Raw genomic sequence first — 112,886 nt, 5'->3', positions numbered from 1 at the left:
AAGGCCGTGGCGTATTTCCCGGGCTGACCGTGAAGGAGATCTTCACCCTTGCCCTGTGGTCGGCCAGCCTCGCCGCTGGCGAGGGGCGCGCGCGGATCGACGAGGTGCTGGAAATCCTGCCGCGGCTCAAGGATTTCTGGAGCAAGCGCGCCGGGCAGCTTTCCGGTGGCCAGCAGCAGATGGTGTCGATCGGCCGGGCCATGCTGTCGCGCCCGCGCATCCTGCTGCTCGACGAACCATCCATCGGCCTCGCCCCCAAATTGTTCCAGGACCTGCTCGATCCCATCCGCGTCATCCAGCAGGAGCGCGGCATGTCGATCCTTCTCGTGGAGCAGAATGTGGGCGAGGCCTTCGCGGTTTCGGACCGGGTCGTGGCGATGAAGTCCGGCGCCATGATCTACGAGGGCAAGCCCGCCGACCTCGCCGACCATGCCAAGCTGCTGACACTGTTCTGAGCCGACGCCCAAACACGGACGACCAAGAATGAAAACGATCGAGGAACGCCTGAGGCTCGTCGAAGACCAGCTGGAGATCGCCCAGCTGAGAGCCCGCTACTGTCACCTGCTGGACGAATGCCGCTGGGAGGAGTTCGTCGACCTGTTCACCCCGGACGGGGTCTTCGAGGGCCTCGAAGCCGTCCGGGGGCACGAGGAGATCCGCGAGTTCTTCAGCCAGCGTGTGCCGAAGCTCGCGGAGGATTTCTGGCACTTCTGCACCAACGGCACCGTGGAGATCGACGGCGATACGGCCACCGGCCGCATCTCGATGGAATATCTGTCGACCACCAAGGGCGTATCCTACGTCTCGGCCGGGCATTACGACGACGTCCTTCGCCGGGTGGAGGGTCGCTGGCGCTTCGCCTCGCGCAAGATCACCTTCTACTTCCTCGCCCCTCTCAGCGAGGGCTGGGCAGGACGCCCCTTTCCCGGACGTGCCCCGGCCATTCAGGTCGCGCCATGAACTGGATCGAGATCAATGGTGGGGCGACGCGATACCGCCTCGACGGCGACGGCCCCGTCACGCTGGTGCTCATCCACGAGATGGGTGGCACGCTCGAGAGCTGGGAACCGCTGATGCCGCATGTGGGTGGCGGGCGGCGGGTGCTGCGCTACGACATGCGCGGCTTCGGCGGGGCCGCGAAGCTGCGCGGCACCGCAAGCATGGACGAGATGGTCGGCGACCTCGTCGCCCTTCTCGACGCGCTCGATATCCGGGAGCCGGTGGATCTTGGCGGCATGGCGGTCGGCGGTGCCGTCGCCCTGTACCTGGCGGCATGGCATCCCGAACGGGTGGGGCGCCTCACCCTTATGGGCCCCGCCCTCGGCATCGCCGCCGAACGGCGGGCCGCCGTGCGCGACCGGGCGGACAGCTTCGAGGCGGGCGGCATGGCCCGGCTCTCGGAAAGCGAGCTTGCTCTCTCCTATGCCGAGCCGTTGCGCCGCGACGGCCGCTTTCCCGTCTACCGGGCCCGCTGGCTCGGCAACGACCCCTCCAGCTATGCGGCGACCTACCGGATGCTGGCGGAACTCGACGCCGGACCGGCGCTCGCGGCGATACGCTGCCCCACCCTGATGCTCGCCGGCGAGCTCGACCCGCTCCGGCCGCCGGAACTCATTCGTACCGCCGCCGCGCAGGTCTATGGCGCGCGGTTCGGTACCGTCTCCGGCGGCCATGTGATGGCCCACCAGACCCCCGAGGAACTCGCCGGCCAGCTCCACGCCTTCTGGCAGACCTCCTGAATGCGACAGGCGTCACGAACGCCTCGGTCCCCGAAACGGAAAGTTCAAGACCATGAAGATGCATTGGTCGCCCCGCTCCCCCTTCGTGCGCAAGGTCATGATCGCGATCCACGAAATGGGGATGCAGGATCACGTCACCTGCGTGCGTACCGTCGCTTCGCCCTTCAAGGCGCATGAGGAGCTGATGGACGACAATCCGCTGAGCAAGCTGCCCACACTGGTGCTCGACGACGGGACGGCCGTCTATGATTCCCACGTCATCTGCGAATATCTCGACGCCCGCCACAATCACGGCCGCCTATTTCCGGCGGCATGGCCGGAGCGGCTCATTGCCTTGCGCAATGAGGCGCTCGGCGACGGGCTGATGGATCTCGGCCTCCTGTGGCTCATCGAGCGCCTGCGCGGCGAGGGCCTGCAGTCGCAGGACCTCGTCACCGCCAATGCGCGCAAGGTGGAGCGGGTGCTGGAACACATGGAAGCCAATGTCGCGCTGCTCACCGAACGGCCGTTCGACATCGGCCATCTGACCATCGGCACCGCGCTCGGCTATCTCGACTTCCGCTTCGCCTTCCTCGACTGGCGCAAGGGCCATCCCGCGCTCGCCGCCTGGCACGCACAATTCCTGAGCCGGCCCTCGGTGCAGGCCAATCCGGTCGTGGACGATTCCTGACGCCTGCCAGCCCTTTCCCTTCCGCTGTTCGAACTGCCGAGACCTCCGATGATCCAATCGCGCATGGTGGGCGAAGTCCGCGTCACCCGACTCCTCGAATATGCGGCGCCGACTCACGACCCCGCCTTCCTGTTTCCGGACATGAAGCCGAACCTGCTCCGCGACAATGCGGACTGGATGGCGCCGTACCACTACATTCCTTCAATGAACCGGCTCATCGTCACCATCCAGCTGTGGATCGTGCATGCCGGTGGCAACGTCATCATCGTCGACACCGGGGTGGGGAACCACAAGCCGCGTGCGGCGGCACGAATGAACAAGCTGAACGGGCTCGTGCTGCCATGGCTGGAGGCAGCCGGCGCCGGTCCCGACAAAGTCACCCACGTGGTGCACACGCATCTGCACAGCGACCATGTCGGCTGGAACACCGTCTTGAGCGACGGACGCTGGGTCCCCACCTTCCCCAATGCGCGCTATCTGATGCCCAGGCTCGACTATGATCACTATGTTCATGCGCTTGCCAGGGCGCCGGACCCGATCATCGATGCGGCGTTCGAGGACAGCATCCGCCCCATAATGGAAGCCGGCTTGGTGGATTTCATCCCCGACCATGGCGAGATCGCCGATGTGCTGTCCATCGAGGCGGCGCCGGGACATTCGGTCGGCCATCAGACCTACCGTATCCGCTCGCAGGGCGAGGAAGCGCTCTTCAGCGGCGATGTGATGCACAGTCCGGCGCAGATCGTCGACCCGACGCTCAACACCACCTACTGCATCCTGCCGGACGTGGCGCGAAAGACCCGCGCGGCGCTGCTCGCCCGCGAAGCGGCACGCGGCAGCCTGATCATGCCGATGCATTTCGGCGCCCCGCATTGCGGGTACATCCGCCGCCAGGGCGAAGGCTACGCGTTCGAGCCGGCGGTCTGGACGCCCTGAGTTCGCGATGTGCCGTCACAAACAAGAAGGCGGAGGAGAACAATGAAATTACTGTTCGCGGCCATGGCCGTGATTCTGGGTTAGAGTTGCGTGGTCCGGGCGACCGAGACCCGCAAGCGATCAGATTCGGGCGGCCGCCTCGTGCCGGGTGCCGTCGAAGAAGCGCGAAAAACGAAACGGCGCCGGATCGACCAAGGTTGGCGCGCTGGTGACAACATCGGCCGCAAGCTTGCCGGCCCTGGGGCCGAAGCCGAAGCATTGCCCGCTGAAGCCGGTTGCCACATGGCATCTGGGCGCCCCGTCGACCGCGGAGATCACCGGCACCCGACCATCGTTTCCGACAACGGCACCGAGCTGACCTCGATGGGGGGCCTCAAATAGTGCCGGCAGACGGGCATCGACTGGCATTACATCGCCCCCGGCAAGCCCATGCAGAACGGCTTCGTCGAGCGCTTCAACGGCCGCTTCCGGGACGAATGCTTGAACGAGACCCTGTTCTCGAACCTGCCGCAGACCCGCGCGGCGATCCGCTCATGGAAGGAGGACTACACTCACGCACGCCTCGTCGTCGCCCTGTCCCGGCGCTCGATGCTTCGGGCCGTCGATAGGCGCTGCGCTGCCCAGGAATTAGCCATTCGTACATCCTGCCTCGCATTGGTGCATTTGCGGCACGAATGAATTGCAGGCCTGTCTCTTTAAGCACGGGCGGTCATCTCGATACGCTCCCTTCAACCGGTCGGAGGGGGCTTTCCTCGCCCAGCCCCGGCGAGAGTGGCGGGACGATGGCGGGCGCAGTGCTGCACAGTTCGCATTGGGGGGCGTTTCGGGCTGGCGTCGAGGATGGCCGCCTGACGGATATCCGTCCCTTCGAGCGCGATGCCGATCCCTCCCCGCTGCTCGCCGGCATGAAGGACTATTTCGACCACCCGACCCGCATCCGCCGGCCGGCGGTGCGCCGCGGCTGGCTCGAGAATGGTCCCGACAGCGACACCGCCAAGCGCGGCGCCGAGCCCTTCGTCGAGGTGAGCTGGGACGAGGCGCTGGACCTCGCCGCCGCCGAGCTCGCGCGGGTCAAGCGCGACCACGGCAACCAGGCGATCTTCGGTGGCTCCTACGGCTGGTCGAGCGCCGGGAGGTTCCACCACGCCAAGACGCAGGTGAAGCGCTTCCTCAACGCCTTCGGCGGCTGCGTCGAGCAGGTGAACAACTACAGTTTCGGCGCCGGCATGGTGTTGCTGCCGCATATCGTCGGCGACAACCGGTTCCTGTACGGTCCGACCACCCATTGGCGGGCGATCGCCGAGAATACCGAGATCCTGCTCGCCTTCGGCGGGTTGCCGCACCGCAACACCCAGGTGGAATCCGGCGGCTGCGGCGAACATGTCCAGAAACGCTGGGTGACGGAACTCGCCGGTCGGGCGCGGCGCATCGTCAATGTCAGTCCGCTGCGCGACGATATCGAGGATGCGAGCTGCGAATGGTGGCCGATCTGCCCGGGCGCCGATACCGCCCTGCTGCTGGCCCTCGCCCACACGCTGGTAACGGAAGGCCTCGCCGACCGGGCCTTCCTCGACCGTTGCACCACCGGCTATGAGCGCTTCGCCGATTATCTGCTCACCGGCCGCGCCGGCGCGGGCTTTGATGCCAATTGGGCGGCTGGCATCTGCGAACTTCCGGCGGAGGACATCCGCACGCTGGCGCGCCAGCTCGTCGCCCATCGCAGCTTTATCACGCTGAACTGGTCGCTCCAGCGCAGCGACTACGGCGAGCAGCCCTTCTTCGCCGCCGTGGCGCTGTCGGCGATGATCGGCCAGATCGGGTTGCCCGGTGGCGGCGTCGGTTTCGGCTACGGATCGATGAACGGCATCGGCAATGCGGTGCCGCGCTTCCGCACCCCGCTGCTGCCGACCGGCAAGAATGTTGTCGGCCTCGCCATTCCGGTGGCGCGGGTCACCGACCTGCTGCTGCGGCCGGGCGAGACCATCGCCTATGACGGGCGCGAACTTTCCTTCCCGGAAATCCAGCTGGTCTACTGGGCCGGAGGCAACCCCTACCACCACCATCAGGACCTCAACCGACTGCAACTGGCGTGGCGGGCGCCGCGCAGCATCATCGTCCATGAAACCCATTGGACGGCGACGGCACGCCGCGCCGATATCGTGTTTCCGGCGACGACGACGCTGGAACGCAACGACATCGGCACCTCCTCCTCCGACCGTTTCATGATCGCGATGAAGCGGGCGGTACCGGCCTTCGCCGAGGCGCGAGACGACTACGCCATCTTCACCGCGCTGGCCGAACGGCTGGGCTGCGCCGATGCCTTCACCGAGGGCCGCGACGAGATGGCCTGGCTGCGCCAGCTCTATGAGGACGCCCGGATCTCCTCGAACGAGCGAGGGCTGGCGGTTCCCGACTTCGATCGATTCTGGGAACAGGGCATGCTCGAGTTCCCGGCAACGGACGAGCCCTTCAACCTGCTGGCCGACTTTCGTGCCGATCCCGCCGCCCGCCCTCTCGCCACCCCATCGGGGCGGATCGAGATCTTCAGCGCCACCATCGATGGTTTTGGCTATGCCGACTGCCCCGGCCATCCGGTGTGGCGCCCGGCGCGAGAGTGGAGGGGAGCCGCGGCGGCACAGCGCTACCCTCTGCATCTCATCACCAACCAGCCTCGCACCCGTCTCCACGGCCAGATGGATGTCGTCGGCGTCAGCCAAGCGAGCAAGATCAAGGGCCGAGAGCCGATCCGCATCCATCCCGCCGACGCCGCCCGCCGCAACCTGAAGGAGGGTGCCATTGTGCGCGTCTTCAACGATCGCGGCGCCTGTCTCGCCGGGGTGATGCTGTCGCAGGATGTACGCCCCGGCGTGGTGCAGATGGCGACCGGCGCCTGGTTCGACCCGGTGCATCCCGGCGTACCTGGCAGTCTCGACGCCCATGGCAACCCGAACGTACTTACCCACGACATCGGCACATCGTCGCTGTCGCAGGGATCTTCGGCGCTGAGCTGCCTCGTCGAGATCGAAGCCTTCAACGCGCCGCTGCCGGAACTGACCGTCGGCGCGCCACCCCCCTTCGTTGAACGTCCCTTCCGTGCGCCGGCGCGCGCGACGCGCTGAGCCTCCGCAAGAACCACCAGAGGAGAAAAGACAGATGAGAGCCAGTGCATTGAAGCTCGTTCGGGCCGGCCTCACCGCCGCGTCCCTGGCGACCGTTCTCGGCGCCACCGCGCTCGTCGCCCCGCTGGCGCGGGCCGAGGAGCCGGTGCGCGGCGGCGTCCTGACCATGGTGATCTCGCCGGCCCCGCAGATCCTCACCTCCGCGATCACCACGGCGGGTGCCGAGCAGGTCGTGTCGTCGAAGATCTCCGACAGCCTGTTCACCTACGACTTCAACATGAACATCACCCCGCAGCTCGCCGAGAGCTACGAGGTGAGCCCGGACGGCTTGCGCGTGACCTTCCACCTGCGCAAGGGCGTGAAGTGGCACGACGGCGCGCCCTTCACCTCCGAGGACGTCGCCTACACCACGATGAATGCCTGGAAGGTGCTGCACGGGCGCGGCCGCACCATCTTCGGCAACGTCACCGCCGTTGAGACGCCGGACGAGAACACTGCGGTGTTCGTGCTCTCCAAGCCCTCGCCGGGCATGCTGAAGAGCCTGGCCGCCCAGCAGACCCAGATCCTGCCCGCCCATCTCTACAAGGGCACCGACATCGCCACCAACCCGGCTAACCTGAAGCCGGTCGGCACCGGACCGTTCCGCCTCGTCTCCTTCAAGCCGGGCGACAATCTCGTGCTGGAGCGCAATGCGGACTACTGGGACAAGTCGAAGCCCTATCTCGACAAGCTGGTCTTCCGCTTCGTGCCCGATGCGGCCACCCGCGCCGCCATGCTGGAATCGGGCGAGGCCGACATCGTCAACCAGAGCCTCATCCCGCCGTCGGATATCGAGCGGCTGAAGAACGAGGGCGAGTTCGTCGCCACCACCAAGGGCTACGAATTCCAGAACGAAGTCTCGATGATGGAATTCAACCTCGACGACCCGGTGGTGAAGGACATCCGGGTGCGCAAGGCGATCGCCCACGCCATCGACAAGAAGTGGATCGTCGAGAACATCCTGTTCGACTACGGTCTCGTGGCGAACACGCCGCTACACCCGCACCTGACCCAGCTCTACGACACCAGCGGCGTGCCGAAGTACGATTTCGACCCGGTCAAGGCCAAGGCGCTGCTCGACGAGGCCGGCTACAAGCCGGATGCTGACGGCATCCGCCTGAAGCTTACCGTCGATCCGCTGCCCTATGGCGACCTCCAGTCCCAGATTGCGGCCTATATGCGCGAGGCGCTGCGCGAGGTCGGCATCGAGCTGAACGTGCGGACCGAGGATTTCGCCGGCTTCGTGAAGCGCGTCTACACCGACCGCGACTTCCAGATGACCGTCAACCTGCTCACCGGCGGTTCCGACCCGACGATCGGCACGCAGCGCACCTTCTGGTCGAAGAGCTTCAAGCCGGGAGTCGGCTTCTCCAACGGCTCGCATTACGTGAACCCGAAGATGGACGAGATCCTCGAGACCGCCGCGGCGGAGATGGATCCGGTAAAGCGCAAGGCCGAATATCTCGACTTCCAGAAGCTCGCCATGGAAGATCTGCCGACCCTGCCGCTGGTCGCCGTCGAAAGCGTCACCGTCGCCAACAAGCGGGTGCACAACTACACGATCGATGCCCACGGCACTTATGGCAATTTCGCCACCGTGTGGGTCGAGCCCAAGAAGTGACGCTGTTCGGGACGCGGAGGGCCTTCTGGGCCGCCGCGTCCCGCTCCTGATGGGAGACGGCCCTTGAACGCCCCGATGCTTCGCTACCTGCGCACCCGATGCCTCCAGTCGCTGATCGTGATCTGCCTGATCATCGTCGGCAGCTTCCTCCTGCTGCGGCTGGTTCCCGGCGACATGGTGGACATCATGGCGGGCCAGCAGGGCGACATGGATGCAGAACTGATGGCGAAGCTGCGCGCCCGCTATGGGCTCGACCAGCCGGTGCTGACGCAGCTTTATCATTATGTCGGCGGCATCGTGCAGGGCGACCTGGGCTATTCCTTTCGCAATTCCACCAACGTGCTGGACCTGGTCCTGCAGCGCCTGCCGGCGACGGCGCTGCTGGTGGTCTGCTCCGTGCTCGTCGCGGTGTTCATCGGCACACTCGCCGGCGTCGTCAGCGCCCGCCATGCGCATCGCCCGTTCGACATCATCGTCTCGATGGTCGTGCTGCTGTTCTACGCCACGCCGATCTTCCTTAGTGGTCTGGCGCTGGTGCTGATCTTCAGCGTGAAGCTCAAATGGCTGCCGCTCGCCGGCCTCACCACGCCAGGCGTCGACCAGGGCTTCTTCGGAACCGCGCTCGACATCGTCCAGCACATGATCCTGCCGGTGGTGTCGCTGTCGCTTTTCTACATCGCGATCTACGCGCGCCTCGCCCGCGCCTCGATGCTGCAGGTGCTCGATCAGGACTATATCCGCACCGCCTATGCCAAGGGCCTGTCGACCAGCCATGTCATCCTCGGCCACGCGCTTCGCAACGCGCTGCTGCCGGTGGTGACCATGGTCGGGCTGCAGGTGGCGGAACTGTTCGGCGGCGCGGTGCTCACCGAAACCATCTTCGGCCTGCCTGGCATCGGCCGGCTCGCCTATGACGCGGTGTTCCAGCGCGACTATCCACTGATCCTCGGCATTCTGATCGTCTGCGCCTTCGTGACGATCTTCGTGAACCTCGCCATCGACGTCTTGTACACCCTCCTCGATCCGCGCGTGAACCTCGTCCGATGAGCCTCCTCGGTCCCGCCACCCTTGCCGGCCGCGTGCTGCGTTCGCCTGCAGGGCTCATCGGCCTCGTCGTCCTGCTCGCCATTCTCGCCATGGCGGCAACGGCCGGGGTCGTCTTTCCCAGGGGGCCCTTCGCCCTCGTCGCGCGGCCCTATCTGTGGCCCGGCGCCCGCGAGGGCCTGCCCTTCGGTACCGATCCGCTCGGGCGCGACATGCTGGCCGGCATCTTCTACGGCTCGCGCATCTCGCTGCTGGTCGGCTTCGTGGCGACCGCCTGCGCGCTCGTCATCGGCATCGCGGTCGGCTCGATCTCCGGCTATTTCGGCGGCAAGGCCGATGCGGCGCTGATGCGCGTCACCGATACCATTCAGACCATTCCAGGCTTCCTCTTCGCCATCGTGCTGGTGGGAATCCTCTCTCCCTCGCTGTTCAACATCATCCTCGCCATCGCCACCGTCTCCTGGCCGCCGATCGCCCGGCTGACACGCGCCGAGGTGCTCAGGGTGCGGGCGATGGAATATGTCGATGCCTGCCGGCTGGTCGGCATGTCGCATGCCCGGATCATCCTCACCCAGATCCTGCCCAACAGCCTCTCCCCGGTCATCGTCGCAACCGCCGTGCTGGTCGCTACCGCCATCATCACCGAGGCCGGGCTCTCCTTTCTCGGCCTCGGCGATCCAAACGTGATGAGCTGGGGCACGCTGATCAATTCCGGCCGGCCCTCGATCCGCACCACCTGGTACATCTCGATCATTCCGGGCTTGTTCATCGTGCTCACCGTTCTGGCGCTCAACCTGCTCGGCGATGCCATCAACGATGCGCTGAACCCCTATTTCCGCAAACGCTAGGAGGGCGAAGAGATGACGGATTCCCTTGCCCCGCCGCTGCTCGCCGTTCGCGGCCTCACCGTCGCCCTGCGCAACGGAGCCAGGGTCATCGACGGGGTGGATTTCACCGTCGAGGCGGGCACGACCCTGGCGCTGGTCGGAGAATCCGGTGCCGGCAAGTCGCTCACCGCGCTCGCCATCATGGGGCTGCTGCCGCCCCAGGCCATGTGCCGCACCGCCGGGAGCCTCCTCTTCGAGGGCACCGATCTGGCGGCGCTGCCGGAGCGCCAGCTGCGCGCCTATCGCGGCGGGCGCATCGCCATGATCTTCCAGGACCCGCTCACCGCGCTCAACCCGGTGCTCACCGTCGAGCGCCAACTCACCGAATCGATCCGCCTCCATACCGGCCTCGCCGGCGAGGCGATGCGTCGGCGGGCGCTGGAGCTGCTCGATCTCGTCGGCATTCCCGCCGCGCGCTCGCGGCTGGGCGAATACCCGCACCGGCTCTCCGGCGGCATGCGCCAGCGGGTGATGATTGCGATCGCGCTCGCCGGCAATCCCCGGCTCATCCTCGCCGACGAGCCGACCACCGCCCTCGACGTGACCATCTCCGCGCAGGTGCTCGACCTGCTCGCCTCTCTCCAGCGCGAGTTCGGGCTCGGCATGCTGTTCATCACCCACGACCTGCGCTCGGTGCGCGCGCTCGCCCATGAGGTGGCGGTGATGTATTCCGGCCGCATCGTCGAGACCGGCAAGGTCGCCGACGTCTTCCGCGCACCGGTGCATCCCTATGCCGAGGGCCTGCTCAAGGCGTGTCCCCATGGCAGCTTCGTCGCCGAGCGTCACAAGCTGCGCGAGATTCCCGGCACCGTGCCGGCGCCCGATGCCCGCCCCCCCGGATGCTCCTTCGCGCCCCGCTGCGGCTTCGGCACCGATGTGTGCACGAAGGCGCCGCCCACCACCACGCAGCGGGACGGACGCGCGGTGGCCTGTTTTCATCCACTGGTGGGGGAGGGCGTCGCGTGAACGGGCTTCTCATCAACGACCTCGTGGTCGAGCACCGCACGCCAGGCGGCACGGTATACGCCGTCGCCGGCGTCAATCTGGAGATCGCACCGGGCGAGACGCTCGGCCTCGTCGGTGAATCGGGCTGCGGCAAGTCCTCGCTCGCCCGAGCCGTCACCGGCCTCAACCCGCCGAACTCCGGCGATATCGTGATCGACGGCACCAAGACGGATCCGCGCCGGCGCATCGCGCTGTCGAAGCAGATCCAGATGATATTCCAGGATCCGTTCGGCAGCCTCAATCCGCGTCTCAGCGTGCGCGAGATCGTCGAGATGCCGCTCTCCGTCCACCGCGTCGGCAGCCATGCGGAGCGGCGCGCCAAGGTGAGCGACCTGCTCGCCCGCGTCGGCCTGTCGCCGGAATTGGCGGACCGCCTGCCGCACCAGCTCTCGGGCGGCCAGCGCCAGCGTGTCGGCATCGCGCGGGCGCTGGTGCTGGAGCCCGCGATCATCGTCTGCGACGAGCCGGTCTCGGCGCTCGACGTCTCGGTGCAGGCGCAGGTGCTGAACCTGCTGGTCGAATTGCAGCAGGAGCGCTCGCTCTCCTATCTGTTCATCTCCCACGATCTCGACGTCGTCCGCTATGTCTCGCACCGCATCGCGGTGATGTATCTGGGCGTCATCGTCGAGAGCGGCCCGGCCGAGGAGGTGTGGCGGCATCCGCGCCATCCCTATACCCGCGCCCTCGTCGCCACCACGCAGGAGGGCATCCCGGAAGCGCCTCTGGCGGGAGAGCTGCCGAGCCCGCTCTCGCCGCCGAGCGGCTGCCGCTTCCGTACCCGCTGCCCGCTGGTGATCGACCGCTGTGCCGCCGACATGCCGATCCTGCGGCAGATCGAGGGACGGCACTTCGCCGCCTGCCACCGCGCCGAGGAGATGACCGCCTTCACAGGAGCGGCCGCATGACGCTCGACCTCCCGCTCCTCGCCGGCGCCGAGCCGCCGCTGGAAGAGTGCATGTGGAGCGCCACCGGCGGCCCGCCGCCACCCGTAACGACCCTGCAGGCCGAGCAGCGCTGCGACGTGCTCGTCATCGGCGGCGGCTTCAATGGCGTGACCGCCGGCCTGCGGCTCGCCGGGGCCGGGGCGCGGGCGATACTGGTCGAGGCGACAGCGATCGGCGCCGGCGCCACCGGCCGCAATGCCGGCATGGTCAATCCCGGCCAGTTCCTCGGCCCGGAGGAGATCACCCGCCATCTCGGGCCGGAATATGGCCGTCGCTTCGTCGCCGAGCTCGGCGCGGCGCCGGACATGGTGCGGGCGCTGATCGCCGAGCATGCGATTGCCTGCTTCGCGGATGACAGGCCGATCATTCGTGCCGCGCATTCGCGAGCCGCCGCCCGCCTCCTGGGGGCACAGACCGAAGCGTGGCAGAAGCTCGGCGCCGACGTCGTGATGGTGGAGGGGCGCGAGCTCGAAGCGATGACGGGCTCAAGGCGCTACCAGGCGGCGCTGCTCGACCGGCGCGGCTTCACCATCCAGCCGCTCGCCTATATTCGCGGCCTCGCGACCGTCGCCGCGCGGCGCGGCCTCGCCATCGCCACCGGCACGCCAGTGAGCGAGCTCACGCCGGACGGCGCCGGATGGCGCGCGCGGGTGGGGGCAAGCATCATTCGCGCCGACAAGGTGATCCTGGCGACCAACGCCTATAGCGGCGATCTGGTGCCGGAGCTGCGCGAGGAAGTCATGCCGCTCGGCGCCTTCGGCTTCGCCACCGACCCACTGCCGGCGGAATGGCGGGCAAGGATATTCCCGCAGGGCCACTCCCTCTACGACACCCATAAGGTGCCGCTGTTCTTTCGCTACGACCCGGAGGGCCGGCTGATGGTCGGCTGCATCGGCTTCCTGCCGAGGAACCCCGCCTCGACGGGATGGGCCGACCGGGCGCTCCGCTTCCTTTTTCCCGATGCGCCTTCCTTTCCATGGCGCTACCGCTGGTCCGGCCGGCTCGGCCAGACGCCCGAGCGGCTGCCGCATCTGGTCGAGCCGCGACCGGGCCTCCTCGCCACGCTCGGCTGCAACGGCCGCGGCATCGCCCCCAATACCTATTTCGGCACCATGCTGGCGAAGCTCGCCCTGGGCGAGCCGATCGAGCTGCCGCTACCGCTTTCCGCCCCGCGCCCCTATCCGCACCGGGCGCTCGCGCGCGCGAGCTATGACGCGGCGATCCGCTTCTATCGCAACACGTTTCTATTCATCTGAGCCAGGGAAAAACCCATGTTCTCTCTCGAAGGTAAGGTCTGCGTCGTCACCGGAGCCGGCAAGGGCCTCGGCCGTGCCATCGCCACCACCTATGCCGCGCAGGGGGCGAAGATCGTCGCGGCGGCGCGCGGCCTCGCCGATCTCGAGAGCCTGAAGGCAGAGATCGAAGCCAAGGGCGGGCAGGCGGCGATCTGCGTGACCGACGTCACCTCGAAGAAGGCGATGGAGGCATTGGGCGAAGCTGCGGTCGCGGCCTTCGGCGGCGTCGACGTGTGGGTGAACAATGCCGGCGGCTTCATCGACGGCGCCATGTGCGACTGGATCGACGTCGAGGACGCCGCCCTCGACGCCATGCTGCGCCTCAACCTCGTCTCATTCGTCTATGGTGCGCAAGTTGCCGGCAAACTGATGAAGGCCGCCGGCAAGGGCGGCTCGATCATCCTCATGAGCTCGCTGGACGCCTTCAACCCGGCGCCGGGCGGCGAGGGCTGCTATGGCGCCTGCAAGGTGGCGCTGAACCACATCACCGAGACGCTCGCCATCGAGCTCGGGCAATACGGCATCCGCGTCAACGCCATCGCGCCCGGCGTGGTCGACACCCCGCTCACCGCGCCGTTCCTTACCACCGACGAGATCCGAGCCGACCGCGCCTCCTTCTACCCGCTCGGCCGCATCGGCCAGCCTTCGGACGTGGCGGCCGCGGCGGTCTATTTGGCCAGCGACGAGGCAGCCTATGTCTCCGGCGCCAAGCTGCTGGTCTCCGGCGGCGCCGTCTTCAACAGCGATCCCTATCGCTACATGATGAAGCTCGCCGCCGAGAAGAAGGTGAAAGCCGGCGCCTGAGACGAGCGCCCGTGCCGCAGCAACCCCTCCCGGAGACGACTACCTTGCCCCTCTATCGCGTCCGCCCGCAGGCTCAGAGCTACGGCCACGATATCGGTATCATCATGATGTATTGCTCCAACCCCTTCCCTCCGGGGGATGTGGGCAATGCCTACAGCTACGACTACCCCGTGCTGTATCACACGGTGCGGGACGTCACGATCGAGAGCCTGATCGACCAGGCGGACGCTTCGGCGGGACAGGCGGTTGTCGCGGCGGCGAAGGCGCTGGAGGCCGAGGGGGTGAAGGCCATCACCTCCGACTGCGGCTACATGCTTGAATACCAGCAGGAGGTCGCGGCAGCGGTCTCGGTGCCGGTGATGATGTCGAGCCTGCTGCAGCTGCCCTTCATCGATGCGCTGCTGGCGCCGGGGCGGGAGATCGGGATCGTCTGCGCCAACGCCCCGCGCCTGCATGCCGGCCTGCTCGCCCGTGCCTTCCCCCATCCGACTCGCCCGGTGCGTATCGCGGGAATGCAGGACCAGCCGGGCTTTCGCAGCGCCATCCTCAACGAGGAGGGCGAGCTCGATACCGACAAGGTGCGGGCCGAGACGGTGTGGGTGGCGCGCGAACTGGTGCGCGCGCATCCGCGGATCGGCGCGCTGCTGCTCGAATGTTCCAACCTGCCGCTCTATTCGCAGGCGGTGCAGCAGGCGACCAGGCTGCCGGTATTCGACTTCCTCACCATGATCGATCATGTGCGCGCGGCCTGCACGCGCCGGGCCTATGAAGGGGGCTACTAGTTCCCGCCGCCCTGCCCGGACGTGTCGATCCAGGGCGCGTCGCGGAAATGCTCGATCAGGAAGTCGGAGAACAGCCGCACCTTCTGCGTCATGAAACGCACGCTCGAATAGCACACATAGATGTTGGATTCCGGCACCGTCGTCCAGTTTGGCAGCACCCGCACCAGCGTGCCGTCGGCGATCTGCCGGTAACACACATAGCCGGCGACAAGGCCGATGCCGAGCCCCTCTTCGGCCAGCTCTCGCACGGCCTCGGAATTGTCGCAGCGAAAGGCGCCGGTGATGTTCACCGTCTCGGTGCGCGCGCCCTTGCGGAACCGCCAGGCGTTGCCGGCGGACTTGTAGAGGCTATAGCGCACACATTGATGGTGCACGAGATCCACCGGCGTTTCCGGGGCGCCGAAGCGGGCGATGTAGTCGGGAGAGGCGACCAGCACGCGGTCGTTCGGCGTGAGCTTGCGGGCGACGATGGAGGAATCCGGCAGGTTGCCGATGCGGATGGTGAGGTCGAAATCCTCGTTGATGATGTCGACGAAGCGGTCGGAATACTCGGCCTCGATCGCGATCTTGCGGTAGCGCTTGAGGAAAGCTGCAATCGGCCGCGACATGTGCAGATGCCCGAAGGCCACCGGCAGGCTGACGCGCAGCGTGCCCTGCGGCTCCTGGTTCATGGACGCGACCAGCGCATCGGCCTCGCTGAGCTCGTCGAGCAGGGTACGGCAATGAGTGTGGTAGAGCCGCCCGGCCTCGGTCAGCGCCACGCTGCGGGTCGTGCGGTTGAACAGACGCACGCCGAGCGCCTCCTCGAGGCGCGAGACCTTGCGGCTGACGGTAGAGGGCGTCTGGTTGAGGAAGGACGCCGCCTCGGCGAAGCTGAGCTTCTCCGCCACAGCCACGAAGGCGATGATCAGGCCGAGTCGATCGGGATTAAAGGCAAGGCTCTGCTTCTGGACAGGACTGTCGCCCTCCGGCCTGCCGGCCGTCGCGGACCGCGTCTCCATCTTGCCGGCCATGACTCTGCGCTCACCCCATGTCGCGGATTCTACAGCCGATCATCGCATAGGCGAGTGCCCGCCTCCATGACGAAGCGGGTCGCATCATTGCCGCGGGAGAAACAGTTAATTGCATGGCGGCCCGTTTGGTGCGTCCGGAGCACGGGTTACGATGATCCTGCGGTCCTTTGCTGGCCGGACAGCTTGTGGATGAGGACGGCAATGGGGACGGGTGCGGACATCGCGTTCGACGAGAATTTCGACACCATCGTCGTTGGTTCCGGTGCCGCGGGCATGACGGCGGCGCTCACCGCCGCTGTCGCCGGGTTGCGGGTGCTGGTCCTCGAGAAGAGCCCCCTCGTCGGAGGTACCAGCGCCATGTCGGGCGCCGGCACCTGGGTTCCCGCCAACCACCACGCGCGGGCCGAAGGCATCACCGATACGCCGGAGGAGGCGTATCAGTATCTGCGCGGCGCCCTGCCGGAAGCCTGGCGCAACACCGATGACAGCCTGTGGCGCGAAATGGCCTATGCCGCCGCGCCCATGCTGAAGATGGTCGAGGAAAACTCGCCGTTGCGCTTCGCGCTCACCCGCGAGCCCGACCCCATGATCGACATTCCCGGCGCGAAGGAACGCGGGCGCATGCTCTCGCCCCGGGTGCTGAGCCGCCGCGTCGCCGGCCCCTTCGCCAGGAAGCTGCGGCGCTCCACGCTACCCCATCTCATGACCTATCAGGAGATGATGGATCCCGGCCCCTACCTGCACCCCCTTCGCACCGTATGGAAACTCTGGCCGGAACTCATCCGCCGGCTCTTTACCGACAGCGCAGGGCAGGGAAATGCGCTGATGGCCGGGCTCATCGCCGGCTCCCTGGCGCGTGGCGTCGAGATCAGGCTCGCCGCGCCGGCACGTTCGCTGGTGCAGGATGAAACGGGACGGGTGATCGGCGTCATCTATGAAGAAGCTGGCCGCTCGCGGTCCGTCGCGGCAAGGGCGGGGGTGCTGCTCTCCAGCGGTGGCTTCGAATGGGATGCGGTCCGTTACCGCAAGCATTTCCCCGGAGAGACCGACTTCCTCACCAGCCCCGATACCAACAGCGGCGATGGCCATCGCATGGCCGAGGCCGCCGGCGCGCTGCTGGAGCGCATGGACCAGGCGAACATCCATCCCGCCCTTCCCACCCGCTATGAGGGACGCATGCACGGCCTGCCGGTGGCCTTTCACAGCGCGCCGCACGCCATCATAGTCAACCGCCACGGCGAGCGCTTCATCAGCGAGTACGACTACAACCTCGGCGACACGCTGAACCGGCGCGAGGAGGATGGCTCCATGACCCATCTGCCGGCCTGGCTCATCGCCGACCGTCGCTTCCTCACCCGCTCCATCCCCTTTCTGTGGTACGGGCTTCGCGGTAAGGGCTGGATGCGCTTCGGCTCCTCCATCGCCGATCTCGCCCGCCTCACCAGGCTGGACCGCGCGACGCTCGAAGCTACCGTCGCCCGCTTCAACCGCTTCTGCGCCGAAGGCATCGACCACGATTTCGCCCGTGGCGAGAACGCGTGGGAACGCTACCGTTCCGGACGGGCCGAAGGCGGCCCGAACACCACCCTGGGCCCGATCGAGAAGGGACCCTTCGTCGCTATCCCGATGAACCGCTCGATCCTCGGCACCAAGGGCGGGCCGCGCACCAATCATCGCGGCGAAGTGCTACGGCCGGACCACTCGGTGATCGAGGGGCTCTATTGCGCCGGCAACGCCATGGCAAATCCCATCGGCACCCGCTCGGTCGCCGCCGGCACCACCATCGGCCCGCATATGACATGGGGCTATATCTGCGCCCGTTCCATGAGCGAGCGTCTCGCCGGCCGCTCGGACGCGGCCGCCTGACGCCCTTTCCCTTCCCGTTCACAGGTGCCCGCATTCCATGAGTCGCATCGCTTCCGAGACCGCTAGGCGCACGCATCCCGCGGACAAGATCCCGTTCGCCTTCCTGCCGACCCCGCTCGAATATCTGCCGCGTCTGTCGGCGCATCTCGGCGGACCGGAGATATGGGTGAAGCGCGACGACTGCACTGGGCTCGGCGGCGGCGGCAACAAGGCGCGCAAGCTCGAATATCTGATGGCCGAGGCGCTGGCGGCCGGCGCCGACACCGTGATCACCGCCGGGGCGCTGCAGTCGAACCATGCCCGCCAGACGGCCTCCGCCGCCGCCCGGCAGGGCCTGCGCTGCATCCTGCTGCTGGCCGCGGCGGTGCCGGGGCGCGGCGCCTGTTACGACACCAATGGGAACGTCCTTCTCGACCGGCTCTTCGGCGCCGAGATCCGCACCTATCCGGCCGGCACCGATCTCGACGCCGAGATGGCGAAGGCGGCCACCGAGGCGACCGCCGCCGGCGCCGTGCCCTATGTCATTCCCATCGGGGGCTCCAACGGCGTCGGCGCGCTCGCCTATGCAGCGGCCATGGAAGAGCTCGCCGGGCAATGCCGCGCGGGCGGCCTCTCCCTCGACCACATCGTCACCGCCACCGGCAGCGGCGGCACCCAGGCGGGGATGATCGTTGGCGCCCGTCGGGCCGGGCTCGACGTGCCGATCCACGGCATCAGCGTATCCAGCTCCAATGCGGATATGGAAGCCAAGCTCACCCGCATCGCCGACCAGACGCTCGACCTTCTCGATGACGCCGACGGCTTCAGTCCCATCCGCGTCGATGACGGCTTCGTCGGCGCCGGCTATGGCCAGCCAACCGAGGCGATGTGGGAGGCCCTCTCCACATGCGCGCGGCTCGAAGGGCTGCTGCTCGATCCAGTCTATACGGGCAAGGCCATGGCCGGGCTGTTCCACTACATCCGCTCCGGCCGTTTCGGAGCGGGTACGCGAGTCATGTTCTGGCACACCGGCGGCGCGCAGGGCCTGTTCGGCTATGAGGACTACCTCGCGCAGAAGATGTGACGGAAGACCACCACCTTCACCGCCGGCCTAAGGTTCAGCGGGATGATGGAGTCTGGCCTGCTGCCGGTTCTGTGGACACCGGGTTAAGCTAATCCGACCTTCTTTTCGAACTCGACCAGGCCATCGCCGTCAAGCTGCCGCCGGCGCAGTCTGCCAGGAAGGCCGCGCGCCCGATCCGCGGAGAGTGCTGATAGATGAGCACCGACGAGCCCGCGGTGTAGAATGCTGCGATCTCGCCGAGATATAGGTATCGCGACGAGCCCTTGCGACCTCGTGCCAGCTTGGTCTCGAGCCCGTTATCCGGATCGAAGAACACCAGATCCGAATCGGTCAGTTCCCGCTGGCAATCGGCAAAGTACGCTCGCCGCTCTCTTGCCTCGTCGGTCAGCATCGAATTGAAGAACCGCGCACCCGGGAGGATGCCGCTCTCCTCGATGTCGGCGAGCCTGCGCGCATCGGCCTCGCCCGCCACCCGCTTCAATGCGTCGAACAGCGCCGGATCGAAATGCCGGTAGCGCTCGGGCTGCAACAGGTAGGTGAGCTTCTATCCGTCTGAACGGGCGTCCGGCGTCGTCAGCATCCAGCACTTGGAGCGTTGGTCTCAGTACTGGCGCTCCTTTGGCTTCCATCTATCGCGAGCACTATCAGGCACTCATCGCCCGGCTCATTCGAGCTCGGAAGGAGTCTGGCGTGACCCAAGCCGAGCTCGCCGATCGGCTCGGCCAATGGCAGACCTTCGTATCCAAATACGAGTTGGGCGAGCGTCGCCTCGACGTGGCCGAGTTCATCGCGATCAGCCGAGCGATCGGTGCTGACCCGTTCGAACTGCTCCGCGGCTGAGTTCCATCACACAGGAACGTCGCATGCCTTGATGCATTCTAGGCGAATGGCGTGCCGTCGGAAGCGGCGGGGCGCCGTCGTAAGACGCGGGAGCGAGCAATGGCAAGTGCCAAGAACACCATCTGCCTGTGGTACGACAAGGACGCCGAGGCGGCGGCCCGCTTCTACGCCGGAATCTTTCCCGACAGCGCAGTGCATGCCGTTCATCGCGCGCCGAGTGACTACCCGTCCGGCAAGGCGGGCGACGTGCTGACGGTGGAATTCACCGTCCTCAGTATTCCCTGTCTCGGTCTCAATGGCGGGCCGGTGTTCCGGCACAATGAAGCGTTCTCGTTCCAGATCGCCACCGACGATCAGGAAGAGACCGACCGCTATTGGAACGCCCTCGTCGGCAATGGCGGCGAGGAGAGCGCGTGCGGCTGGTGCAAGGACCGATGGGGCATCTCCTGGCAGATCACCCCGCGCGTGCTGACCGAAGCGCTGGCGCTCGGCGGCGAGGAGGCCAAGCGCGCTTTCGAGGCGATGATGGAGATGCGCAAGATCGATGTTGCTGCCATCGAGGCCGCTCGGCGCGGATGAAACGCAAGCCGTCAGGCGATGCCAGGAAGAACTTCACAGCTGAACTCTTCCTCACCGACGCGCACCCCGGCGACGCTGCGATTTCAACCTGCGTCCGATTTGAAAACTGGTGACCCGACGGTGACCGCGGCCTCAAAACGCCCTTGAGCGCCTTGCGATTTCAACCGCCCTAAAACGACAAAAGCCCCGTGATGACGGGGCTTTGCGTTATATCTGAAACTGGAGCGGGCGATGGGATTCGAACCCACGACCCCAACCTTGGCAACTTCGAATCGACACTGCGCTACGATGCGCCAGAACACGAAAACACACTATATTTCTGATAGTTATTGATATTCAGCTTACGATGCCGTAACCTTCTTTGGCCAATGAAACGCTCATTTCTGGAGACATTTTGGAGACAATACCCCCTCGGCGGAATTTTGTCTCCAGAAGGAGGAAGACGGCATGCCGACGAGCAAGCTGACCAAGAAGGCTGTCGATGCCTTCCCGCCGCCTCCGGAGAAGCAGGTCGTCTACTGGGATAGTGAAATTCGGGGCTTCGGGGTCCGCATCCTCAAGTCGGGTCTAAAGACCTTCATTCTGCAGTACCGCAATGCTGAGGGTATAAAGCGCCGGATCAATCTCGGCCGCTACGGCGTCATGACCGTCGAGCAGGCCCGCGACCAAGCCAGGATCAGGCTCGGCGCCGTCGCGGCCGGCGAGGACCCGGCGGACGAGGCGCGCCGGGGACGCAAGGGCATGACAGTTGCGGAAATGTGCGACTGGTATCTCACCGAGGCGCGAGCGGGAAACATCCTCGGCCGCAAGAACCGGCCGATCAAGGCCTCCTCGCTGGATATGGACGAAAGCCGGATCAGGACGCACATCAAGCCGCTTCTCGGAAAGCGTATCGTCCGCCATCTGACGATCGCCGACGTCGAGCAGATGCAGGCCGATGTCAGGAACGGGAAGACGGCGAAACCGCGCACGGGTGGGCGCGGGGGCAAGGCCTCGGGTGGCGCGGGCGTGGCAGGGCGGTGTGTCGGAACGCTCCAGGCCATCATCGGCCATGGCAAGCACAAGGGTCTTCTCGCCGAGCACCCGACAAAGGGCGCGAAGAAGCTCACAGGAAACAAGAAGAACCGCCGTTTGAGCGTCGCCGAGATCGAGGCGCTCGGCACGGCCATCGCCTATGCCGAACGTAACGGTGAAAACCCAACGGCTCTCGGCGTCGTGCGCCTGCTCCTGCTGACGGGCTACCGACGCGAAGAGGCTCAGGCCATGCACCGCGCCTGGGTCCATCCGGAGGGCGGGTACGTGACCTTCCCTGATACCAAGGGTGACGCGCAGATCCGCGCTATCGGTCCGGTGGCAATTCGGGTCATCGAAGCTCAGCCCGTTATCGCGGGCAACCCGCATGTGTTCCCGTCCGGCATCACGGACGGGCCGTTCACGGCCGGCAGTTCATGCCTGGATCGCATCTGCGGGCTGGCGGGCATCAGCGGGACGACGCCACATACCCTTCGGCACACCTTTGGCAGCGTCGCGGGCGATCTCGGCTTTTCGGAACTGACGATCAAGGCCATGCTCGGCCACGCATCGCGAAGCGTCACGCAGGACTACATCCATATCGATGAGGCGCTGAAGCTTGCGGTCCGCATGACATCGGACGAGATCGAGAAGCTGCTGGCCAAAGGCGCCGAGAAGCTCGCCGCAATACCGATGGCGGCAGAATAGCTGCAGCGCGCGCGTCGCGGTTGTCGCTCGCCATGATGCTTGAGCCTGCGGAGCTACGCCGCCGGACGCTGAAGGCACTCTTTCGGTTCCCGAGGCGATGACGACACCGTCATGTCGCCGGGATTGCAGCCCACAGTCTCCAATCCAGTGGGATGTTAAGGCCGATCCGCCGTCATGCTTCGCGTATGTCGGCATAGCCCGCAGCCTTTGCTGCCTTGACAAAATTGCGGTCGAAGGTGACGAAGCCCTCGCAATGCGCGGACCGGCCGAGATGCAACGCGTCGGCGAAATCCATGTCCTTCTCGGTGAGGTCGAGGGCGGCGGCGACCAGCGCGCCGTCCTCGACGGTCACCGTGGGCAGGCCCGCAAAGGCCCGCAGCGCACGCGCGACGTCGGCCGGGCGATACTCATAGGCGCTGCGCAGCACCCATTCCGTCTCCAGGATCACCGTGACGGCGACAAAGACCGGCTGGCCATCGATCAGGGCCCTGGCCCGGGCGGACTGCTTCGGATGGTCGCCGGCCAAGTAGCGGACGATCAGGTTGGTATCAACCGCGAGCATGCCGGCGCCTCGCCTCGGCGAGCACACCCGCATCCATCGCCGCAAGCGTCTTGGGCTTGCCGCCATGGGGAAGCGAGGCGAACACGTCTTCCGGCCGCGTCGCAGCGAAAGCGGGCGCGCGCTTCAGCAGCACACCCTCTTCAGTCTCCTCGACCACGAGCCGCGTTCCCGCCCGCCAATCACGCCTCTGGCGGATGGTGCTGGGCAGGATGACCTGTCCCTTGGTGGAGACGGTGGTGGTGAGATTTTCCGCGTTGGTCATTGGCGCAGCCCCTCTTCAGGTAAGACGATCGTAAGATAGCGCTGGATTGTTCTGCATTCAAGGCTGGGCAGCTGACGCCGCTCAGGCTGTGGCTCCGGTGTGACTACAGGCTGACCGTGCTTTCCAATGAAGCGGTCCTTTTAACTTATCGGACCATCAGGGAAGATCGAGCCGGGGCCCTTCGTTCGCGGCGAAGCTCGATCTGGAAGTGGATCGACGGGCGCTGGCAGATGCTTTTCCATCAAGGCACTCCATCTGCGCCCGATCGCTGATCGTCCGCTCTTTGTCTGCGCCGACCCGGCTCTTAGTGCCAAGCCTCGGAGATTCTGGATCGGATGCACGAACGCGCGACCAGTTCGACATCAAGACGCTGACAACCGAGGAGTAGGCCGCTCACGTCAGCGTTGCGAGGCTGCGCATGGCTGAGTGCCGGACCCTAGGCGCGACAAACTTGGCCGGACACACAACCGGCCGACCATGCGCGGCAAGAGCAGGTGTTCGAGCGGCTGCAGCATTCCTACGACAAGCAGCCCTATGTCATCCGCCGCATGCTCACCGAGGGCGCCGTGCGCGCTTCCGACAAGCGGGTTCAGTTCATCGGCCTCGACGCCTATCTCGAGGCCGGCGGTATCCTCCTACGTGACCTGTTCCAGGGTGACGATGGCGGCTGGCTCCAGGATATCGCGCTGGTCGACCAGATGGTGGCCGACAAGCTCAAGGCGGAATCAGAGGCAATCGCGGCCGAGGGCTGGAAGTGGATCGAGGTCGCACCCGACTTCGCCTATGGCCACAGCTTCGGCCTGCGCCAACTGCGCGGCGAGCCCGTGCCGCTCACGGTGGAGGAGCAGGCAACCCGCGATGCCTTCCAGGCCGAATACAACCGCCTGTCGGAGGAGCACGTGGACGCCGACGAACTGCCGGACGAGGTCGACGAGCGTCTCGGCGAGCTGGAGACCGCGCTGGAGGGCTTCGAGGAACGGCCTGTCGCCTTCGATCCCGAGGAGATCGCACGCGCCGGCGCCTTCGTCAGCATCGCCCATGACGGCCGGCTGCGTGTCGAGCGCGGCTATGTGCGGCCCGAGGACGAAATTCCGGCCGAGCCGGAGTCCGAAACTGGCGAGACCAGGGACGTCCGTGCCCCGGCGGCCGACGATGATGCCGGCGGCTCAGTCTCCGCCGATGCTGAAGCACCCGAGCCGGAAGAGGACGACACGTTGTCGCCAATCTCTGACCGGCTGCTGACGGAGCTGACCGCGCATCACACGCTCGGCCTGCGCCATGCGCTGGGCGAGCAGCCGGATGTCGCGTTCCGCGCGGCCTTGCACGCGCTGACGCTCAAGGTCTTCTACCACTACGGCTCGGATAGCTGCCTGGAGCTGGACCTGAAGAGCGTCGGCTTCGGCACACAGGCGCCGGGGTTGAACGACAGCGCCGCAGCCGAAGCGATTCGCGCGCGGCACGAGAACTGGGCCAAGGCGCTACCGAAGGAGTCGGCCGAATTGTGGGACGCCCTGGAGAGTTGGGACGGCGACAGCCGTTCCGTGCTCTTCGCCCATGTCGTCAGCCTTTCGGTCAACGCGGTGCACGAGGCCTGGAACCGGCGGCCGCGCGCGTTCGCCCATGCGGATCGACTGGCGCAGTCGGTCGATCTCGATATGGCCGCGGCTGGGTGGAAGCCGACCGTGGACAATTTCCTCGGCCGCGTCACCAAGGCCCGCATCCTTCAGGCCGTCGCCGAGGCGAAAGGCCAGCGTGCCGCCGACCGGATCGCTCATCTCAAGAAGGGTGACATGGCGCGGGAAGCGGAGACGCTGCTCGCCGACACCGGGTGGCTGCCGGAGCCGCTGCGTACGTCGGACGTGCGGAAGCAGGAGGCCCCGGACATGCCGGCATCGCAATCCGTCGTCGAGGAAGCGGCGGAAAATGACGGCGAAACGGCCATGGCCGGAGGCGACGGCCTGGAGGACACTGACGCAGCCCCGGACGCAGCCGCCACGGCCGCTGCCGAATAGCACCAACGACCGCGCGACTGGCCCGCCGGCGACGGCGGGCCTTTTCTTTTGGAGCTTCGTCATGGTGGAAAAGCCGCACGATCTGGCGCGCCGTCTCGCCGACCGGGCTGAGGCGGTCTGCCACCACTATCTCTCCAACGGTCGCCGGCAGGGCAACTACTGGCAGGTGGGCGACGTCCGCAACACGCCGGGTCGCTCCATGTATGTCCGGCTGAAGGATTCTCCGAAGGCGCCCGCCGGCAAGTGGACCGACGCCGCCACCGGCGAGCATGGGGATCTGCTCGACGTCATCCGCGAGAGCCGCGACCTCGTCGACTTCACCGACGTGACCGCCGAGGCACGACGTTTCCTCAGTCTGCCGCAGCCGGAACCGAAGCCATCCTTGACCAGACATCATAGCCCTGCGCCGCACGGGTCGCCGGAAGCGGCGCGGCGGCTTGTCGCCATGACGCAGCCGATCGCGGGCACGCTCGTCGAAGCGTATCTGCGGCAACGCGGCATTACGAATCTGCGCGGAACGGGAAGTCTCCGTTTCCACCCGCGCTGCTATTTTCGTGCTGACGAGCACGCACCGGCCGAGACTTGGCCAGCGATGATCGCCGTCGTCACCAATTTCGGCGGAAAGGTCACTGGTGCCCATCGCACCTGGCTCGACCCGCAAGGCTTCGATGCCATACGGCTAGGCAAGGCGCCGATCGATACACCGCGGCGGGCCATGGGCGACCTTCTCGGCAATGCGGTGCACTTCGGCATGGGCGGCGATGTCATCGCGGCCGGCGAAGGCATCGAGACCGTCCTGTCGCTCCGTCAGGTTCTGCCCGATATGCCGATGTTGGCGGCACTCTCGGCGGCTCACCTCGCCCCCATCCGGTTCCCGGACACACTGCGCCGGCTCTACATCGCCCGCGACAACGATCCGGCCGGGAACAATGCCCAAGACAGCCTGATCGAACGCGCATACGCGGCCGGTATCGAGGCGATTGCGCGCAGGGTTAGCGATGCGCTGGGCACGGCGACCGAGATGAAGGCGATGAAGAACTATGCCGGCCATCGGCTCTCGCCCTGGCTCGGCCACCTGATGGTGTCGCGCTCGGAGACCGCGCGCCCGCTGATGACACCAGGCGAAATCATGCAGCTGCCGCCGGCCGACGAGATCGTCATGGCCGCAGGCTCTCCCCCGATCCGGGCGAAGAAGGCGCGCTACTACGAAGACCCGCGCTTCCGGGAGCGGGTGCTGCCGCCGCCCGATCCGCAGAAATCCGGGCGGACGCGCCGGGCGGACGACTGGTCGGGTTTGCAGCCTAGGACACCGAGCCCCGCACTCGTGGCGGAGATCGCCAAGGGCGATGCCGACGCGGCCAATGCCGGCCTGCGCCGGGAGCCGGAGCTTCCCGACCACGTCGCCATCGCGAAGGAGACGACCGAGCCGCGCCCGGCCGAGGAGTTCGCGATCATGCTGGACGAGGAGCCAGAGGACGTCGCCCGCCAGCGCCAGGCGCTGCGCCGGCAGATGGGCGGCCTCGCCCGTCAGGTCTCGCTCGATCCCAATGACGGCATCGAACTCTAGGAGGCGGTATGCGCGACCGCCTCAATCTCACGCTGCCCGCCGAGCTGATCACGCGGATCAACGAACTCGCCGAACGCAGGAAGATCCCGCGCTCGGCGATCGTCGAGGCGGCGATCGCCTCATTCCTCTCCCCCGACGCCGCCGACATGCGCGAGGCGGCCTTCACCCGGCGCCTGGACCGGCTCTCGCGCCAGACCGCCCGCATCGAGCGAGACCTGCGCGTCACAGCCGACACGCTGGCCCTCTTCGTGCGCTTCTGGCTGACGATCACACCGCCGCTTCCGGGCGACGCCCAAGCCTCGGCGCAGATCAAGGGGCGCGAGCGCTACGAGGGTTTCATCGAGACGCTCGGCAAGCGCCTGCAGAAGGGGCAGAACTTCCTGAGAGAGATACCCGATGAGGTGGTGAGATGGCCGGTTTCGGATGAGTCCGATGACACTCGCCAGATGACTCAACCCAAAGGGACGGACTGACGCCCACGCGGTTGTAGCTCGATATTCCGCTGGCGGCGAGGAGCGCATATCCAAGACTTCGAGCCCAATGGTCGACTCTTAGCTCGCGGGCGAACCTCCTGGTGAGATCACTTCCACATACCGGGTCGAATCCCTCTCAGCTCGGCGGTTGCAGGAGCAGCACGGCTTCGCCTGCCGGTTCATCTCCCACGATCTCGGTGCAGTGGCGCAGGTTGCCGAATGCGCAGCACCGCATTTCATGCCCATGGTGGCAGCGGTCGGATTCGACGGGTGGAGAGGGGGTCGAGCGGCTGGTCTGCTTCAGCGAAGCGAGATCCATATCGTCTTGGTCTGCAGATACTGGTCGACCGCCTCGGTGCCGTTGTCGCGGGTCAGCGAGCCGGAGCGCTTGTAGCCGCCGAACGGTGTCGTCACATTGCCCTCGGTGAAGCCGTTTATCGCCACCGTGCCGCAGGGCAGGCGCTTGGCGAGGTGGAAGGCCTTGTCGATGTCGCGGGTGAAGATGGTGGCGTGCAGGCCGTAATCGGTGTCGCGGGCGATCTTCAACGCCTCGTCGACGCCATCGACGCCGATGACGCCGAGCACCGGTCCGAAGATTTCCTCCTTCGCCACCCGCATCGACGGGTCGACGCCATCGAATACGGTGGGATCGACGAAGGAGCCGGCCAGCCCCTCGCTGGCGCCGCCTCCCGCCAACAGCTGCGCGCCCTCGCTTTTGCCGATCTCGATATAGGAGAGCACGCGCTCCTTGTGCTCGGCACTGACCATCGAGCCGAGGTCGGTCGCCGGATCGAGCGGGTTGCCAACCTGCAACGCTTTGGTCTTCTCCAGCACGCGGTCGAGGAACACGTCCTTCACCTTGCGATCGACGATCTGGCGCATGTTCGCCGAGCAATTCTGCCCGCCATTCCAGAAGGCGGCGCTGATGGCGGACGAGACCAGCGTGTCGTCGATCTCGGCATCGTCGAGCACGATCAGCGGGCTCTTGCCGCCCATCTCCAGCCCGACCGGCTTGAGATTGCTCTCGCTGGCATATTTCAGGAAATAGGCGCCGACCTCGGTCGAGCCGGTGAACGAGACCGCATCGACATACTTGTGCCGGCCGATGGCCTGACCGGCGGTCTCGCCGAAGCCCGGCACCACGTTCAGCACCCCCGGCGGCACGCCCGCTTGAATAGCGAGCTCAGCGAGGCGCAGCGCCGAGAGCGGGGTCTGCTCGGCCGGCTTCAGCACCGCCGAGCAGCCCGCCGCCAGCGCGGGGGCCAGCTTCCACGCCGCCATCAGCAGCGGGAAGTTCCACGGCAGCACGAGGCCGACCACGCCGATCGGCTCCTTGACGATCATCGCGACGACCTTCTCGCCGGTGGGCGCCACCTTGCCGAACGACTTGTCGGCAAGCTCGCCATACCACTGGAAGAAGGTCGGCACCTCATTGCCGATCTCGTTGAGGCAGTCCTTGATGGTCTTGCCGCTGTCGAGGCTCTCCAGCACCGACAATTCCTCGGCATTGGCCCGCACCAGATCGGCCAACTTGAGCAGCACCGCCTTGCGCTCCTCCGGCGCCGCGCGCGACCAGCCGCCATCCTCGAACGAGCGCCGCGCCGCCTTCACCGCGCGGTCGACATCGGCGCTGTCGCACGAGGCGACCACGCCCAGCATCGTGCCCGTCGCCGGGTCGATGTTCTCGAACACCTTGCCCGAGGCGGCCGCCGTCCATTCGCCGTCGATGAAGGCTTTCGACGGGATGGTGAGACGTCCGGCGATGTCGCGATACTGCGCGGCGGATTTGTAGGCGCTCATGGGCGGGGTCTCCGGGTTCGGTGCGATCAACGGGTGAGCGGAACAGGCGCCGGCAGGCCGAAGCGCGCGGCGAGCTTGGCAAGGTCGTCCGGTATGCCGGCATGCAGCGCGACGCCCTCGAGCAGCGCCTCGCGCTTGCGGCCGAGCGCCGCCTCGCCGGGCAGACGCACACGCGGCGCGCCCTCCGGCACGCGGGAGGCGCGGCAGGCATCGGCCAGCCAGCCGGTCTGGCGGGTGAAGCCTTCCAGCCCGCCGAACGCGGCCGGCGCGAAGGCCAGCACCAGCACGCTGGCGCCCCATTCCTTCGGCGCGTCGGCGCGGCCATAGCCGCCGAGGCCCTGCGTCAGCGCCTCGACCATCAGCGACAGGCCATAGCCCTTGTGGCCGTGGTCCAGCCCGCCGATCGGCAGGATCGAGCCGCCCTCCTTGAAGGCGACCGGGTCATCCGTGGCATTGCCGTCGCGGTCCTTAACCCAGGCGCCGTTAAGTCGACCGCCGGCGGCGCGGGTGCGGCCGCACATGGCGGCGGTGGTGATGGAGGTCGAGACGTCGATCAGGATCGGATCGGGCGACGCCGGAATTCCGGCCGCGATCGGGTTCGGCGTCATCACCGGCGTCAGCCCGCCGAACGGCGCAACATGGGCGTCGCTCGGATCGGACGAGAAGACGAGAATGAACGTCCCGGCCCGCGCCGGCGCCTCCAGAAACGCGGCGAGGCAGGCGATGTGGTGGCTGCGCCTGAGCGCCACAGCGCCGATACCGAAGGTGCCTGCCCGGCGCGTCGCCTCGTCCACCGCCAGCATGGTGGTCCACACCCCCGGCAGTCGGCGCGCATCCCATGTCGCGACCGCCGCATGGTCGGCGATCACGGCCGGCTTGCCCTCGCGCTCCATCGTGCCGTTGTCGAGCTCCTCGACATAGTCGGCGAGCAGCGCGAGCCCGTGCGTGGTGTGGCCGAGCAGGTCGGCCTCGGTCAGCCCGAGCGCCACCGACGCGGCGGGCTCGGCCAGCAGGCCGGCCTTGACCAGCACGTTCTGGGCAAGGGAAATCAGGTCGGGGTACGCGAAACGCGGCGCCATCGAGGATCCTTCGATAAATGCACGCTCAGTGGCGGCGGACGGAGATGTGCCAGGGAATGAGCAGCTTCTCGGCGATCGAGACGCAGCCGAACAGCGCGAGGCCGAGCAGCGTCAGGAAGAAGATGCCGGCGAAGGCAAGGTCCGGCCGCATGTTTCCGGTGGCGATCTGGATGTAGAAGCCCAGCCCCTGGTCGGAGCCCATGAACTCGGCGATGGTCGCGCCGACCGTGGCGTTCAGCGCGGCATATTTGAACCCGACGAAGCACTGCGGCAGCGCCGCCGGCAGCCGCACCTTCCAGAAAGTGCGCAGCGCGCCCGCGCCGGTGGAGCGGCAGAAGCGGGTCAGTTCGTCCGACAGCGAGCCGAAGGCGTGGATCGAATTCAGCGCGACCGGGAAGAAGCACACCAGCACGACGATGACGACCTTCGGCAGCAAACCGAAGCCGAGCCAGGCGATGAACAGCGGCGCGAAGGCGATCTTCGGCACCATCTCAAGGCTGACGAGGAACGGATAGACGGTGCGCTGCAACGGCTTCCAGAAGGCGATCGCAAGCCCCACCGGCACGCCGACGCAGATGGCGAGCACATAGCCGATCACGCTCTCCAGCCCGGTGATCAGCGTGTAGTCGAGCAGCCGGGGAATATCCGCCCAGCCCTTGGTAACGATTTCGGACGGCGTCGGCAGGATGTATCCGGGGACCTTGAACAGGATCACCGAATATTCCCAGACCAGGAAGAAGCCGACGAAGAACACCATGAACGGCCACGAGCGCAGCAGCGCGGCGCCCGCCCGCAGGACGGCGCGCCCGATCATGCCCGGCTCGGGCGGCATTCTAGAGGACACCATAGTCATGGAAGATCCCCTGAATCTCGCGCACATAATGGGTGAAGCGGGGGCTCGACTTGACTTCGAGGTCGCGCGGCCACGGCAGGTCGATGTCGATGGTGCGCTCTATGCGCCCCGGCCGCGGCGTCACCACGCAGACGGTGGATGAAAGCTGCACCGCTTCCTCGATCGAATGGGTGACGAACACCACGGTCGGCCGCTGCTTCATCCACAGCGTCTGCAGATCGGTGCGGATGCTCTCGCGGGTCATGGCGTCGAGCTTGCCGAGCGGCTCGTCGAACAAGAGCGTGTCCGGTTCGTGCACCAGCGCCTGGCAGAAGGCGGCGCGCTGCTGCATGCCGCCGGAAAGCTCGTAAGGGTGCCGTCCGCCGAAGCCTTCCAGCTTCACCGAGCGCAGCAGCTCGCGGATGCGCTCGGCATAGGCCTTGGGGTCGAGCCCGCGCAGTTCGAGCTGCAGCGCGACATTGCCCTCCACCGTGCGCCACGGCACCAGCGTGTTGTCCTGGAACATGATGCCGATGTCGGTGCGCGGCGCGCTGACCTTCTCCTCGTCGAAGAAGATCTCGCCCTCGGAGGCGTCCAGGAGCCCGGCGATCATCAGCATGAGCGTGGACTTGCCGCAGCCGGACGGCCCGAGCAGCGAGACGAAGCTGCCGGATTGAATGGTCAGGTCGATCGGGCCAAAGGCGTGCACCGCCCCCGCGCCGACGCCGAACGTCTTCGCCAGCGACCGGATTTCGATCGTCGCTCCCATGACGTGCCTGCACTCCCAATGAAACAGGACGGACCGGCGGGCCCCTCAGCCCGCCGGCCCTTGCACCCGATCGCCTTACTTCGGCAGGAACTCGTTGGTGTAGAAGAAGGTCGGCGGCTCCTTGGTCTCGAGGCCGTTGTACTTCTTCATCAGCTCGACCATGTCGACCCAGTCCTGCGGCTGGTTGAGCCCCAGAACCTTGCCGGTATTGGCCTTGGAATAGAGCACGTCGAGCGTGACCTGCTGCACCTCGGCGGCCTGCTTCTTGCCGGCCTCCTCGTTCGCGGTGCCGCCGACGATGTCGCCCATGGCGTTGATCGCCGCCTGCGGATCGGCTTCCGCCGCCTTGTAGGACTTGATGGTGGCGGCGACGAAGCGCTTCACCAGGTCCGGATTCCTGGCGAGCGTGTCCTTCGAGGTGACGATGCAATAGCCGACCTGGTTCACGCCATAGTCGGAATAGGGGAAGGTGACGGGCGCGGCGCCGCCGGCCGCCTTGATCTCCGCCGGCTTGTCGTCGAGGCCGCCGAGAATGCCGACGGCGCCGCCGGCGCCCTGCAGATAGCTCGACACCAGCGCGCCGTCCGGCACGTTGACGATGCCGACATCGCTCTCGGCAAGGCCGGCATTCTTCAGCACCAGCGGGAAGAAGGTGTTGACGCCGGCATTCGCCGTGGTGAGCAGCTTCTTGCCGTTAAGATCGGCGATCTTCGAGACGCCGGCATCAGGACGTACGATGATCGCCTCAGTGCCCATGGCGTCGATCACCGCCACCGAGACCAGCGGCGCGCCCTTGGCGGCGAGGTTCACCAGGCCGGCGCAGGAGCCATAGGAGAAGGTGCTGTCGCCGTTCGCCACCAGGCGGTGCGCCGAGCCGGAACCGTTGCCGGAGCGGATGTCGAGATTGATCCCGGCATCCCTGAAGTAGCCCTTGTCCTTGCCCAGCGCGAAGGCGGCGTGGGAGCCGTACCACATCCAGTTGAGGCGCAGGCGCACATCGTCGAGCGCCTTGGCTTCGCCGGCGGTGAAGATGCCGACGGCGAGCAGCGCCGCTGTCGCCATCCGTTTTCCGAGTAGGTGCGAGAGTGTCATGACGATCCCCTTTGGTTTTTGCTTGATGCCTGACGCGTAAGGCGTGTCGTTCAGACCGGCAGGCAGCCGGGTCCAAGCGGTTCGTAGGTCTTGTAGGCCAGCACGAATTCCTGGTGCCCCAGCGCCTCCGACTTGGTCGGCTCGCCCGAGGCGGCGGCGATGATGGCGTCGAGCAGGTGGCGGCCGACGTCCTCGACGGTCTCGATGCCGTCGGCGATGGTGCCGCCATTCACGTCCATGTCGCCTTCCATCCGGCGATAGGTGCGCGAGTTGGAGACACCCTTGATCACCGGCGCCACCGCCTGCCCGACCACCGAGCCGGCGCCGGTGGTGAACAGGATCAGATGGCAGCCGCTCGCCACCATCTCGGTGATGGTCTGGGTGTCGTTGATGTTCGGGATGCCGAAGCGCACCGGCCCGTCATTCACCGTGTCCATCAGATAGAGCCCGCCGGCGGGCGGGCGCACGCCGGGCTTGAGCAAGCCCCGGATCGGCCGAGAGCCGCTCTTGGCATAGGCGCCGAGCGACTTCTCCTCCAGCGTCGACAGACCGTATTTGATGTTGCCGCCGCCGAAGCTGCCATGGCCTAGCGCGCTATAGTAATCGTCCGCCTTGCGCACCGCCGCGCGCAGCGCCTCGGCCAGCTCGGGCGTCACCGCCCGGCCGGCCATGTGCTCCTCGCAGCCAATCAGCTCGCAGGTCTCCTCGAACATCACCGTGGCGCCGGCGTCGACCAGAAGGTCGCAGGCATGGCCGACGGCTGGATTGATGGTGACGCCGGAAAGCCCGTCCGAGCCGCCGCATTTGGTGCCGATGACGAGGTCGGCCAGCGAGATCGGAACGCTTGGCATCGCGGCAAGCGCGGCAAGCTGCTCGGCGATCCACGCCTTGCCCTTGGCCACCGTGCCGGCGGTGCCGCCGCAAGCCTGGATGGTCAGCAATTCGACCGGCCGTCCGCTCGCCGCGATGGCGTCGCGCAGCCGGGTGCGCTGGAACTCCTCGCAGCCGAGCGACACCAGCAGCACGGCCCCGACATTGGGGTGCGTGGCGATGTCGGTCATCACCCGGTCGGCATAGTCGCTCGGGTAGCAGCCGGGAAAGCCGATGAGCTGCACGCCGTCCTGCTGGTGCGGAGCCGCGATCATGCGCGCGACATGGTGCGCGCACTCCACCAGATAGGCGACCAGCAGATAGTTGCGGATGCCCTTGCGCCCATCCTGGCGGGCATAGCCGCGCATCCGGTTTGCGATCACGGCATTCGCCGTGGACGGGGCAGATGTTTCGATGCCGAGGCTACTCATAATGGTCCTCGTCATTATTGAGATAGCGGCTCGCGACATTATGGACATGGACCAGATGGCCTTTGGCGATCGCTTCCCTGGTGATGGCGACAGGCATGCCGAACCGCACGACGTCCTGCCCCCCGGCGATGTCGTCGAGTGCGATCTTGTGGCCCTGCGGGATCTCCTCGGCAGCACGCAGCGAAACGCCCGACAGCGTCGCCGCGACCTCCCCGGCGAGGATGTCGCGCAGCGCGATGCCGACATTGTCGCCGGCTGCCAGGATGATGAGGTTCGCCGCTCCCGCCATGCTGTCTCCTCAGGCCGTGACGAGGTTCGGCGTGCCGATACGCCGCATCATGTCGAGCGTCGCCGCCCGGTAGTGCGGGCGCACGTCCTGCGTCGGCGGACGGCAGCGGCTCGACGGCAGGCCGACCAGTTCCATGCAGAGCTTGTCGAGATAGCCGTCGCCGCTGGTGAAATCGCGCTCGATCTCGACCCAGAGCTTGTAGAAGGGCATGGCCTCGTCGACGAGCATGCGCGCCACTTCCGTGAAGTTGCCGCCTCCGATCTCGCGCACCAGCTTAAGCCCCCATTCGGGCCAGAAATTGCACAGATGCACCTCGAACGCCTTCGCGCCCAAGGCCGGCATCGCGCTGAAGGCGAAGAACAGATTGTTGTCGATGATGGTGAAGCGCCTGGAGAAGCGCGCCGCCACGCTCTCGAACTCCATCGCATCGGTGCGCGGCGTCGCCCATTTGAGGCCGACGACGTTTGGGATTTCAGCGAGGCGCTCGACCATCTGGAACGAGATGTTCGTCGTGGTCCAGAAGGTGTTGTAGACGATCAGCCCAATGTCCGGCGCCGCTTCGGCCGCCGCATGGACAAACGCCTCGAAGTCCTTCTCGGTGTGGGTGAAGTAGAACGGGCACGATACCTGAATGAAGTCGGCGCCGATGCGGCTTGCCGCCTTGGCGAGGCGCACCAGTTCCAGCGTGCTGGTGGTCTGCGCGCCCATCGCCACCGGCACCCGGCCGCCGACCTCGTCGACCACGATCTCGGCGACGTGGACGCGCTCGTCGAACGTCATGGTGGAGAAGTCGCCGGCCGCGCCGCCGGCGAGGAACACCGCGGTGTCGGCGGTCAGCCCGCCGTCGATCAGGAACCGCACATAGGTGCGCAGCGCCGCCTCGTCGACCGGAAAGCCCTCCTCGTCGCGGAACGGTGTCGGCACCGTGACGTAGCAACCTTCGAGTTTTTTCTTCAGAATTTCTGTCTGCACGTCACAACCCCGCCGCTCACGGCAGCCACGCGTCGTCCGGCGCCTCCGGCCGGTCGGCCGAAAGCGATCACGGACGAGTGCGTCGCGTGCCCACTGCCATTTCATGTCGACTGGTCTCGGCGCCGCCTGTCTGGCCGGCGGCACCCCGAAACATTCCGTGGACCCAATAGTGAGGGCAAAACACCAAACGAATTGACATATCGGGACTTGTTGTTGACTTTTCTGGTCAGCCTCGACGAAGGAGATGTTCGCCATGCAAAGCACGCCGCTCGCCGCCGAGACGCCGGGACTGCGTGACGGCGGCGTTCCGGCCTTCAATTTCATTCTCCAGCCGGAGTTTCCGCTTAACGCGCTGGTGCTCGCCAGCGAAGCCCTGCGCATCGCCAACCAGAACAGCGGGCGCGAGCTTTTCCGCTGGCGCTTCGTCTCCGAGGATGGCGCTCCGGTGCGGGCCAGCAACGGCCTGTGGATGTCCGCCGACGACAGCCTGCAAACCATGCCGACGGCCGATTTCTACCTCGTCTTCGAGGGCAATCTGCCGATGCAGCGCAATTCGCCAAAGCTCCTGAACCAGCTCCGCACCGCCGCGCGCTTCGGCGCCTCGATCGGCGCGGTCGATACCGGCACCTTCGCGCTCGCGCAGGCCGGCCTCGTCGACAAGCGCGGCGTGGTGCTGCACTGGGAGGCGGTGCCGACCTTCCGCGAGCGCTTTCCCGATATCGGCGTCAACGGCCAGATCTACCTGATCGACGGCCAGCGCCTCACTTGCGCCGGCGGCATCGCCACGCTCGACATGATGCTGGACCTGATCGGGCGGCTGAAGACGCCGACGCTGGCGAGCGAAGTCGCCAACGCGCTGGTCTACGCCCCTCGCCCGGCGGGCACGCCGCAGCGGCTCGACGACGCGCCGGGGCCGACCGCCAAGCCCGCGCTGGCCGACCGCATCGTCGCGTTGATGGAGCGCAATCTCGACTTCCCGCTGCCGCTCGACGACATCGCCGAGCGGCTGGAGGTCTCGCCCAAGACCGTGCTGCGCGAATGCCGTCGCAGCTTCGACGAGACGCCGATGCGGCTTTATCTGCGCATCCGCCTGCAGGCCGCCCGCAACATGCTGTTCTATGAGGAATTCGGCATCAAGGACGTCGCCACCGCCTGCGGCTTCTCCTATCCGAGCGTGCTGTCGCGGGCCTTCCACGCCCAGTTCGGCATGACGCCGCGCGACTTCCGCGCTTCGCTGCGCCGCCAGCAGAATCAGGCCTATCGCCCGGAAGTGCGGCGCCTTTCCATCACGCCGCCGGCGGCACGGGCGGTACCCGCGGAGGCGGCAACGACACCGCGCAATGACCGCCAGAGCTAAGAATGCGTCCATTTTGATCAAGTCTACCCGCGAAACTGGGTCACTATAAGAAAATAACGGATCGTAAGACCCCGCGCCGGATGTATTCGGTGCGCGCTATCTGTCTACGCAAATAAAATTTGACCAAATACCGGCATGCGCCAGGACGATGCGTCATGGCGAGGGAGAACTGTTGCCGCCACACAAGTATAATCGGCGGTAACGCCGCAGAGCTTCGCGTCTTAACGACCTTTCCAGACAAAAATAGATCAAGCCGAAGGTGGGGACTGATGAAGACGACCAAGAACCAATCGAATTCGTCTCGGCGCGGGCCGAGCCGCCGCACCTTCCTTGCAGGCGCCGGCGCGCTGGCAGCGGGAGCGCCTTTCATCGCCCGGCCGGCGCTCGCCGCACCAGTCGAGATCGTCCACTGGAGCTGGCTCGCCGCCTCCGATGGCGAGGTCTGGGCAAAGATGATCGATGCCTTCAACGCCGCCCATAAGGACAAGAACGTTCAGATCCGCATGGAGCTGGTGCCGGAGGAGCAGTATGTCACCAAGGTGCTCGCCGCCACCGCGACCGGCAAGGCGCCGGATTTCGGCTGGGGCACCGCCGGCAAGGCCGCCGCGCTCGCCCGCGACGAGGTCACCGTGCCGCTGGACGACGTCGCCAAGAAGGTCGGCCTCGACCTCGGCGATTTCAGCAAGGCCTCGCTGACCGCCTCGCGCTACCCGAAATATGACGACAAGCTCTTCATGATCCCGATGGACCTGATGAGCCTGCAGCCGCTGATCAATCTCGACATCGCCAAGGAAGCCGGCCTCGACGGCTCCAAGCCCCCGACCGACGCCGCCACGCTGATGCAGTGGGCCAAGGCGATGACCAAGCTGGACGGCGGCAAGGTCACGCGCTCCGGCATCATGATGACCGGCGCCGGCGTGCAGCCCACCGTCACCTGGGGCATCGTCGCCGCGCAGATGGGCTTCCGTCGCGCGAGCGACGACCTGAAGACCGCCTGCGTCAATCCCGAGGCCGGCAAGCAGGCCATGCAGTGGATCCTTGACCTGTTCGACAAGCAGAAGGTCTCCACCCGCGACGTGACCGACCGCTACAAGGCATTCGGCACCAATCAGGGCGGCATCTTCTGGACCGGGCCGTGGACGCTGAACGGCTATCTCGGCCAGAAGCTGAACTTCACCGCCGCGCTGTTCCCCAACATCGGCGGCACGCTGCGCACCTATAGCGAGATCGGCGGCCTGGAGCTCTACGCGCAGTCCGACAAGAGCCGCTACGAGGCGACGATGGCGGCGGTCAAGTGGCTGTCCGACAACAGCTTCCTGTGGACCACCGCCGGCCGCGGCGCCTCGCCCCGCAAGTCGATCCTCGACCGCCCGGACTACAAGACCGCCGGCGCGCCGTGGAGCGTGCGCGGCCCGTTCGTCGAAGGCATGTCGTTTGCTACCGAGGGCGAGATCCCGGTCGTCGCCGGCCCGGATTTCACCATCTATTCCGGCGGCAACTTCCTCGCCAAGACGCTCGACGGCGTGTGGGCCGGCAAGACCTCGATCGACGCCGCCATGGCGCAGCTCAAGGAAACCTGGCAGCGCGGCCTCGACGAAGGCTGACCGGCCACCAAAGCGGCGGCGCCCCCTTCAGGACAGGCGCCGCCTCGCGACCTCTCCGGCATGATGACGAGCATGAATTCCGCGACCACACTCGACCACCGCGACCAGCCGCAGGGCGCCCGTCGCGCCATTGCGGCCGGCGCGGAACGGCGTGTCGATCGCGTCGGCTATCTCTTCGTCGCCTTCTTCACCGTGCCGTTCTTCGTCTTCAACATCCTGCCGGTGTTCTTCGGCATCTATGTCGCCTTCACCCGCTGGAGCATCGTCGGCAGCCCGCGCTGGATCGGCCTTGAGAACTTCACCCGGGCCTTCAGCGACGCCTGGGTGATGATGGCGTTCCAGAACGCGCTGCTCTACGGCGTGCTGATCGTGCCCGGCGTCACCGTGCTGGGGCTCGCCTTCGCGCTGTTCGTCAGCCGCGGCTATCCGCTGTCGGGTCTGGCGCGCACGCTGTTCTTCGCGCCGAACGTCGTCTCCGCATCGGTCATCGGCCTCGTCTGGGTGTGGCTGCTCGACACCCAGTTCGGCCTGGTGAACCACTATCTCGGCATGGTCGGCATCGGCCCGATACCCTGGCTCACATCGACTGACTGGGCGCTGGTCGGCGTCAGCATCGCCTCGGTGTGGTGGGATCTAGGCCTTGCCTTCGTGCTATTCCTCGCCGCCCTTCAGGACATCCCGACCGACCTCAAGGAAGCCGCCCTCGTCGATGGCGCCGGCCCTTGGTCGCGCCTGCGCTTCATCATCCTGCCGCACCTGCGCCCGGTGCTGTCGATGGTGGTGACGCTGCAACTGATCTCGACCTTCCGCATCTTCAGCCAGGTCTATGTCATGACCAATGGCGGGCCGGGCGGCGCCTCGGCCTCGCCGATCTACTACGTCTACATGATGGCCATCGTCCGCAACCTGTTCGGCTATGCCTCGGCCATCGCCATGCTGCTGTTCGTCGTCATCCTCGCGGTGACGCTGGTGCAGCGCCTCCTGCTGGCGGAGCGCGCCTGATGAGCGCGCCAGTCGGACGCTTCCGCCGCTTCCTCGAGGAGCGGCACATGACGCTGCTCGACATCCCGTTGTGGCTTGCCGGCATGGCGGTCGCCTTCGCCTGGTTCGCACCGTTCGTCTGGATGGTCTCGACCTCGCTGAAATACCCGTCCGACGTCATGACGGTCGATATCGAATGGCTGCCGCGCCGCGTCACCTTCGACAATTACATCAAGGTCTTCGAGTATCCGATCGTGCGCTGGGCCTTCAACAGCCTGGTGCAGGCCGTGACCTCGACCACGCTCTCCGTGCTGTTCGGCGCGATGGCCGGCTACGCGCTGGCGCGGATGCGGTTTCCCGGCCGCGACGGGCTGTTCGCGCTGTTCCTCGCCTCGCTGATGATCCCGACCGAGGTGTCGATCATCCCGATGCTGCTTGGCTTCATCAAGCTCGGCTGGGCGTCGAGCTATCAGGCGCTGATCCTGCCGACCATCGGCAATGTGTTCAGCGTCTACATCTTCCGCCAGTTCTTCCTCAGCTTTCCGAGCGAGATCGAGGACGCCGCGCGGGTCGACGGCGCCGGCCCGTTCAGGCTGTTCTTCCTCATCGCGCTGCCGCTCGCCCGCGCGCCCGCCATCGCCGCGGCGGTGATCCTGTTCACGCTGAACTGGAACAATTTCCTCTGGCCGCTGCTCGTCACCTTCGACGAGCAGATGAAGACCTTGCCGGTTGGCATCGCCGCCTTCACCCCGGTGGTCGGCACCCGCACCCAGCTGGAGGGCTTCAGCATCGCGATGGCGGCCGTCACCATCCTCAGCCTGCCGAGCCTGCTGCTGTTCTTCGCGCTGCAGCGTTATTTCATCCAGGGCATCTCCCAAGGAAGCATAAAGCAGTGACCGCAACGCATGACGCCGCTACGCTCGGCCTCGAGACGCCGCGCACCCTGTTCATCGACGGCGCTTTCGAGGCCGCCGCCTCCGGCGCGACCTTCGAGACCATCGACCCGAGCACCGAGAACCTGCTGGCTGAAGCCGCGCGCGGCGATGCAACTGACGTCGACCGCGCCGTCGCCGCCGCCAAGCGCGCTACACGCGGTCCGTGGCGCGACATCACGCCGGCCGAGCGCGGCCGCATGATCTTCCGCCTCGCAGACATCATCTTCGCCCACAAGGAGGAGATCGCGCGCGTCGAGACGCTTGATGTCGGCAAGCCGCTGAAGGAATCGCGCGGCGACGTCGAGGGCGTGGTGGCGACGCTGCGTTACAATGCCGGCGCCGCCGACAAGCTGGAAGGCGCGACCATCCCGCTCGGCCGCTCGGTGATCGATTTCACCCTGCTGGAGCCCGCCGGCGTCACCGCGCACATCGTGCCGTGGAACTACCCGCTCGGCATGCTGGCGCGCTCGGTCGGCCCCGCGCTCGCTGCCGGCTGCACCACCGTGATCAAGCCCGCCGAGCAGTCGCCGCTCAGCGCCATGCTGTTCGCCCGCTGCTGCAATGAGGCCGGCATTCCGCCGGGCGTCGTCAATGTCGTCACCGGCTACGGCGAGGAAGCCGGCGCCGCGCTGGTCGCCCACCCCGACGTGCGCGGCATCACGTTTACCGGCTCGGTCGAGACCGGTCGTCTGGTCTATGCCGGCGCCGCGCGCGGGCTGAAGCCCGCCGTGCTGGAGCTCGGCGGCAAGAACCCGGTGATCATTCTCCCGGATGCCGACCTCGATCGCGCGGTGGTCGATATACTCGACGGCGCCTTCGGCAATTCCGGGCAGGTGTGCTCGTCCTCGTCGCGGCTGATCCTGCACCGCTCGATCCATGATGAATTCCTCGACCGGCTGGCCGAGGCGGCATCCCGCCTCACCGTCGGCGCCGGCCTCGACGATTGCGATCTCGGCCCCGTGGTCTCCGCCGAACAATATGGCCGCGTCACCGGCTACATCGCGGAAGGCGGCCGCAACGGCGCACGCCTGCGCCACGGCGGCGGTCGCCCGAAGCATCTTGGGCGCGGCTACTTCATTGAGCCCACCATCATCGACCGCGTCGACCCCTCCCATGTCGTGTCGCGCGAGGAAATCTTCGGCCCGGTGGCGGTGGCGCTCGCCTTCGACACGGTGGCGGAAGCGACCGCGCTCGCCAACGGCCTCGGCTATGGCCTCGTCGCCGGCGTCTACACCGCCGACATCGGCACCGCGCTGACTTTGGCGCGGGACATCGAGGCCGGCTCGGTGTGGATCAATGGCTGGTTCATCGGCAGCCAGCAGGCGCCGACCGGCGGCATCAAGGACAGCGGGGTCGGCCGCGAGCGCGGCCTGCCCGGCATCATGAACTACCTCGAAATCAAGAACGTCGGCATCAGGCTCTGAGCGTCTGCTCGGACCGGCCTCCCTTCACCTGAACTGGGACGAATGAAAGACACCGTCATGGGCATGATCAAGGACGTCGAGACCTACGACATCTTCCGCCATCCAGCGCACTGCGTGAACCAGATCGCCATGCGCACGCTGAAGAATGGCGACATCCTCGCCGTCTTCAACGAGGAACGCTTCCCGTTCCACCACGACAGCGGCCAGACGCTGATGACGCGCTCGACCGACGGCGGCAAGAGCTGGAGCGAGCCGCAGGTGGTGCTGCCCTGGAGCTCGACCGAGGGCAATTGGGACTGCGGCATCTGCGAGCTCGACGACGGCTCGCTCCTGATCAACCTCACCATCACCGGCTTCTTCAAGCGCGGCGTGCGCCCCGAGCAGCCCTCCTGGTCCTCGCACCCGCGCACGCAGGAATGGGGCGACTGGACCTGGACCTACAAGCTGCAGGGCTGGCTCGGCACCTTCGTCATCAAATCCACCGATGGCGGCTTTACCTGGACCAGGCCGATCCCGGTCAATGTCCGCCCGCTGAAGCACGGCGGCTGCCGTCTCGGCTCGTGGCAATTGCCCAACGGCTCGCTGCTGATGGGCCTCTATGGCCGCATCCGCGGCTATGAGGAGGAAGGCGAAGGCGAGACCACCCGCTCGGCGCTGATGCGCTCGGACGATGGCGGCGAGAACTGGGAATATTTCTCCACCCTCGCCTACGACCCGGCCAGCATCATCGACTATGAGGAACCCGCGCTGCTGCGCCTGCGCGACGGACGGCTGGTCTGCTTCATGCGCACTCACACGCAGCCGTCAAGCGACGCCAAGAACATGGTGATGACCATCTCGGAGGATGACGGCTTCTCCTGGACGCCACCGAAATGGACCAATATCTGGGGCTACCCGGCCGAGTTGATCGAGCTTCAGGACGGCCGCTATCTGATGGTCTACGGCTATCGCCGGCCGCCCTACGGCGTGCGCGGCATCATCTCCGAGGACGGCGTCACCTGGGACGTGAAGAACGAGTTCGTCATCCGCGAGGGCGGCGTGCCCGGCCGTACCGAGAGCGACACCCCCGGCTCCAGCCGCATGACGCCGGAATCCGGCAAGCTGGCCGGCGGTGGCATCGACTGGCACCATCCCGGCATCTACCAGCACATCGGCTATCCGAGCGTCGCCCAGGCGCCGGACGGCACGATTGTGTGCGCCTATCACGAGTGGAGCGACGACGCGAAGCCGCTGCAGTTCGTGCTCTGCACGCGCTTCCGCGTCTGAACGCGCGCGTGTTGGAGATGGGTCTGATGACAAGGACGGAAGTGGTGGAGCGCAGCGTGCTCCACCGCGACCCCTTCGCCTATTGCGCCCATCCGCACCTCGCGGTGGCGCCGGATGGCACGTGGCTGCTGGTGTTCAACCGCGTGCCGCGGCGGGAAGTTATCCTGCACCCGCCGCAGGACCCGGACTACCGCAACGTGCTGATGCGCTCGACCGATGAGGGGCGCTCCTGGAGCGCACCTTCGGTCGTGCCGGACTATGGCTGGGCCGGCGTCGAGTGCGCCGGTCTGACAGCGCTGCGATCCGGCCGGATATTACTCAACCAGTGGCGCTTCGAATGGCTGCCGCTCGCAGTCGCCGACGCTCGCGGCCGGATGGATGTCGATCGGCCGGACAGACTGATGGCCGGTCTCGCCGCCTCGCCGGAGCTGGACGTCTTCGTGCCCGGCTGCGCGCTGGAGGCGCCGGAACGGGCGTTTCCGTGGGCGCGCGGCGGCGGCGATACCGTGGTCCATATCTCGGACGACGGCGGCGCCAGCTTCTCCGTAACCGCGCATATCGACACCGCCCCGTTCAGCGGCGGCTACGGCATGCGTGGCGCGGTCGAACTGCCGGACGGCGACATCCTGCTGCCGTTCTCCGACGTGCCGGATTACCAGCGCGTCTTCGTCGTGCGCTCGCGCGACGGCGGCATGAGCTGGTCGGCGCCGCTGCTGGTCGCGCAAGCGCCGGGCCAGGAATTCGAGGAGCCGGCGCCGGTGCTGCTGGCGAGCGGTCGGGTGCTGATGCTGCTGCGCGATAATGGTAGCCGCATACTGCACGGCGTCTGGTCCGACGATAGCGGACGAAGCTGGACGCCGCCACGCCCCACCGGTATCGCGGCGTACCCGGCGCATCTCGTGGTCTTGCCGGGCGGCCACATCGCCTGCATCGCCGGGCAACGCCGGCCGCCCTTCGGCATCGTCGCGCACCTCTCGCGCGATGGCGGCGAAAGCTGGGACGCGGAGGCCATCGCGCTGGTCGACGACCTGCCGACCAAGGACCTCGGCTACCCGACCATGGCGCTGCGCCGGAACGGCGATCTGCATGTCATCTATTATGCCCAGGACCTGGCCGGCATCACCGGCATCCATGCTGTTTCGGTCCGCCTGCCATGAGCATCGGCCGAATCGCCATTCTTACCGGAGCACGCATATGTCGCAGGTCGAGCTGACGGGGGTCGCCAAGCGCTTCGGAGCCTATGAGGCGCTGCGCGGCGTCGACCTCACCATCGCCGATGGCGAGTTCATGGTCTTCGTCGGCCCGTCCGGCTGCGGGAAGTCGACGCTGCTGCGCCTGATCTGCGGACTGGAGCCGCCGACCGAGGGCACCATCCGTTTCGACGGCCGCGACATGCGCGGCGTGCCGCCCGCCGACCGCGGCCTGGCGATGGTGTTCCAGTCCTACGCTCTCTATCCGCACATGAGCGTCGCCGACAATATGGGCTTCGCGCTGCGCATGTCCGGCGTCTCGACCGCTGACCGAGCCGCACGGGTGACCCGAGCCGCCGAGATATTGCAGATCACCCCGCTGCTCGCCCGGCGGCCGAAGGAGCTTTCCGGCGGCCAGCGCCAGCGCGTCGCCATCGGCCGCGCCATCGTGCGCGAGCCCTCGCTGTTCCTGTTCGACGAGCCCTTGTCGAACCTCGACGCCGAGCTGCGCGTCGACATGCGCTACGAGCTTGCCGAACTGCACCGCCGGCTCGGCACCACCATGATCTACGTCACCCACGATCAGGTCGAGGCGATGACCATGGCCGACCGCATCGCCGTTCTGCGCGACGGCCGCGTCGAACAGGTCGGCACGCCGTCGGAACTCTATGAGCGGCCGCTGAACCGTTTCGTGGCCGGTTTCATCGGCTCGCCGCGGATGAACATGCTGGCGGCGACGGTGGCGGAGGTGGAGTCCTGCGCCGTGGGCATCCGCCTGACCGGCGTAGACGAGCTGCTGCGGATGAATGTGGCGGACGGGCATGGGCTCGGCATCGGTGATGCGGTGGAGATCGGCATCCGTCCCGAGCATATCGACCTGTCGGGCGACGGCTTTCGCCTGCCGGTGCGTATCAGCTTCCGCGAATATGTCGGCGGTAGCTCGCTGCTGCACGCGAACGACCATTCCGCCGGCCGCCTGGTGATCCGTCACGCTGGAGCACCTGTTCCCGTCGTCGGTGAGACGATCGACATCCGCTTTCCCGAGAGTGCCTGCCATTTGTTCTCGGCAGCGAAAATCCGCCTGTAGGGCGGGCGGACGAGGTGGCACGACCGAACGTATAGGTGCGGCGTACCTGCGCCACCTTGGTGGTCGATCAGTCGCTAAGACAGTCGGCCAGCCTCCCAGGAGAGCTTGGGGTCGACTCCTGCCTTTCGCATATCGGTGCTGCGCAGGTGCTCCTGCAGCCAGTTGCGTAGCAGGCGCGCTTCCATGCGGGGCCGCTCCTTGCGTTGCGGCATCAAGACGAAATGCGCTTGATCGTGCTCAAGAAGGAGACTTGGCAACGGCTCCACAAGCCTGCCACTGGCGAGATACGGTTCCGCGAGGCTGCGAAGCACCAGAACGCAGCCCAGCCCCTGTGCCGCAAGCTCGAGGCCAAGCATCGAATTGTCGACCTTTGCGACCTCCCGGCCGGCGTCGGTCTCGCCGCCGAGCTTGACGAGATCGGCCCAGAGATCTTCGCATCCGAGAATCTGGATCACGCCGCGGCGCGCAAGCTCTCGCAGCGTGCCGTCGGTGCCCTGCTGAAACATTTTACTGCAGAGCAGGATCGAGGTTTCCGCGCCGAGCGAGGAGACCTCGTCGACCTCCGGCCACCGACCGTCTCCGAAACGGATTTCGATGTCGAGGCCATTCATGTTCTCCGCGTCCGCCCAGACTGCCGTGCTCAGGCGCACATGAATGTCGGGATAAGCGGCACGAAAGGCCGGGAGCAGCGGCGCAAGCCGTAGTGCCGCGAAGGAGACGCTGGTGCGGATCGAAACTGTCGCCCCGCTGCCTGTCCCGAAGATGCCGGCCGTGGAAATCGACAGTTCGTCGAACGCCCGGCGAACCGAAGGCAGGTAAGCCTTGCCGATCTCCGTCAGGCGCACCCCGCGCGGCATCCGTTCGAAGAGCAGATGGCCGAGATGGTGCTCCAGGCAGCGGGTCTGATGGCTGACGGCAGCGGCGGTCAGGTTCAGTTCGGCGGCGGCGGAGGAAAAGCTCGAATGCCGCGCCGCAGCTTCGAACGAACGGAGCCACGCGAGAAGTGGAAGTCGATACGCCACGGGTGCCGACCTTCAAATAAAACAGGGCCTTTTCCCAATAAACTTTTTCTTCGCGCATGGACAAGGGCGTCGCATCATCGCCGGGAATGAGAGAGCATCAGCTCCGTTACACCTTTCGCGGCAGGCAGGATTGCACCGCATCAGCCGTGATCGGCGGGCGGTCGCTCTACCGTCCGCATTTCCCGGAGCGTCCTCTGGTCCGCCTTCGTGGCTGGAAGGACAGGCCGTGCGCTCCTTTAAAGGTGAAGTGAGGGGAACATGACTGGCGGCAAAGACACCTTCCTGCCCTGGAATCCTTCCAGGCGCGATCTTCTGAAAACCACGGCCGCCCTCGGAGCGGCGGGTGCCGCGGGCGGGCTGCTTGAGCCTCGCAGCGCTTTGGCTGCTTCGAGCCCAGCGAAGGGAGGCGATTTCAAGCTCGGCATCGGCTCCGGCTCGACCTCCGACTCGCTGGATCCCGGCACCTATGCCGACAACTACATGCAGTCGGTCGGCGGTGCGCTGCACAATTGCCTCACTGAGGTCACCAATGGCGGCGAACTGGTCGGAGAGGTCGCCGAAAGCTGGGGGGGGGGCGAGCCCTGATGCCAGGACCTGGACGTTCAAGCTCCGTCCCGGCATCGTCTTCCATAACGGCAAAAGCCTGAACGCGGAGGACGTGGTCGCCTCGATCAACCACCACCGCGGTCCCTCGTCCTCCTCGGCCGCAAAGTCCATTCTCGATCCGATCCGCGAGCTGCGTGCCGACGGAGACGGCACTGTCGTCTTCACGCTCGCGAGCGGCAATGCGGACTTCCCCTACCTCGTTTCCGACTATCACCTTGCCATCATGCCCGCGGCGGACGGCAAGGTTGATCCCACCAAAGGCGTCGGATGCGGCGGCTATACGCTGAAGAGCTTCGATCCCGGTGTGAAGACCGTGGTGACCCGGAATCCGAGCTACTGGAAGGCGAACCGGGCGTGGTTCGATTCCGTCGAGTTTCTCGCGATCCCCGATGTGGTGGCGCGCACGAACGCACTCTCGACCGGCGCCATCCAGGCGATGAACCGCATCGACCTCAAGACTGCTCATTTGCTGGAGCGCAACAAGGCGCTCGAAATCTACAGCGTCAATGGCGGCCAGCATTATTCGCTGCCGATGGACACGCGGGCCGCACCGTTCAACGACAACAACGTACGCATGGCGCTCAAACTCGCGATCGACCGCGAAGTGCTGCTCAAGACACTTCTGCGTGGCTATGGCGCGCTCGGAAACGACCAACCGATCACCCCCGGCTACAAGTTCTTCGATGCCGATCTCAAGCAGCGCGCCTATGATCCCGAGCAGGCCAAGTTCTATCTGAAAAAGGCAGGCATGGCCGCGCTGAGGGTGAACCTCAGCACCTCCGATGCCGCCTTCGCCGGCGCTGTCGATGCGGCGGTGCTGTTCCGCGAGCAGGCGGCGAAGGCCGGGATCGACATCAACGTGGTGCGCGAGCCGGCGGACGGTTACTGGGACAATGTGTGGCTCAAGAAGCCGTTCTGCACGTCTTATTGGGGCGGCAAGCCGACCGTCGACTGGGCGCTGACCATTGGCTACGCCGCGGACGCCGCCTGGAACGACACGCATTGGAAGGACGAGCGCTTCAATCAGATCCTGGCGCGGTCGGCATGAATGTCGCGGCGATGGAATTCGTCGAGGCCGCCAAGCTTCGTGGCGAAGGACTCGGCTGGATCGTCACGCGGGAGATTCTGCCGAGCGTCAGGCCGATGCTGATCGCGGAGTTTGGCCTGCGATTCTGCTTCGTGTTCCTGTTCATCAGCTCATTGAGCTTCCTTGGGCTCGGCTTGCAGCCGCCGACCGCCGATTGGGGATCCATGGTGCGCGACAACGCCACCCTGATCACCTATGGCGACCTGACGCCGCTGCTTCCGGCCGCCGCGATCGCGCTCCTGACTGTCGCAGTCAATTTCGTGGTGGACCAGTTTCTCCATTTCCATGGAGGAGGCCGCGATGGCTCTTGAAGCCGCAGGCTCCACCCCCTTGCTCCTCATGAAGGGGCTCCGCATCGAGGCGGTTGGCGGAGCTCCGGGAGATGCCATCGTCCACGATCTCGACCTGCAACTTCGCCGCGGCGAAATCCTCGGCCTCATCGGGGAATCCGGGGCCGGCAAATCCACCATCGGCCTCGCCGCGCTCGGCTATGCCAGGGCAGGGTGCCGTATCGTGAAAGGCGACATCCGCCTCGCCGGAACGGACATCATGGCACTCAAGGAAAGCGAACGGCGACGGATGCGCGGCTCGCGGGTTTCGTATGTGGCCCAGAGCGCGGCGGCGGCCTTCAATCCGGCCCGGCGGTTGATCGATCAGTATGCCGAGGCCGCCATGATCCATGGGCGCGCCCCCCGGCAGGCACGATTGGAAGCGGTCGCCTTCTACCGTCGCCTGGGGCTTCCCGACCCCGAACATTTCGGCCAGCGGTTCCCCCATCAGGTCTCCGGCGGCCAACTGCAGCGGGCCATGCTTGCGATGGCGCTTGCCTGCCGGCCCGACGTCGTCGTGTTCGATGAACCGACCACGGCGCTGGACGTCACCACCCAGCTCGAAGTGCTGATCGCCATACGCGAGGCGGTGAAGCAAGCCGGCAGCGCCGCGCTGTACATCTCGCACGATCTCGCGGTGGTCGCCCAGCTCGCCGACCGCATCATGGTGCTACGCCATGGCCGGGTTGTGGAGGAAGGCGCAACGGGGGAACTTCTCGCCTCTCCGAAGCAGGACTACACCCGCCGACTTCTCGCCGCCCGTGCGTTCGGCAAGGAACCGACCTCCGGCAGCGAGCCTGTGCTGGCCGTCGAGAGCGTGTCGGCCTATTACGGCGCCCTCAAGGTGCTGGAGGACATTTCCCTTGAGGTGCCGCGCGGCGAGACGGTTGCAATCGTGGGCGAATCCGGCTCCGGCAAAAGCACTCTCGCGCGGGTCGTCACCGGGCTCGTCGAGCCTGCCGTCGGGCGTATAACCTTCGCCGGCGCCACGCTGCCACCGAAGCTCACCGGTCGCGAGAAGCCGGTGCGGCGGCGCCTCCAGATGATCTACCAGAACGCCGACACCGCCCTCAATCCGCACCAGACGGTTGCGGAAATCATCGAGCGGCCGCTCGCCTTCTATCATGGCCTGCCGGGCGCCCTCCGCCGGGCACGCATGGGCGAGTTGATGCGCCTGATCGAACTCGACGAGAACCTGCTCGGCCGCTATCCGGGTCAACTCTCGGGTGGTCAGAAACAGCGGGTATGCATCGCGCGAGCGCTCGCCGCCGAGCCGGAGCTGATCATCTGCGATGAGGTCACATCCGCTCTCGATCAGCTCGTGGCCGAGAGCGTTCTCAAGCTTCTCATGCGCCTGCAGCGTGAGCTCGGTCTCTCGCTGCTCTTCATCACCCATGACCTCGCCACCGTTGAGGCGATCGCCGACCGGGTCGTCGTCATGCATCGCGGCCGGATCGTCGAGCGCGGCTCCAAGGCCGAAGTCCTCAGCGCGCCCAAGCGGGACTACACGAAGCGGCTGCTCGCCGCCGTTCCGAAGATGAAGGCCGACTGGCTCGACGGCGTGATCGAGCAGCGGGCAATCGCATCCCATCCTTGATATGCACCGCCAACCTCAGAGTTGCTCATGAAAATCCAGCGCCTCGAGACCTACACGAACCCGTTCGTCGGCTTCGTACGCGTTGTGGCGGATGACGGTGCCGAAGGATGGGGGCAGCTCTCGAACTATCACACCGACATAACCGCGATGATATTCCATCGCCAGGTCGCGCCCCACGCGCTCGGTCGCGATGCGTCGGATATCGCCGCCCTGGTCGAATTGATCCCGGAGCGGGAGCACAAATTCCCCGGCTCCTATCTCTACCGGGCGTTGACCGGCCTCGATACCGCGCTCTGGGACCTGAACGCCAAGCGCGCCGGCAAGAGCGTCTGCGAACTTCTCGGCGGCACGCCGGGGCCTGTTCGCGCCTATGCCTCGAGCATGCGCCGCGATATCACGCCGGAGGCAGAGGCGGACCGCCTCGAGGCGTTGCGCGACCGCTTCGGTTTCACCGCCTTCAAATTCCGCATCGGTAGCGAATGCGGCCGTGATCGCGACGAGTGGCCCGGCCGCACCGAGGCGATCGTATCGCTGGTCCGTCGCCGGCTCAGCGACGGCGTCGATCTCCTTGTGGACGGGAACAGTTGCTACTCCCCGAAGACCGCCATCGCGGTCGGGCACATGCTGCAGGACAACGGTATCCGCCACTTCGAGGAGCCGTGCCCCTATTGGGAGCTCGAATGGACCAGGGAGGTCGCGGTCGCCCTCGATCTCGACGTCACCGGCGGCGAGCAGGACTGCTACATGACGATATGGCGGCAGATGATCGCAATGCGCGCCGTCGACGTGGTGCAGCCCGACGTCTGCTACATGGGCGGCATGGTGCGCTGCCTCGAGGTCGCCCGGCTGGCCGAGGCGGCCGGCCTGCCATTTCCATGGTGACGCTGTTCACCATGCATCTGCTACGCGCGATCGGAAATGCCGGTCCGTATCTCGAATTCTCCATTGAGGGGCCCGACTACTACCCCTGGCAGGAGAAGCTATTCCGGAATTCTCCCTACAAGGTCGTCGACGGCCACGTGACGGTGTCGGATGAACCGGGCTGGGGCGTGGAAATCGCGCCGGAATGGCTCGAATCCTCCGACCGTCAGGTCAGTTCGCTCGACGAACCAGTTGCGGTGGCCTGAGCGATGAACGCACATGACTTCGCCGAGGCGCGGCAATATTTCGCCTCCGGCACGATCGCCGGCTTGCCGGATAGGCACTTCATCGATGGGCGGTGGGCGGAGCCTGCGGCCGGAAGCGCGATGGAGAGCTTCGATCCCGGGCGCGCGAAGCCGTTCGCCCTCTTCGCGGCCGGCAGTGCCGAAGATGTCGACTTCGCCGTGGATGCCGCCTCGCGGGCGCTGCGCGGCCGCTGGCGGGACATGGCGCCGCGCGAACGCGGACAGTTGCTGGTCCGCGTTGCAGAGCGCATTCGCGAGCGGACCGCGCGTTTCGCCTTCGTCGAGTGCGTCGATTCCGGCAAGACCCTGAGCGAGGCGGCGAACGACGTCGAAACCGCGGCTCGCTATTTCGACTATTACGGTGGCGCGGTCGACAAGCTGCAGGGAGACTCCTTTCCGCTTGGCAGGGACACCATGTCTTTCAGCCTGCAGGAGCCGGTCGGGGTGACGGCGCATATCGTGCCGTGGAATTACCCGATCTCGACCTTCTCCCGCAGTGTCGCGCCCGCGCTCGCCGCCGGCTGCGCGGCGGTCGTGAAGCCGGCGGAAACAACGCCGATGACCGCACTGATGATGGCGGAGCTTCTAGTCGAAGCCGGGCTGCCACCGGGGGTGTGCAACGTCGTCACTGGAACGGGTCCGCAGGCAGGCGCGCCGCTTTCCCGCCACCCCGGCATCCATCACGTCACCTTCACCGGCTCCGTCGCCACCGGCGTGGGCGTGATGCAGGCCGCGGCAACCAACATCGCGAGCGTCACGCTCGAACTCGGCGGCAAGTCGCCGCTGATCGCGCTCGCCGATTGCGATCTCGATTCGGCTGTCGACGGTGCGCTGTGGGCGATCTTCGCCAATGCCGGGCAGGTCTGCTCGGCCGGCTCCCGCCTCGTCATCGAGCGGGCGATCCATGACACGTTCCTCGAACGCCTCGTCGCGCGCGCAGGCGCTGCGCGTCGGCCACGGGTTGCGAGCCAATGATGTCGGCGCCATCAACTCCGAAATTCACCTCGCGCGTATTGCCGCTCATGTTGAGGGTGCCCGTGCGCGCGGACGGGAGATCCTGACCGGCGGCAAGACGCTCCTCGATGCCGATGAGCGAAACGGCTGGTTCTACGTGCCGACCATCATCGACGCCTTGCCCGCGGACGACCCGTGCGTCCAGGAAGAGATTTTCGGCCCCGTGCTCGCCGTGCAGGTGGTGGAGGACGCCGAGCAGGCGCTCGCCGTGGCCAACGACACCCGCTACGGCCTTGTCGCCGGCATCTACACGCGCGACATCGCCCGCGCGCTCCGGCTCGCCCGGGACATCGAGGCCGGGCAGATCACCATCAATGACTATTGGGCGGGAGGCGTTTGCGTGCCGTTCGGCGGTACGCGCGCCTCCGGCTTCGGCCGCGAAAAAGGTCTCGAAGGCCTCTCGGCCTATCTGCGTACCAAAAGCATCACCGCGCGGCTCTAGAGCAGCGACCGCTCGCATGGCGTGGTCCGCGTGGGTGCGGCCGAACCTCTGCAGCCGATCGTGAGACGGAAGTCCCAACGAGGGATCGGACGGTTCAAAATGCGGGAATTCGATTACATCGTCGTGGGCGCCGGCTCGGCGGGTTGCGTCCTGGCAGATCGCCTCTCGGCGTCGGGAAAATACACCGTCCTCGTTCTCGAGGCCGGTGGCTCGGATCGCCGCTTCTGGATCAAGGTGCCGATCGGCTACGGCCGCACCTTCTATGACGAGAAGGTCAACTGGAAGTTCGAAACCCAACCCGACGCCGGGCTGGGCGGACGCCGAGGCTACTGGCCGCGCGGGCGCGTGATCGGCGGATCGAGTTCCATCAATGCGCTCGTCTATTGCCGGGGCCTGCCGGGCGATTTCGACGACTGGCGCGAGGCCGGCAATCCGGGCTGGGGCTGGGAAGACGTACGCGCCGCATTCGAGCGGTCCGAAACCCTCCATGACGAGGACGGCTGCCGTGGTTCCGGTCCGCTCCACGTTGCCAATGTAGCCCATGAGGTTCATCCTCTGAGCCGTCACTATATCGCGGCCTCTCGCGAGATGGGATTGCCGGTAACACGGGATTTCAACGGCCCGCAGCCGGAGGGCGTCGGCTTCTACTGGATCACCACCCACCATGGCTTGCGCTGCTCCGCGGCGGATGCGTTCCTGCGTCCTGCCCGCGCGCGTTCCAACTGCCGGCTCGTCACGCACGCGCTGGTGCGCCTGATCCTGTTCTCCGGCCGCAAGGCGACGGGCGTCGAGTACGAGGTCGGCGGGGAGGTTCGGCAGGTTCGGGCACGCAGGGAGATCGTGCTCAGCGCTGGTGCGATCAATTCTCCTAAGATACTGCAGCTCTCCGGCATCGGCCCCGGTGCACTTCTGCAGAGGCACGGTATCGACGTGATCCACGACAATGCGGCCGTCGGCGGCAATCTCCAGGACCACCTCGCCGTCAGCTATTTCTACAAGGCGCGCGAGCCGACGCTCAATAACGTGCTGAACCCTTGGACAGGAAAGATCTGGGCCGGCCTGTGGTACATCCTCACGCGCCGCGGACCGCTCAGCATGAGTGTCAATCAGTGTGGTGGGTTCGTGCGGTCAAGCCCTGCCGCGCCGCGTCCGGACCTTCAGCTGTATTTCAACCCGCTCACCTACACCACCGCTCCGGAAGGAAAGCGGCCATTGATGAACCCCGATCCTTATCCAGGCTTCATCCTTTCCTTCCAGCCATGCCGACCGAGCAGCCGGGGCCGCATCGACATACGATCGCGCGATCCGGGCATGTCACCCGCGATAGAGCCGAACTCATTGTCGAGCAACCGGGATATCGAAGTCGTCATCGCTGGCGGCCGGTTCATGCAGCGAATGGCGGACACCGCGGCCATGCGCGCTCTGATCAGCGAGGGGATTCCGCCGCTGCTGCAGCCGATGACGGACGAGCAGATCGTGGAGGATTTCCGCGCACGCTCCGGCTCCGTCTTTCACCCTGTCGGCACCTGCCGCATGGGACCGCAAGAAGGCAGCAACGTCGTCGACGCCAGACTGTCGGTCTACGGAGTAGACAATCTCCGTGTCGTCGATGCCTCCGTTTTCCCGAACATTACGTCGGGCAACACCAACGCCCCGACAATCATGGTCGGGCAGAAAGGCGCCGACATGATCCTAGCAGCAGCTGAGAAGGTCCCGACAGCGGAATCTCCCTAAACCGGCACGACTCTCTTCAATCAGAACCAAACATGTTGTCATCGTAGATGGTGTCAGAGTGCAGGATCGTATCGATGTATTGCTCAATGGCATTCGAACGTAAAACTGTAGAGGCAGAGAGGCATCAGTAAGCCCGCTCCCGCGGCTGCCGAATATAGATGGATGAAACGGCATTGATCGCATGCTCCTTGAGCAAGCCTGGCCTCTTTGGACTGCACGATGGGTATAACCTCCGATATTAGAATCCGGAGAGAGGTGTGCCGCGCCCGCTTGCCGCCACGCCGAGCAAGCCCGATAGACAGTACTGTGCCTGATGGATCACCGTTGGCGGCAGGTCGCCAAAGCCCAGACGGTGGACGAAATCGTTCAGTGGTATTGTGGACTTGGCTCCACTTGTTGATTGTTATAACGAACTGTCGGGAAAATCTTTCACCGGCACACCGCGCCCTCGGGTATATTTTGGAGTTCCAAGGCGCGGTCAACGCTCCGGCCTTTCCCGTTGCGCCGTGTGCAGTTCGGATCGAGCCGTGGCCCGAGCAGAGGCCGTTCCGCTCGTGCGGACTTCCGATGGCCTCATGTTCTGAAAGATGCGAAACCAATAAGAGAAGCGCGACTTGGAGTTAAAGCCGCAGGCGATGGCGATCTCTAAGACAGTCTTGTCCGAATAGAGCAGCAGTTCCCGGGCGCGGTTGATCCTCAGGGAGAGGTAATAGCGAGCGGGCGTGGTTTGGAACTGTTGCCGGAACAGGCGTTCCATCTGCCGAGGGCTCATGCCGACCCTCTGCGCAACGGCGGCCACCGTAAGCGTGTTCTCAGCGCGCTCCTGCATGATGCCGATGGCCTGCTGCAGGGGCCGTGGCAGGCCGGCATGACGGCCCGGCCGGTCGCCGGTTTGGCTGTGCGTGTCGTCCCGGATGCGGTCGTGGTGGAACTGGCTGGCGACCCGGCGCGCCAGTTCGCTGCCATGGCGCTCTGCGATGAGGTGCAGCATCAGGTCCATCGCGGCGATGCCGCCCGAGCAGGTTAGCCGTCCGCGATCGATCTCGTAGATCTTCTCGGTGCAGTCGATCTCGGGAAACTCCTCCTGGAACGCCGGACGGTTCTCCCAGTGCGTGGTGCAGCGATAGCCATCGAGCAGGCCGGCGCGGGCGAGCAGATAGGTTCCCGTGGAGAGCGAGCCGATCGTGGTGCCGGCCGACACCACCCGACGCAGCACGGACGGGTAGCGCGGATCGACAGCATCCTGGATGCGCAGCCCGCCGCAAACGAAGAGGAAGTCGGCACCCGGCAGCACGGTTGCGATGTTGACAGTCGGCACCGCGATCCCGCTCGAGGTGAGAAGCGGGTCGCCGTCGAGGCTCGCCAGGTCCCAGCGCCAGGCTTCCTGCCCGATCAGCCGGTTCAGGGCGCGCAGCGCCTCTACCGCCGAGACGAAGCTCATCATCGCGACACCCTGGACGAGCAGAAAGACCACCTTGCGTGTCGTCACCGCCACTGCTCCCGTTTCGCAAATCCCCAGACTCCATCACGCTGGCTGGGACGTGGTCTCCGATCGGAAAGAGCTCCAGCCAAGCGTGATCTACATGACCCACGCATGATCCGAGCACGATCGATGTCGGAAATTGACCGTTCCATGACGCAAAATTTTACCTCGGCCGGCGCGATGATCCCGCACAATGTGGTTTCAGCTTTCGTCAAGGACGGCTTCTCATGATCGATCTCGCTCGTATCCGACAGTTGCTGGCCGAGCGGCTCGACGGGTTCAGCCTGCCGCAGGGCTTCTATGTCGACCCCGCCATGCACGAGGCGGACATCAAGGCCGTGTTCGAGACCGACTGGCTGTTCGCCTGCAATGGGTGCGAGATCAAGCGGCCCGGCGACTACCTGACGCTGGAGGTTGGCTCCAACCCGGTCGTCATCCTGCGCGACAGGGACGGCGAGGTCCGCGCCTTCCACAACACCTGCCGCCACCGCGGATCGCGTATCTGCGGCAAGGAGAAGGGCCGCGCCACCCGGCTGGTCTGCCCTTATCACCAGTGGGTATATGAACTCGACGGCAAGCTCCTGAACGCACGCCAGATGCCGCCCGATTTCGACCGCAGCCGCTACGGGCTGAAGCCGGTGCATGTCGAGGTCATCTGCGGCATGGTCTATATCTGCCTCGCCGAGAGCCCCCCCGACATCTCGCGCTTCCGCGAGGCGGTGGCGCCCTACATCAAGCCGCACATGCCCGACCGTACCAAGGTCGCCTTCGAGATGACGTTGATCGAGGACGCGAACTGGAAGCTCGTCATCGAGAACAACCGCGAGTGCTACCACTGCGCCGGCAACCATCCGGAGCTGCTGGTCACCCTGGTCGAGTTCATCCTGCCGGACGACGAGCAGGGCCGGAAGTTCCAGGACCTCCTGGCCCGCAAGACCTCCCGCTGGGACGAACTCGGCCTGCCGCACGGGCCGGCCGAGGGCGGGCAGGAGTTCCGCTGCATCCGCCTGCCGTTCCACGAGGGCATGCTGTCCTTCACGATGGATGGCGGACCGGCGTGCAACAAGCTCCTGGGCGACTTCACCGAACCCGATCTCGGCTCGGTCCGCATGTTCCGCGTGCCTAACAACTGGAACCATTTCCTGTCGGACCATATCATCCATTTCCGCATCCTGCCGCTCTCCCACGACCGGACGGCGCTGCGCACCACCTGGCTGGTACATGAGGATGCGGTCGACGGCGTCGACTACGATGTCGAGCGGCTGACGCAGGTCTGGATCGCCACCAATGCCGAGGATGCCGAGCTCGCCGCCGTGAATCATCGCGGCATCCGCTCCATGGCCTATGAGCCGGGGCCATATGCGCCCTCGGAATTCATGATCTGCAACTTCCTGGGCTGGTATGCGGCGAAGATGGAGAGCTTCGCCAATCCGCCCGCCCCCCTGCAGGTAGCCGCCGAATGAACGAGGCCCTTCCCGCCGCGGCCGCCCGCGACGCCTCCGTTCGCCTGCAGGTCGTCGCCGTCGAGCCGGAAACCGCCGATGTGAAGACCTTCACCTTCCGGCCGCTCGATCTCCTGCCCACCCATGAGGCCGGGCAGGCGATGACCTTGCGGCTCCGGATCGACGGCGAGGTGCTGTTCCGGACCTTCTCGCTTGCTTCGGCGCCGGGCGAGGGCGACACGCTCGCCATGACCATCAAGGCGCAACCCGACGGCATCGCCACGCGGTGGCTTCACGGCCATCTCAGGCCCGGCGACGTGGTGGAGGCGGGCCGTCCACGCGGGCGCTTCACGCTGGCGGTGGGGCGGGAGGAGCCGGTCGCCTTGCTGTCCGCCGGCTCGGGCGCCAGCCCGCTGATGGCGATGCTGCGGCAATTGGCGATGACGGCGCCCGATGCCGATGTCGTGTGGTTCCATGCGGCGCGGACGCCGCAGGACGTGCTGTTCGCGGGCGCGCTCACCGCCTTGCAGGGCGCGATGCCGCGCCTGCGGGTCGCCGTCACGGTCAGCCGTCCGGCGCCGGGCTGGTTCGGCTATGCGGGCCGGGCGGGCCGGCGCCTGCTTTCCGTCGCGGTGCCGGATCTCGGGCGGCGGCAGGTCTATTGCTGCGGGCCGGAGGGCTTCATGCAGGACATGCGCCTCGCCCACGCCGCCGAGGGCGGCCGGCGCGAGGATTTCCGGATCGAGCATTTTGGCGGGGCGCCGCCGGTGGCGCCCGCTGTCGCCCTGCTGGAGACGGGGGCCCCGGAAGGTGGCTTCTCGGTGACCCTCGGCGGCAAGCTGTTCCGCTCGCGGCCGGACGAGACCCTGCTCGAGGCCGCGACCCGCCAACAGGTCGTCATTCCCTGCGGCTGCGCCTCCGGCATGTGCGGCACCTGCCGCGTGACCCTCCTCGACGGCCTGGTGGCCATGCATCACAATGGCGGCCTCTCGCCGGAGGAGGAGGCCGAGCGCTACATCCTGGCCTGCTCGGCGCGTCCGCTCACCGACCTCGCCATTGCGCTCTGAGCGCGATGGCCGCCCGGTCGTTCGCCGAGCGTCGCTCACCGGGCGATCGCCTGCCAGCCCTGCAACTCCCGCCAGTCGGGTTCGAGGGCATCGAAACGCTCCAGCCGGAAGGACGAGACATCGGCGAAGCCGCAGCTCCCGTCGATCACCAGGTCGCGGACGACACGCCCGCTCGCCGGAGACAGTCCGAAGCCGACCCCGGCCATGGTGGCAACCACCGCATTCTCCCAGCCCGGCAGGAGGTCGATGACCGGCCGCCCGTCCGGCGTGTTCTCGACCACCCCGGCCCATGAGCGGATGATGCGTGCATGGGCTGCCTTCGGGAGGAGCTCGGCGATCCGGCGCCCGATGTGGCCGAGGAGCGGCGTGGAGGGCTTGTCGGGCGTCGAGACGCCATCGAAATCGATCCATTCATGCGGCCCGCCGCCATAGGCGAGATTGCCGCGCAGGGTCTGGCGGCCATAGAGCCCGTTGCCGTCGACCCCGCCATGGCGCATGACCGGCAGCGGCTCGGTGACGACCATCTCCGCGCGGGCCATCACCATCGGCACAGCGGCACCGAGCAGCCCGCAGAGACGCCCGGTCTGCGGCCCGGCGGCAATGACCACCCGGTCGCAGGCGACGAGGCCCCGTTCCGTCTCGACCCCGACGACACGCCCGCCGGCGGTCCGGAAGCCGGTGACCGCGCAGTTCTGCAGGAAGCGCCCGCCATGGTCTTGCATGGCCCAGGCATAGCCCTGCACCGTGCGGTGCGGGTTCGCGTGGCCGCCGAAATGGTAGAAGAAGCCGCACAGCACCTCCTCGCCGGCGAGCGGCACCAGCTCGCGCACCTGCCGGGGGTCGAGGCGCTCGGAGGAGAAGCCCTGGTAGGCACCATTCTCCATGGCGGCGGTGTAGATGCCGGCCTGGCCTTCGGTGAGGGCGAGCTTGATGCGGTTGGGCTGGAACTCGGTGGGATAGCCGAGCAGTTCGTCCATCATCGGCCAGAGCCGCTGCTCCTCGCGGAACAACGGCGAGAAATGGTGGGTGCAGCCGCCGCCGTTGCGGCCCGAGGCTTCCGCTCCGGCGACACCCTTGTCGAGTACCAGCACGTCATGGCCCTCGCGCGCCAGCCACCAGCCGGCGCTGAGGCCGGTGACGCCGCCGCCGACGATGACGACCGAAGCCCCCTTCGGGACCGCGGGATCGGGAGTCCTGTTGAGATTCATGTCGCTAGTCGCCGGTCGGCGTCCCCGTCATATCGTTGGTGCGAACCGTGTAGCGCGCGGGCAGCTGCCAGAAGGGCCGCGTCTGCGCGTGCATGCCGAACCAGCTGTCCCAATGCGCGGCCTGCTCGGGCGACTCCGGGATCCGGCCGGCGAAGGAGAGCGGCAGCGGGCGCACAGGCGCCCGGTAATGCGCCAGCGGAACCGCCGAGAGCGGGGCGCCGGCCTCGAGCGCGAGCAGCGCAGCCACCTGCTCGCGGCAGCGCCGGCCCTGGCAGGGGCCCATACCGGCGCGGGTCAGCCGCTTGACCTGATCGGGATCAGGAATCCCGTCGCTCAGCAGAGCGGACAGCGAGCGGTCGTTGCGCGTGTCATCCGGCCAACCGAGATAGCGTGGCGGGCGGACCTCCAGGATCTCGCGCGCCGTGACCTCCTCGCATTGGCAGACATGGAAGGCCCGGTCGGCCTCGACGACGCTCGCGCGCACCCAGGCGAGGCGATAGTCGGAGAGGTCGCAGGCAGGAGCCGCGGGCGGACTCGCCGGCGGCATCGCTCCGGCATCGGCGAGGCCGCGCCGGGCGGCGACGGCGATGGCAGCCCGCCGGCCCTCCGCCTCCGCGATGCCGCGGTCGCGCGACTTGCCGGGCCAGACCCCGGCGCAGTCCCCGGCCGCGAAGATCGCCGGGTTGCTCGTCGCCTGGTCGTCGCCGATCACCGGGGCGAAGCCGCCGCGCTCCGGCTGGAAGGCGACGGCACAGCCGCAGGCGTCGAGCAGGTCGATCATCGGCGTCACGCCGACCGCCAGCACCACGCCGTCGCAGTCGAGCCGGCGGCGCGGTCCGGCGGCGCGGCCCAGCGCGTCGACCGGCTCGACCACGACGCCCTCTACGGCATCGGTGCCGAGCGCCTCGCGCACCACATGGCCGGCGAGCACCGGCACGCCCGCTTCCTGCAATTCCGCGAGCTCCGCCTCCGGTGCGGGCGGCGTCGCCACGCGCTCTACTACCGCGGCGATCCCGACGCCGCAGGCGCGCAGGGCACGGACGGTCTGGAGCGCGTCGGACGAGGCGCCGAGGATGACAACGCGACGCCGCTCCAGCGCCCCGTAGCGCTTACCCAGCGCCAGGGCGGCGGTGGCTCCCATCACGCCGGGCTTGTCCCAGCCCGGAAAGCCGAGTCCCATGTCCCGCCGGCCGGAGGCGACGATGACGGCCTGCGCCTGCAGCATCCAGCACCGCTCGTCATCGCTGAGGCCGGCGACGGTGCCGGGCAGCCAGTTGACGGCCGGGCCGTTGGCGAACAGGCCCCAGCAGGCGGTCGAGAGGCGTATGTCGACCCCCGCCTCGAATGCCTCCTCGATGAGCGGTTCGGAGGCGACGATCGTCTCGACCATCGCGTTGCGGTTGCGCACCAGGCTCGACATGGCTTGCCCGTAATGCAGCGGCACCTCCTCGCCCATGGTCGCAAAGGCGACCGGGTTCTCGTCCACCAGCACCACCGACAGCCCGGCGCGGGCCGCCGCAATGGCGGCGGACAGGCCGGCTGGCCCACCGCCGATGACGAGCAGCTCGGCATGCTCCTCGACATGGAGCGGCTTACCGGCGATCGAGCGCGGATCATGTGGATAAGGAGTGGACTTCGTGGCGGACGTGGTGGCGGTCATGGCCTTGTCTCTCGGTCTTCCGGGCACGGCATGCGATGGGGCCGTTCACGCGGCGGGGGGCGCCTGCGCAAGCATCAGGCAGTGTCGCCAGAGACGGTCCTCGATCACGATCTCGCTTTGCCGCCAGTCACCATCGGCTGCCAGTGAGCGCCGGCCGGGAAAGCGCAGCCCGGCGGCGGCGAACTGCGCGCCGAGCCGCGCCACGCCCTCGGCAAAGGCCGAACCGGCGAAGCGCGAGGGGTCGAGCGCGAGCAGGAACTGGCCGACGCCGGGCGGCCCGCCGACATCGTCGCTGAACATGGACGCCTGCGCGCTCAGCCGCGAGGCCGACAGGACCGCCCCCAGCACCTCGACCAGCAGCAGGATGTTGGCGCCTTTCCGACCCCCGGCCGGCAGCAGCGAGCCGAGCAACCCCTCGGCGGCATCGATGGTCGGCTGCCCGGTACGGTCCTGCGCCCAGCCAAGCGGGATCGGCTCGCCTCGGGCGCGCCGCATGAACATTTCGGTCTTCGTCACCGCGCTCAGGCTCTGGTCGGCAACGATCGGCGCCCCCCCAGTTTGCGGAACGGCGAAGGCGATCGGATTGGTCCCGAACACCGGCCGCGTCGCGCCGGGCGGGGCGACGGATGCTGGCGCGTTCGAGACGCACAGGCCAATCAGCCCCTGTTCCGCCAGCGGCCGGACATGGTGGCCGAGTGCCAGGCAGTTGTAGGAATGGGCGACGGCCATGGCGGCGACGCCGAAGCTCCGCGCCGCTTCCGTGAGATGCGGCAGCCCCGCCGCGATCGCCGGGTGGGCGAAGCCGTGCCGGGCGTCGACATGGATGACCGCCGCATTCGCCCGCACCTCCGGTTGGGCGTCGGCCGCGACCTTCCCGCAGCGCAGATGGCCGCAGAACACAGGCAGGTAGTAAAGGCCGCAGACCGCATTGCCCTCCGCCTCGGCCTGCACCATGGCGCCGGCGACCGATGCCGCGGCGGAGGGCGTGGCGCCGGCCGCCACAAGCGCGGCGACCGCAACGCGCTCGGCCCGCGCCACGCTGACTCGGATGCCGTCCGCGCTCATGCGAGGACGCTCTCCTCGATGCGGCGCACTCCCTCGAAACGGTGCGATCCATCCTTCACCAGCGCCGCGTCGAGCGTGAAGCCGAGGCCCGGGCCAGTGAAGGCCTCGATCCAGCCGTTCTTCGGGTCGAGGTCGGGGGAGGCGACGATGTCCTTTTCGACGAGCTGCCACATGATCTGGTTGCCGTCGTCCAGATTAGGGATGGCGAGCCCGATATGATGCTCCGCGCAGGTGGTGATGCCGGTGGTGAAGGAACTGTGGATGCAGATCTTGAGGCCCGCCGATTCCGCCACGGCGGCCGCCTTCATCATCGGTTGGATGCCGCCGATCTCGCGCGGGCCGATGCAGATCATGTCGGCGGCCTGCTGGCGGCAGATCTCGTAGACGTCGTAGAGCGTGAACGCCGCCTGGTCGGCGACGATCGGGATGCCGACTGACTGACGCAGCTGCGCCATGGCGGCGATGCTCCAGCTCACCGTCGGCTGCTCGATGAATTCGATGTCGTATTTCTCGAGCTTGCGCGACATGTTGATGGCCTCGTGCACGCCCCAGGCCTCGTTGGCGTCGAGGCGCAGCCGCGCCGACCCGATCTCGCGGCGCACCGCGGCGGTGATCTCGAGGTCGAGCTTCTCGCCGCGGCCGACCTTCAGATAGAAGATGCGCTCGCCCTGTGCGCGGCCGATGGCGGCGTCCCTCGCCAACTCCTCTGCCGTCTCGCCTTGAAGGAAGTAGTTGTAGCCCACCGCCTTGCGCTGGGCGCCGCCGAGCAGGTTGGAGACCGGCAGCCCGGCAAGCTTGCCCTGCAGGTCCCACATCGCCATGTCGATGCCGGAGAACATCTGGTTGGCGGCGCGCATGATGTTGGCGCCGTGGCCGAGATATTCCTGCCGGAAGATGCGGTCGATCAGCGGCGCCACCTCATAGGGCGAGTGGCCGACGAAGTGATCCGCCAGTCGCTTAAGGATCGCCGCCGTGCCGCGCTGGTCGGGCGCGACCGTGCACTCACCGATGCCGATGGTGCCGTTATCCGCCTCGATCTCGATGATGTTCACCGCGAAGCTGTCGCGGATGCCGTAGGACCAGTGATAGGGCTGCCTGAGCGGTAGCACCAGCGGCTTCACCCGCACCGCCGTGATCTTCGTCATCTCTTAACTCTCCTGTCGGCGGCGCGGCAAACCTTCGGCGTTGCGGCAATCATGCGATTGCCACTGCCCGAACCAACCCGCAAAGCCGCTGCGTAGACTGCCGGACGGGTGCCCGCGGCACCCGCCGTCAGGTCATGTGTTCAGAGCTTGGCGCTCGCCAGGAACTCGGTGGCGACCTGCTCCACGGATTTCTTCTCGACCTCCACCTCTCCGTTCAGCCTCTGCATGATGGCATCGTCGAGCAGGGTCGACACCGCTTCCAGCGTCGGCTTCAGGTCGGGATGCGCATCGAGCACCTGCTTCCTCACCACGGGGACGAGCGCGTAATTGGGAAAGTAGCCCTTGTCATCGGTGAGGACGGTCAGGTTCATCGCGGCGATGAGGCCGTCCGTCGCCTGAGAGGCGATGACGTCGAGGTCGCCATTGCCCAGCGCCTTGTAGGCGAGGCCGAGTTCCATCGGCTTCACGTCGGCGCGTGTGACCTCGAAGCCATAGACCTTCTGCAGCCCGATCAGCCCGTCGTCGCGCTTGGGAAATTCGGCGGTGGTCCCCATCATGATCGACGTGCCGGCCTTGTAGGCGGCCGCGAGATCCGACACGGTCTTCATGCCGTCGGTCTTCGGATTGCCCTTGCGCACCGTCATCGCATAGGTGTTGTTGGCCCTGGAGGGAGCGAGCCACACCAACCCCTTCTCGCCGTCGACCTGCCGGACCCGCTCATAAGTCGCTTCGGGGCTGAGCTTCTCGGTGATCTTGTTGAAGATGATCAGCGAGGTGCCGGTGTATTCCCAATAGAGGTCGACCTCGCCATTCTCCAGTGCCGCGCGCACGATCTTCGTGCCCATGCCGTCCTTCTTGCTGACGGTGTAGCCCTTCTTGGCCAGCAACTGGCTTGTGATCTCGGCGATGATCAGCTGCTCGGTGAAGTTCTTACCGCCGACCGTGATGGTGTCGGCGAGGCTGACACCGCTGCCGAGCGCCAGCGCCAGGGCCGTGATCGCGATTTTTCGGAGTGTCCCGAATGCGTTCATGTTGGTCTCCTCTGGTCTTTGTCGTTATCGCAGCGGGTTGATGCCCGGCACCAGGTGAGCAGCACGCAGATCTCACCAGATAACTTGGGTTGCGGCGATGCTCCTCTTGGAGGTCGACTGGACGACTTCCGCAGTGAGCGGCAAAGGCGCACCGGACGGAGTCGCACGCGAATCCGGCGGCCGTGCCGGGCACATAGGGCGTGCACGGAGAAGGTCGAGACGCTGTGTGCATGAAGGAATGATGGCGAAGGTGGCCATCATTCTCCGTTCATGAAACCGCAAATTTTATGCGCGAGTCCGAACACTTGCCGCGAAATCGCCCCTTCTCGGATTCGCAGCGCTTCGCCGGCGATCGATTGCCGGCGGGCCGGATATCGCACGGTGGATGGCTCAAAAACTCCCGGAACAAGCGGGCGATGGTTGCGTCAGGGATCAGGGACAGCCGAGACGACCTCGAATAGGCGGTCGAACACCTCAATCTCGATCCAGGGGCGGTCGCGTCACCTGGCACTCTGGAAGAATGACCTCCGGCAGGTCACACCAGCGTGCTCCTGAACTGCCATCCGCAACAGCACATCGAAGAACTGGCGACCGTTGCTGCGCGGGCCGTACGAACGGTTTCACCTTCCCCCACCGGTCGTCGCACAGAGCATCACCGTTCATCGCCAGCCTCCAAAAGCCAGCGCCGAATTGATGTGCCCGACCCTGGCAGTCCGCCAAAACTTGGTTCACCACCGCAGCCCAGTACCCAATGGTCAAGATTCACCAGCTATTGGCGAGGCCTATCCGTAGGGCCATTCGCCTTTCGCAAACGCATTGATCGCAAGCAGGATGCGCGCAAAACTTTCTGCTGCGCGCGGCACGGTCGACCGTGCCCGCAGATAGCTATGCACTAGACCTGCCTCGGTCACCGCGTGGGCCAGTCCCCCCGCAGCACGGATTCGCGCGGCATAGTCGCTTGCATCGTCGGCCAACGGATCACATTCTGCCGCCACCACGAGCGTCATCGGCAAGCCCATGAAATCCCGATCCTGCAAGGGGGTGACTGTCGGATCGTCCGCGGGGGGCTCCGCCCCGCCATGGCGGATGCGGGCATAGAACACCATATCCGCTGCCGTCAGCATCGGCGCATGAGCATGGATGGCAAAACTGCCGCCCTCGCGTACACCGCCCAATGTCGGATAGATCAGTACCTGTCCTTGGATGCGGAGATCACGGCAGGCATGCACCGCCGCCGCGGCGAGATTACCCCCGGCGCTGTCGCCGACCAGAATCACTGGACCCTCTACCGCGCGCAGCACCGCACAGACATCGTCGAAGGCAGCGGGATGCGCCCATTCCGGCGAGAGCCGGTAGTCGACGGCGATCACCGTCAAGCCGGTCTCGCCGCGAATCTCGGCACAGACATCATCATGGCTGTGTAGGCTGCCCAAGACATAGCCGCCGCCATGCACATAGATCACCGTGGCCGGTCCTGCACCGGGATAGATCCGGCACGGTACGCGGGATATGCTTCGATCCTCCGCGGTCACTCCCTGAGGATAGCCGCGGAAAAAGGCTACGCACATCCGGTCGTAGGAGGCGCGTTGCTCTGTGATAGAAAGGCTTGCGGTATCAGCAGGGTGGAACTCTTCGGTCGCCCGGATGAAGGCCCGGATGGGCGCGTCGAGGAGGAGGTCGTAAGCTGACAGATCGGACATTGGTCAATCTCACTATAGACCGTGGTTCCGGCAACCACCTTAGGGACGTGTTCCACGCTGAGCCGGTCCCCAAGCGGGCACATCGTCTGCGCAACTGCGGCATGAGAAGAGATCTCCTGTCGGCGGCGCGGCAAACCTCCGGCGTTGCGGCAATCATGCGATTGCCGCTGCCGAACTAACCCGCAAAGCCGCTGCGTAGACTGCCGGACGGGTGCCCGCGGCACCCGCCGTCACATCATGTGTTCAGAGCTTGGCGCTCGCCAGGAACTCGGTGGCGACCTGCTCCACGGATTTCTTCTCGACCTCGACCTCTCCGTTCAGCTTCTGCATGGTGGTGTCATCGAGCTGGGTCGACACCGCTTCCAGCGTCGGCTTCAGGTCGGGATGCGCGTCGAGCACCTGCTTTCTCACCACGGGGACGAGCGCGTAATTGGGAAAGTAGCCCTTGTCGTCGGTGAGGACGGTCAAGTTCATCGCGGCGATGAGGCCGTCCGTCGCGGCAGAGGCGATGACGTCGAGGTCGCCATTGCCCAGCGCTTTGTAGGCGAGGCCGAGATCCATCGGCTTCAGTTGAGCACGGGCGACCTCGAAGCCATAGGCTTTCTGCAGCCCGATCAGCCCGTCGTCGCGCTTGGGAAATTCGGCGGTGGTCCCCATCATGATCGACGTGCCGGCCTTGTAGGCGGCCGCGAGATCCGACACGGTCTTCATGCCGTCGGTCTTCGGATTGCCCTTGCGCACCGTCATCGCATAGGTGTTGTTGGCCCTGGAGGGAGCGAGCCACACCAACCCCTTCTCGCCGTCGACCTGCCGGACCCGCTCATAAGTCGCTTCGGGGCTGAGCTTCTCGGTGATCTTGTTGAAGATGATCAGCGAGGTGCCGGTGTATTCCCAATAGAGGTCGACCTCGCCATTCTCCAGTGCCGCGCGCACGATCTTCGTGCCCATGCCGTCCTTCTTGCTGACGGTGTAGCCCTTCTTGGCCAGCAACTGGCTTGTGATCTCGGCGATGATCAGCTGCTCGGTGAAGTCCTTGCCGCCGACCGTGATGGTGTCGGCGAGGACGATGCCGCTGCCGAGCGCCAGCGCCAGGGCCGTGATCGCGATTTTTCGGAGTGTCCCGAATGTGTTCATGTTGGACTCCTCTGGTCTTTGTCGTTATCGCAGTGGATTGATGCCCCGCGGCACCAGGACGTATTGGAGACGTCCGATGCAGAAATCCGTCAGCACGGCCATCAGTGCGGTCGGGATGGCCCCGGCCAGCATCATGGGCAGTTCGTCGAGGGCGATTCCCGTGAAGATGAGCTCGCCCAGCCCGCCGGCGCCAATGAGGAACGCCAGCGGCGCAGTGCCGACGCAGATCGCCAGCGCGGTGCGGATGCCGCCGAAGATGATGAAGAGCGCGTTGGGCAGTTCGACGCGCCAGAAGACCTGCGTCGGGGTCATCCCCATGCCGCGGGCGGCGTCGAGCAGATGTTCCGGCACGCTGCGCAGTCCGGCATAGGTGTTGCGGACGATGGGTAGCAACGTCACCGCCCATAGGCCAAAGATCGCCGGCCGATAGCCGATGCCGAGCCAGGTCATCGAAAGAGCGAGCACCGCGAGGGTCGGAATTGTCTTGCCCAGATTGAAGACCTGGAGGATCGCCTCCGCTACCGGGCGGCAGAACGGCCGCGACACCAGGGCGCCGATGCACACGCCGGTCACCGCCGCCAACAGCCCGGCGGTGCTGACGAGTATCAGGTGCTGGACGACGAGATAGGCGACATCCTCGCGGTAGCTGGCGATGTCGGCCATGAGCCCGCTGTGCCAGAGCCAGAAGGCGACGAGTGCGGCGATGAGCAGCCAGATGGCGGGAAGGCTCCAGCGGCCCGGCCGGATGCTCGCCGGCGCCGCGGCATCCGCGGCGGCGGGGTCGAACGACCGGTTCTCGATTGTGGTCATTCCCCGTCTCCCCGACGCGCGAGCGCCGTGATGATCGAGCGCAGGCCGAGCGTGCCGACCAGGCGCCCCTCCGCATCGACGCAGGGCAGGACCGGCATGTCGTTGGCGAGGATCAGCGCGGCGGCGTTGCGCAGGTCGGCGGTCTCGACGATCTGGATTCCGCTATGCCGCGCGCAGTCGCCGGCGCGTCCCACCGTGCCCGCCACCAGCTGCGGCGTGACGATGCCCAGCGGCCGGCCGTGCTCGTCCACCACTGTCATGCTCGCCGCGCCCGAGGCCCGCAGCTGGGCCAGAGCCTCGGAAGCCGACGTCGCTGCCGCCAGCCCAGCCGATTCGTCGCTCGTGCCTGCGCGCGTCATGGCCTCGCGCACCCGGAGGAGTTTGAGGCGCTTCAGCGCCCGGTCGGTGCCGAGAAAATCCTCCACGAAGCTGTTGGCGGGACGGGCGAGCAAATGCGTGGGGCTGGCGAACTGCTCGAGCCGGCCGCTGCGGAAGATGGCGATTTTGTCCGCCATCTTCACGGCCTCGTCGAGATCGTGCGAGACGAAGATGATGGTCTTGCGCAGCGTCTGCTGCATGCGCAGGAACTCGTCCTGGATCGCCTCGCGCGCGATCGGGTCGATGGCGCCGAACGGCTCGTCCATCAACATCAGCGGCGGATCGGCCGCCAGCGCGCGGATGACGCCGACACGCTGCTGTTGCCCGCCGGAAAGTTCGCGCGGATAGCGGCTCATGAAGGTGGCGGGTGGCAGGCCCACTAGTTCGAGCAGGTCGGCGGCGCGGGCCAGCGCCTTCTTCCGGTTCCATCCGAGCAGGTCGGGAACGACGCAGATGTTCTCCCCCACCGTCTTGTTCGGGAACAGGCCGATCTGCTGGATGACGTAGCCGATCGAGCGGCGCAGCTTGATGGGGTCGATGCGGTCGCTGTCGTCGCCGTTGATGTAGATCTTGCCGCTTGTCGGCTGTATGAGGCGGTTGATCATCCGCATGGTGGTGGTCTTGCCGCAACCGGACGGGCCGAGCAGCACGCAGATCTCCCCGGCGGGCAGTTCGAAGCTCACATCGTCGACCGCTCGGACGAGACCAGCGGGCATGCCGAATGTCTTGGTGAGGTGTTCGAGCCTGATCAATGTGCACTACCTCCCGAAAGGCCACTGGAGGTCAGCGCCCGCTGCACGGCGGCGAGGGTGAGGTCGACCGAGATTGCGAGCAGCGACACGGCCACGGCGCCGGTGATGAGCTGGCGGGAATCCATCTGCGAGATGCCGCGCGAGATGAAGGTACCGAGCCCGCCGGCGCCGATATAGGTCGCGATCGCGGTGATGCCGATGTTCATCACCACCGCGGTTCGGATGCCGGCCATGATCACTGGGAGGGCCAGCGGGATCTCCACCTCCCGCAAGCGGCGCATCGTGCCCATGCCCATCCCGATCGCCGCCTCGCGCAGAGCGGGGTCGACATTGGCGATGGCCGAATAGGTATTGCGGATGATTGGCAGCTGCGAATACAGCACGACCGCGATGACCGCCGGCACGTAGCCGATGCCATGGCCGATCGGCGCCAGAAGTGGGATCATCAGCCCGAACAGCGCGATGGACGGCACGGTGATCATGATCGAGGCGGCGTAGAGGACGATGTCGGCCGCGGCCTTCGACTGGGTGATGGCGATGCCGATCGGCACGGCGGTGACGATGGCGATGCCGACCGCGACCAGCACGATGGACAGGTGCTCAACCGCCCGCGCGCCGATCAGGTCGAGATTGTCGATCATGAAGCTGATGACATCCATGGGGTGCCTCCCGGTTTCCTAAAGGCTGCCATAGAGACGCTCGGCGTCGTCGAATGTGTATTTCAGCGGCACGGATCCCCGGACCTGCCACGCCTTGACGGCCTCCCCCGCCAGCAGCCGGCAGGCGGTGCAGGTATCGACCACGGCGCCGCCATAGAGCCGGTTGGCGAGGTTGAGGATCGCCGCCTGGTGCATCGCTCGTGTGGCGCTGGCGCAGGCGTCCTTGACCAGCACGACGTGCAGGCCACGCGCCACCGCGTCGTTCACGCTCGCGGTCACGCAGGCTTCCGACCACACGCCCGTGACCATCAGCCAGGCGATGTCCCAGTCGGCGAGCTGTCGCGCTGTCTCGGTGGCGCTGAACACGCTGGCGTCGTTCTTGACTATGACGGTCTCGCCATCGAGCGGAGCGACTTCCGGACAGATCGCCGTCGCGGCATCGCCGAGCGCGCTGAAGGCGGAGTGCCCGTCCGGCATCATCGGGTGGAACGGACGCGGGGTACCCTGGCGGGCATCGACCACATATTGCGCGTGGAGTACCGGCATCCCGGCCCGGCGCGCGGCACGTTGCAGGGTCTGCACATTCGCCAGCACGTCATCGAAGTCCTCCACCAGATAACGCGGGTCCCGGCGATGCTCCTCCTGGAGATCGATCGCGAGAAACGCGGCCCTGCGCGGGTCAAGGCTCAACGCTCCTTTCATGAATGGTCTCCCCGATGGTCGGTCGGCATGCGGCAATCCGGGCTGCACGCAAGCTCCGGGATTGTTCGCCGGGCGCATGGGCACTTCCATCAATGTGGTCTGGACCCTGTGCATGAGAGGAATGATGACCAACATGGTCATCATTCCTTGTTTATGAAACCGCAGATTATGTGCGTGATTCCGAAGCCCTGCCGCGAACTGCGCCGTGCTCAAATCCGGGGCACTTCGCCTGCGATCGATTTCCGGCGCCGGATCTCGCCCGGCGGATGGCCAAAATGGCTCCGGAACGAGCGGGTGAAACTCGACGTGTTCTCGAACCCGCAGATCAACGCGACCTCTCCAATCGGCCGCGTGGAATGCGTCAGGAGATGCGCGGCGTGCCGCAGCCGCAGCGCGCGATAGTAGGCGGACGGCGAGGTCTTCACTTCACGCTGGAAGTGCCGTTCCAGCTTGTCGAGGGAGATGCTGAGCTGTCGCGCGATGTCCGCGATGGGCAGGCGTTCCTCGACGGCGCTCTCCATGGCCGCGACCGCGGAGAGCACGAGACCGTCGCGAATGCCGGTGCGCAGACGCAGTTGCAGCATATGGCGATCCGTGTCCGAGCGCAGCCGGCTATGATGATACCAGTCCGCAATATCGGCCGCGAGCGCGGGTCCGTAGTCGGCGGAAATCATCTCCAGCATCATGTCGAGGCTGGCGATACCGCCCGCGGACGTGAAGCGGCTGCGATCGATGACATAGGGCTCCCGCCGCATGTCCAGTCCGGGAAACTGCTCTTGGAAAGCGGGCTGGCTCGTCCAGTGCAACGTACAGGAGAAGCCGTCGAGCAAACCGGAGCGCGCGAGGAAGAAGGCGGCATCGGCAACCGTGCCGATGCTGGCGCCGGCCCTGAGGTTTTTGCGGATCCAGGCCACAGCGTCATTGGCGACGATCTGATCGGCATCGCCGCCGGAGCAGACGACGATGCGGTCGACCATCGGCGCGGTCCGGGCCGGGAAATCCGGCTCGACCCCGATCCGGCTCGAGGAAACGATGCGCTCCTCCCCCAGCCCGACGGTGATCCATGAATAGCACGGCCGGCCGGTGAGGACATTGGCGGCGCGCAAAGGCTCGATCAGCGAGCTGAAGGCCATCAGCGGGAAGCCGCGGAACAGGAGTATGGCGAAACGGATCATCGTGCGAAGAGCTGTTCTTTGGGAGTCGTACTGAGAGATGGACTATCGCCTCGGCAACATCGATGTGCTGCTCTTATCTTAGTCGCTGGCTAGGCGGCGCTGGCGCATCATGCACCCACGCGCCGTGACTAAGCGTCAAGGATCACACTCACGTAGCGACGCCGGTTGCGATCGCGAGATAGGTGAGTCGGCAACCCACAGATGGTCGGGGTCTTCGAAGCTCATGTCCTTGGCGAGGTTGGAAAAGATCGACTGAGGATCATCGCTGTGGATTGTTGCCGTTTAGTATGTCGGTATTTCGGCTGCAGGCCGTGTCTGCGCATCGGACGCTTGATTTCCTTGTGTTTGACAAAGCTACCCAGGAACAGCCGGGACGCGCCGCTAACCAGAGCTAGTCCCGAATCGTGTCCACTCAGAGCCTGAAGGCGATGAGGGCGAACAAGACCGATCTGGACGATGCCGCCGGTCTGGCGGAACTGGCGCGCACCGGCTTCTACAAGGAGGTCCACGTCAAGTCGCCAGCGGCCCATGGCGTGCGCTCGATCCTCACCGCCCGCGGGCATCTGATCGAAGCGCGCGTTCGGCTCGACAACACCATCCGCGGGCTGTGCGCCATCTTCGAGATCAGGCTCGGTATCGGTCAGGGCGAACGCTTCCTGGCACGGATGCGGGAAGCGGTCGCCATTCCGGCCTTGGCGAAGCGGTGGCGTCGCTGCTCCGCGCGCGAGCAGCTGGTCCAAGAGGTCAGGCAGTTGGACCGCCAGCTCAAGGTGATCAGCACGGCCTCTCCTGCCTGCCAGCTTCTGATGAGCGTGGGCGTGCAGACATCGGCCGCGTTCGCGACCGCCATCGGCGACACAACCCGATTCAAGCGTTCACGAATGGCGGGCGCCTATTTGGGCCTGGTTTCACGCTGGCACCAGTCGGGCGAACTGGATTGGACGGGGCGCATCACCAAGCAGGGTGATGCATCGTACGCAAGCTCCTCTACGAAGTGGCCAACTCCACCATGACGCGCACGTCTCAGAGTTTCACCCTCAAGAGTTGGGCGCTCAAGATCGCCGAGCGGCGCGGCTTGCGAAAGGCGTGTGTCGCCCGCGCCAACAGCTTGCGGTCATCATGCACGCCATGCTGCGCGACGGCACTTTGTTCAAGGCCTAACATGAGCTAAGCAAGCTGCACTAGCGGAGAGGCTCTCAAGCTGACCCGATGGCAGCGTCCCGACAGGGAACGCAGGCCGGAGGATCTGCGAAGGTACCGGATCGGCCATCGAGCCCGCTTCGAGTCAAGGCAACGTCCGACCTTGTGAGACCCGATACATGTTCGGCGAGTGCGGACAGATCCTTGAAGTTCTCAAGGGACGACCGCCATGCCGCCCCAAATTGCAGATCCATAGCCTAGCCACAACCTAGGGCGGCACTCCACTCGGCGCTCGGTGACGGGACGTCGGTTCCCGAAAGGCACGTACGCTGCCTGGGTCATTTTCAGGTAGGCACTAGGCGGAACGTCCGCTTACTGACCTTATGTCAACGTCCGTTTCGGGGCGCTAGGCGAACGTCCTGTATCGAGGCGCGGTCCGTGGCCCTCTTTGGCAACATCACAATGTTTCCTGATGATGCCTGAGCTTCTATAATGGGGGCGACCAAGTTCGGTAGTGCCATATGCAATTGCCCATCCGCGCCATCTTGGTGTTTCACACCGCCGCGCGGCTCGGCAGCGTTTCCAAGGCGGCCGAGGAGTTGAGCGTCACGCCGTCCGCCGTGAGTCAGCAGATTCTGGCGCTGGAAACCCAACTCGGCCTGACCCTGATGAGCAAGGTCGGGCGCCGCATCGTGCATACCGAGGCCGGAGAGCGTTATTTCTCCACTATCACAGACGAGGTCGAGCGCATCGCGGAGGCGACCAATCTTATTCGCGGCTACCGCACGGTGACCACACTCACCGTGCGCGCGACGCCGACGCTCTCCAACAAATGGCTGCTGCCGCGGCTCGGTGCCTTTCTCGACCGCAACCCGGATCTTGAGATGCGCATCGATGGCACCAACGAGCCGACGAACTTCAAGCGCGAAGTGGTCGATGTTGAGATACGCCACGGCGATGGCCGCTGGCCCGGCCTCAGTTGGCGGTAGCGTGGGAATATTTCTACTGCCCACCGGTGCATGTCGTCGTGGAAGCGGTAGGTTTCGTGTGCGTTGCAGTCAAACGTCTGCAATCCGGACGCATTCCAATCTCCGCAATTGGCGCCTCGCCAGCATCGCCCGATAGCTGCCGCCAACCCGACGCGTCCATAGTCAGGCGACATTATCGACGGAGTTTTCATTCGGCAGTATTGTGGCGAATGAATATCTGCCGGGACGCATGGTGCAGCCTCGAGGCTCGTTGTCTGAACTGAGGATTACCTGCGCACGGTGAACGGAGTGAGATGATCCCCATGCTTATGGGTTCCTGTCATTGCGGTGCCGCTCACTGGAGCTTTGAGGGCGATCCGGGCCCGGCGACGGCTTGCAACTGCACGCTCTGTCGCCGCTATGGCGCGCTCTGGGCATATGATTATGGGGACGAGCGCATTCGGGTCTCGGGGCCGAGTGCTGTCTATGCGCGCGCGGGCAAGGCCCATCCGACGCTCGAAATCCACTTCTGTCCGACGTGCGGTTGCGTGCTTTGCTGGCGCGGCCTGCACCTCGAATCCGATGGGCGCCGCCGTGTCGCCGTCAATCTCCGGCTCGCGCCACCGGAAGCGGTTGCCGACCTCCCAATCGACCATTTCGACGGCCTCAACGCGTTCGACGACCTGCCGCGCGACGGCCGCTGCGTGCGCGACCTCTGGTTCTAGCTTGGTGAGTCTTGAGGCGTCGTCATAGACCTCTCATCTCCCCGCGTCAGCGAACCAGATCGTTTCGTAGGATGGGGTGCCGTTAGGCGATGCCGGATAGTCGATGTGCACAGCGAGCGGTTCGCCAATCCCAGTGGCCAGCGTGCGAGCACCGGATGACAAATGCCGATCTCGGCGAGACCATGAATCGTGGTCCACTGCTTCTGAGCAGGCAGATCTGGTCTAGCAATTACCCGTTAATGAGCAACGTTAGTTTCGCCGTTCTCCTGTATTTGCACGCCACGGCCCTACTACGATCGAAACTTGTTGAACCACCCTGATTTCTGGCTCTCTTAATCATCCCCGCCGGAGCGGGGGCCGATGGCGACTTCTCACCTCAAGTCCGAGGCGATCCTGCGCGGCGCGCGCATGCTGCGCACCGCGCTTGGTCCTGCCATTGCCCGGCTGCTCGAGGACAGTGGCGTCGTCGAGGTCATGCTCAACCCCGACGGCAAGATCTGGATCGACCGTCTCTCGGAAGGCTTGTCCGACACCGGCGAGCGCCTGTCCCCCGCTGACGGCGAGCGCATCGTGCGCCTCGTTGCGCACCATGTCGGCACTGAGGTTCACGCCGGCGCGCCGCGCGTCTCCGCCGAGCTGCCGGAAACCGGCGAGCGGTTCGAGGGGCTGCTGCCGCCGGTGGTGACCGGTCCGACCTTCGCGATCCGCAAGCCCGCCGTCAGCGTGTTCAGCCTCGACGACTACGTCGCCGCCAAAATCATGTCAGCAGACCAGGCGAAGACGCTGCAAAACGCAGTTGCCGAGCGCCGAAACATCCTCGTCGCCGGCGGGACGAGCACCGGCAAGACCACGCTGACCAACGCGCTGCTCGCCGAGGTCGCCAAGACCGCCGACCGCGTCGTGCTGATCGAAGACACGCGCGAACTCCAATGCACGACGCCCAATCTGGTCGCGCTGCGCACCAAGGACGGCGTCGCCACCCTGTCCGATCTGGTCCGCTCGTCGCTGCGGCTGCGCCCGGACCGCATCCCCATCGGCGAGGTGCGCGGCGCCGAGGCGCTCGATCTCGTCAAAGCCTGGGCGACGGGCCATCCCGGCGGCGTCGGCACGATCCACGCCAGCACCGGTATCGGCGCGCTGCGTCGTCTCGAGCAACTGATTCAGGAAGCCGTCATCACGGTGCCGCGTGCCCTGATCGCCGAGACCATCGATCTCATCGCCGTCCTCTCCGGCCGCGGCGCATCGCGCCGGCTTGTCGAGCTCGCCCGCGTCGAGGGACTCGGCCGGGGCGGCGACTACCTCATCATGCCCATCACCACCACAGACCAACCGGGAGATCCCTCATGATTCAGCGCGTACGCCACATCCACCGCCACGCTGTCACCGCCGCTTCCGCTCTGCTCGCCAGCGCCATGCTGGCTTCGTCCGCCCATGCCGCGGGTTCGTCGATGCCATGGGAACAGCCGCTCGATCAGATCCTGCAGTCGATCGAGGGGCCGGTGGCCAAGATTGTCGCCGTCATCATCATCATCGTGACCGGACTCACTTTGGCCTTCGGCGACACGTCCGGCGGCTTCCGGCGCCTCATCCAGATCGTCTTCGGCCTGTCGATTGCCTTTGCGGCAAGCTCGTTCTTCCTCAGCTTCTTCAGCTTTGGCGGTGGGGTGGTCATCTGATGACCGCGCTGATCGAACGCGCCGTCGAGGTGCCGGGCTTCTCCGTTCCCGTCCACCGCGCACTGACCGAGCATATCCTGCTCGGCGGCGCCCCGCGCAGCATCGCCATCCTCAACGGCACGCTCGCGGCCGTGCTCGGCCTCGGCCTGCGGCTCTGGCTGGTCGGCCTCGCACTCTGGGCGGTCGGGCATGTCGCGGCGGTGTGGGCGGCCCGGCGCGACCCGATGTTCGTCGAAGTCACGCGGCGCCATCTGCGCATTCCCGGTCACCTCTCGGTCTGAGCCGGAGCGCACAGCCATGATGCATCTCGCCGAGTATCGTCGCACCGCCAGCCGGCTCGCCGACTTCCTACCCTGGGCGGCCCTCGTCGGCGACGGGGTGGTGCTGAACAAGGACGGCAGCCTCCAGAGGTCGGCGCGTTTTCGCGGCCCGGACCTCGACAGTGCCGTGCCCGCCGAGCTCGTCGCCATCGCCGCCAGGCTCAACAATGCCTTTCGGCGTCTCGGCTCCGGCTGGGCGATCTTCGTCGAGGCGCAGCGCCACCCCGTCGGCCGCTATCCCGACAGCCAGTTCCCCGACAGCGCTTCTGCGCTCGTTGAGGTCGAGCGCAAGGCCGACTTCGAGGAGGCGGGCAGTCATTTCGAAACGAGCTATGTCCTCACCATCGCGTTCCTGCCGCCGGCGGATGACGCGACCCGCACCGAGACGTGGCTCTATGAGGGGCACGAGCGTTCCGGCGTCGATCCTCACGAACTCCTGCGCTCCTTCGTCGACCGGACCAGCCGTGTCCTCCAGCTCCTCGAAGGCTTCATGCCCGAGTGCCGCTGGCTCGATGACAGCGAGACGCTGACCTATCTGCATTCCTGCGTCTCGACCAAGCGCCACCGCGTCCGCGTCCCCGAGACGCCGATGTATCTCGACGCGCTCGTGGCCGACGAACCGCTGACCGGCGGGCTCGCACCAATGCTGGGCAAGGCGCACCTGCGCATCCTCACCATCGTCGGCTTCCCGAGCGCCACCACGCCGGGGATTCTCGACGAGCTCAACAAGCTGGCCTTCGCCTATCGCTGGAGCACGCGGGCGATCCTGCTCGACAAGACCGACGCCACCCGGCTGCTCACCCGAATCCGCCGGCAGTGGTTCGCCAAACGCAAGTCGATCGCCGCGATCCTCAAGGAAGTCCTCACCAACGAGGCCTCGGTCCTGGTCGACACCGATGCCGCAAACAAGGCGGCCGATGCGGACCTTGCTTTGCAGGAACTCGGAGCGGATTTCGCCGGTGAAGCCTATGTCACGGCAACCGTCACGGTCTGGGACAAGGACCCGCGCCTCGCCGACGAGAAACTTCGCCTCGTCGAGAAGGTCATCGAGGGCCGCGACTTCACCTGCATCATCGAGACCATCAATGCGGTCGACGCCTGGCTCGGCACCTTGCCCGGACATCTCTACGCCAATGTCCGCCAGCCGCCGGTCTCGACCCTCAACCTCGCCCACATGATCCCCTTGAGCGCCGTGTGGGCGGGGCCGGAACGGGACGAGCACTTCGACGCTCCCCCCTTGCTGTTCGGCAAGGCCGACGGCTCGACCCCGTTCCGGCTGTCGCTTCACGTCGGCGATGTCGACCACACCCTCGTCGTCGGTCCGATCGGCGCCGGCAAGTCCGTCCTGCTCGCGCTGATGAGCCTGCAGTTCCGGCGCTATGAACGCGCGCAGATCTTCGCCTTCGACTTCGGCGGCAGCATCAGGGCGGCCGCGCTCGCCATGCGCGGCAGCTGGCACGACCTCGGTGGAAGGTTGAGCGAGGGCGCTACCGACTCCGTCTCGCTTCAGCCGCTTGAGCGCATTCATGAGGTTCCCCAACGCGCCTGGGCAGCGGACTGGCTGGTTGCGATCCTCGCCCGCGAAGGCGTGCCGATCACACCCGAGCTCAAGGAGCATCTCTGGTCCGCCCTGACCTCACTCGCCTCCGCACCGGTCGGCGAGAGGACCATCACCGGCCTGACGGTCCTGCTTCAGTCCAACTACCTCAAGCAGGCGCTCCAGCCCTACTGCGTCGGCGGCGCCTATGGTCGCCTGCTCGATGCCGAAGCCGAACAGCTCGGGCGTGAAACCGTGCAGGCCTACGAGACCGAGGGATTGCTCGGGACCGGCGCCGCACCAGCGGTTCTCGCCTATCTCTTCCATCGCATTGCCGACCGTCTGGATGGACGGCCGACCCTGATCATCGTCGACGAGGGCTGGCTGGCGCTGAGCGATCCCGCCTTCGCCAGGCAGCTCACCGAGTGGCTGGTCACGCTGCGCAAGAAGAACGCCAGCGTCGTCTTCGCAACTCAATCCCTCGCGCAGATCGAGAAAAGCGCGGTCGCCGCGGAGATCATCGACAGCTGCCACACGCGCATTCTGCTGCCGAACGATCGCGCCATCGAGCCGCAGATGAGCGCGATCTACCGCAAGTTCGGCCTCAACGATCGGCAGATCGAGATCCTCGCCAGGGCAATCCCGAAACGGGACTACTACTGCCAGAGCCGGCGCGGCAACCGGCTGTTCGAGCTCGGCCTGTCCGAGGTGGCGCTCGCGCTCTGCGGCGCCTCCTCCAAGGAGCATCAGGCGTTGATCGCGGAGGTCTTCGCCCGCGCCGGCCGCGATCGCTTCCTCGAAGAGTAGCTCGCTGCGAGTTCGCTCGCCTGGGCGGCCGATCTGATCCCCGACCTCACCAATGTCATCCCGCCACCCGAGCCGGAGGCCCAGCCATGATCTTCAATCGTTCGCACGCGTGTATGGCACTGGTCGCCAGCGCGCTCTTGTCCGCTCCCACCATCCTGTCGACGCTCGTGGCCGTTCCGGCGCACGCCCTGATCGTTTTCGACCCCTCGAACTATGCGCAGAACGTGCTCACCGCGGCGCGCGCGCTCGAGCAGATCACCAACCAGATAACCAGCCTGCAGAATGAAGCGCAGATGCTGATCAACCAGGCCCGTAACCTCGCGAGCCTGCCATACTCTGCGCTCCAGCAGCTGCAGCAGTCGGTGCAGCACACCCAGCAGCTGCTTCAGCAGGCGCAGAACATCGCCTTCGACGTCCAGCAGGTCGATCAGGCGTTCCAGAAGACCTACGGCAATGTCTCCCTGTCGGCGACCGATCAGCAACTTATCGCCGATGCACGATCCCGCTGGCAGAACACGGTCGGCGGCCTTCAGGATGCCATGCGCGTGCAAGCCGGCGTCGTCGGCAACATCGATTCCAATCGCGCCGAGATGTCCACCCTGATCGGCTACAGCCAGGGCGCGACGGGCGCGCTTCAGGCGACGCAGGCCGGCAACCAGCTCCTGGCGCTCCAGGCACAACAGCTTGCCGACCTGACGGCGCTCATCGCCGCCAACGGACGCGCACAGATGCTCACCGAGGCCGAGCGCGCAGCGGCCGCCGACCAGGGCCGCGAACAGCGACGCCGCTTCCTCACGCCGGGCAACGCCTATCGGCCCGGCAACGCCCGGATGTTCAACAATTGAGGGCTCGACGATGGACGGCAAGATGCTGGCCCGGCTGGGTGTCGTCGTCTTCATTGCGTGTGCGGTCACCGCGGCCGTGGTCGAGATGACCCGCAAGGAGGATGCGCCGCCATCGTCCACGGCCGCACGTCTTCCGGAGCCTTCGCGCGACCTGCTGCGCGAGAGCCAGCGCTGGTGCCAGCAACTCGGCGAAGCCGCCGCCAGCAACTCCGAATGCCTGCGCGTCTGGGCCGAGACCCGTGACCGCTTTCTCGGCCGTCGCACCATGCCGGCTCATTCCGGCGAAGGGCGGTGAGCCATGGGCGGCACTGGCGTCATCGATAATTTTCTCGGCGTCTTCACCTCCTACATCGACTCAGGCTTCGGCCTGCTCGGCGGCGAGGTGGCCTTCATCGCCAGCACCCTCATCGTCATCGACGTGACCCTGGCGGCACTGTTCTGGAGCTGGGGCGCCGATGACGACATCATCGCACGGCTGGTGAAGAAGATGCTGTTCGTCGGTGTCTTCGCCTATCTGATCTCCAACTGGAACAGCCTCGCCAAGATCGTCTTCGACAGCTTCGCCGGGCTCGGCCTGAAGGGATCGGGTACCAGCTTCACGACGGCGGATCTCCTGCGCCCTGGCAAGGTGGCGCAGACCGGCCTCGACGCCGCCCGGCCGCTGCTCGAATCCATCTCCGACCTGATGGGCTGGATCGCCTTCTTCGAGAACTTCATCCAGATCGCCTGCCTGCTGTTCGCCTGGGCCCTCGTGCTCCTCGCGTTCTTCATATTGGCGGTGCAGCTCTTCGTGACGCTCATCGAATTCAAGTTGAGCACCCTGGCCGGGTTCGTCCTGATCCCGTTCGGCCTGTTCGGCAAGACCGCCTTCATGGCCGAACGGGTGCTCGGCAACGTCATCTCATCCGGCATCAAGGTGCTGGTGCTCGCCGTCGTCATCGGCATCGGCAGCACCTTGTTCTCGCAGTTCACGGCCGGTTTCGGCGGCCAGACGCCGACCATCGACGACGCCATGGCGGTCGTGCTCGCCGCGCTCTCGCTGCTCGGTCTTGGCATTTTCGGTCCTGGCATCGCGAACGGACTGGTGAGCGGCGGCCCGCAGCTCGGCGCCGGTGCTGCTGTCGGCACCGGATTGGCCGTCGGCGGCGCCGCGCTCGTCGCTGGAGGAGCGGCGGGGCTCGCCGCGAAGGGAGGAGCGGCGGCGCTCTCGGGAGGGGCCGCCGCCGTGGGGGGCGGAGCCGGCGCGGCCGGCGCCGCTTCCGCGGCCTACAGCCTCGGATCGATGGGCCAGTCCGGGACGGCCAGTGTCGCTTCCGGTCTCGGTGGCGTCGCCCGTGCGGCGGGGTCCGCCGCCTCCTCGCCGCTCCGGCGTGCCGCCGCGCAGGCTGCGGAAGGAGTCAGATCCAGCTTCTCCGGAGGGACCACAGGCGCGTTCAGCGTGACCGGCGGCTCGTCGACCATGGGGACCATCGGTGGTCACGCTGCTGCCGCCGATGATGCTTCCCACGCCGGCGCTGGTTCCCCCACGGCCTCTCGCGACACGCCACCCGCCTGGGCCCAGCGCATGAAACGCAGCCAGTCCATGAGCCACGGCGTCTCGGCCGTCGCCCACGCCGTCCGCTCCGGCGACAGCCATGGCAGCGGCTCCTCCATCAATCTTTCCGGGAACGACTGACCATGAGCTTCTTCAGGCGACCGTCCACCCATTACGGCAAGGCCCCGGAGCCGGAAACGCCCTATCAGCGCGCCGGTCAGGTCTGGGACGAGCGGATCGGCTCGGCCAGGGTACAGGCCCGGAACTGGCGCCTTATGGCCTTCGGCTCGCTGGCTCTGGCGGGTGGCTTCGCCGCCGCGCTCGTCGAGCAGTCCGCCCGCGGCACGATCGTCCCATGGGTGGTTCAGGTGGACCAGCTCGGCCAGGCGCAGGCCGTTGCGCCAGCCGCGGCCGATTATCGCCCGACCGATCCGCAGACGGCGTGGCATCTGGCGCGCTTCATCGAGCAGGTCCGCTCGATCCCGGCCGACGCCATCGTCGTGCGGCAGAATTGGCTCCGGGCATATGAGTTCACCACCGATCGCGGCGCAGCGGCGCTCAATGATTTTGCAAGGTCGAACGACCCCTTCACCAGGGTCGGCAAGCAGCAGGTCGCTGTCGACGTGTCGTCGGTCATCCGCGCCTCGCCGGATTCATTCCGCATCGCCTGGACCGGGCGCCACTTTGAGAACGGCCAACTCTCCGGCACGCAGCGCTGGACGGCCATCCTCACCATTGTGGTGCAGCCGCCGCGCGACGCCGAAAAACTCCGGGCGAACCCGCTCGGCATCTATGTGAACGCCATCAACTGGTCGAGGGAGCTGGGGCAATGAGCGCCGCTTGCCGCGATGCCGGAAAGCCGGCCTTCCGTAAATCCGTATCGGACCTCGCCAGCGGTTCTCCCTCTTTCCGTACATCCGGCGCGGCACTTCTGCTGTGCTCGACGCTCGCGCTCGCCGGCTGTGCAGCGAGCAAGCCGCCACAGATCAGCTACGATGCCGATGTGCCGCCACTGCCCTCTGTGCCGGCCGCCGTCACGGACGATCGCCCTTGGCCTCTGCACACTCCGCCGGCCTGGATGCCGGGCCGGGGCGGAGCCGCCGCGAGCGCACCGACGGCCCGGGTTCAGAATGCCAATGCCGCCGCTCGTGTCGAGCCGCGCCGGGAGGGCTATTACAACGCCATCCAGATCTATCCCTGGAGCGACGGTGCGCTCTATCAGGTCTATGCCGCCGTCGGGCAGATCACTGACATCGCGCTGGAGGCCGGCGAGAGTCTGACCGGCGCAGGCCCGATCGCCGCCGGCGACACCGCCCGCTGGATCATAGGCGACACTGAGAGCGGCAGCGGCGTCACGCGCCGCGTGCATGTCCTAGTCAAGCCGACCCGCACCGACATCACCACCAACCTGGTCATCACCACCGACCGGCGCACCTATATGCTCGAGCTGCGTTCGGGCGAAACCCCCTATATGCCGGCCGTCGCTTGGGCCTATCCGCAATTGCCGGCCTCGCTGCGGCAGGCGATGCCGGCCACGCCGATAATCCCCGCCGTCGCGGCGCGGAACTACCGCTACGGCCTCACCGGCGACACTCCGCCGTGGCGGCCGGTCTCGGTCTATGACGACGGCCGGCGGGTCTATGTCGAGTTCCCGCGCGGCATCGTGCAGGGCGAGATGCCGCCCATCTTCGTCATCGGTTCCAATGGCGAGTCGCAGATCGTCAACAGCCGGATCCATCAGAACATCCTGATCGTCGACCGGCTCTTCGGCGCCGCGGAGCTGCGCCTCGGCAGCGGCGACCGCCAGCAGACGGTGCGCATCGCCCGAACTGACGGAAGGCCAGCATGATGAGCGAAAACGAAGCCCGCAACGGCAACCCCGACGGTGCCGACACGGCCGCCCTCGGGTCGGCCACTGACACGGCATCTCCCATGCGACTGCGCACCGAGCCGCCACGCGTGACCCGACTGTCCCGCAAGGTGCTCACCGGCATCGGCATCGTCGCATCGCTCGGCGTCAGCGGAGCGCTCATCTATGCGCTCCGAGCACCCGATGCGAACACGGGCGCAGAGGAGCTTTACTCCACCGACAATCGTGCCACAGCTGAAGGCATCGCCGGCCTGCCGCGCGACTATACCGGACCGATCCTCGGCCCCGCTCTGCCCGGCGATCTCGGCAGGCCCATCCTCAACGCTCAGAACCGCGGCCAGCCGGTCGTGCCTCCGAGCATGCCGGCGGCTACGGTCGATCCGGAGGAGCAACGCCGCCTGGCCGAGGAGGAGGCCGCGCGCACCAGTCGTGTCTTCTTCCAGACCCAGGCGAGGATCGCGACCACCTCGGCGACCGGTAGCGGTGCCGCGACGTCGAATCTCACGAGCCTTGGTCTTCCAGGCCAATTGGGTACCCCGTCGGCGCAGGATCGGCACGTCGCCTTTATCAATGCCGCCGTCGATCGGCGCACCGTCGCACCTGATCGCGTCACGGCGCCGGCGTCACCCTATGTGCTTCAGGCAGGCGCGGTGATCCCGGCGGCGCTCATCACCGGTATCCGCTCCGATCTGCCCGGACAGATCACCGCCCAGGTCACCGAACACATCTACGACAGCCCGACCGGACGGACGCTGTTGGTCCCGCAAGGCACCCGCATCATCGGCGAATACAGCAACGATGTCGGCTTCGGCCAGCGCCGGGTATTGCTGGTCTGGAACCGCCTGATCTTCCCGAACGGCCGGTCGATCGTTCTCGAGCGCCAGCCGGGCGCAGATACGCAGGGCTATGCCGGGCTGGAGGACGGGGTCGATTTTCATTGGTGGGAACTGGCCAAAGCGGCAGGCCTTTCCACGCTGCTCAGTGTCGGTGCCGAGCTTGCCATCGACGACGAGGACCGGCTGATCCGTGCCATCCGGGATGGCGCCCAGGACACCATCAACGATGCCGGCCAGGAAATCGTCCGCCGCCAGCTCAATGTCGCTCCGACATTGACGATACGGCCGGGGTTCCCGGTTCGGGTCATCGTTACCCGCGATCTGATGCTCGAACCCTATGGAGGCTCATGATGGCTAAGCTGAAGCTCGGTCCCATTGCCGACGACAAACCCGTCAAGATCACGGTGGAATTGCCCGCAGCGCTGCACCGGGATCTCGCCGCCTACGGGGAAATCCTCGGTCGGCAACAAGGCTGCGCCGCCATCGAACCAGAGAAGCTGATCGCACCAATGTTGGAGCGATTCATGTCAACCGATCGCGGTTTCGTAAAGGCTCGGCGTTCGGTTCTTCAGGCCGCGCAATCCCCTCTAAAAGATCTGGCGAGCCATTCCTGAGCAGGCAGGCGGCGCATTTTTTCGAAAGGGTCTTTGCCAGACTCAGAAGTCGGCGAAATGCAGGATTGTCATTTCTGGGCGACCACACCGCACAGACGGGCAACACTGCCCCTGAAAGTGGTCGAAACGCCACGCCTGGAAAGCGTGCTGAAACCGTCGCCTCGCTGGTGAGGGTCAGGCTCTGGCCCAGGGCGACGATGTTCAAGATCGTGTCTCGGTAGACTGCCTGCCGCTCAATGCTTGGGGGATGACCCAACTTGGTCAGGTTTTTCGCTAGATAGTCGTGGATCTCTGGCCCCGGCGCGGCCGCGCTGACGACGAAGTGCCGCTCACGAAGCTCCTCCCATTCGATCTCTTCGCGACTTACCAACTCGTCAGACATCGACATCGCGACGTAGACACGCTCATTCCACAGATGAGCAATGTCGCAACCCTCGGACGGCGATGGTCCCGGTAAAAAGGCAACGTCGAGACGATGTTGCAGGATCGCGGGCATATGATCAGCCGGACCACCCTCAATGAAATCGAGGCGTACCCCAGCGTGTTCCGCATCGTAGGCTTGGAAGAGGCTGATGAGGAAGTCGGAAGCCAGCGGTGAAAACAATCCAATTCGTACTATTCCCTCCTTGCCACGTCCGATGTCACTGACATCCTTCGCAGCATCGGCCACCTGGCTCGTCACCCGACGAGCGCGGCGGACGAATTGTTCGCCAGCATAGGTGAGGCGCACACCACTCCGTTCGCGAATGAACAAAGCCGCGCCCAACTCGTCTTCCAGATCGCGAACCCGACGACTGATTGCTGATTGACCGACGCCTAAAGCCGTGGCCGCACGCCGGAAGCTTCCTTGCTCGGCGGCGGCAAGAACATAGCGAAGATACCGAAGCTAGATTTCCAATATTACTTCCTGCTTACCCTTTGACACGACAGATTTGGACCAATATACGATCCGGAAGAGCAACCTTAGAGCTGCTCGTAATAAGGCATCGAAGCTGTCGTTAGTTGAAAATTACCTGTACGTCCGTATATTCATGCAACCCTTCTTCAGCAAATGAAGCTCCAAGGCCGGATTGCTTCACGCCAGCCATTGGAGCATTGGGCTGAATGGCCCCATGCTTGTTGATCCATACGGACCCCGTCTGCAGGCGCAAGGCAAGCGACCGCGCCAACTCGATATCCTTGCTCCAAACCGAGCCACCGAGGCCGTTAGGGTTGTCATTGGCGCGCTCCACAACTTCTTCGACATCGGAATAGCGAATGATCGGCAGCACAGGGCCGAACTGCTCCTCGTCCACCAGCAAGGCGCCATTGTCGAGGTCGGCGATCAGGGTGGGGGAGTAGAACAGCGAATTTTCAGCCGTCGTGTGTCGATCGCCGAGGAGGACGCGACCTCCGCGCGCCTTGGCATCCTCGACCAATCGCACGACCTTGTCGAACTGAGCGCGATTCTGGATCGGACCGAGGGCACTCGCCTCGTCGAGGCCGTTGCCGACTGGAACGTTGCGGGCGTAATTCACAAGTTCCGTGCAGACCTCTTCATAAATGTCATCGTGAACATAGAGCCGCTTCAGCGCCGCGCAGGTCTGCCCATTGTTGATAAAGGCACCCCAGAACAGACCTTCAGCAATCTCGCGGGGAGCACAATCGGGCAACACGATTCCGGCATCATTGCCACCAAGTTCGAGCGTCAGGCGCTTCAATGTGGCGGCGGCACTGCTCATGATTTTCTTACCGGTGAGGCTTGAACCGGTAAAGGCGATCTTCCCGATGCCGGGGTGTGTTGACATCGCCACACCAACCTCGTTCTCCCCGGCGACGCAGCTCACGACGCCGGGCGGCAAGACCTCGTTGATCAATTCGACGATGCGGATCGTCGCCAGCGGGGTATAAGGCGACGGCTTGACCACGATCGTATTGCCGGCGCGAATGGCCGGGATGATGTGCCATATGGCGATCATCACCGGGAAGTTCCACGGCGTGATCGAGCCCACGACGCCAATTGGCCTCCGGTACAATTCCACCCGTCCGGCATTGTCGTCCTGAAGCACTTTCGGTCTAAGCTGGAGATCCGCGGTATAATGGGCCCAGGCTTGAGCCCCACCGATCTCCCAGCGTGACCCGAGCCCGTTCAAGGGTTTGCCCTGCTCAAGGGTGACGAGCCGGGCGAGTTCTTCAGCGTGTGCGGAAATCTTGTCGGCAACCGCATGACATGCGGCCGCGCGATCGGCATCGGACGTCGCACTCCAGCCGGAGAAGGCGGTGGCCGCCGCCGCGACGGCGTCGTCGAGGTCCTGTAGCGTGGCCCTCGGGGCAAGTCCGACGACTGCTCCATCTGCAGGATTATGGACTTCGAAATGATCCTGCGCCGGGCGGGCTTTTCCGGCGACGATCAGCGGGAATGATTGTACCGTCATTTATGCACTCCGCCTCATGTTGCGAGCAATATTGCCCGACCCGGATTAGAACCGATAAGTAACACCGGCCATGATGAGCCACGGATCAAGGTCGATCTTCGCGGTCGCCGGGGCGCCGCCCACGGTTCCCGTTGCATCGGTGTCCAGGAAGATCTTCTTCACGTCGATGAATGTTCCCCAATGCTCGTCGAAGTCGCTTTCGATGCCCGCCTGAAGCACGAAGCCGAAGGCATTATCGACCTTCAGGTTCTTGACCGCCTTGTCTTTCTCATTCCACACGAGCGTATAGTTGACGCCGGCTCCGACATAAGGCTTGAAGAGCGGCCCGAAATTGGTGAAATGGTAGTGGGCCGAAAGCACGGCCGGCCCGTAGGTGACCCGTCCGAGATCCGTTCCTGCGAGCGGACCAGTTCCCGTGAGGGTCGTGCTTGGAGGAATGCCGGCAGTGAGCGAGACGGCGAAGTTTTCGGTGAATCGATAGCCGATCTCGAATCCGACCGTGAAATTGTCGTCGGCCAGGGCACTTGCCCCAGGGACCGGCTGACCACCGACACCGATGCGCGCACTTTCGTCGAAGACGACGCCTATCGGGCCGACGTGAAGGTACCACGGCAGAAAGGGCGTCGGCGCCGAGGCGGTGGGCGCCAGATCGGCAGCAAGGCAGTTGCCGGAGAGGCCAAGGGACAGCGCGGCAGCAAGAAGATATTTCGTCATTTTTCCCCCCAATCTGTTCAGCCAGGCCGCGGCGATGCGCCGTGGCGAGCCATGCACGAACGGTTTTCGGGTGCAGGTAGGTTCGCGACGCGTCCTTCAGCGAGCGATGGCGCGCCATCCGATCGCGACGAGAGCGATCATTGCGAGCACGCCGAATAGATAGGCGGGCGCCAAGGCCAGGAAGCTGAAGATATCAGCCGGCCCAAGGCGGCTTTCGCCGAATGCCAATCCGCGGTTAGGGGAGAAATTTCCGAAGAAGTAGAAGCCCGTGTTCGACCAGCCATCGAGGATGATGATCCATCCCAGCCGCTTCGCCCAAAGCTCGGAAAAATCGAGCAAGGGCAAGGCGCAGCCAATGGCGATGACCATGAGGCCGTTCAGCACCGGGCCGGTATGCGCGCGCTGCCAGCCATCCGCCGATCCCGGCAGCTGGAACGAAACAACGTAGCCGGGGATGATCTCGAAACCGCCAAGGAGATACATCCACAATCCGACGCCTCCGACCAGCGCCGCGAAGATCATGAGAGCGCCGTGACCCACCATCGTCCTTCGCAGGGCACTTAAGCTGGCGGTATACTCAGTGGCGGTAGTGCCGCCTCTATTCGTGTAGCTCACAGAAACCATTGTTTCCTCCCGGTTTTATTTTCATGGCGCGGCTTACGGCACAGGTGCCGTTGGCCGCCCCCGGAGCCGTTCAGCTTCCGTTGTTGTGATCGCGCCCGGCAGCATGTGGAACGCGCCGGCGTGGTAGATCAGCGGCGGATCGCGGCGGAGCCGAGCGACCTCCACGATGCCGAAGAAAACCGCGTGCGTTCCCGACCGCACGATCTGGTCGACCCGACATTCGAGGGTTGTAATCGCGTCCGAAAGCAGCGGCAGCCCTTCATGCTCTCCTGCTTCCCAATCACCGTGACGAAAGCGCTCGTCGCCCTGCAGCCCGTTGCGACCGGCAAAGACCTCGGCAACATGCCGGTGCTGTTCCGCCAGCACGTTCACCGCGAACCAGCCGTGCTCCTCGATCATCTTGGAGGTTCCGGTGGCCGTGTTGATGCAGACGAGAATTGTCGGAGGACTGGCCGAGACGGAGCAAACGGCCGTAGCGGTGACGCCGCGGCGCTCGCCCTCCCTGGCGGTGGAGATTACGCTGACCCCGGCCGCCAAGTGCGACAGTGCGCTGCGAAACAGGTCCACATGTACTGGCATGACACACCTCCTCCCTTGAAGAGGCTACGGCGCATTTGCAGGGTCGGGTTCGCCACACCTAGGGCTCCACCAGCCTGCCTGTGTTTGTGCGCCGGAGCTACAGGTCGCGTCTCATCCGACGCGGGCGAGGACCGCCTCGCTCGGAATGGAGGCGCGAAGCCCATCCAGGCGAGTCTCGACCCAGGCGCGCGTGCGCTGCGGGCTGGCGAAGCAATCCCACTGCCGTTCCGGGAAATTGAAGTTCTCGGTGAACTCTCCGGCGAGTTCCGCGCTCTGGCTCAACGCACCGATAAATTGAAGGAGCTCCGGCGAGAGGGTGCCCAGCGACCGCAGGATATAGTTCGTCCAGCGGGTAGCGCTCAGCACGCGGTCGCGCCGGCGCTCCTCGACCCGCTCCATGAACCGCTCGTCGAAAACGTCTTGCTCGACGATTTCCTCACCAAGAACAACGGCCGCGTAAGATGCCATGTTGGCGCCCTGACCGAGGACGGGATCCACCACCGCCTGCACGTCTCCGAGCGCCACGACAAGCTTCCCATCGTCGAGCGCCACGTGGCTCTTTCGCACGGTCGGCGTCACGCCACCCTGCAGGATATCGAGCGGGCCGTTGGCCAGGTCGAATTCCTTCTCGTCGATCCGCTCCGCGCAGTCCGGATAATGCTTGCGCAGCTTGTCGAGCAGCAGATCGAGGAAGGCTCTGGGATTCTCATCATAGCTGGTCTTGGCGAGAATCTCGAGATCGCCGCCGATGTGGTTCTCGATGACGAGCGCCGTCACCATTCCGCCGAAGGATAGCGTCGGAATCTCGATCATCTCGCCGGCACCGGGAGAGAAATTCATCACAACAGCACGCGTTGGCGGTTCCTTGATTCCCTTGAACAAACCGACACACAACGCACGCTGCGGGCGATCAAACGGCGAGAAGCTGGGATCGGGCTTGAACATCTGCCCAAAGGGGCCCTTGCCCGTGCAGACCACGAGCAGATCGAATTGCTTCGCGATGTCGGGGACGTCGTCGTGCGAGATCTCGCGGAACTCGATCACGCCGCCCTTGGCGACGAAGTCGTCCATCAAACTCGGCTGATAGATGCGATAGTCGACCGCACGACTGGGCCCTTCCAAGGCGCCGAAGAAGCGCAGCGGCTGGGGGCCCCCGACGTAATAATAATGTCCAAAGTATCCATATTGATCCGCGGGCCAATGATTGCATCCGAGCGCATCTTCCCTCTCGACCGTGACGTGATGGTGCGCGACGGTATTGAGCAGTCGAGATGTCTTGAAATCTTCCTGCCGACGATCCGTGAAGATGGTGACATCGACACCGAACTTGCGGAGATGAAGGCCCAGATGGAGCCCAGCGGTGCCGGCCCCAATGATGGCGATTCTCTTTCCCATGCGTTTCCCCAGTTTTCTTGATGATTGTGTTTTCTCTATTTACTAACCGCCCGGTCATTCGTAAATCAGTGATATCGACTATGACATATTCCGTGGGGAATAAATGTCGGAGAGCATCGAAGCCTATGTCGCTTTCGCGCGACTGATCGAACGCGGCAGCTTTTCCGCAGTGGGCCGCGAAATGGGCGTTTCGCAGTCAACGGTGAGCAAGTACATCGCCGGGTTGGAGGCCACGTTCGGCGTGCCTCTCTTCGTGCGGACGACCCGAAAAATCAATCCGACCGCCGAGGCGGCCCAGCTTTATGAGCAGGTGCGGCGCATGCTTGAGGCTTTGGACGAAGTGCGCACCTCGGCGCGCGGGCAACACCCTGAAACCACGGGGCTTCTGCGCATCGCGGTTCCCATCTCATTCGGGAGGACGCACATCGTGCCTCTGCTCCCCAGGTTCCTGCAGCACTTCCCACTTGTGTCGATCGAGACCACCCTTGCAGATGTCATCCACGACCTGGTGAAGGAGGGCTTCGAGCTCGCCATCACGACCGGACAACCGCTCTCGAGCTCGCTCGTCGTCCGATCCATCCGGACATTCGAACGTGTCGTGGTGGCATCGCCCGTCTATCTGGCGGCACGGGGCGTTCCCAAAGAGCCCGTGGATCTCGACAAACACGACGTCATCGTGGCCACCAACTCCATGGACGCGAGCATCGAATTTGATTCAGAGGATGGACGTCAAAGTGTCCGCGTCGGAGGGCGACTGCGCTTCAATAGCGAGGAGGTCGCGTACCAAGCCGCCCGCGACGGCCTAGGGATTGCGATCGTGCCGAGCTGGCTCGTGCAGGCGGATGCGGCAGCCAATCGCATGAAGATAGTTCTGAACAATTATTTCCTGCCGGCCATCCCGGTGAACCTCACCTATCCACAGGCGCGCGTTCTCTCCCGACGGGCGCGTTCCTTCATCGATTTCATCGTTCCGGAGTTGACAAGGTCGGGGCGGCCCGCGTCGGCGGACACCGCCCAAGGCGGCAACTAGGGCCGGCTGGCCTGGTGCGCGTCGCTCTGGCTGGCGTGACGCACGGCGATGAGCGGACGCCGACGCCGTCCCTTTACGCCGCGGCCCGTGCGCTCATCGTCAGCAGTTCGTACCGGGCGACGGTCTCTCCGTTCTGGTTGAACACTTCCGCATCCCACCGCACCTCACCGTATTCCGGCTTGCGTGCAGGCTGCTTCTCCTTGACAGTCAGGCGCACGCGAATGGCATCATCCGGGGAGACCGGCTTGAGAAACCGCAAATTGTCGAGCCCGTAATTCGCAAGGAGCGGCCCCGGCGCCGGATCGACGAACAGTCCCGCGGCGAAGGACAGGATAAGATATCCGTGAGCGACGCGACCGGGAAAGAACGGATTGGCCTTCGCAGCCTCCTCGTCCATATGGGCGTAGAAAGTGTCACCTGTGAAATTGGCGAAATGTTCGATGTCCTCGAGCGTGATGGCGCGGGAGGCCGTCTCCACCGTGTCACCGACACTCAGCGCATCGTAAGGCAGCTTGAATGGATGGACCGACGGCACGCGAGCCGGTGCGCCCTTCAGCCATTGACGCGTCAGGGCCGACAGCCGCGCGGGCGATCCTTGTACGGCGGTACGCTGCATGTAGTGGAACACGCCGCGCACGCCGCCCAGTTCCTCGCCACCGCCAGCTCGGCCCGGTCCGCCATGGACAAGACCGGGAAGGGGAGAACCATGGCCGGTGGACTCCTTGGCGCAGTCGCGATCAATAACGAGGAGCCGACCGTGATAGGGAGCGAGGCCGAAGATGAGGTGGTCCGCCACCGCGTCGTCATAAGTGAAGACGGAAGCGACAAGGCTCCCTTCGCCCTTCGCAACGAGTGCGACAGCCTCGTCGAGCGTCCCGTAGGGCATCACCGTCGCCACCGGGCCGAACGCTTCGACCGTGTGAACACTCCGAGCCTCGAGCGGCACTTGGCAGCGCAGCAGTACGGGGGCCATGAATGCGCCGGTCTCAACGTCGCCGCCGATCACCTCGGCACGCTCGGGATCGCCCGCGACGATTTCAGCCTCCCGGGTTAACTCGTTCACGGCCGCGCGCACGGCCGTGCGCTGGGAGAGCGAGGCTAGCGGCCCCATGCGCACATCCTCGCGGCGCGGGTCGCCGAGCACGGTTTTTGAGAGCTGTGCCGCGATCGCCTCCGTGGCTGCCGCTTCAAACGTGCGCGGCACGAAGATGCGGCGAATGGCCGTGCACTTCTGCCCGGCCTTGACCGTCATCTCCCGTACCACCTCTTTCACGAACAGATCGAATTCCGGCGTGCCGGCGCCAGCGTCGGGCCCGAGCACGGCCGCGTTTAGCGAATCCCGCTCGGCGATGAAGCGGACGGCGTTGCGCGTGATCGACGGATGGCGGCTCAGTCGCTCCGAGGTCTCGGCCGAACCGGTGAAGGAGACCACGTCCTGGCCGGTCAGGTGATCGAGAAGATCGCCGGTCGAGCCACAGATAAGCTGCAGCGCGCCCTTGGGCAGCACACCCGCCTCGACGATGAGCCGGACCACCGCTTCCGCGACATAGGCTGTGGCGGTCGCAGGCTTAGTGATGACGGCGACACCTGCAAGCAAGGCCGGCGCGAGCTTTTCGAGCATGCCCCAGCAGGGAAAGTTGAAAGCGTTGATGTGGACGGCCACGCCGTGAAGCGGCGTCAGCACATGCGCACCGATAAAGCTGCCACCCTTGGAGAGAGATTCGGTCTCTCCTTCCACCACGAAGCACTGGGCAGGCAACTCCCGGCGCCCTCGCGACGCATAGGCAAAGAGAGTGCCTATACCGCCATCGATGTCGATGAGGTTGTCGCGTCGGGTCGCCCCCGTGTCCGCAGCCAGAGCATAAAGCGGCTCCTTGTGTGCGCTGAGATAGGAGGCGAGCGCCCTCAGCAGGTCGGCGCGCTCGTGGAATGTCAGGGCTCTCAGAGCCGGGCCGCCGACGTCCCGCCCATGGCGAAGCACGGTGGCGAAGTCGAGCCCCGCACTGGAAGCTCGCGCCACGGTCCGGCCGTCAATGGCGCTCGGAATGTCGGCGAGACCGCCCTGGGGCGCGGTCCAGCGATCCTCAGCGTAGCTTTCGAGAAGACGTGTCATCATGATTCTCCTGCGGTCAGGACCGACGCCATTCCGCGAATGTTGCGCCACGGCGAGCGAGTTCGACGAGGAGTGCCGACGGTTCGGAGCCCACGCCGCCTGCTGCATGAGCGGCTTCAACCTCGCGCAACACCGTAGCGAGGCCCTTCCGGTCGGCGGCGAACATGGGACCGCCCTTGAGCCGCGGGAAGCCGTAGCCGTTGACGAAGGCGAGGTCGATGTCGGAGGCGCGAAGCGCAACCGCCTCTTCCAGTTCCTTCGCGCCCTCGTTCGCCATCACGCTGAGAAGACGCGACTGGATCTCCTCGGCGGCGAAGTGCCGGAGCGAGATACCTTTCTCCGCGCGGACGGCTGCAATGATCTCGGCAACCTTGGGATCCGGCGCCTTCCGGCCCTCAGCGTCGTAGGCGTACCAGCCAGCGCCGGTCTTCCGGCCGAGACGCCCCGCCTCGCACAGCCGGTCCGGGATCGCGATGTAGCGCTCGCCGGGGTCGCGTGTCGTCGCCCGGCGCCGGCGCATGGCGAAGGCGATGTCGAGGCCCGACATGTCGGAGACAGCGAATATGCCCATGGCGAAGCCGTAGGCTTCCAGGGCCGCGTCTACCTCTTCCGGCGTGGCGCCGTCCTCCACGAGATACTCGGCGTGGCGGCGATAAACCGCATAGATCCGGTTGCCGATGAAGCCGTCACAATTGCCGGCCACCACCGGCTGCTTGCCAATCGTCCTGGCGAGCGCGAGAGCGGTCGCGAGTACCTCCGGCGCGGTTCCGTCCGTACGCACCACTTCCAAGAGACGCATCACGTTGGCGGGTGCGAAGAAATGCAGCCCGACGACGTCCTGCGGCCGGGCGGTCGCTCCCGCAATGGCGTCGAGATCGAGATAAGAGGTGTTGCTCGCCAGCACCGCGCCGGGGCGCGCGACGGCGTCGAGGCGACGGAAGATGTCCGTCTTCACCGCCATGTCCTCGAAAGCGGCCTCGATGACGAGGTCGGCATCTGCGATCCGGGTCCAGTCCGCAGTGGGCGCGATGCGCGCGGTACGCTCTTCGGATTGCGCGAGGCTCAATCGTCCACTTTTCACCGGGCGTTCATAAAGGCCCCTGACGCGATCGAGCCCGGCCGCCGCCGCCGATTCGTCCCGCTCCACCAGCGTCACGGACAGGCCCGCATCGGCCAGCGCCACCGCGATGCCGGCACCCATGGTGCCGGCGCCGATCACGGCGGTCTTCGCAAACGTCCGGGGCGAAACGCCGTCGAGGCCCGGCACTTTGGCCGCCTCGCGTTCGGCGAAGAACAGGTATCGCAGCGCCTTGGCCTCGGCGCTCTCGCGCAGGGCAAGAAACGCGGCGCGCTCGCGATCGAGGCCCTGCGCAAAGTCACCGTCCCGCGCCGAACGGATCACCCGGATCGCCTCGGCGATCGCCGGCAGGCCTTTAGCGCCTTTCAGCACCTGTGCGGCAGCTTTCTCCTCCTCGTCTCCATCGGTCTGCGGCACGGGCTGTGCGGAGATGCGGCGCTTCGCCTGTTTCGGCGCAGCAGCGACGGCGGCGGCGAGCAGGTCGTCCTTCACGATTTCGTCGAGGAGGCCGAGGTTCAGAGCTTCGTCAGCCTTCAGGATGCGGCCCTCGCAGATGAGCGAGATGGCGTGCTTGATCCCCACCACCCGCGGCAGGCGCTGAGTGCCGCCGGCGCCCGGAATGACGCCGAGCCGGGTTTCGGTGAGGCCCAGCAACGCCTTCGGCGAGCCGATCCGCGCGTCGCAGGCCAACGCGATTTCAAGGCCCCCGCCGAGCGCCGCTCCATCGATGGCGGCCACAACGGGCTTGTCCAGCGCGTCGAGAGCTGCCACGACGTCCGGCAGATAAGGCTCGTCCGGCGGGCGATCCATCTCCCGAATGTCGGCGCCGCCGATGAAGCGCCCACGTCCGCCGCTGAGGACGACAGCGGTGACAGAGGAATCGTCGCCCAGTATCGCCACCGCGTCCAGCAGGCCTAAGCGCACCGAGTGCGACAGCGCGTTCACAGGTGGATTGTCGATCTCCACCACCGCCACAGTTCCTTGGCGGTAGATGAAGACGGGCAAGATATGCGCTTCCATGTCACACTTTCTCGATGAGTGCTGCGATGCCCTGGCCGACGCCGATGCACATGGTCGCCACCGCCAGCTTTCCGCCGCGGGCCTCCAGCGCGCTCACCGCGGTCATGGCAAGACGCGCGCCCGACATGCCGAGCGGGTGGCCGAGAGCGATGGCACCCCCGTGTGGGTTCACGTGCTCGGCGTCGTCCGGCACGCCGAGCTGCCTCAATACGGCGAGCGCCTGCGAGGCGAACGCCTCGTTGAGCTCGATCAGGTCGACGTTGCGAAGGGCGATGCCGTTCTTCTCGAGAAGCTTGCGGGTGGCCGGCGCGGGCCCAATGCCCATGATCCGCGGCGGCACGCCAGCCTGTACAACGGAGATCACGCGGGCGCGCGGCGTCAGGTTATATTTGCGCACTGCGGTTTCTGACGCGAGGATCAAGGCGCCGGCGCCGTCATTGATGCCGGAGGCGTTGCCGGCGGTGACCGTTCCGCCCTGCTTGCGGAAGGGTGCCTTCAGTTGCGCAAGCTGTTCCAACGTGGTGTCGCCACGGGGATGCTCGTCATTGGCCACCACCATGATGGCGCCTTTCTTGCCCTTCACTTCGATCGGCACGATCTCGTTCTCGAAGAAACCGGCTTGCTGCGCCGCCTTGGCGCGTTGTTGGGACCGCCAGGCGAACAGGTCCTGGTCGTGGCGCGAGATCTGGAAGTCCTCGGCCACATTCTCACCCGTCTCCGGCATGGAATCGATGCCGTATTGCTCCTTCATCAGCGGGTTCACGAAACGCCAGCCGATGGTGGTATCGAAGACCTCGGCCTGACGGGAGAAGGCCTCGGTGGCCTTGCCCGTGACGAAGGGCGCGCGTGTCATGCTTTCGACTCCGCCGGCGAGGATGAGGTCGGCGTCGCCCATCATGATGGCGCGAGCACCCATGCCGACGGCGTCGAGACCGGAGCCGCACAGGCGGTTGATGGTGGTGCCGGGCACGCTGACGGGCAGGCCCGCTAGCAGCACCGCCATGCGGGCGACATCGCGATTGTCCTCGCCGGCCTGGTTGGCGCAGCCGAGGATTACATCATCCACCGCCTCCCAGTCGACACTAGCATTTCGCACTTTCAAGGCCCGGAGGGGATGGGCGGCGAGGTCATCAGCACGGACGTCCTTGAGGGCGCCGCCGTAGCGGCCGATGGGTGTGCGCGCGAAATCGCAGATGAAGGCGTGCGCCATTCTTTTTCTCCGATGGAAATGAGGTCAGGCAGCGGCCGGACGGCGCACACAGACGACGTGGAAGCGCCCGGCGACGAAGGCCGCGTCGGTAAGGCAGGCATTGCCGGCCGGGTTGGCGCCCGAGACGTGGTAGTCGCTGAAAGCCGCGCTCTGATTGACGTAGATGCCGCCGGTCAGGTTGATCGATAGAGCCACTCCGGCTCGCGCATAGGCGATCGCGGCCTCGGCGATTTCCGTGTCGTCCGTGCTGTAGAGCGCGGCCGTAATGGCGCCCCTGCTGCGAGCAGCAGCTGTGGCGCGCGCGATGGCGTCCTTGGTATCGCCCACCGCCACGATAAAGCTGATCGGTCCGAAGTGCTCTTCCAGGTGAGCGGAGTCGCGATCCCCGTCCACAGCCAGGAGGAGCGGCGTCGCGGTGCGCGCACCCTCGATCTGCAACGAGCTGCTCTCGCGCACCACGCGGCCGAGGCCGCGAGCTTCGTCGATGCGGGCCAGCGTCGCGGGATTCTGGATCGCCCCCAGCACGGCCACCGCACGGGCGGGATCGGCCAGGAGGCTGTCGATGGCGGTGGCGATGCTGTTCGCCACGGCCTCGAAACTCTTGTGCCCTTCGTCGGTGGTGATCCCGCCTGCCGGCACGAAGATGGTCTGCGGTGCCGTGCACATTTGTCCGCTGTAGAGCGACAGCGAGAAGGCGATGTTCTGGCACATAGCCGCGAACGCGTCGGTCGAGGAGATGACGATAGTGTTGACGCCCGCTTCCTCGGTGAACAGCGGCTTGCCTTTCACATTCTCTCGCAACCAGCTGCCGAATACAGGCGAACCCGTGAAGTCGACGAGACCAATGGCTGGATGGGTCGCCAACACCTGGGCGAGCGGCTCCTCCACCGTGTCGGCCGCAAGCTGGAGCACATCGGGATCGAAGCCGGATTCCTGCAGAACCTCGCGACCGATCTTCACGGTGATCGCCAAGGGCAGCACTGCGGCTGGGTGCGGCTTGACGATGACGGCGTTGCCGGTGACGAGATCCGCAAACAGCGCCGGATAGGAATTCCAGGTCGGGAAGGTCGCGCAACCGATGACGAGGCCGATGCCCCGCGGGACGACGTGAAATTCCTTGTCGAGGCACAATGAATTGCGACCCGCGGGCTTCACCCAATGCGCCGTACCGGGCACGCGGGAAAGCTCGTCATAGGCATAGGCAACCGCTTCGAGACCGCGATCCTGCGCGTGCGGGCCCCCAGCCTGAAACGCCATCGCGAAGGCTTGTCCGGTCGTGTGCTGCACGGCATGCGCCATCGCGAAGGACGAGCGGTTGAGCCGGACCAGGATTTCGATGGCGATACCGGTCCGCGTTTCGAGGTCCACCTCGGCCCAGAGCGGCGCCGCCTTGGAAGCCGCAGCGATCAAGTCATCCGGTGTGATCTGAGGATAGGTGATCCCGAGAGCGGGTCCGAACGGCGACACTTCAGCGCCGACACGCCCGTTCGGGACCTCCTGACCCGTGTCGAAGGGCTTGCCGAGGAGCGCCTCGAACGCCGGTTGGCCGGCGGCGGCGGCCTCTTCGCCGTAGCTGCGCGGAGTTTCCGAAAAGGCGCTCCAATAGTCCCGCCGCCGGAGTGCCTGAAGTGCGCCGTGGAGCACGGTGCGGTGCCCTTCGAAACGTTCAACCATGCCCGTCCTCCCGCCGTTCTCATTGTCGCGCTCGCCTGTTGACACGAACGACCGTTGCGCTAAAGATTAACCGATCGATCGGTTAATTCAAGAGGCTCATAAAGAGCCCGTTCAGGGAGGCAGCCGTGGATCCTTCAGTTCTTGTGGAGCGCCGCGAAGGCTGGACGCTCATTACCCTCAATCGTCCGGATCGACTCAATTCCTTCAACGAGGAGATGCACCACCGCCTTGCGGATGCTCTTGAGGAGGCGGCAACGAGCGAGAATTGCCGCGCTATTCTCGTCACGGGCTCGGGACGCGGCTTCTGCGCAGGTCAGGATCTTTCCGATCGGCTACAGTCGAATGGCAGCCAGCCAGACCTTGGCGCCACAATCGAGGCGTTCTACAACCCGCTCATTCGCCGCATCCGCACACTTCGAAAACCCGTCATCTGCGCGGTGAACGGGGTGGCCGCCGGCGCCGGGGCGAATATCGCCTTCGCCTGCGACATCGTCCTCGCGGCGCGTTCGGCCAAGTTCATCCAATCCTTCGCCAAGATCGGCCTCGTTCCCGATTCCGGGGGCACTTTCTTCCTGCCTCGCCTGATCGGCGACGCCCGCGCCCGCGCCCTGAGCCTGCTGGCCGAACCGTTGCCGGCGGAAAAGGCGGAAGCCTGGGGCCTGATTTGGAAGACGGTGGACGACGCCAGCCTCCGCGAGGAGGCCGAACGGCTGACCGCTCATCTTGCAACCCAGCCGACCCAAGGCCTAGCCTTCATCAAGGAAGCGCTCAATGCCTCGGGGGGCAACGACCTCGACGCACAGCTCGACCTGGAGCGGGACCTGCAGCGAAAGGCCGGCCACACGCCGGATTATGCCGAGGGGGTCTGTGCATTCATGGAAAAGCGGGCTCCCAGCTTTACGGGCAGGGCCTCGTGACCTCCGCCCTTGCCTCCGCGCGGACCCCTGAGGAGACCGCGCGTCTCTCCGCCGATGTCATGTGGGCGAGCGACCCGGCGAGCCGCGGCCTCGGCATCGAGATCCTCAAGGTCGGCCCCGGAACGGCTGTGCTGGCCATGACGCTCACCGAGACCATGACCAATGGCCACGGCTCCGCCCACGGCGGTTTCATATTCGCTCTCGCCGACAGCGCCTTCGCCTTTGCCTGTAACTCCTATGACGAGCGCGCCGTCGCCGCCCATTGCAGCATCACCTTTCTGCGCCCGGGCAAACGGGATCACCGGCTGATCGCTAGCGCCAGGGAAGTAAGCCGGGCCGGGCGTTCGGGCCTCTACGACGTCCAGGTAACCCAGGATGGCGTGGTGATCGCCGAGTTTCGGGGGCATTCTCGCATCATCGGCGGCTCCGTGATCGAGCCGCCAGAACGCGCGCCGCAGAGCCGCGAGCCCAGTTCAACACTTTGAGTGGAGGAGACAATGAACATGGCGATGCCGGCCATATCTTTTGACCATACCGTCGAGCCCGGACTCGACGCCGCCGAGCGTGCGTCCCGCGACCAGATTCAATCCCTGCAGCGCGAGCGCCTCGCGTGGTCGCTGCGGCACGCTTATGAAAATGTGCCCTTCTATCGCCGGAAATTCGAGGCGGCTGGAGTGCACCCGTCCGACTTTCGCGACCTGTCCGACCTCGCGAAGTTTCCCTTCACGCTCAAAAGCGACTTGCGGGACAATTATCCGTTCGGGCTTTTCGCCGTTCCGCGCGAGAAACTCGTCCGTGTCCACTGCTCCTCCGGCAGCACGGGCAAGCCTACGGTGGTGGGCTACACCAAGGCCGACCTCGACATGTGGGCGGACGTGATGGCCCGCTCGCTCCGCGCGGCCGGGGTGCGTCCCGGCATGATGGTCCACATCGCGTATGGCTACGGCCTGTTCACCGGCGGGCTCGGCGCGCATTATGGCGCCGAGCGGCTTGGCTGCACCGTGGTGCCCGTGTCTGGAGGCATGACGGAACGCCAGGTCCAACTCATCAACGACTTCAAGCCCGACGCCATCATGGTGACGCCGAGCTATATGCTCGCACTGCTCGACGGGTTCACCAAGGCTGGCCTCGACCCGCACGCATCCTCCCTCAAATTTGGCATCTTCGGTTCCGAACCCTGGACCAACGCCTTGCGGGAAGAAATCGAGCGCACCTTCGCCCTGGAAGCCACCGACATCTATGGCCTCTCGGAGGTGATCGGACCCGGCGTTGCGCAGGAGTGCCTGGAGTCGAAGGATGGCCTCCACATCTGGGAAGATCACTTCTTGCCCGAGGTCATCGACCCCGAGACCGGCGAAGTCCTTCCCGACGGCGAGATCGGGGAACTGGTCTTCACCTCCCTGACCAAGGAGGCGTTCCCGATCATCCGCTACCGCACTCGTGATCTGACCCGCCTGCTTCCAGGCACCGCTCGCCCCGGCATGCGGCGCATGGAAAAGGTGACCGGTCGCTCCGACGACATGATCATCCTGCGCGGGGTCAATGTCTTTCCGACACAGATCGAAGAAGCCTTGCTCGCCACGGAATGGTGCGCCGGTCATTTCGTGATCGAACTATCCCGAACCGGACGCATGGACGAGATGACGATCTTCACGGAGGCGAAGCACGAGCACTGGGATGGCGCCGGTCTCGAGACACACGCCACACATCTCGTTACCCGCATAAAGGATACGGTGGGCGTCACGACCCGCATCGTTATTCACCCGCCAGGCACGATCGAACGGTCCGTCGGCAAGGCTCGCCATGTCATCGACAAGCGTTCGAAGGAGTGAGGGGCGATAACAGGCACAGCGATAATTTCGGGAAGAAGACCCATGGAGCGCGAACACCCGGGCTCCATGGGTCTGCAAAGTTATCTCATCGCTTCTGCATCAGAATGTTATGGCGCTTCGCTGCATGGCGAGGCCTCTAGCCGTTGCTCCAACGGCCAAGACCCTGTCCGTGGTCTTCAGATTTCCTTCGAACCGTAGGATGTAACCGTTAAGGCTGATCTTTGGCTCTATCTCGACGATCACCCATGTCAAATGCATCGTCGCCCCAGCATGCACCGCTTTGCGAAGCTGAAAGCTGAACTCCAAGCCGAGCGCTTCCGCGCGGGCCGTCAAATATTTCGCGAGCGCTCCCATCATCAAGGCCGATGTGTGTCCCGCGCACGCGATGAGACCGCCGAACCGGCTTGCCCGAGCGAACGCCTCGTCGTGATGAAGGGGGTTCACGTCCCCGGAAATATTTGCGAATTCTCGGATCGAAGCCGCATCGAATGTGAACGTCTCGCCAAATGTCTCGCCGATCGTGAAGGGACAAGGCGGCAGGCGCGGTTGCAACTCGTCCATCACCGGCTCAAGCACTAGACCTGATCAAAATCCACGACGACCTTCCCACTGGTCGGGTGCGCCTGGCAGGTGAGCACGAACCCAGCCTTCACCTCCCAAGGCTCCAGGGAATAATTGACCTCCATATCAACCGTTCCCTCGACCACCTTGGCGCGGCAGGTGGAACACATGCCACCCTTGCAGGCGAAGGGAAGATCCATCCCGGCACGCAGAGCCGCATCCAGGATCGCCTCGCCCTCGGCCACGGGAACTTCCCGGCGCTTGCCGTCGACGATGAGGGAAGCAAGAAAGGCCGGGGCAGCCTCGGGGGCAACTTCAGTCCGCGGTCGCGGCCGTCCGCCGAGCGCGGAGACGAAGCGCTCCACATGGATCTTATCCTCCGCGAGCCCGAGTTCCTTCAGGACCGCTTCGAGATCATCGATCATCCCCGAGGGGCCGCAGACGAAGGCGTGGTCGACGGCGGCCGCCGGAACGATGGCGGTCAATAGGAGGCGAGCCTTTTCTCCGTCGAGTCTGCCGTTGAGGACGGGGATATCCTGTTCCTCCTGGCTCAACACGTGAAAGACCGAGAGACGGCCGAGAAAACGATCCTTCAGTTCCTCCAGGTCCTCCCGGAACAGCATGTCGGTCGTCGATTTGTTGCCGTAGAACAGAAAGAAGCGGCTGTCCGGCTCCCACGCCAGCACGCCGCGTAGGATAGACAGCACGGGCGTGATGCCCGAACCGGCTGCAAACCCCACATGGATGCGGCCATTCCCGACGGCATTCGACAAGCCGAACCGGCCAGTCGGCGTCATCACGTCCAGTTCGTCGCCTGCCTCGATATGCGCATTGACCCAGGATGAGAACAGGCCGTCCTGCACCCGCTTGACCGCGATGCGCAGTTCTCCGTCATCAGGGCCGGTGCAGATGGAATAGGAGCGCCGCAACTCTTCGCCGTCTACCGTCATCCGCAAGGTGAGATACTGCCCGGGCTCGAACTTGTAGTCGTCCGCGAGGTGCTCTGGGATCACGAACGAGATCGAAACGGCGTCCGCCGTCTCCCGCTTCACATCGGCCACGGCGAGACGGTGAAAGCGCGGTACCTTCCCTGATCCCGCGAACGGAACGGATGAGGCTGCGAGCGCCGCGGAGGCTTCCGGCGCGAGATCTGGGAGGGCGGTCGACATGGCGTCACCTGCTCAATGGCATTTGAAGTAGTCGAAGGGTTCGCGACAGGCATTGCAGCGCCACAGCGCCTTGCAGGAAGTCGAGCCGAACGCGGCAATTTCCGTGGTGTCGTTGGACCCACATTGCGGGCAGGCAACCTGATCGACGCCGAAGAGCGCACGCCGGCCCGACCCTTTTCGAGGCGAAGCGATACCGTACTCCTCGAGCTTGCGTCGACCCGCTTCGCTCATCCAGTCGGTCGTCCAAGCCGGCGAAAGGACGGTGCGGACGGTTATGTCGTCATAGCCGGCCCCGCGCAGGGCGACCTCTATCTCAATGGCGATCATGTTCATGGCCGGGCAGCCTGAATAGGTCGGCGTGATGTCGACCTCGATATGCGCTCCGTTCACCCGGACATCCCGGAGCACGCCGAGATCCTCGATGGTCAGAACGGGGATTTCCGGATCGACAACGGCGCCCGCGATGCGCCGGACACTCGACCGAACATCGCCGCCGGACGCTTGCTCCGAGCGCGACGTCGGGTTCGCTTCAGTAACGGGGTGGGGCAGTGCGGTCATTACCAGGTTGCTCCCGGAACGGCGCGCTGCACATATTGCAGCTCGGTGAGCAAATGGCCGAGATGTTCGCTATGGCGGCCGCTGCGGCCACCCTTTTGCATCCAGCCGTCGGCGGGTACCGCGAGCGTCGCTTGGGCGAGCACACGCTGTATCGTCGCTCGCCAGGTTCCCCGCAGATCTTCCGGATCGACGGCGATCCCTTCGGCGATGACGGCGCGGTCGTACTCGTCGGCCTCGAAAAGTTCGCCGGTGAAGGGCCAGAGCGTCGCGAGTGCCGTTGCTGCACGATCGCGACTTTCGGCCGTGCCGTCGCCGAGCCGCACAACCCACTCGGCGGAATGGCGCAGATGATAGGCCAACTCCTTCTCCGCCTTGGCGGCGATGGCCGCCAGCGTCGGATCGGCCGACCCCATCATGGCGCGCCAATAGAGATCGGCGAAGGCGGCATAGAGGAACTGGCGGATGATGGTCTGGGCAAAATCCCCGTTAGGCTGCTCGACCAACAACAGATTGCGGTATGCCCGTTCGTCGCGCAAATAGGCGAAGGCGTCCTCATCGTGCCCGGCCGCCTCAACTTCGCTGGCGTAGGAATAGAGCGCGCGGGCCTGTCCGATCAGGTCAAGCCCCATATTGGCGAGCGCCATTTCCTCTTCCATGGACGGTCCATGTCCGCACCATTCGGACAGGCGATGGCCGAGTATGAGTGCGTCATCGGCGCGGCGCAGTAGATAGGAGACGAGCGGCGTCTCAGCCACCCGGATGGAGCCCGAGGCCATGTGTGCAATCCCGTCGCTGAATGCGGCAAAGCCGCGATCAATTCCAATGGGGCGGCGACCGCCACCTCACATGTGCCCGACTTCGTCGGGCACATCGTAGAAGGTGGGATGGCGATAGATCTTCGAGGCCGTCGGCTCGAACATCATGCCCTTTTCCGACGGATCGGACGCCGTGATGGCATTGGACGGTACGACCCAGATCGACAGACCCTCGCCTCGCCGGGTGAAGAGATCACGTGCCGACTGAAGGGCCAAGGTCGCGTCGGGCGCGTGCAGCGAACCCACATGCTTGTGGGACAGGCCGTTACGCGAACGGATGAACACTTCCCAAAGGGGAATTCTAGGCTCGGCCATGGGATTTCCTCCTTATCTTGTCACGCGGCCACCTTCAGGCGGCTCTTTTCGGCATAGGCGAGCGCCGCATCCCGCACCCAGGCGCCATCTTCATCGGCCTTGCGACGCGCCGCCATGCGGTCGGCATTGCAGGGGCCGTTGCCGGCGATCACCTGCTTGAACTCTTCCCAATCGATCGCGCCATAGTCCCAGTGCCCGGTCTTTTCATCGAACGCGAGTTCGGGATCGGGAAGCGTCAGCCCGAGATAGTGCGCCTGGGGCACAGTAGCGTCGACGAACTTCTGCCGCAGTTCATCATTCGAAAACCGCTTGATCTTCCAGCGCGTCGACGTATCGGAGTGCTGGCTCTGCGTGTCCGGCGGACCGAACATCATCAGGCAGGGCCACCACCAGCGGTTCAGGGCATCCTGCGCCATGTCCTTCTGGGCATCGGTGCCCTTGGCGAGGGTGATCATGATCTCGTAGCCTTGGCGCTGGTGAAAGGATTCCTCCTTGCACACCCGGATCATGGCGCGCGCATAGGGCCCATACGAGCAGCGGCAGAGCGGAATCTGGTTCATGATCGCCGCACCGTCGACCAGCCAGCCGATCGCGCCGATATCGGCCCATGTCGGGGTCGGATAGTTGAAGATCGAGGAATATTTCGCCCTTCCGGACACAAGTTGCTCCACCAACTCCTCGCGGGAGATGCCGAGCGTCTCGGCAGCGGAATAGAGGTACAGCCCATGACCGCACTCGTCCTGGACCTTGGCGAGCAAGGCCGCCTTGCGGCGCAGCGACGGGGCCCGAGTGATCCAGTTGCCTTCGGGCTGCATGCCGATGATCTCGGAATGGGCGTGCTGCGAGATTTGCCGGATCAAGGTCTTGCGATAGGCCTCCGGCATGAAGTCGTTTGGCTCGATGCGTTCTTCCGCATCGAGCTTTGCTTGAAACTCCGCGAGAAGAGCGGCGTCTTCGATCTGACCATCCGCCGCGTCCGGATTTGCGTTCAGGCCCTGCGTGTACATGCGCCTCTCCCTAACTTTTGAGCCATTATATATAACAGAAAAATATGATTCAACAAATTTCTGTAACATATCGGATGACCCGACTCCGCTTGGCGCCAGCAGGAATTTTACAGCGGCACGAGTGCAGCATGCCGCCCGGACGACAGCTTGAGATGTTGAACCGGGACGGTTGTCGGCAAGGGGGCGTCCAGCCCGGGATCCAGCCGAACGTCATGGCGGTTCAGTCTCGCTGCCGCCTTGCAAGGCGAGGGTGGCCATGGTGGGCATCACTTGACATCACGCGGCGGTGGGTTCCGTCTACGTCAGATCGCCCTCAAGCTTCTTCTTCGGCGAAGCGCAGAAGAACATCCGGGCCGGGCGGCAACGGCGCGCCTGTCTCATCAAGGGCATGGGTATCGAGCCAGCGCTCAGAGGGGACCACGAGCGCCTTGTAGAGGCTCGCACAGAGGTTGCGGGCGGCGCCGCCGGGCCAATCCTCGGGCAGCACCTCGGTGGGCAGAATGGGATCGCGCAGCACGATCCGCCGGTATTCGTGAATCAGAAGGACGCGCGCAACGAGGGCATCGATGTCGTTCAAGGCCGCGTCATCGGCGAGCGCGGCGCGCATCGGCTCGAACATGTCGATAAATCGGAGATAGGCCATCGCGGTTGCCTCCAACGGCCAGCTCCGAGCCGCAAGCGTGCGCAAGGTTGCCAGATCGCTATCCGCTTCAAGTCGCAACACAGTCTGGGCAGCTGCCGGCACCTCCCATTCTGCCGGCGCCACCCAGACACCAGGCAAGGGCGAACCAAATCCGGCCGCCTCCAACTCCATACGCGCCGTGTCGCGCTCGGGCCCGTTGGCGAGGAGGAACAGATCGAATCGACCCTTGAAGAGTGGAGGACGCGCGACATAGATGTGCCGGGTAGCGTCCGCGAAGGTGGTTCGGCCTTTCTCGGCCAGTCGATAAAAGCTGTTGCGCCCTACTTTGTTGCGCTCAAGCCAGCCATCTGTTGCGAGGCGCGACATGGCGGTACGCACGACGCCGTCAGAGATATCGAGAGCCTTGAAGAAAGTGAGGAGCGTGCCAAGCCATACGCTTCCGCCGCGCGGGACGATGGCATCGCCATAGATGGTGATGATGATGGACCAGGTGCGGGAGGGCTCTCCGCGAAGCTGTTCCAGGATTTGACGGAGTGCAACACGAGACATGCTATGATTGATAATCTGCGTCGGGCGACGCGCAAGTGCTCCACTCATGTCCCACGCGCTCGCCGCGCCTTGGCGACTGCGCCGCGCTGCCCACGTTCCGCAACGGCGGCATGCTCGCTGCCAGACGCGGCAGCGCCTGTGAGCCTGGAAGTGGCGACGGTCGCGCCGGGGCGCGGGCGAATCTCCACTGAGGCGGCGGCAACCTCTGCTCCCGTCAGGACCATGCGAGTCACAAGATAGGCGTATTCCTCTCGAGTCAGGCCCTTGCCTTCGCGGAACCAGAGGTAGTGCCAGTTCAGCATGCCGAATACCGACATAGTGAGTGGCTTGAGAAGGGGACCCCGACCAATGGCGGGCAAAGCAGCGGACAAGGCATCGGACAGCAAGGTGACGAGAACCCGCTCCATCTCCCTGAGCCGTTCCTGCTTGTCCTCCGGCAAGAGCTTCAGATTGGCGATCTGGACCTGATGCTCAGCGTCTGCGTCTCGATAGGCATCGAGCAGTGCGATCGCAATGGCATGGACGCGCGCCTCGGCGTCATTCGCGCCGCGCGCGGCCTTCTCGACCACTTCGATCAGCCTTTCCAAATGGGAGGAAAGGATATCGAAGAGGACAGCCTCCTTGTCGGGATAATAATGGTAGAGAAGAGCTTTGGAAACCCCGCAGGCCTGCGCGATCATAGTGATCGACGTGCCGGAATAGCCAAACTTAGCAAACAACTCGGCCGAACGATGAAGAATCGCCGAGCTTTTCGTATCGTAATCCTGGGCGCGGGTTCGAGCCATTCTTAAACCTCGATTTCCGACGGCACAACGGTCGAGGAACGACCATCGGACCGCCAGTTATTCGGGCGTCGCGATGCGATGCCGCCTATTCTGATTCTGACACTGCGCGCGCGCCGTCAGTCCATCAGCGCGCATCATGGAGATAGCAAAAATTATCCAAACGGTCGATCAATCTGGGGGAATAATGTCGACCATAACCTCTCGGCCCAGCCGTTTTTAACGTTGCGCACCAAGCGGCTTTCTTCCGTTCGGTCAGCATATGATTGACCAACCGATCGGTTAATAATATGCTGACGTCACGGCCTCTATCTTCGCGAAGGCCGACGCATCCGGGGGCGGGTTTAACCGCCCCCGCAATGTCCGGAGGAACGCCAAATGGACGCGATTTTCGCTACGCGATGGATATTGAGAGCGGCCACCCTAGCGCTCACCGCTTTCGCAGCAGCGCTGCCCATTGCCGCCGCCGAAAGCATCAAGATCGGCTCGGTGCTGTCCACCACGGGTCAGGCCGCCTTTCTGGGTGATCCCGAGGCCCGCACGCTGCGGCTCTATGTCGAGGAACTCAACAAGAAGGGCGGCCTGCTGGGCCAGCCGGTGGAGCTCGTTCTCTACGACGACGGCGGCGACGCCAATAAGGCCCGCACCTTCGCGACCCGCCTGGTGGAGGACGACGGCGTCGTCGGTGTCGTCGGCGGCACCGGCACGGGCACCACCATGGCCATGATCCCGGTGTTCGAGGACGCCAAGGTTCCCTTCATCTCGCTCGCCGGCGGCATCGAGATCATCGAGCCGGTGCGCGCTTTCGTCTTCAAGACGCCCCATACCGACAAGACGGCATGCCAGAAAATCTTCGAGGACATGAAGGCGCGGGGCATCGGCAGGATTGGCCTGATTTCCGGCACGGACGGCTTCGGCAAATCCATGCGCAACCAGTGCCTGAAGGTGATCCGCGACTACGGTATCGCCGTCGTGGTGGATGAAAGTTACGGCCCCACCGATACCGACATGACGCCGCAACTCAACAAGATCAAGAATGCCGCTGGCATCCAGGCGGTGCTGAATCCAGGCTTCGGCCAAGGCCCGGCCATCGTGACCCGCAACTATGCCCAGCTGGGGATTGCGCTGCCGCTCTACCAGTCGCACGGGGTCGCCTCGAAGAGCTTCGTCGAGCTTGCCGGCCCTGCCGCCGAAGGCGTGCGTCTGCCCGCTCCCGCACTCCTGGTCGCCGACAAGCTCGACGCGGCCGATCCGCAGAAGCCTGTCGTCGCGGAATACAAGGCTGCCTACGAAAAGGCGACCGGCCAGCCGGTCTCCACCTTCGGCGGCTACGCCTTCGACGGCATCCAGCTTCTGGCGAAGGCCATCGAGGCGGCGAAGTCCGCCGACCCGCAGGAGATCCGCGACGCGCTGGAAGCTACCCAAGCCTATGTCGGCGTCACCGGCATCTACACCATGACGCCCACCGATCATCTGGGGCTCGGCACCGATTCGTTCCGCATGCTTCAGATCAAGGACGGCGAGTGGCTCGCAGACGCGCGTTGACGTCCACCCCCGACCTCCTGCCGCGAGACGACATGCCATGGCCGAATTCCTGCAACTGGTGTTTTCCGGCCTGACGGTCGGGGCCGTCTACGCCCTCGTGGCGTTGGGCTTTACCCTCGTCTACAATGCCTCCGGCGTCGTCAACTTCGCCCAGGGCGACTTCGTCATGATCGGCGGGATGGGCACCGTGTTTCTCGTCACCGCCGGCGTCGCGCTGCCCCTCGCGGCTCTCATCGCCGTCATCGCGGCGGTGATGGTCGGGCTGCTGCTCCACCGGCTCGCCATCGAGCCGGCCCGCGACGCGTCGCCGGTTTCCCTCCTCATGATTACCATAGGCGCCTCGATCTTCATCAAGGGCGTGGCGCAGGTCGTGTTCGACAAGCAGTTTCACTCCTTGCCCGCCTTTTCCGGCGACGCGCCCATCGTGGTCGGCGACGCCACCATCCTGCCGCAGAGTTTCTGGGTGCTGGGTGGTGCGTTGGCGCTGTTCGCCGCCCTGTACATATTCCTTGAGCGAACCCTGCTCGGTAAGGCGCTCGTTGCCACGGCGGCAAACCGGCTTGCTGCCCGCCTGGTCGGGATCAACGTCGCCGTCATCCTGGCGCTCGCCTTTGGCGTGTCCGCGGCCATCGGCGCAGTCGCCGGCGTCCTCGTCACTCCCATCACCCTCACGCGCTACGATGTCGGCACGCTGTTCGCCCTGAAAGGCTTCGCCGCCGCCATGGTGGGCGGCATGGGCAACCCGCTGGGGGCCGTAGTGGGCGGCCTCCTGATAGGCCTGCTGGAGGCGTTCGGCGCGGGCTATCTCAGTTCCACCTACAAGGATGCGGTGGCCTTTGTCGCCATTCTGCTCGTGCTGTTGGTGATGCCGCGCGGCCTGCTCGGCAGGAACGTCATGGAGCGCGTGTGATGCCGGCGCAAATGCTCAGGTCGCGCGCTGCGACGCTTCTCGTCCTTGCCGTGCTGATGGCCTTCATACCAGTGATCGCGCCGTCGTCGTTCTATCTGCGGGTCGCCGCGCTGGTCTGGATCTTCGCCCTCGCCTCGCTCGGGCTCACCATCCTCATGGGCTATGCCGGGCAGGTCAGCCTTGGCCATGCTGGTTTCCTTGGGATCGGAGCCTATGCCGTGGCCATCGGTCCGGCCCATCTCGGGTGCCATCCGCTGCTTTCGCTGGTGCTTGGCGCGCTGCTGTGCGGGCTTGTGGCCTATCTCGTCGGCAAGCCCATTCTGAGGCTCAAGGGCTATTACCTCGCCATAGCCACCCTCGGCTTTGGCCTCATCGTCGCGCTCGTCCTCAACAACGAGAGCTCCGTCACGGGCGGACCCGACGGCATGCAGGTAGCGCGCCTCGCCCTATTCGGCTGGCGCGCCACAGGTGCATTAAGCTGGTACTGGATCACGGCAGGAGTGCTGCTCTTGGGCGCCTTCCTCGCACTCAACATCGACGCCAGCCCAACCGGGCGCGCGCTGCGGGCGCTTCACGACAGCGAGGTGGCGGCCGCAGGCGCCGGCATCGACGTTGCGTCCAAGAAACTGGCGGCCTTCGTGCTCGGGGCGGTCTATGCGGGCGTAGCTGGCGGACTGCTCGCCTTCATGAACGGCCTGATCACGCCGGATGCAGCGGGCTTCATGCACTCCATCGAGTTCGTCGCCATGGTGATCGTCGGCGGCCTCGGCTCGGTGCTCGGCGCCGTCGTAGGGGCGGCGTTCCTAGTGGTGCTGCCGCAGGCGCTCGCCGGTCTGCAGGATTATGAGCAGATAATCTTAGGCCTGCTGATCATGATCTTCATGATCTTCCTGCCCTCCGGCATCGTTCCGACGCTGCGCCGCCTAGTGCTGGAGCGTACGTCATGACCATCCTCAATGTAGACGGCCTCGGCATCTCCTTCGGCGGCCTCGTGGCCGTGGACAGCGTCTCGTTTCAGGTGGCGCCCGGCGAAGTGTTTTCCATCATCGGCCCCAACGGCGCCGGCAAGACCACCTTGTTCAACCTCGTCACCGGCATCTACCGCGCCGACCGAGGGCGGGTGCGCCTCGCCGGGGCCGACGTAACCAATCTTGCGCCGCATCTCCTGGTGCGGCGCGGCATGACACGCACGTTCCAGAATCTTCAGATATTCTTCCGCATGAGCGCTATCGAGAACGTCATGGTGGGCAACCACCTCGCCGAGCACACCTCGCTCCTGGCCGATCTCCTCGGTCTGCGGGCCGTCAGCCGGCAGAACCGCGCGACGCGTGCCCGGGCGGAGGAGCTTCTCCAGCGCGTCGATCTTGCCTGCTATGCCGATAGCGTGGCCGGCTCCCTCTCTTACGGCGCGCTGAAGCGCCTCGAGATCGCCCGCGCACTGGCGGCCAATCCCAAGGTGCTGCTGCTGGACGAACCGGCCGCCGGTTGCAACGCCGTTGAGACTGAGGCCATCGACCGGCTGATCTGTGAGATCGCAGGCAGCGGCGTCGCCGTGGTGCTCATCGAGCACGACATGAAGCTGGTCATGCGAATTTCCGATCGCGTCCTTGTGCTGGCCCAAGGCCGCCGCCTCACTGAGGGACCGCCCCGGACGGTGCGAAGCGATCCCGCGGTCATCGCGACCTATCTCGGCGAACATGGAAGCAGGGAGGCGGCCCGTGCTCACGGTTGATGTCGTCTCTTCGGCCTATGGCCGCATCGCCGTGCTCCACTCGGTGTCGCTCGACGTTGCCCAGGGCGAGATCGTCGCTCTCGTCGGTTCGAACGGTGCAGGCAAGACCACGCTGCTGCGAACGCTCTCCGGCGTGCAGCCGGCAACCGGCGGTCGCATCCTGTTCGAAGGCGAAGAGATCCACTGTCTTCCCGCCCATCTCCGGGTCGCTCGCGGCATCTCGCAGTCGCCGGAGGGGCGGCAGGTATTCGGGCCCCTGAGCGTCGAGGACAATCTGCGTCTCGGCGCCTTCCGCAGCCGTGATCGTGCGGGATCTGGGCGCATCGACGAGATCTACGCCATGTTTCCCGTGCTCGCGGAGAAGCGGCGCATCCCCTCGGCGAGCCTGTCGGGCGGACAACAACAGATGCTCGCGATTGGCCGCGCGCTGATGGCGGCACCGAAATTGCTGTTGCTCGACGAGCCGTCGCTCGGCCTCGCGCCGCTGCTCGTGGATCAGATCCTCACCGCGGTGGTGGATTTGAAGCGCAAGGGCATCACGGTCCTCCTCGTGGAACAGAATGCCTCCGCGGCACTCGCCATCGCAGACCGGGGGTATGTTCTGGAAACCGGGAAGGTCGTGCATGAAGGTCGCGGACAGGAACTGCTGAATGATCCAAGAGTGCGGGCTGCCTATCTCGGCCTGTGACCCCCACCGGCCCGCAAGTCTTTGCCGTGACGATCCGGTCATGGGCGTCTGTGCGTAGCTGTCCTAGACACCGACCCGCCGACCTCCCCCGCAAAAACCCTGGTATGCCCGCCGCAATGGTCAATGACTTACCCCCTGAAGGCAGCCCGGTGATCCGGACCATTGCCATGCCCGCCGACACCAATCCAGCTGGCGATATTTTCGGCGGCTGGCTCATGGCGCATATGGACCTCGCCGCAGGCAACATCGCGACGCGGCGGGCCAAGGGCCGAGCAGCGACGGTGGCGGTCGAGGCCATGGCGTTCCTCAACCCGGTCCTGGTCGGCGACGAGGTCAGCTTTTACGGGTCGATCTTATCGACGGGTCATTCCTCCATGAGGATCCGGATCGAGGCGTGGCGACGCAAGCGCGAGGAGGACCATTCGGTAAAGGTGACCGAAGCAACCTTCACCTTCGTTGCCATCGATGAGGACCGCAAATCACGTCCGCTACCGTCCTGAGTGGCCTCCCGGGCTCGCCGCCGAAAGATTTCGACGGTTCACTGCCGGTTCGTCCGGGCGGTCATACCGGAAAGTTGTTTATTGAAGGCGGCGCGGCAACCATTCGGCGGCGCTTGCCCCTCTGGGCACCAGCGGAACTTCATAGAAGCCCGGTGTGCGGGACATAGATACCTGATCCGTAACGCCTTGATAGTGGCCGCATGGGGTCTGTACGTTGAACAACTCCGGAGCACGGTAGGCATGTTCGCCCTCAGTTCCGGCGATCGATGCGGCGTAGTTTTTGTCGAAAATGCCCATATGCAGGAGCCAAAGCGACAGGCGCGCCAGCGAGATGCGGATTCGATAGCTGCCACCCTCGATCGCCCGCCGCTTCAGCGCGGCGGCCACCGCTATGCTCGAAATCCAGGACATCG

General features: G+C 65.5%; 106 protein-coding genes and 6 pseudogenes (2 of these 112 only partly in view). 65 read left to right on the top strand and 47 right to left on the bottom strand.

The genetic code is table 11. From position 1 onward, the window contains the following. The 5 genes in view from AC1RU4_RS10595 to AC1RU4_RS10575 are tightly spaced (at most 52 nt apart) and all read left to right on the top strand, a layout consistent with a single transcriptional unit that may run on beyond the window. Window positions 1-455, top strand: partial view of an ABC transporter ATP-binding protein gene (locus tag AC1RU4_RS10595; protein ID WP_492891030.1) — the 3' portion only. It extends 289 nt beyond the left edge of the window; only the last 455 of its 744 coding nucleotides appear in the window; its start codon lies beyond the left edge, outside the window; the stop codon is at window positions 453-455. Window positions 456-483: 28 nt separating this feature from the next. Beyond that, on the top strand, window positions 484-960 hold the full coding sequence (locus tag AC1RU4_RS10590; protein ID WP_492891029.1) for a nuclear transport factor 2 family protein: 477 nt from the start codon (window positions 484-486) through the stop codon (window positions 958-960). Continuing rightward, window positions 957-1,739: an alpha/beta fold hydrolase gene (locus AC1RU4_RS10585; protein ID WP_492891028.1), complete on the top strand. Its 783-nt coding sequence runs from the start codon at window positions 957-959 to the stop codon at window positions 1,737-1,739. Before AC1RU4_RS10590 ends, AC1RU4_RS10585 begins: the two co-directional genes overlap by 4 nt. A 52-nt stretch (window positions 1,740-1,791) precedes the next feature. Further along, window positions 1,792-2,409, top strand: a complete 618-nt coding sequence (locus tag AC1RU4_RS10580) for a glutathione S-transferase (protein WP_492891027.1) — start codon at window positions 1,792-1,794, stop codon at window positions 2,407-2,409. 48 nt (window positions 2,410-2,457) lie between these two features. Further along, entirely contained in the window at window positions 2,458-3,345 is an 888-nt protein-coding gene (locus AC1RU4_RS10575; protein ID WP_492891026.1) for an MBL fold metallo-hydrolase, read from the top strand. 120 nt (window positions 3,346-3,465) lie between these two features. Here AC1RU4_RS10575 and AC1RU4_RS10570 read toward each other — a convergent pair whose 3' ends face one another. Next, window positions 3,466-3,669, bottom strand: a complete 204-nt coding sequence (locus AC1RU4_RS10570) for a hypothetical protein (protein ID WP_492891059.1) — start codon at window positions 3,667-3,669, stop codon at window positions 3,466-3,468. 6 nt (window positions 3,670-3,675) lie between these two features. Here AC1RU4_RS10570 and AC1RU4_RS10565 point away from each other — a divergent pair. The 10 genes and pseudogenes from AC1RU4_RS10565 to AC1RU4_RS10520 form a co-directional block, all read left to right on the top strand. Further along, window positions 3,676-3,906, top strand: a pseudogene (locus AC1RU4_RS10565) (integrase core domain-containing protein); the annotation flags it as partial. A gap of 221 nt (window positions 3,907-4,127) precedes the next feature. After that, entirely contained in the window at window positions 4,128-6,464 is a 2,337-nt protein-coding gene (locus tag AC1RU4_RS10560; protein WP_492891025.1) for a molybdopterin-dependent oxidoreductase, read from the top strand. A 34-nt stretch (window positions 6,465-6,498) separates the two neighbouring features. After that, complete coding sequence (locus AC1RU4_RS10555; protein ID WP_492891024.1) at window positions 6,499-8,124, top strand: ABC transporter substrate-binding protein; 1,626 nt, start codon at window positions 6,499-6,501, stop codon at window positions 8,122-8,124. A gap of 63 nt (window positions 8,125-8,187) precedes the next feature. Then, on the top strand, window positions 8,188-9,171 hold the full coding sequence (locus AC1RU4_RS10550; protein WP_492891023.1) for an ABC transporter permease: 984 nt from the start codon (window positions 8,188-8,190) through the stop codon (window positions 9,169-9,171). Further along, complete coding sequence (locus AC1RU4_RS10545) at window positions 9,168-10,016, top strand: ABC transporter permease (RefSeq protein WP_492891022.1); 849 nt, start codon at window positions 9,168-9,170, stop codon at window positions 10,014-10,016. Before AC1RU4_RS10550 ends, AC1RU4_RS10545 begins: the two co-directional genes overlap by 4 nt. 12 nt (window positions 10,017-10,028) lie before the next feature. Next, complete coding sequence (locus tag AC1RU4_RS10540) at window positions 10,029-11,021, top strand: ABC transporter ATP-binding protein (RefSeq protein WP_492891021.1); 993 nt, start codon at window positions 10,029-10,031, stop codon at window positions 11,019-11,021. Next, window positions 11,018-11,965: an ABC transporter ATP-binding protein gene (locus AC1RU4_RS10535; RefSeq protein WP_492891020.1), complete on the top strand. Its 948-nt coding sequence runs from the start codon at window positions 11,018-11,020 to the stop codon at window positions 11,963-11,965. The genes AC1RU4_RS10540 and AC1RU4_RS10535 overlap by 4 nt, the downstream gene beginning before the upstream one ends. After that, on the top strand, window positions 11,962-13,260 hold the full coding sequence (locus AC1RU4_RS10530; protein WP_492891019.1) for an NAD(P)/FAD-dependent oxidoreductase: 1,299 nt from the start codon (window positions 11,962-11,964) through the stop codon (window positions 13,258-13,260). Before AC1RU4_RS10535 ends, AC1RU4_RS10530 begins: the two co-directional genes overlap by 4 nt. Window positions 13,261-13,275: 15 nt before the next feature. Next, entirely contained in the window at window positions 13,276-14,103 is an 828-nt protein-coding gene (locus AC1RU4_RS10525; RefSeq protein ID WP_492891018.1) for an SDR family NAD(P)-dependent oxidoreductase, read from the top strand. Window positions 14,104-14,147: 44 nt separating this feature from the next. Further along, window positions 14,148-14,885 (top strand): aspartate/glutamate racemase family protein, encoded by a 738-nt coding sequence (locus AC1RU4_RS10520; protein ID WP_492891017.1) that lies wholly within the window; start codon window positions 14,148-14,150, stop codon window positions 14,883-14,885. Here AC1RU4_RS10520 and AC1RU4_RS10515 read toward each other — a convergent pair. After that, window positions 14,882-15,898 (bottom strand): LysR family transcriptional regulator, encoded by a 1,017-nt coding sequence (locus AC1RU4_RS10515; RefSeq protein ID WP_492891016.1) that lies wholly within the window; start codon window positions 15,896-15,898, stop codon window positions 14,882-14,884. The genes AC1RU4_RS10520 and AC1RU4_RS10515 overlap by 4 nt on opposite strands. Before the next feature lie 201 nt (window positions 15,899-16,099). Here AC1RU4_RS10515 and AC1RU4_RS10510 point away from each other — a divergent pair, with 201 nt between their 5' ends. Together AC1RU4_RS10510 and AC1RU4_RS10505 are read left to right on the top strand one after the other, a co-directional pair. Continuing rightward, a complete protein-coding gene (locus AC1RU4_RS10510; protein ID WP_492891015.1) occupies window positions 16,100-17,764 on the top strand; it encodes an FAD-dependent oxidoreductase in 1,665 nt (554 codons plus the stop codon). A gap of 37 nt (window positions 17,765-17,801) precedes the next feature. Beyond that, entirely contained in the window at window positions 17,802-18,827 is a 1,026-nt protein-coding gene (locus AC1RU4_RS10505; protein ID WP_492891014.1) for a D-cysteine desulfhydrase family protein, read from the top strand. An 88-nt stretch (window positions 18,828-18,915) separates the two neighbouring features. On the opposite strand, the gene AC1RU4_RS10500 is transcribed toward AC1RU4_RS10505, so the two are convergent. Next, a complete protein-coding gene (locus AC1RU4_RS10500; RefSeq protein ID WP_492891013.1) occupies window positions 18,916-19,356 on the bottom strand; it encodes a hypothetical protein in 441 nt (146 codons plus the stop codon). Between the two features lie 89 nt (window positions 19,357-19,445). On the opposite strand from AC1RU4_RS10500, the gene AC1RU4_RS10495 reads away from it, so the two are divergent. From AC1RU4_RS10495 to AC1RU4_RS10485, 3 genes are all read left to right on the top strand, one after another. Continuing rightward, window positions 19,446-19,667: a helix-turn-helix domain-containing protein gene (locus AC1RU4_RS10495; RefSeq protein ID WP_492891012.1), complete on the top strand. Its 222-nt coding sequence runs from the start codon at window positions 19,446-19,448 to the stop codon at window positions 19,665-19,667. Window positions 19,668-19,766: 99 nt separating this feature from the next. Beyond that, window positions 19,767-20,246, top strand: coding sequence for a VOC family protein (locus tag AC1RU4_RS10490; RefSeq protein ID WP_492891011.1), 480 nt, complete (start codon window positions 19,767-19,769; stop codon window positions 20,244-20,246). Window positions 20,247-20,693: 447 nt separating this feature from the next. Continuing rightward, window positions 20,694-21,965 (top strand): tyrosine-type recombinase/integrase, encoded by a 1,272-nt coding sequence (locus AC1RU4_RS10485; RefSeq protein ID WP_492891009.1) that lies wholly within the window; start codon window positions 20,694-20,696, stop codon window positions 21,963-21,965. A gap of 172 nt (window positions 21,966-22,137) precedes the next feature. On the opposite strand, the gene AC1RU4_RS10480 is transcribed toward AC1RU4_RS10485, so the two are convergent. Both AC1RU4_RS10480 and AC1RU4_RS10475 read right to left on the bottom strand, forming a co-directional pair. Continuing rightward, window positions 22,138-22,527, bottom strand: coding sequence for a type II toxin-antitoxin system VapC family toxin (locus AC1RU4_RS10480; protein ID WP_492891008.1), 390 nt, complete (start codon window positions 22,525-22,527; stop codon window positions 22,138-22,140). Next, a complete protein-coding gene (locus AC1RU4_RS10475; RefSeq protein ID WP_492891007.1) occupies window positions 22,514-22,789 on the bottom strand; it encodes an AbrB/MazE/SpoVT family DNA-binding domain-containing protein in 276 nt (91 codons plus the stop codon). The genes AC1RU4_RS10480 and AC1RU4_RS10475 overlap by 14 nt, the downstream gene beginning before the upstream one ends. 494 nt (window positions 22,790-23,283) lie before the next feature. Here AC1RU4_RS10475 and AC1RU4_RS10470 point away from each other — a divergent pair, with 494 nt between their 5' ends. The 3 genes from AC1RU4_RS10470 (at window position 23,284) to AC1RU4_RS10460 (ending at window position 26,841) form a co-directional block, all read left to right on the top strand. Continuing rightward, on the top strand, window positions 23,284-24,801 hold the full coding sequence (locus AC1RU4_RS10470) for a DNA-binding protein (RefSeq protein WP_492891006.1): 1,518 nt from the start codon (window positions 23,284-23,286) through the stop codon (window positions 24,799-24,801). A gap of 61 nt (window positions 24,802-24,862) precedes the next feature. Further along, complete coding sequence (locus AC1RU4_RS10465) at window positions 24,863-26,368, top strand: DUF7146 domain-containing protein (protein ID WP_492891005.1); 1,506 nt, start codon at window positions 24,863-24,865, stop codon at window positions 26,366-26,368. Between the two features lie 8 nt (window positions 26,369-26,376). After that, window positions 26,377-26,841: a ribbon-helix-helix protein, CopG family gene (locus AC1RU4_RS10460; protein ID WP_492891004.1), complete on the top strand. Its 465-nt coding sequence runs from the start codon at window positions 26,377-26,379 to the stop codon at window positions 26,839-26,841. 300 nt (window positions 26,842-27,141) lie between these two features. Here AC1RU4_RS10460 and AC1RU4_RS10455 read toward each other — a convergent pair whose 3' ends face one another. From AC1RU4_RS10455 to AC1RU4_RS10420, 8 genes are all read right to left on the bottom strand, one after another. Beyond that, window positions 27,142-28,641, bottom strand: a complete 1,500-nt coding sequence (locus tag AC1RU4_RS10455) for an aldehyde dehydrogenase (protein ID WP_492891003.1) — start codon at window positions 28,639-28,641, stop codon at window positions 27,142-27,144. Between the two features lie 26 nt (window positions 28,642-28,667). Beyond that, complete coding sequence (locus AC1RU4_RS10450) at window positions 28,668-29,720, bottom strand: Ldh family oxidoreductase (RefSeq protein WP_492891002.1); 1,053 nt, start codon at window positions 29,718-29,720, stop codon at window positions 28,668-28,670. A 25-nt stretch (window positions 29,721-29,745) separates the two neighbouring features. Beyond that, window positions 29,746-30,573 carry an ABC transporter permease gene (locus AC1RU4_RS10445; protein ID WP_492891001.1) on the bottom strand — a complete coding sequence of 276 codons (828 nt, stop codon included), beginning with the start codon at window positions 30,571-30,573 and terminating at the stop codon, window positions 29,746-29,748. Next, window positions 30,554-31,321, bottom strand: coding sequence for an ABC transporter ATP-binding protein (locus tag AC1RU4_RS10440; protein WP_492891000.1), 768 nt, complete (start codon window positions 31,319-31,321; stop codon window positions 30,554-30,556). Before AC1RU4_RS10440 ends, AC1RU4_RS10445 begins: the two co-directional genes overlap by 20 nt. 75 nt (window positions 31,322-31,396) lie before the next feature. Beyond that, the gene (locus AC1RU4_RS10435) at window positions 31,397-32,383 is read right to left on the bottom strand and encodes an ABC transporter substrate-binding protein (RefSeq protein WP_492890999.1); all 987 of its coding nucleotides are present in this window, start codon (window positions 32,381-32,383) and stop codon (window positions 31,397-31,399) included. 80 nt (window positions 32,384-32,463) lie between these two features. Continuing rightward, a complete protein-coding gene (locus AC1RU4_RS10430) occupies window positions 32,464-33,666 on the bottom strand; it encodes a UxaA family hydrolase (protein WP_492890998.1) in 1,203 nt (400 codons plus the stop codon). Between the two features lie 40 nt (window positions 33,667-33,706). Continuing rightward, window positions 33,707-34,003 carry a UxaA family hydrolase gene (locus AC1RU4_RS10425; RefSeq protein ID WP_492890997.1) on the bottom strand — a complete coding sequence of 99 codons (297 nt, stop codon included), beginning with the start codon at window positions 34,001-34,003 and terminating at the stop codon, window positions 33,707-33,709. Window positions 34,004-34,012: 9 nt separating this feature from the next. Beyond that, the gene (locus tag AC1RU4_RS10420; RefSeq protein WP_492890996.1) at window positions 34,013-34,975 is read right to left on the bottom strand and encodes a dihydrodipicolinate synthase family protein; all 963 of its coding nucleotides are present in this window, start codon (window positions 34,973-34,975) and stop codon (window positions 34,013-34,015) included. A gap of 253 nt (window positions 34,976-35,228) precedes the next feature. On the opposite strand from AC1RU4_RS10420, the gene AC1RU4_RS10415 reads away from it, so the two are divergent. The 8 genes from AC1RU4_RS10415 to AC1RU4_RS10380 all read left to right on the top strand — a co-directional run bounded on the left by AC1RU4_RS10415 (window position 35,229) and on the right by AC1RU4_RS10380 (window position 44,819). Beyond that, complete coding sequence (locus tag AC1RU4_RS10415; RefSeq protein ID WP_492890995.1) at window positions 35,229-36,332, top strand: GlxA family transcriptional regulator; 1,104 nt, start codon at window positions 35,229-35,231, stop codon at window positions 36,330-36,332. A 269-nt stretch (window positions 36,333-36,601) separates the two neighbouring features. After that, window positions 36,602-37,936, top strand: a complete 1,335-nt coding sequence (locus tag AC1RU4_RS10410) for an extracellular solute-binding protein (RefSeq protein WP_492890994.1) — start codon at window positions 36,602-36,604, stop codon at window positions 37,934-37,936. 72 nt (window positions 37,937-38,008) lie between these two features. Further along, a complete protein-coding gene (locus AC1RU4_RS10405; protein ID WP_492890993.1) occupies window positions 38,009-38,938 on the top strand; it encodes a carbohydrate ABC transporter permease in 930 nt (309 codons plus the stop codon). Beyond that, entirely contained in the window at window positions 38,938-39,813 is an 876-nt protein-coding gene (locus AC1RU4_RS10400) for a carbohydrate ABC transporter permease (RefSeq protein ID WP_492890992.1), read from the top strand. The genes AC1RU4_RS10405 and AC1RU4_RS10400 overlap by 1 nt, the downstream gene beginning before the upstream one ends. After that, complete coding sequence (locus AC1RU4_RS10395; protein ID WP_492890991.1) at window positions 39,810-41,276, top strand: aldehyde dehydrogenase family protein; 1,467 nt, start codon at window positions 39,810-39,812, stop codon at window positions 41,274-41,276. The genes AC1RU4_RS10400 and AC1RU4_RS10395 overlap by 4 nt, the downstream gene beginning before the upstream one ends. A gap of 42 nt (window positions 41,277-41,318) precedes the next feature. Then, complete coding sequence (locus AC1RU4_RS10390) at window positions 41,319-42,542, top strand: sialidase family protein (RefSeq protein WP_492890990.1); 1,224 nt, start codon at window positions 41,319-41,321, stop codon at window positions 42,540-42,542. 26 nt (window positions 42,543-42,568) lie between these two features. Then, window positions 42,569-43,699, top strand: coding sequence for an exo-alpha-sialidase (locus AC1RU4_RS10385; RefSeq protein WP_492890989.1), 1,131 nt, complete (start codon window positions 42,569-42,571; stop codon window positions 43,697-43,699). A 37-nt stretch (window positions 43,700-43,736) separates the two neighbouring features. Further along, a complete protein-coding gene (locus AC1RU4_RS10380; protein ID WP_492890988.1) occupies window positions 43,737-44,819 on the top strand; it encodes an ABC transporter ATP-binding protein in 1,083 nt (360 codons plus the stop codon). A 74-nt stretch (window positions 44,820-44,893) separates the two neighbouring features. Here AC1RU4_RS10380 and AC1RU4_RS10375 read toward each other — a convergent pair whose 3' ends face one another. Beyond that, complete coding sequence (locus AC1RU4_RS10375) at window positions 44,894-45,841, bottom strand: LysR substrate-binding domain-containing protein (RefSeq protein WP_492890987.1); 948 nt, start codon at window positions 45,839-45,841, stop codon at window positions 44,894-44,896. 258 nt (window positions 45,842-46,099) lie between these two features. Here AC1RU4_RS10375 and AC1RU4_RS10370 point away from each other — a divergent pair, with 258 nt between their 5' ends. The 8 genes and pseudogenes from AC1RU4_RS10370 (at window position 46,100) to AC1RU4_RS10335 (ending at window position 53,816) form a co-directional block, all read left to right on the top strand. After that, entirely contained in the window at window positions 46,100-46,426 is a 327-nt protein-coding gene (locus AC1RU4_RS10370) for a twin-arginine translocation signal domain-containing protein (RefSeq protein WP_492890986.1), read from the top strand. Further along, entirely contained in the window at window positions 46,308-47,495 is a 1,188-nt protein-coding gene (locus tag AC1RU4_RS10365) for an ABC transporter substrate-binding protein (RefSeq protein ID WP_492890985.1), read from the top strand. Before AC1RU4_RS10370 ends, AC1RU4_RS10365 begins: the two co-directional genes overlap by 119 nt. Beyond that, a pseudogene (locus AC1RU4_RS10360) lies at window positions 47,483-47,845 on the top strand (ABC transporter permease subunit); the annotation flags it as partial. The gene AC1RU4_RS10365 and the pseudogene AC1RU4_RS10360, both read left to right, overlap by 13 nt. Next, on the top strand, window positions 47,820-49,460 hold the full coding sequence (locus AC1RU4_RS10355; protein ID WP_492890984.1) for an ABC transporter ATP-binding protein: 1,641 nt from the start codon (window positions 47,820-47,822) through the stop codon (window positions 49,458-49,460). The pseudogene AC1RU4_RS10360 and the gene AC1RU4_RS10355, both read left to right, overlap by 26 nt. A 27-nt stretch (window positions 49,461-49,487) precedes the next feature. Further along, window positions 49,488-50,342 carry a mandelate racemase/muconate lactonizing enzyme family protein gene (locus tag AC1RU4_RS10350; RefSeq protein WP_492890983.1) on the top strand — a complete coding sequence of 285 codons (855 nt, stop codon included), beginning with the start codon at window positions 49,488-49,490 and terminating at the stop codon, window positions 50,340-50,342. Further along, the gene (locus AC1RU4_RS10345) at window positions 50,336-50,587 is read left to right on the top strand and encodes a hypothetical protein (RefSeq protein WP_492890982.1); all 252 of its coding nucleotides are present in this window, start codon (window positions 50,336-50,338) and stop codon (window positions 50,585-50,587) included. Before AC1RU4_RS10350 ends, AC1RU4_RS10345 begins: the two co-directional genes overlap by 7 nt. A 3-nt stretch (window positions 50,588-50,590) precedes the next feature. Continuing rightward, window positions 50,591-52,082: pseudogene (locus AC1RU4_RS10340) on the top strand (aldehyde dehydrogenase family protein). A 99-nt stretch (window positions 52,083-52,181) separates the two neighbouring features. Next, window positions 52,182-53,816 (top strand): GMC family oxidoreductase, encoded by a 1,635-nt coding sequence (locus AC1RU4_RS10335; RefSeq protein ID WP_492890981.1) that lies wholly within the window; start codon window positions 52,182-52,184, stop codon window positions 53,814-53,816. A gap of 478 nt (window positions 53,817-54,294) precedes the next feature. Here AC1RU4_RS10335 and AC1RU4_RS10330 read toward each other — a convergent pair whose 3' ends face one another. Beyond that, window positions 54,295-55,305 (bottom strand): GlxA family transcriptional regulator, encoded by a 1,011-nt coding sequence (locus AC1RU4_RS10330; protein WP_492890980.1) that lies wholly within the window; start codon window positions 55,303-55,305, stop codon window positions 54,295-54,297. A gap of 221 nt (window positions 55,306-55,526) precedes the next feature. Between AC1RU4_RS10330 and AC1RU4_RS10325 the strand changes: the two genes are divergently transcribed. Both AC1RU4_RS10325 and AC1RU4_RS10320 read left to right on the top strand, forming a co-directional pair. Further along, window positions 55,527-56,762 (top strand): aromatic ring-hydroxylating oxygenase subunit alpha, encoded by a 1,236-nt coding sequence (locus AC1RU4_RS10325; RefSeq protein ID WP_492890979.1) that lies wholly within the window; start codon window positions 55,527-55,529, stop codon window positions 56,760-56,762. Further along, the gene (locus tag AC1RU4_RS10320; RefSeq protein ID WP_492890978.1) at window positions 56,759-57,808 is read left to right on the top strand and encodes an FAD-binding oxidoreductase; all 1,050 of its coding nucleotides are present in this window, start codon (window positions 56,759-56,761) and stop codon (window positions 57,806-57,808) included. The genes AC1RU4_RS10325 and AC1RU4_RS10320 overlap by 4 nt, the downstream gene beginning before the upstream one ends. Window positions 57,809-57,843: 35 nt before the next feature. On the opposite strand, the gene AC1RU4_RS10315 is transcribed toward AC1RU4_RS10320, so the two are convergent. The 12 genes from AC1RU4_RS10315 to AC1RU4_RS10260 form a co-directional block, all read right to left on the bottom strand. Next, entirely contained in the window at window positions 57,844-59,016 is a 1,173-nt protein-coding gene (locus AC1RU4_RS10315) for an NAD(P)/FAD-dependent oxidoreductase (RefSeq protein ID WP_492890977.1), read from the bottom strand. Window positions 59,017-59,020: 4 nt separating this feature from the next. Beyond that, entirely contained in the window at window positions 59,021-60,676 is a 1,656-nt protein-coding gene (locus AC1RU4_RS10310; RefSeq protein WP_492890976.1) for an FAD-dependent oxidoreductase, read from the bottom strand. Between the two features lie 45 nt (window positions 60,677-60,721). Continuing rightward, on the bottom strand, window positions 60,722-61,741 hold the full coding sequence (locus tag AC1RU4_RS10305) for an Ldh family oxidoreductase (protein WP_492890975.1): 1,020 nt from the start codon (window positions 61,739-61,741) through the stop codon (window positions 60,722-60,724). Beyond that, a complete protein-coding gene (locus AC1RU4_RS10300; protein ID WP_492890974.1) occupies window positions 61,738-62,886 on the bottom strand; it encodes a mandelate racemase/muconate lactonizing enzyme family protein in 1,149 nt (382 codons plus the stop codon). The genes AC1RU4_RS10305 and AC1RU4_RS10300 overlap by 4 nt, the downstream gene beginning before the upstream one ends. Window positions 62,887-63,026: 140 nt before the next feature. Next, window positions 63,027-63,917, bottom strand: a complete 891-nt coding sequence (locus tag AC1RU4_RS10295; protein ID WP_492890973.1) for a glycine betaine ABC transporter substrate-binding protein — start codon at window positions 63,915-63,917, stop codon at window positions 63,027-63,029. A 782-nt stretch (window positions 63,918-64,699) separates the two neighbouring features. Next, window positions 64,700-65,617 (bottom strand): alpha/beta hydrolase, encoded by a 918-nt coding sequence (locus tag AC1RU4_RS10290; protein WP_492890972.1) that lies wholly within the window; start codon window positions 65,615-65,617, stop codon window positions 64,700-64,702. Window positions 65,618-65,860: 243 nt separating this feature from the next. Further along, entirely contained in the window at window positions 65,861-66,751 is an 891-nt protein-coding gene (locus tag AC1RU4_RS10285) for a glycine betaine ABC transporter substrate-binding protein (RefSeq protein WP_492890971.1), read from the bottom strand. Between the two features lie 24 nt (window positions 66,752-66,775). After that, the gene (locus AC1RU4_RS10280; protein WP_492890970.1) at window positions 66,776-67,561 is read right to left on the bottom strand and encodes an ABC transporter permease; all 786 of its coding nucleotides are present in this window, start codon (window positions 67,559-67,561) and stop codon (window positions 66,776-66,778) included. Continuing rightward, window positions 67,558-68,691, bottom strand: a complete 1,134-nt coding sequence (locus AC1RU4_RS10275; protein ID WP_492890969.1) for an ABC transporter ATP-binding protein — start codon at window positions 68,689-68,691, stop codon at window positions 67,558-67,560. The genes AC1RU4_RS10280 and AC1RU4_RS10275 overlap by 4 nt, the downstream gene beginning before the upstream one ends. Further along, window positions 68,688-69,350: an ABC transporter permease gene (locus tag AC1RU4_RS10270; protein ID WP_492890967.1), complete on the bottom strand. Its 663-nt coding sequence runs from the start codon at window positions 69,348-69,350 to the stop codon at window positions 68,688-68,690. The genes AC1RU4_RS10275 and AC1RU4_RS10270 overlap by 4 nt, the downstream gene beginning before the upstream one ends. Before the next feature lie 18 nt (window positions 69,351-69,368). After that, window positions 69,369-70,052, bottom strand: coding sequence for an isochorismatase family protein (locus AC1RU4_RS10265; protein ID WP_492891058.1), 684 nt, complete (start codon window positions 70,050-70,052; stop codon window positions 69,369-69,371). Between the two features lie 209 nt (window positions 70,053-70,261). Continuing rightward, window positions 70,262-71,227 (bottom strand): GlxA family transcriptional regulator, encoded by a 966-nt coding sequence (locus AC1RU4_RS10260; protein ID WP_492890966.1) that lies wholly within the window; start codon window positions 71,225-71,227, stop codon window positions 70,262-70,264. Window positions 71,228-71,655: 428 nt separating this feature from the next. Here AC1RU4_RS10260 and AC1RU4_RS10255 point away from each other — a divergent pair, with 428 nt between their 5' ends. From AC1RU4_RS10255 to AC1RU4_RS10190, 14 genes and pseudogenes are all read left to right on the top strand, one after another. Then, window positions 71,656-72,240, top strand: a complete 585-nt coding sequence (locus tag AC1RU4_RS10255; RefSeq protein ID WP_492890965.1) for a transposase — start codon at window positions 71,656-71,658, stop codon at window positions 72,238-72,240. A 648-nt stretch (window positions 72,241-72,888) separates the two neighbouring features. Further along, window positions 72,889-73,344, top strand: a pseudogene (locus tag AC1RU4_RS10250) (LysR family transcriptional regulator); the annotation flags it as partial. 314 nt (window positions 73,345-73,658) lie between these two features. Continuing rightward, on the top strand, window positions 73,659-74,060 hold the full coding sequence (locus tag AC1RU4_RS10245; RefSeq protein ID WP_492891057.1) for a GFA family protein: 402 nt from the start codon (window positions 73,659-73,661) through the stop codon (window positions 74,058-74,060). A 360-nt stretch (window positions 74,061-74,420) separates the two neighbouring features. Further along, the gene (gene trbB / locus AC1RU4_RS10240; protein WP_492890964.1) at window positions 74,421-75,407 is read left to right on the top strand and encodes a P-type conjugative transfer ATPase TrbB; all 987 of its coding nucleotides are present in this window, start codon (window positions 74,421-74,423) and stop codon (window positions 75,405-75,407) included. After that, window positions 75,404-75,736 (top strand): TrbC/VirB2 family type IV secretion system protein, encoded by a 333-nt coding sequence (locus tag AC1RU4_RS10235; protein ID WP_492890963.1) that lies wholly within the window; start codon window positions 75,404-75,406, stop codon window positions 75,734-75,736. The genes trbB and AC1RU4_RS10235 overlap by 4 nt, the downstream gene beginning before the upstream one ends. Then, entirely contained in the window at window positions 75,736-76,017 is a 282-nt protein-coding gene (locus AC1RU4_RS10230) for a VirB3 family type IV secretion system protein (RefSeq protein WP_492890962.1), read from the top strand. Before AC1RU4_RS10235 ends, AC1RU4_RS10230 begins: the two co-directional genes overlap by 1 nt. Window positions 76,018-76,033: 16 nt before the next feature. Further along, window positions 76,034-78,490 (top strand): annotated as a pseudogene (gene trbE / locus AC1RU4_RS10225) (conjugal transfer protein TrbE). Next, window positions 78,487-79,245: a P-type conjugative transfer protein TrbJ gene (gene trbJ, locus AC1RU4_RS10220; protein WP_492890961.1), complete on the top strand. Its 759-nt coding sequence runs from the start codon at window positions 78,487-78,489 to the stop codon at window positions 79,243-79,245. Before trbE ends, trbJ begins: the two are co-directional and overlap by 4 nt. 10 nt (window positions 79,246-79,255) lie before the next feature. After that, on the top strand, window positions 79,256-79,540 hold the full coding sequence (trbK-alt, locus tag AC1RU4_RS10215) for a putative entry exclusion protein TrbK-alt (RefSeq protein WP_492890960.1): 285 nt from the start codon (window positions 79,256-79,258) through the stop codon (window positions 79,538-79,540). Between the two features lie 3 nt (window positions 79,541-79,543). Continuing rightward, a complete protein-coding gene (trbL, locus tag AC1RU4_RS10210; RefSeq protein ID WP_492890959.1) occupies window positions 79,544-80,920 on the top strand; it encodes a P-type conjugative transfer protein TrbL in 1,377 nt (458 codons plus the stop codon). Between the two features lie 2 nt (window positions 80,921-80,922). Continuing rightward, window positions 80,923-81,612, top strand: a complete 690-nt coding sequence (trbF, locus tag AC1RU4_RS10205) for a conjugal transfer protein TrbF (RefSeq protein WP_492890958.1) — start codon at window positions 80,923-80,925, stop codon at window positions 81,610-81,612. Continuing rightward, complete coding sequence (trbG, locus tag AC1RU4_RS10200; protein WP_492890957.1) at window positions 81,609-82,628, top strand: P-type conjugative transfer protein TrbG; 1,020 nt, start codon at window positions 81,609-81,611, stop codon at window positions 82,626-82,628. Before trbF ends, trbG begins: the two co-directional genes overlap by 4 nt. Further along, complete coding sequence (locus AC1RU4_RS10195; protein ID WP_492891056.1) at window positions 82,628-83,836, top strand: TraB/TrbI/VirB10 family type IV secretion system protein; 1,209 nt, start codon at window positions 82,628-82,630, stop codon at window positions 83,834-83,836. The genes trbG and AC1RU4_RS10195 overlap by 1 nt, the downstream gene beginning before the upstream one ends. Next, window positions 83,836-84,099 (top strand): DUF2274 domain-containing protein, encoded by a 264-nt coding sequence (locus AC1RU4_RS10190; protein ID WP_492890956.1) that lies wholly within the window; start codon window positions 83,836-83,838, stop codon window positions 84,097-84,099. Before AC1RU4_RS10195 ends, AC1RU4_RS10190 begins: the two co-directional genes overlap by 1 nt. Here the strand turns inward: AC1RU4_RS10190 and AC1RU4_RS10185 are convergent. The 7 genes and pseudogenes from AC1RU4_RS10185 to styA all read right to left on the bottom strand — a co-directional run bounded on the left by AC1RU4_RS10185 (window position 84,008) and on the right by styA (window position 89,825). Continuing rightward, window positions 84,008-84,769: a LysR family substrate-binding domain-containing protein gene (locus AC1RU4_RS10185; protein WP_492891055.1), complete on the bottom strand. Its 762-nt coding sequence runs from the start codon at window positions 84,767-84,769 to the stop codon at window positions 84,008-84,010. The two genes, AC1RU4_RS10190 and AC1RU4_RS10185, sit on opposite strands and share 92 nt — an antisense overlap. 48 nt (window positions 84,770-84,817) lie before the next feature. Next, window positions 84,818-84,973 (bottom strand): annotated as a pseudogene (locus AC1RU4_RS10180) (helix-turn-helix domain-containing protein); the annotation flags it as partial. Between the two features lie 124 nt (window positions 84,974-85,097). Beyond that, window positions 85,098-86,513: an aldehyde dehydrogenase family protein gene (locus AC1RU4_RS10175; protein WP_492890955.1), complete on the bottom strand. Its 1,416-nt coding sequence runs from the start codon at window positions 86,511-86,513 to the stop codon at window positions 85,098-85,100. 45 nt (window positions 86,514-86,558) lie between these two features. Continuing rightward, window positions 86,559-87,227 carry an OmpW/AlkL family protein gene (locus AC1RU4_RS10170; RefSeq protein WP_492890954.1) on the bottom strand — a complete coding sequence of 223 codons (669 nt, stop codon included), beginning with the start codon at window positions 87,225-87,227 and terminating at the stop codon, window positions 86,559-86,561. Window positions 87,228-87,323: 96 nt separating this feature from the next. Then, window positions 87,324-87,851: a styrene-oxide isomerase StyC gene (gene styC / locus AC1RU4_RS10165; RefSeq protein ID WP_492890953.1), complete on the bottom strand. Its 528-nt coding sequence runs from the start codon at window positions 87,849-87,851 to the stop codon at window positions 87,324-87,326. Between the two features lie 33 nt (window positions 87,852-87,884). Next, window positions 87,885-88,430, bottom strand: a complete 546-nt coding sequence (locus AC1RU4_RS10160) for a flavin reductase family protein (RefSeq protein ID WP_492890952.1) — start codon at window positions 88,428-88,430, stop codon at window positions 87,885-87,887. A 111-nt stretch (window positions 88,431-88,541) separates the two neighbouring features. Further along, a complete protein-coding gene (styA, locus tag AC1RU4_RS10155; protein WP_492890951.1) occupies window positions 88,542-89,825 on the bottom strand; it encodes a styrene monooxygenase subunit StyA in 1,284 nt (427 codons plus the stop codon). Window positions 89,826-89,928: 103 nt separating this feature from the next. Between styA and AC1RU4_RS10150 the strand changes: the two genes are divergently transcribed. After that, window positions 89,929-90,855: a LysR family transcriptional regulator gene (locus tag AC1RU4_RS10150; protein WP_492890950.1), complete on the top strand. Its 927-nt coding sequence runs from the start codon at window positions 89,929-89,931 to the stop codon at window positions 90,853-90,855. 73 nt (window positions 90,856-90,928) lie between these two features. Here AC1RU4_RS10150 and paaZ read toward each other — a convergent pair whose 3' ends face one another. Genes paaZ through paaN form a run of 4 tightly spaced genes read right to left on the bottom strand, consistent with a single transcriptional unit; the run spans window position 90,929 to window position 97,950 of the window. Further along, on the bottom strand, window positions 90,929-92,968 hold the full coding sequence (gene paaZ / locus AC1RU4_RS10145) for a phenylacetic acid degradation bifunctional protein PaaZ (protein ID WP_492890949.1): 2,040 nt from the start codon (window positions 92,966-92,968) through the stop codon (window positions 90,929-90,931). A gap of 16 nt (window positions 92,969-92,984) precedes the next feature. Continuing rightward, window positions 92,985-95,066 (bottom strand): FAD-dependent oxidoreductase, encoded by a 2,082-nt coding sequence (locus AC1RU4_RS10140; protein WP_492890948.1) that lies wholly within the window; start codon window positions 95,064-95,066, stop codon window positions 92,985-92,987. 1 nt (window position 95,067) lies between these two features. Further along, complete coding sequence (gene pcaF / locus AC1RU4_RS10135; protein ID WP_492890947.1) at window positions 95,068-96,276, bottom strand: 3-oxoadipyl-CoA thiolase; 1,209 nt, start codon at window positions 96,274-96,276, stop codon at window positions 95,068-95,070. Between the two features lie 24 nt (window positions 96,277-96,300). Beyond that, window positions 96,301-97,950 carry a phenylacetic acid degradation protein PaaN gene (gene paaN / locus AC1RU4_RS10130; RefSeq protein ID WP_492890946.1) on the bottom strand — a complete coding sequence of 550 codons (1,650 nt, stop codon included), beginning with the start codon at window positions 97,948-97,950 and terminating at the stop codon, window positions 96,301-96,303. Window positions 97,951-98,075: 125 nt separating this feature from the next. On the opposite strand from paaN, the gene paaG reads away from it, so the two are divergent. From paaG to paaK, 3 genes are read left to right on the top strand one after another with little or no spacing between them, the layout of a single operon-like run. Beyond that, the gene (gene paaG / locus AC1RU4_RS10125; RefSeq protein WP_492890945.1) at window positions 98,076-98,867 is read left to right on the top strand and encodes a 2-(1,2-epoxy-1,2-dihydrophenyl)acetyl-CoA isomerase PaaG; all 792 of its coding nucleotides are present in this window, start codon (window positions 98,076-98,078) and stop codon (window positions 98,865-98,867) included. Window positions 98,868-98,926: 59 nt separating this feature from the next. Next, window positions 98,927-99,352, top strand: coding sequence for a hydroxyphenylacetyl-CoA thioesterase PaaI (gene paaI, locus AC1RU4_RS10120; RefSeq protein WP_492891054.1), 426 nt, complete (start codon window positions 98,927-98,929; stop codon window positions 99,350-99,352). 18 nt (window positions 99,353-99,370) lie between these two features. Continuing rightward, window positions 99,371-100,699 carry a phenylacetate--CoA ligase PaaK gene (gene paaK, locus AC1RU4_RS10115; protein ID WP_492891053.1) on the top strand — a complete coding sequence of 443 codons (1,329 nt, stop codon included), beginning with the start codon at window positions 99,371-99,373 and terminating at the stop codon, window positions 100,697-100,699. Between the two features lie 99 nt (window positions 100,700-100,798). On the opposite strand, the gene AC1RU4_RS10110 is transcribed toward paaK, so the two are convergent. The 8 genes from AC1RU4_RS10110 to AC1RU4_RS10075 all read right to left on the bottom strand — a co-directional run bounded on the left by AC1RU4_RS10110 (window position 100,799) and on the right by AC1RU4_RS10075 (window position 107,101). Beyond that, window positions 100,799-101,260 carry a MaoC family dehydratase gene (locus AC1RU4_RS10110; RefSeq protein WP_492890944.1) on the bottom strand — a complete coding sequence of 154 codons (462 nt, stop codon included), beginning with the start codon at window positions 101,258-101,260 and terminating at the stop codon, window positions 100,799-100,801. A 14-nt stretch (window positions 101,261-101,274) separates the two neighbouring features. Next, window positions 101,275-102,429 carry a 1,2-phenylacetyl-CoA epoxidase subunit PaaE gene (gene paaE, locus AC1RU4_RS10105; protein ID WP_492890943.1) on the bottom strand — a complete coding sequence of 385 codons (1,155 nt, stop codon included), beginning with the start codon at window positions 102,427-102,429 and terminating at the stop codon, window positions 101,275-101,277. Window positions 102,430-102,441: 12 nt separating this feature from the next. Continuing rightward, window positions 102,442-102,987, bottom strand: a complete 546-nt coding sequence (gene paaD / locus AC1RU4_RS10100; RefSeq protein WP_492890942.1) for a 1,2-phenylacetyl-CoA epoxidase subunit PaaD — start codon at window positions 102,985-102,987, stop codon at window positions 102,442-102,444. Further along, on the bottom strand, window positions 102,987-103,763 hold the full coding sequence (gene paaC / locus AC1RU4_RS10095) for a 1,2-phenylacetyl-CoA epoxidase subunit PaaC (protein ID WP_492890941.1): 777 nt from the start codon (window positions 103,761-103,763) through the stop codon (window positions 102,987-102,989). Before paaC ends, paaD begins: the two co-directional genes overlap by 1 nt. Window positions 103,764-103,829: 66 nt before the next feature. Further along, window positions 103,830-104,117 carry a 1,2-phenylacetyl-CoA epoxidase subunit PaaB gene (gene paaB / locus AC1RU4_RS10090; RefSeq protein WP_492890940.1) on the bottom strand — a complete coding sequence of 96 codons (288 nt, stop codon included), beginning with the start codon at window positions 104,115-104,117 and terminating at the stop codon, window positions 103,830-103,832. 20 nt (window positions 104,118-104,137) lie between these two features. After that, window positions 104,138-105,124: a 1,2-phenylacetyl-CoA epoxidase subunit PaaA gene (gene paaA, locus AC1RU4_RS10085; RefSeq protein ID WP_492890939.1), complete on the bottom strand. Its 987-nt coding sequence runs from the start codon at window positions 105,122-105,124 to the stop codon at window positions 104,138-104,140. Between the two features lie 313 nt (window positions 105,125-105,437). Continuing rightward, window positions 105,438-106,316, bottom strand: a complete 879-nt coding sequence (gene paaX / locus AC1RU4_RS10080; RefSeq protein ID WP_492891052.1) for a phenylacetic acid degradation operon negative regulatory protein PaaX — start codon at window positions 106,314-106,316, stop codon at window positions 105,438-105,440. Between the two features lie 44 nt (window positions 106,317-106,360). After that, window positions 106,361-107,101: a TetR/AcrR family transcriptional regulator gene (locus tag AC1RU4_RS10075; protein WP_492890938.1), complete on the bottom strand. Its 741-nt coding sequence runs from the start codon at window positions 107,099-107,101 to the stop codon at window positions 106,361-106,363. A 375-nt stretch (window positions 107,102-107,476) separates the two neighbouring features. Here AC1RU4_RS10075 and AC1RU4_RS10070 point away from each other — a divergent pair, with 375 nt between their 5' ends. From AC1RU4_RS10070 to AC1RU4_RS10045, 6 genes are all read left to right on the top strand, one after another. Continuing rightward, on the top strand, window positions 107,477-108,643 hold the full coding sequence (locus AC1RU4_RS10070) for an ABC transporter substrate-binding protein (RefSeq protein WP_492890937.1): 1,167 nt from the start codon (window positions 107,477-107,479) through the stop codon (window positions 108,641-108,643). A gap of 37 nt (window positions 108,644-108,680) precedes the next feature. Beyond that, the gene (locus tag AC1RU4_RS10065; RefSeq protein WP_492890936.1) at window positions 108,681-109,553 is read left to right on the top strand and encodes a branched-chain amino acid ABC transporter permease; all 873 of its coding nucleotides are present in this window, start codon (window positions 108,681-108,683) and stop codon (window positions 109,551-109,553) included. Then, on the top strand, window positions 109,553-110,500 hold the full coding sequence (locus tag AC1RU4_RS10060) for a branched-chain amino acid ABC transporter permease (protein WP_492890935.1): 948 nt from the start codon (window positions 109,553-109,555) through the stop codon (window positions 110,498-110,500). The genes AC1RU4_RS10065 and AC1RU4_RS10060 overlap by 1 nt, the downstream gene beginning before the upstream one ends. Continuing rightward, entirely contained in the window at window positions 110,497-111,285 is a 789-nt protein-coding gene (locus AC1RU4_RS10055; protein WP_492890934.1) for an ABC transporter ATP-binding protein, read from the top strand. Before AC1RU4_RS10060 ends, AC1RU4_RS10055 begins: the two co-directional genes overlap by 4 nt. Then, window positions 111,272-111,973, top strand: a complete 702-nt coding sequence (locus tag AC1RU4_RS10050) for an ABC transporter ATP-binding protein (protein ID WP_492890933.1) — start codon at window positions 111,272-111,274, stop codon at window positions 111,971-111,973. The genes AC1RU4_RS10055 and AC1RU4_RS10050 overlap by 14 nt, the downstream gene beginning before the upstream one ends. Window positions 111,974-112,077: 104 nt before the next feature. Then, window positions 112,078-112,473: an acyl-CoA thioesterase gene (locus AC1RU4_RS10045; protein ID WP_492890932.1), complete on the top strand. Its 396-nt coding sequence runs from the start codon at window positions 112,078-112,080 to the stop codon at window positions 112,471-112,473. A gap of 78 nt (window positions 112,474-112,551) precedes the next feature. Here AC1RU4_RS10045 and AC1RU4_RS10040 read toward each other — a convergent pair whose 3' ends face one another. Further along, on the bottom strand, window positions 112,552-112,886 hold the final stretch of the coding sequence (locus tag AC1RU4_RS10040) for a CoA transferase (RefSeq protein WP_492890930.1). 1,165 nt of this gene lie beyond the right edge of the window; the window shows 335 of its 1,500 coding nt (coding positions 1,166-1,500); the start codon falls outside the window, past its right edge; the stop codon is at window positions 112,552-112,554.

The sequence above is a fragment of the Ancylobacter sp. GW821-FHT10E12 genome (genome assembly GCF_058809335.1).
This window is presented reverse-complemented; position numbering and strand designations above follow the sequence as displayed.

Bases quoted from the DNA above. Each gene is read 5' to 3' on its own strand.
- AC1RU4_RS10590 (WP_492891029.1), top strand. From the start codon at position 484: ATGAAAACGATCGAGGAACGCCTGAGGCTCGTCGAAGACCAGCTGGAG.
- AC1RU4_RS10585 (WP_492891028.1), top strand. From the start codon at position 957: ATGAACTGGATCGAGATCAATGGTGGGGCGACGCGATACCGCCTCGAC.
- AC1RU4_RS10580 (WP_492891027.1), top strand. From the start codon at position 1,792: ATGAAGATGCATTGGTCGCCCCGCTCCCCCTTCGTGCGCAAGGTCATG.
- AC1RU4_RS10575 (WP_492891026.1), top strand. From the start codon at position 2,458: ATGATCCAATCGCGCATGGTGGGCGAAGTCCGCGTCACCCGACTCCTC.
- AC1RU4_RS10560 (WP_492891025.1), top strand. From the start codon at position 4,128: ATGGCGGGCGCAGTGCTGCACAGTTCGCATTGGGGGGCGTTTCGGGCT.
- AC1RU4_RS10555 (WP_492891024.1), top strand. From the start codon at position 6,499: ATGAGAGCCAGTGCATTGAAGCTCGTTCGGGCCGGCCTCACCGCCGCG.
- AC1RU4_RS10545 (WP_492891022.1), top strand. From the start codon at position 9,168: ATGAGCCTCCTCGGTCCCGCCACCCTTGCCGGCCGCGTGCTGCGTTCG.
- AC1RU4_RS10540 (WP_492891021.1), top strand. From the start codon at position 10,029: ATGACGGATTCCCTTGCCCCGCCGCTGCTCGCCGTTCGCGGCCTCACC.
- AC1RU4_RS10530 (WP_492891019.1), top strand. From the start codon at position 11,962: ATGACGCTCGACCTCCCGCTCCTCGCCGGCGCCGAGCCGCCGCTGGAA.
- AC1RU4_RS10525 (WP_492891018.1), top strand. From the start codon at position 13,276: ATGTTCTCTCTCGAAGGTAAGGTCTGCGTCGTCACCGGAGCCGGCAAG.
- AC1RU4_RS10515 (WP_492891016.1), bottom strand. From the start codon at position 15,898: ATGGCCGGCAAGATGGAGACGCGGTCCGCGACGGCCGGCAGGCCGGAG.
- AC1RU4_RS10510 (WP_492891015.1), top strand. From the start codon at position 16,100: ATGGGGACGGGTGCGGACATCGCGTTCGACGAGAATTTCGACACCATC.
- AC1RU4_RS10505 (WP_492891014.1), top strand. From the start codon at position 17,802: ATGAGTCGCATCGCTTCCGAGACCGCTAGGCGCACGCATCCCGCGGAC.
- AC1RU4_RS10490 (WP_492891011.1), top strand. From the start codon at position 19,767: ATGGCAAGTGCCAAGAACACCATCTGCCTGTGGTACGACAAGGACGCC.
- AC1RU4_RS10485 (WP_492891009.1), top strand. From the start codon at position 20,694: ATGCCGACGAGCAAGCTGACCAAGAAGGCTGTCGATGCCTTCCCGCCG.
- AC1RU4_RS10480 (WP_492891008.1), bottom strand. From the start codon at position 22,527: ATGCTCGCGGTTGATACCAACCTGATCGTCCGCTACTTGGCCGGCGAC.
- AC1RU4_RS10475 (WP_492891007.1), bottom strand. From the start codon at position 22,789: ATGACCAACGCGGAAAATCTCACCACCACCGTCTCCACCAAGGGACAG.
- AC1RU4_RS10465 (WP_492891005.1), top strand. From the start codon at position 24,863: ATGGTGGAAAAGCCGCACGATCTGGCGCGCCGTCTCGCCGACCGGGCT.
- AC1RU4_RS10460 (WP_492891004.1), top strand. From the start codon at position 26,377: ATGCGCGACCGCCTCAATCTCACGCTGCCCGCCGAGCTGATCACGCGG.
- AC1RU4_RS10455 (WP_492891003.1), bottom strand. From the start codon at position 28,641: ATGAGCGCCTACAAATCCGCCGCGCAGTATCGCGACATCGCCGGACGT.
- AC1RU4_RS10450 (WP_492891002.1), bottom strand. From the start codon at position 29,720: ATGGCGCCGCGTTTCGCGTACCCCGACCTGATTTCCCTTGCCCAGAAC.
- AC1RU4_RS10445 (WP_492891001.1), bottom strand. From the start codon at position 30,573: ATGACTATGGTGTCCTCTAGAATGCCGCCCGAGCCGGGCATGATCGGG.
- AC1RU4_RS10440 (WP_492891000.1), bottom strand. From the start codon at position 31,321: ATGGGAGCGACGATCGAAATCCGGTCGCTGGCGAAGACGTTCGGCGTC.
- AC1RU4_RS10435 (WP_492890999.1), bottom strand. From the start codon at position 32,383: ATGGCGACAGCGGCGCTGCTCGCCGTCGGCATCTTCACCGCCGGCGAA.
- AC1RU4_RS10425 (WP_492890997.1), bottom strand. From the start codon at position 34,003: ATGGCGGGAGCGGCGAACCTCATCATCCTGGCAGCCGGCGACAATGTC.
- AC1RU4_RS10415 (WP_492890995.1), top strand. From the start codon at position 35,229: ATGCAAAGCACGCCGCTCGCCGCCGAGACGCCGGGACTGCGTGACGGC.
- AC1RU4_RS10410 (WP_492890994.1), top strand. From the start codon at position 36,602: ATGAAGACGACCAAGAACCAATCGAATTCGTCTCGGCGCGGGCCGAGC.
- AC1RU4_RS10405 (WP_492890993.1), top strand. From the start codon at position 38,009: ATGAATTCCGCGACCACACTCGACCACCGCGACCAGCCGCAGGGCGCC.
- AC1RU4_RS10400 (WP_492890992.1), top strand. From the start codon at position 38,938: ATGAGCGCGCCAGTCGGACGCTTCCGCCGCTTCCTCGAGGAGCGGCAC.
- AC1RU4_RS10390 (WP_492890990.1), top strand. From the start codon at position 41,319: ATGAAAGACACCGTCATGGGCATGATCAAGGACGTCGAGACCTACGAC.
- AC1RU4_RS10385 (WP_492890989.1), top strand. From the start codon at position 42,569: ATGACAAGGACGGAAGTGGTGGAGCGCAGCGTGCTCCACCGCGACCCC.
- AC1RU4_RS10380 (WP_492890988.1), top strand. From the start codon at position 43,737: ATGTCGCAGGTCGAGCTGACGGGGGTCGCCAAGCGCTTCGGAGCCTAT.
- AC1RU4_RS10370 (WP_492890986.1), top strand. From the start codon at position 46,100: ATGACTGGCGGCAAAGACACCTTCCTGCCCTGGAATCCTTCCAGGCGC.
- AC1RU4_RS10365 (WP_492890985.1), top strand. From the start codon at position 46,308: ATGCCGACAACTACATGCAGTCGGTCGGCGGTGCGCTGCACAATTGCC.
- AC1RU4_RS10355 (WP_492890984.1), top strand. From the start codon at position 47,820: ATGGAGGAGGCCGCGATGGCTCTTGAAGCCGCAGGCTCCACCCCCTTG.
- AC1RU4_RS10350 (WP_492890983.1), top strand. From the start codon at position 49,488: ATGAAAATCCAGCGCCTCGAGACCTACACGAACCCGTTCGTCGGCTTC.
- AC1RU4_RS10345 (WP_492890982.1), top strand. From the start codon at position 50,336: ATGGTGACGCTGTTCACCATGCATCTGCTACGCGCGATCGGAAATGCC.
- AC1RU4_RS10335 (WP_492890981.1), top strand. From the start codon at position 52,182: ATGCGGGAATTCGATTACATCGTCGTGGGCGCCGGCTCGGCGGGTTGC.
- AC1RU4_RS10325 (WP_492890979.1), top strand. From the start codon at position 55,527: ATGATCGATCTCGCTCGTATCCGACAGTTGCTGGCCGAGCGGCTCGAC.
- AC1RU4_RS10320 (WP_492890978.1), top strand. From the start codon at position 56,759: ATGAACGAGGCCCTTCCCGCCGCGGCCGCCCGCGACGCCTCCGTTCGC.
- AC1RU4_RS10315 (WP_492890977.1), bottom strand. From the start codon at position 59,016: ATGAATCTCAACAGGACTCCCGATCCCGCGGTCCCGAAGGGGGCTTCG.
- AC1RU4_RS10310 (WP_492890976.1), bottom strand. From the start codon at position 60,676: ATGACCGCCACCACGTCCGCCACGAAGTCCACTCCTTATCCACATGAT.
- AC1RU4_RS10305 (WP_492890975.1), bottom strand. From the start codon at position 61,741: ATGAGCGCGGACGGCATCCGAGTCAGCGTGGCGCGGGCCGAGCGCGTT.
- AC1RU4_RS10300 (WP_492890974.1), bottom strand. From the start codon at position 62,886: ATGACGAAGATCACGGCGGTGCGGGTGAAGCCGCTGGTGCTACCGCTC.
- AC1RU4_RS10295 (WP_492890973.1), bottom strand. From the start codon at position 63,917: ATGAACGCATTCGGGACACTCCGAAAAATCGCGATCACGGCCCTGGCG.
- AC1RU4_RS10290 (WP_492890972.1), bottom strand. From the start codon at position 65,617: ATGTCCGATCTGTCAGCTTACGACCTCCTCCTCGACGCGCCCATCCGG.
- AC1RU4_RS10285 (WP_492890971.1), bottom strand. From the start codon at position 66,751: ATGAACACATTCGGGACACTCCGAAAAATCGCGATCACGGCCCTGGCG.
- AC1RU4_RS10280 (WP_492890970.1), bottom strand. From the start codon at position 67,561: ATGACCACAATCGAGAACCGGTCGTTCGACCCCGCCGCCGCGGATGCC.
- AC1RU4_RS10270 (WP_492890967.1), bottom strand. From the start codon at position 69,350: ATGGATGTCATCAGCTTCATGATCGACAATCTCGACCTGATCGGCGCG.
- AC1RU4_RS10265 (WP_492891058.1), bottom strand. From the start codon at position 70,052: ATGAAAGGAGCGTTGAGCCTTGACCCGCGCAGGGCCGCGTTTCTCGCG.
- AC1RU4_RS10260 (WP_492890966.1), bottom strand. From the start codon at position 71,227: ATGATCCGTTTCGCCATACTCCTGTTCCGCGGCTTCCCGCTGATGGCC.
- AC1RU4_RS10255 (WP_492890965.1), top strand. From the start codon at position 71,656: ATGAGGGCGAACAAGACCGATCTGGACGATGCCGCCGGTCTGGCGGAA.
- AC1RU4_RS10245 (WP_492891057.1), top strand. From the start codon at position 73,659: ATGCTTATGGGTTCCTGTCATTGCGGTGCCGCTCACTGGAGCTTTGAG.
- trbB (WP_492890964.1), top strand. From the start codon at position 74,421: ATGGCGACTTCTCACCTCAAGTCCGAGGCGATCCTGCGCGGCGCGCGC.
- AC1RU4_RS10235 (WP_492890963.1), top strand. From the start codon at position 75,404: ATGATTCAGCGCGTACGCCACATCCACCGCCACGCTGTCACCGCCGCT.
- AC1RU4_RS10230 (WP_492890962.1), top strand. From the start codon at position 75,736: ATGACCGCGCTGATCGAACGCGCCGTCGAGGTGCCGGGCTTCTCCGTT.
- trbJ (WP_492890961.1), top strand. From the start codon at position 78,487: ATGATCTTCAATCGTTCGCACGCGTGTATGGCACTGGTCGCCAGCGCG.
- trbK-alt (WP_492890960.1), top strand. From the start codon at position 79,256: ATGGACGGCAAGATGCTGGCCCGGCTGGGTGTCGTCGTCTTCATTGCG.
- trbL (WP_492890959.1), top strand. From the start codon at position 79,544: ATGGGCGGCACTGGCGTCATCGATAATTTTCTCGGCGTCTTCACCTCC.
- trbF (WP_492890958.1), top strand. From the start codon at position 80,923: ATGAGCTTCTTCAGGCGACCGTCCACCCATTACGGCAAGGCCCCGGAG.
- trbG (WP_492890957.1), top strand. From the start codon at position 81,609: ATGAGCGCCGCTTGCCGCGATGCCGGAAAGCCGGCCTTCCGTAAATCC.
- AC1RU4_RS10195 (WP_492891056.1), top strand. From the start codon at position 82,628: ATGAGCGAAAACGAAGCCCGCAACGGCAACCCCGACGGTGCCGACACG.
- AC1RU4_RS10190 (WP_492890956.1), top strand. From the start codon at position 83,836: ATGGCTAAGCTGAAGCTCGGTCCCATTGCCGACGACAAACCCGTCAAG.
- AC1RU4_RS10175 (WP_492890955.1), bottom strand. From the start codon at position 86,513: ATGACGGTACAATCATTCCCGCTGATCGTCGCCGGAAAAGCCCGCCCG.
- AC1RU4_RS10170 (WP_492890954.1), bottom strand. From the start codon at position 87,227: ATGACGAAATATCTTCTTGCTGCCGCGCTGTCCCTTGGCCTCTCCGGC.
- styC (WP_492890953.1), bottom strand. From the start codon at position 87,851: ATGGTTTCTGTGAGCTACACGAATAGAGGCGGCACTACCGCCACTGAG.
- AC1RU4_RS10160 (WP_492890952.1), bottom strand. From the start codon at position 88,430: ATGCCAGTACATGTGGACCTGTTTCGCAGCGCACTGTCGCACTTGGCG.
- styA (WP_492890951.1), bottom strand. From the start codon at position 89,825: ATGGGAAAGAGAATCGCCATCATTGGGGCCGGCACCGCTGGGCTCCAT.
- AC1RU4_RS10150 (WP_492890950.1), top strand. From the start codon at position 89,929: ATGTCGGAGAGCATCGAAGCCTATGTCGCTTTCGCGCGACTGATCGAA.
- paaZ (WP_492890949.1), bottom strand. From the start codon at position 92,968: ATGACACGTCTTCTCGAAAGCTACGCTGAGGATCGCTGGACCGCGCCC.
- AC1RU4_RS10140 (WP_492890948.1), bottom strand. From the start codon at position 95,066: ATGGAAGCGCATATCTTGCCCGTCTTCATCTACCGCCAAGGAACTGTG.
- pcaF (WP_492890947.1), bottom strand. From the start codon at position 96,276: ATGGCGCACGCCTTCATCTGCGATTTCGCGCGCACACCCATCGGCCGC.
- paaN (WP_492890946.1), bottom strand. From the start codon at position 97,950: ATGGTTGAACGTTTCGAAGGGCACCGCACCGTGCTCCACGGCGCACTT.
- paaI (WP_492891054.1), top strand. From the start codon at position 98,927: ATGTGGGCGAGCGACCCGGCGAGCCGCGGCCTCGGCATCGAGATCCTC.
- paaK (WP_492891053.1), top strand. From the start codon at position 99,371: ATGGCGATGCCGGCCATATCTTTTGACCATACCGTCGAGCCCGGACTC.
- AC1RU4_RS10110 (WP_492890944.1), bottom strand. From the start codon at position 101,260: ATGGACGAGTTGCAACCGCGCCTGCCGCCTTGTCCCTTCACGATCGGC.
- paaE (WP_492890943.1), bottom strand. From the start codon at position 102,429: ATGTCGACCGCCCTCCCAGATCTCGCGCCGGAAGCCTCCGCGGCGCTC.
- paaD (WP_492890942.1), bottom strand. From the start codon at position 102,987: ATGACCGCACTGCCCCACCCCGTTACTGAAGCGAACCCGACGTCGCGC.
- paaC (WP_492890941.1), bottom strand. From the start codon at position 103,763: ATGGCCTCGGGCTCCATCCGGGTGGCTGAGACGCCGCTCGTCTCCTAT.
- paaB (WP_492890940.1), bottom strand. From the start codon at position 104,117: ATGGCCGAGCCTAGAATTCCCCTTTGGGAAGTGTTCATCCGTTCGCGT.
- paaA (WP_492890939.1), bottom strand. From the start codon at position 105,124: ATGTACACGCAGGGCCTGAACGCAAATCCGGACGCGGCGGATGGTCAG.
- paaX (WP_492891052.1), bottom strand. From the start codon at position 106,316: ATGTCTCGTGTTGCACTCCGTCAAATCCTGGAACAGCTTCGCGGAGAG.
- AC1RU4_RS10075 (WP_492890938.1), bottom strand. From the start codon at position 107,101: ATGGCTCGAACCCGCGCCCAGGATTACGATACGAAAAGCTCGGCGATT.
- AC1RU4_RS10070 (WP_492890937.1), top strand. From the start codon at position 107,477: ATGGACGCGATTTTCGCTACGCGATGGATATTGAGAGCGGCCACCCTA.
- AC1RU4_RS10065 (WP_492890936.1), top strand. From the start codon at position 108,681: ATGGCCGAATTCCTGCAACTGGTGTTTTCCGGCCTGACGGTCGGGGCC.
- AC1RU4_RS10060 (WP_492890935.1), top strand. From the start codon at position 109,553: ATGCCGGCGCAAATGCTCAGGTCGCGCGCTGCGACGCTTCTCGTCCTT.
- AC1RU4_RS10055 (WP_492890934.1), top strand. From the start codon at position 110,497: ATGACCATCCTCAATGTAGACGGCCTCGGCATCTCCTTCGGCGGCCTC.
- AC1RU4_RS10045 (WP_492890932.1), top strand. From the start codon at position 112,078: ATGCCCGCCGCAATGGTCAATGACTTACCCCCTGAAGGCAGCCCGGTG.